This is a genomic window from Thioclava sp. F42-5, assembly GCF_002213195.1.
GTDB classification, from domain to species: Bacteria; Pseudomonadota; Alphaproteobacteria; order Rhodobacterales; family Rhodobacteraceae; genus Thioclava; species Thioclava nitratireducens.
The window spans coordinates 224,624-338,519 of sequence record NZ_NBNZ01000004.1 but is presented as its reverse complement, the minus strand read 5'-3'; the positions used below and the strand labels follow the sequence as shown (position 1 = coordinate 338,519).

The window sequence follows — 113,896 nt, the reverse complement described above, 5'->3', positions numbered from 1 at the left end:
GTGCCTGACACACCGTCGGGCCAAGGCAGCCAGGTTTGACTGCGCCCGCGCACGAAGCCCCATTGCAGCGCTCCGACGCCGGTTTCGCGAAACAGCGGGATCTGCTCGGCGATCGTGCTGTCGAGACTGCGTGCCATCCATTCAGTGCAGATCAAGGGCCGCTTCAGCGCGCTGAGCGCCGCGATCGTGGCCTCCATTCTCGCGCGCGGCACATAGGCGTGGAAGGTCACGACATCGGAGAGCGCGAGCGCGGTTCGGTCAATCTCCGTCGCGTAGGATGTGCCCTCTCCAGGCACCGACCACGCGGCCACGGTAAGCGGCTGGCTCGGGGCGCACTCCCGCGCCCAGGCGAAGCAATCACGCATCAGCGACAGGCTCGCTTGCTCAAGCCTATCTGGATAGCTCTCATAGCGACCGGAGCGAAAAATCATCCGGTTTCCCGGCTCGTTATAGAGATCCCACAAGATGACGCGGGAATCTGCGCGGAACCGCATGACGATCGCGCGCAGATAGGTTTCCAGCTCGGGCCGACGGGACGGATCCTCGACGATCGCTCTGCCGGGGCTGCCTACGGCGCGACTGTTATGGACGGCGGGCACGGGGTCGGGCTGTGGCCCGGGCGTGGCCGGCTCGCCAGAGAATTCGCAATCGTCGAACGGGCAGAGAATGACGCCAAGACCGTGCGAAGCCGCGATGGCCAGAAAGCGGTCCACCCGGTCGAGCAGCCCGGTCCCCTCGGCCTGCCAGACGACGAAGGGCAGGTTGACGCGCACGACGTTGAACCCGATCTCGCGCGCCCAGCCCAGTTCGCGTTCGATGACCTCGGGGGCGAAATCCGCGCCGCGCCAGAACTCGACGAAGTTGACCGCGACGCTCGGCAGGTAGTTGAAGCCACAAAGCCATCCGATCTCGCGGCGCCATGCCCAGGCGCGTTCAACGCTCCACCGGTCTGCCTGCTCAAGCCTGTCGTCTTTCATCATATCCTCATGGGGCTGGGAGGTCCGGAGGCGTGCCGGTCGGACGCCTCCGGGGGTGGACTGCGAACGCAGCCGGTTACTGGTCGAGGATGTCCTGCACCTCGTTCTGCGCTTCGGCGAGGGCATTCTTCGGGTCCTTTCCGGTCAGCCAGATCGATTGCAGGTTGCGGTTCAGCGCGTCCTGAATCTTGCTGTAGTCCGGCGACGCCGGCGTATCGCGCGCGATCTTCTCGGTGCCCACGTATTCGGCACGGTGCGGCAGATCGCGATAGGCCTTACTCTCGAGCACCGACTTACGCACCGCCATGTGGCCCGTGCGCGCCCAATCCGCGTCGTGATTGTAGATGAAGGCTGCGACCTTCAGCGCGGCTTTGTATTTCTCGGGGTTCCGATCCTTCAGCGTCGAGGGGATCGCCCAGGTGTGGTTGTCAGCCCAGGTGGCGGGCTGGTCGAAGAGCTGCGGGAAATCGGAGACGTAGTAGTCCTTCAGCCCGGTATCGGGGTTCTCCGCCTGCTTGGTATATTCGTTGACCACCCAAGTGCCGTTGACCAGCACCGCCGCATTGCCATTGAGGAATTCCTGCTGGCTGTCGGCATAGTTCAGCTTGGGGTTGGCATAGCCGCCATCGAAGAGCTGGGTGATCGCCTTGACCGCGTTGAGGGCCTCGGGCGTATCGATCGTCGCAGTATCGCCGTCGAAAATGTTCGAGCCCTGCTGCCAGATCAGAGACAGGACCAGCCGCACACCGATCGGGAATTGCGAGAAATCGGCGGCGAGATAGTCCTTGCCGGTCGCTTCCTTCACCTTCTTGGCTTGGGCGAGCAGTTCCTCGGGGCTGTGGGGAAGGATCGGCTTGCCGTCCTTCACGAGGCCCGCCTTCTTCATGATGTCCATGTTCACGTGCCAGAGGTTGGCGTGGAAATCCATCGGCACGGCGACGATCTTGCCGTCATATGTCACGGCCTTTTTCGCCCCCTCGGTCCAGTCGGACGTGTCGATGCCCGCGGCTTCGAGGTCCGGCCCGATATCGGCCAGAGCGCCCAGCGAGGCGAATTCGGGGATCGAGGAGCGGTGAATGACGAAGATATCGGGCGGATCGCCCGCCGCGAACATCGCCTTCACGTGGTCGTAGTAATTTCCCCAATCGGTCGGCAGAGTCTTCACCGTCACATCGGGAATTTCCTGGCTGGCCGCATTGATGATCGACTGGATGATGCAGGCTTCGCCGACGCTGGTATGCGTGTCGGTTCCCGCATCCTCGCAGGCGCCGAAGAACCGCGCGAGATTGACGGTGACGGGCTCGGCCGCAGCCGGGCTTGCCAGCCCCGCCGCAAGCGCCAGGCCCAGAGCAAGATGTTTCATGATTTCCTCCCGTTTGAATGGGGCAAGCGCGCCCCGGTTATCCCTTGCTTCCGCCTACGGTCATCGCTTGCACGACGTAGCGCTGGAAGATCAGGAAAAGGACGACGACCGGAAGCGAGGCGATCACACCCGAGGCCATCACGCGGCCCAGCCCTTCCGATTGCGCGAAGTTCGATTGCAGGCTCGCAAGGCCCAGCGTGATGGTGAACATCTCCTTGTGGCTCGCCGAAACCAGCGGCCAGAGATAGTCGTTCCACGCGTAGAGAAACGTCAGGATCGCGAGCGTCATCATCGCGGGCCGCGCGAGGGGCAGCATCACGAACCAGAAGATTTGGAACGGTCCCACCCCGTCGATGCGCGCAGCATCCTCGATATCCTTCGGCGCGGCCTTGAAGAACTGCATCATCAGAAAGACGCCGATCGGCACTGCCACCCGCGGCAGGATCAGCGCGCCATAGCTGTTGTGCCAACCGAAATTGGCAAACATCGTATAGAGCGGAATGAAGATCGCCTGTTCCGGCACCATCAGACCGAGCAGGATGAAGATGGTGATGGCCGTCTTGAACCGAAATTGGAGCCGTGCGAGCGCATAACCTGCAGTCGTCGAGACGGCGAGCACCGCGAAGGTCATGCCCCCCGCCACGACGATCGAATTGAGAAACCAACGCGGCGTATCCCCGAAGGAAAAGAGCTTCGCGTAATTGTCCCACGTGAAGGGGATCGGAATCATCCCCAGCCAGGTCGAAGCGGTGGTTCGCGCCAGAACCTCGTTCGGCTGGAACGAGAGCGATACCATCCACAGCGTCGGCACGAGCCAGATAAAGGCGGGAACGGCGAGCGCTATGCAAAGCCAGTAATAGCTACGTTTCGACGTCATTCGCTTTTCTCCCGACCGATGAGGAACTGGATCACGGCGAAGACGCTCATGATCGCGAAGAGAAAGACCGCCATGGCCGAGGCGCGCCCGATCTCGCTGTCGCGGAAAGCCGACTGGTAGATGTAGCGCACCAGCACCTGCGTGCGGTCATCCGGGCCGCCCTGCGTCATCAGGTGCGACTGCCCGAAGACCTGGAAATGCAGGATGATCTGCAAGACGACGACGAGCGTGATGGTCCGTTTGAGGTTCGGCAGGGTGATGAACCAGAACGATTTCCATCCTCGCGCATTGTCGAGGGCCGCCGCCTCGTAGATTTCGCGGTTGATGTCCTGCATCCCGGCGAGGAACAGGATCATGGCGATGCCGAGCGACCACCAGATCGTCGTGACCACGATCGCCAGCATCGCGAAATGCGGATCCGTGAGCCAGCTGACCGGAGACCCGCCGAATACCTGGATCACGTTGTCGATCAGCCCCTGCGTAGGTGAGAACATGATCTGCCAGATCAGGGTTACGACCGTCACCGAGAGAACCTGGCTCAGGAAGAACAAGGTGCGGAACACGGCCATCATCCGGGTCTCGCGATTGAGCGCTGCCGCCAGCAGAAGCGCCGCAATCGTGGTGCCGGGGGCTGCGAGCGCCACGAACAGCACCGTGTTGCCAACGGTCGGCCAGAACCTGCGATCGAACCAGCGACCGCCTTCACCGGGCGTGAAGCCGAGGAGGAGAAAGATGAGTAGCGCCGCGATCGCGATCGGGATCGCGCTGCGGCCACTCAAACGACCCGCCCGGTGAAGTCCAAACGCACCGGCCAGAACGGCAAGCGCGAGAAGCTGAATGAGGGGGTGCGAGACCGGCCCCCAGGTGATGTTTCGCCCCCAGAGCATGTGAACGTAATTGTGCAGCCCGACCCATTTCGCCGCCGCGGGGTTCATCGCCACTGCGAGGAGGTTCCAGTCATGCAGGCTGATCCAGACGCCTTTGAAGAAAGGGTAGACGAGAAAGGCGCAATAGGTGGCGAGAAATGGGGCCAGAAGCGCCCATGCCGCCTGCTGCTGCGAGAGCGTCCTTTTGCGTTTCCCGATCGTTTGCCGTGCCATGCGCCTCCTCCCAAAGCTCGCATTAGCCCTTGTGCTAATAATATTAGCAATGTCAGATAGAGACCGTCGCCTGTCAACAAATTTTCCTCGGACCCTGGATTTCCCCGATGCAAGAGCCTGAAAAGAAAAAGCAAAAAAAAGCGAAAGTGACGATGAAAGACGTGGCTCTCGCAGCCGGGGTGTCGCAATCGACGGTATCGTTCGTGCTGAACGGGCAGGAAGACATGCGGATCGGCAAGGAGACTCGGGATCGGGTTCTCAAGGCCGCCGAGACATTGGATTACCGATACCGTTCTGCCGGGCGCCCGCCGTCGCGCAGCCGCCCGACGACTTACGGCTTCATGATCGACGAAATCGCGACGAGCCCCTTCGCGTCCATCTCCATCGAGGCGTTCCAGGAGCAGGCCTGGTCCGACGGCGCGCTCGTCGAGATAGCAATGACCGGTGGCGATCCGGGCTACGAGCAGCAGGTCCTGCAGAAATGGCAACGCGATGGGATCGACGGGGTGGTCTATGCCTCGATCCTGACGCGCGAGGTGTCACCACATCTCGCGCTTCGCAAGCATCGCGCTGTGCTGCTCAATTGCCATGACAAGGAAGGCCTGTTCCGCGCGGTGGTGCCTGCGGAGCGGCGCGGCGGCCACGCCGCGACCATGGCTCTGATCGGCGAGGGCTATCGACGGATCGCTTTCATCGCGGGCGAAGCCTGGATGGAGGCGTCCGAGCAGCGTCAGGAGGGTTTCATCCGCGCGATGCGCGAAAGCGGTCTGGAGCCTGCACCCGAGTTGATCCGACAGGGGAATTTCATGCCGAGCGGCGGCTACCGCGAAACCCGCGAGTTGCTCTCCCTCGATGCGCCCCCCGAGGCGATTTTCTGCGCCAACGACCTGACCGCACTCGGGTGTTATGAAGCGCTGAAGGAACACGGCGTGCGCGTCGGAGCGGATATCGCCGTGGTCGGTTATGACGACCAGGAGATTGCGCAGCACCTCTCGCCCGCGCTCTCGACGGTGCTTCTTCCGCATGGCGAGATGGGACGATGGTGCGCCCGGCAGCTGCGGGCGAAATCGACCCTGCTTCCGCGCGTCGAGCGCATGGCCTGTCCTTTCGTTGCGCGGCAGTCGCATTTGAGAGCGCCACTCACGACCGATTAAAGCCTCGCTTCGGCTGGCATCACGCTTCCATGGAGCCTTCCCTTCGGTCTGACCCTCTCGGCCACATCCCTCCGACGGTGGAAGCTGGCATTCAAGCACCGACTTCGGGCGCCTATTGACGGAGCGATATCAAAGGTGTGTCCGGCGTCCGCCGAGCCGGTGCAGGCCGGCTTTCGACGAAGACGCCATTCATGACCTTTCAGACCAGTGGAACCGCTTTCAAGACAATGTCGTCCAGCCCCTCGCCGCCGGCGGCTGCATAGTCCCGCAACTGCACGCGCATACGCGGCTCCCAGAAGTCGGCGATGTGGGCGGCAACTTTGGCGGGGGCATCGTCGCCCGGCTGGGTCTTGAAGAAGGTGGCGATCTGGTTCGCCATGCGGATCATCTTGTCAGGCGACATTTGCAGCCTCTTCATTGATACGATTTGGATGGGAATAAAGGCCAGCCACCGGCCGCGGGTGAACGCGGCAAGTGTGATCCCAGCCCGCTCGACAGAGAGCTGGGAGCTGATTGCAACCGCGCCGTGGCCCGCCTGGATCAGCGCCACTTTGCGCGGGCGCCCGGCCCGGCGCCCCGACATGCGTCCACATACTCATTCCGCCGCGGGCAGGATGCGGCGCGAGCGTTCGGCCTGTGCCGCGTAATCCTCCTGCCAGTCGGTCGGCCCGTTCGAGGGCGAGACCTGGACTGCCGTTACCTTGTATTCCGGGCAGTTGGTGGCCCAGTCGGAATAGTCGGTGGTGATGACGTTGGCCTGCGTATCGGGGTGGTGGAAGGTGGTGTAGACAACGCCAGGGCTGACGCGATCAGTCACCTTTGCCTTCAACGTCGTCTCGCCCGACCGCGAGGCCAGCTTTACCCAGTCACCATCGTTCAGGCCACGGTTCTCGGCGTCATGCGGGTGAATCTCCAGCACGTCGCCGTCATGCCACACCACGTTGTCGGTGCGCCGGGTCTGGGCCCCCACATTGTATTGCGACAGGATGCGCCCGGTGGTCAGCAGCAGCGGGAAGCGCGGGCCGGTCTTCTCGTCTGTGGCCACGTATTCGGTGACGATGAAACGCCCCTTACCCCGCACGAAGCCGTCGACATGCATCAACGGTGTGCCCTCCGGGTGGTCTTCGTTGCAGGGCCATTGGATGGAGCCCTTTTCCTCCAGAAGGGCGTAGTCCACACCCGCAAAAGAGGGCGTCGTCGCAGCGATCTCGTCCATGATTTGGCTGGGATGGGTATAAGACCACCCTGCCCCCATGGCATTCGCCAAGAGTTGCGTGACTTCCCAGTCAGCGTAGCCATTCTTGGGTGCCATGACCCGACGCACGCGATTGATGCGGCGTTCGGCGTTGGTGAAGGTTCCGTCCTTCTCGAGGAAGGTCGATCCCGGCAGGAAGACATGGGCGTAATTCGCCGTCTCGTTCAGGAAGAGGTCATGCACGATAACGCAGTCCATAGCCGCCAGCCCGGCCGCCACATGTTTGGTGTCGGGGTCGGATTGCAGGATATCCTCGCCCTGACAATAGAGCCCCTTGAAGCTGCCCTCGACTGCCGCATCCAGCATGTTGGGGATGCGCAGGCCGGGCTCCGGGTCGATCTGAACGCCCCAGGTGGTTTCGAAAATCTCGCGCACCTCGGGCAGTTTCACGTGGCGATAGCCCGGCAGCTCATGCGGGAAGGACCCCATGTCGCACGAGCCCTGCACGTTGTTCTGCCCGCGCAGCGGATTCACGCCCACACCGGGACGGCCTATATTGCCGGTCAGCATTGCGAGGTTGGCAATCCCCATAACGGTGGTCGAGCCCTGCGAATGCTCGGTCACGCCCAGCCCGTAATAGATCGCGCCGTTGCCGCCACGGGCAAAGGTGCGGGCCGCAGCACGCAGTTCCTCGGCGGGAACGCCGGTCAGAAGCTGGGTCGCCTCGGGGCTGTGTCGGGCCTCCGAGACGAACTCGGCATAGACCTGGAATTCGTCCCAGTCACACCGTTCGCGGATGAACGCCTCGTCCATCAGGCCTTCGGTGACGATCACGTGTGCCAGGGCGGTGACGACGGCGACGTTGGTGCCCGGCGTCAGGGCCAGATGATGAGAGGCCTCGATATGCGCCGATTTCACAAGGTCGATGCGGCGTGGGTCGATCACGATTAGCTTGGCCCCGGCGCGCAGGCGCTTTTTCAGGCGGCTGGCGAAGACCGGATGGCCATCGGTCGGGTTCGCGCCGATGACGATCACCACATCGGTTTGCTCGACGCTGTCGAAATCCTGTGTGCCAGCGCTGGTGCCAAAGGTCTGGCCCAGCCCGTAGCCGGTCGGCGAATGGCAGACGCGGGCGCAGGTGTCGGTGTTGTTGTTGCCGAACACCGCGCGGGTCAGTTTCTGCACGAGGAAGGTTTCCTCGTTGGTGCAGCGGCTGGAGGTGATCACTCCGATGGACTTCTTGCCATAGGTGTCCTGCAACGCGCGCAGGCGGTTCGCGGCAAAGGTCAGCGCCTCGTCCCAGCTGACTTCGCGCCACGGCTCGTCGATGGTGTCGCGGATCATCGGGTTGAGGATGCGGTCGCGGTGGTTGGCATAGCCATAGGCAAAGCGGCCCTTGACGCAGCTGTGCCCGCGATTGGCCTTGCCGTGCTTGTAGGGGACCATCCGGACCAGATCGTCACCCTGCATTTCCGCCTTGAACGAGCAGCCCACGCCGCAATAGGCGCAGGTGGTCACGACGGACCGATCCGGCGTGCCCATCTCGATGATGGATTTTTCCTGCAAGGTCGCGGTGGGGCAGGCCTGCACGCAGGCTCCGCAGGACACGCAATCCGACGACAGGAAGTCATCGCCGGCGCCACCCGCCGACACGCGGCTGTCAAACCCGCGCCCCGCGATGGTCAGAGCAAAGGTGCCCTGCACCTCTTCGCAGGCGCGGACGCAGCGGTTGCAGACGATGCACTTGGACGGATCGTAGCTGAAATAGGGGTTGGAGTCGTCCTTGGGCAGCCATTCGGGATTGGCTTCGCCGCTGGTGTTGCGGGCGGAGAAGTGATTGGCCAAGCCGCCGTTTTCCGGCGCCTTGTAGCGCACGTCGCGCAGCCCGACAGCGCCCGCCATGTCCTGCAACTCGCAGTCGCCATTGGCCGAGCAGGTCAGGCAGTCCAGCGGATGGTCGGAGATATAAAGCTCCATCACGCCCTTGCGGATCTTGCGCACCTTGGTCGAGTTGGTGTCCACCACCATGCCCGGCGCGACCGGCGTCGTGCAGGAGGCCGGGGTGCCCCGGCGGCCTTCGATTTCCACAGCGCAAAGGCGGCAGGATCCGAACGCCTCAAGATTGTCCGAAGCACAGAGTTTGGGAATTTGGATGCCGATTTCGGCAGCGGCGCGCAGCACCGACGTGCCCTCGGGCACCGTGACCTCGAACCCGTCGATGGTCAGGGTGACCGGCTTGCCCTTCCTGGCGGGCGTGCCCATGTCGCGGTCGACTGGAATGATGAAATCCTTCATTCGGCGGCCTCCTTCAGGCGAGCGAAATCGTCGGGGAAATGGGTGACAGCGGACATGACCGGAAACGGCGTAAAGCCTCCCAGCGCGCAGAGCGAACCGTCCTTCATCGTCTCGCACAGGTCGGCCAGCAGCGGCAGCGCGTCGGCGTCGCCCTGTGCGATGCGGTCGATGGTTTCGACACCGCGCACCGCGCCGATCCGGCAGGGGGTGCATTTGCCACAGCTTTCGACGGCGCAGAACTCCATCGCGAAGCGCGCCATGCCCAGCATGTCGGTGGTGTCGTCAAAGACGGTCAGGCCCGCATGGCCGATCAACCCGCCCGCCGCGTCGAACTCCTCGTAGCCCAGCAGTGTGTCGAACTTGCTGAGCGGCATATAGGCCCCCAGCGGCCCGCCAACCTGCACCGCCTTGACCGGACGGCCCGACAGAGTGCCACCCCCGAGATCGTTGACCACCTCTCCGAGGCTGATACCGAAGGCGGTTTCGAACAGCCCGCCGCGCGCCACGTTGCCTGCGATCTGCAGCGTCACGGTCCCACGCGACCGGCCAAGGCCGAAATCGGCGTAAGCCTGCGCGCCCTTTTCGAAGATTACCGGCACCGTAGCGAGGCTGATGACGTTGTTAACCACGGTCGGGCGTCCAAGGAATCCCTCGAGCGCGGGCAGCGGCGGCTTGGCACGGACCACGCCGCGCTTACCTTCGAGCGAGTTGAGCAATGACGTTTCCTCGCCGCAGACATAGGCGCCCGCGCCTTTGCGGATTTCCATGTCGAAGGCGCGGCCAGAGCCCAGAACGTCAGGGCCCAGCAGCCCTTCGGCCCGGGCGACCTCCACCGCACGGGTCATCACGGCAATCGCGTCAGGATATTCCGAGCGCAGGTAGACGTAGCCCTTGGTGGCACCGACGCCGATCCCGGCGATGGTCATGCCCTCGATCAGGGTAAAGGGGTCGCCTTCCATCAGCATGCGGTCGGCAAAGGTCGCGCTGTCGCCTTCGTCAGCGTTGCAGACGATGTATTTCTGCGGCGCGTCAGCATCGTGCACGGTCTGCCACTTGATGCCGGTTGGGAAGCCAGCGCCACCCCTTCCGCGCAGGCCGGACGTCTTGACTTCGTCAACGATCTCCTGCCCGGTCATCGCCAGCGCGCGGCGCAGCCCGGCAAGGCCACCATGCGCCCGATAATCGGCCAGCGACAGCGGATCGATCACGCCGACACGGGCAAAGGTGAGGCGGGTCTGGCGCTTCATCCAGTCAAGGTTTTCGACCGGGCCAAGCGCCTTGGCGCTGCTACCATCCAGAATACCCGCCACATCGGACGGCTCGGCAGGACCAAAACCGTGGCGCACGCCATCCACTTCGACCTCGACCAGCGGTTCCAGCCAGATCATCCCGCGTGAGCCGGTCCGCACGATCTGTGCCTCGGGGGCCGCAGCGCGCAGGGCGGAAACCACTTCCTCGGCCCCCAGTGCCTTGGCCGCGCTGTCCATCGGAACGTAAATTTTCATGCGTCCATCTCCGCCAGAAGCTTGTCCAGTTTCGCGGCATCGACGCGCCCCACCACCCGGTCATCCACCATCGCGGCGGGCGCACAGGCACACATCCCAAGGCAATAAACCGGCTCGATCGTCACCGCGCCATTGGCGGTGGTGTCGTGCCATTCGAGCCCCAGCTTGGCCAGCAGCGCATCGGCCACCGCCGCGCCGCCAACCGACCGGCAGGCCTCGGCGCGACAGATTTTCAGAACATGACGCCCGGCGGGCTTTTCGCGGAAGTCATGGTAAAAAGTGATCACGCCATGCAATTCGGCGCGGGTGATGTTCAGGGCATCACAGATCGGCCCATGAGCCTGCGTGGGGATATACCCGAACGCCTCCTGCAAAGCATGCAGCATCGGCAGAAGCGGCCCTTCAAGGGCGCGGTGGGCGTCGACGATCCGAGCGATCTCGTCGCCGTCGATAACGGTGGCAGGCTGGGCCATGGCTGTCGTCCTCCAATTTGGCATACGTTGGCACACGGTGGGGAGCCCTGATCAATAACGGCGTTCCGTGGGGCGATAGGGATTTTGGATCAAGCGGCGGGCAGGCGCCGGGCTTCGGCTAGAAGCGCCGACAGAACGGGGGTTCGCGGGTCACGCTGCGGCAGGATCAGCGCGACCTTCTGTGGCCGCGACGCGCCTTCGAGCGGCACCAGCGCGACGTCTTTTCCGCCTGCGACGAACTCGGCCACGTCCTGGGGCAGCACGGTCATGCAGTGGCCCGACGCCACGCTCGCGACCAGCGCGATGATGGAATTCGCCTCGATACAGGTCGCCGGGGTCACGCCGCTTTCGGCAAAGAGCCGATTGATGATCCGCCGGTTCTGCATGTCAGGTGTCAGCAGTGCCAGCGTCTGCCCTTCCAGGTCGGACCAAGACATCTTGGGCTTATCCGCAAATGGAGAATTGCGGGCACAGACGACTATATAGCTTTCGTCATAGAGTTCTGCGGTATCGACCCGGCCGAGAGGCTCGTTTTCCAAGTAGGAAATCCCGGCATCGGCCTCGAAATCGTCGAGCATTTGCAGGATCTCGCGCGAGTTGCGCGACAGTATGGTGAAGCGCACGCCCGGATGACGCTTGGCGAAGGTGGTGCAAAGCCGCCCGGCCCAGGTCTGCGCGGTGGGGATCACCGCCAGCCGCACCTCGCCAGTCAAGCCGTGCCGACTGTTCCGCATCTCGTCCTGCAATTGCCGCGCATCCTCGACGATGCGCTTGGCCCAGGACAAGGCGGTCTGGCCTTCAGGTGTCAGCCCCCCAAACCGCGAGCCACGATGCACCAGCTGCACGCCCAGCTGCGCTTCCAGCTGCTTGATCCCGGCGGACAGCGTCGGTTGCGCGATATTCATCCGCTCGGCCGCACGCCCGAAATGCCCCTCTTTGGCCAGCGCGATGAACATTTCCAGCTTGTCCAGCATCGGCGGTCTTTCCTGCGGCGCTCTCGTAGAAGGCCGGGGCGCGCAACGCACGCCCCGGCCCCATTTCATCATTCACCCGGAACGGCTTGCAGTTCCGGTTCGTCGTGGTGGTGGTGTTCCTTGACGGGCTTCATCATCAGGTTGGCAAAGAACGCCACGACCAACAGCGCCGCCATGCAATACATGGTGGTGTTGTAGAGCGACGGGGTCGGGTCAATCGTGCCGGCTGGCGCGATTTCCATCAGCTTGGCGATAGTCACGGTCTTGGCCGCGGCCAGCTGATCCAATTGCGTCAACGGGGCGCCGAATTTCTCGGCAAAGGCCGCCGGATCGACCTTGGCGGCCAGATCCTGGATCGCGTTCGTCACCGACATCTGCCGCAGCGAGGTGATGGCCAGTGGCCCCAGCACGCCTGCGGTGGACCACGCCGTCAGCAGCCGCCCGTGGATGCCGCCCACATGCATGGTTCCGAACATGTCCGCGAGGTATGCCGGGATCGTCGCGAACCCGCCGCCATACATCGAGAAGATGATCATCGTCGCGGCGTAGAAGCCGATCAGGTAGACGATCGACGGGTTGGTGGCCACAGCTGTGGCGAAATAGGGGATCGACAGATACAGGATCGTGCCCAAGACGAAGAAGCACATGTATGTCGCCTTGCGCCCGATGTAGTCCGAGGTCGACGCCCAGAAGAAGCGCCCCACCATATTGAAGACCGAGATCATCAGCACATAGGTCGAGGCGAACGCTGCCGTGACCACCAAAGGCATCACCGTGCCGAAGATTTCCGACATCATGGTTTTGGCCACGCCGATCACGCCGATACCGGCGGTCACGTTGAAGCACAGCATGAGCCACATCTGCCAGAACTGCGGCGTCTTCAGTGATTGATCGATATGGACGTTGTTCTGAGACACCATGCCCGAGGCGACGGGCTTGGGCTGCCATCCGGCGGGCTTCCAGTCTTCGGCAGGCACGCGATACTGGAACGAGGCCAGGATCATGACGATGAAATAGACGATGCCCAGCGTCATGAAAGTCTGTGCCGCACCCGTATTGCCGGTGCCCACGACATAGACACCCGCCTGACCGCCGAAATCCGCTGCTTGCGCGGCACTGGCCACCACGACCTCGACCTTGCCCGCGGCGGTTTCGGCAAAGACACGACCGTTCTCGACCACGGTCGCGACAGCGTCTCGCGCGCCGAGGAAGTCGGGGGCCTTCTGGAACACGCCCAACAGCCAGCCTTGAACCGGAGCCGCGATCATCGCGCCGCCGCCGAAGCCCATGATCGCCATGCCCGTCGCCATGCCCCGCCGGTCGGGGAACCAGCGGATCAGCGTCGACACCGGCGAGACATAGCCCAGCCCCAGCCCGCAGCCGCCCAGCACGCCGTAACCCAGATAGATCAGCCAAAGCTGGTGCGCGGCGATGCCGAACGAGCCGATGATGAAACCGCCGCCCCAAAGGAACGCGGCCACCACGCCGACCATGCGCGGCCCGACGTCTTCCAGCCACTTGCCCGCGAAGGCCGCGGCGAGGCCCAGAAACACGATCGCGACCGAGAAGATCCAGACGACCGAGCTCAGCGACCAGTCTTCGGCGGCGGGCGCGACCACGCCCAACGCGCGGGTCAGAGCCGGGTTGAACACCGACCAGGCGTAGACGGAGCCGATGCACAGATGAATGGCGATGGATGCCGGCGGAACCCGCCAGCGGTTGAAACCGGGTTCGGCGACGATGTGGCTTTTGTGCAAAAAGCCCAGCGCCCCGCCAGAAGCGTTGCTCATTTAGTTTCCTCCCATGTTCTTGACAGAACGCCCCGGTCTCCTCCCCGAGCCGCTCCGGCGGCATGCAACGGCATGCGCGGACACAAGCAGGCAATTCAGTCCTTGCGTTGTCAAGAAAATTATTATTTGTTATCAGCTACTTATGAGGACACAATGTCCTGCCACGCTCTCTCGCTTTCGAATAAGTTGGACATTTTGTCCCGCCCCACGCAACGCGGGTCCGCGAAATCTGGTCATTGTGTCCGGATCAGTCGGCAACAGCGGCGGGCAGGACGATTTCAAACCGGCTGCCACCTCCGGGCATCGAGCGCACGGAAATCCGTCCGCCGGCGCGACTCACGAGTTGCTGGCTGATCGACAGGCCCAGTCCCGTGCCCTGCGCCTGCTTGGTGGTGAAGAACGGGTCGAAGATGCGCGGTAGGACCGACGGGTCGATGCCGGTGCCGGTATCCTCTACGCTCAGAATGACCTCGCCGGCCTCCTCGGCCGTGGCCACGCGAAGTGTCCCGCCGCCGGGCATGGCTTGGACTGCGTTCAGAATCAGGTTGACGATGACCTGCTGCAATTCCGTCCGCGACATATGTACTTGCGACTTGCTCTCGGTCTCAACCACACTCGTGATGCCCGCCGCCTGAATCTGGTGCCGGGTCAAGACGAGGCAATCACGGGCTACTTGCGAGAGGTCCACCAGCCTGTCTGCGCCGGAATATTCCTCGGGGCGCGCGAAATGCAGCAGCTTCGAGACGATGACACCGATGCGATAGACTTGGTCGTCGATCAGGCGGAACTCTTCTTCGGCCCGGCGGCCGTCCTCGCCAAGGTTGCTGCGCGCAAGGTCCAAATTGCCTTGGATCACCGCGACCGGATTGTTGATTTCATGCGCGACAGAAGCCGTGATCTCGCCCACGGCGGCCAGTTTCTCGGAGATGATCAGGCGTTCGGTAGTTCGCTCCAGCCGCTGGTTGGCCTCGTGCAACTCGCGGGTGCGCTCCTCCACGCGGTGCTCCAGCGTCTCACCCCATTGTCGCAGCTCGCGGTCGCGTTGTTGGAGCCGGTCTAGCAGGCTGTCGAAATGTCGTGCGACCTGTGCGATCTCGCCATCCGTTTCGACCGGAGCGTTGCGTGCCCCCAGATCGCCGCTTTCCACCCGGTCGATGGTGCGGGTCATCCCTTCGAGCGGGCGAAAGATACGCCGGGCCCATCGCAGGAAAACAGGAACCGACGCCAGTGCGATGAACAGGAACGCAAGGCTCAGCGTGATGACCGAATTGCGCTTGGCTGCGCTGAACGGCGCTTCGAGAAAGCCGACATAAAGCATCCCTACCGGTGTCCCGAAACTGTCGAGAATGGGTTCATAGGCCGAGATATACCAGTCATTGACGACAAAGGCGCGATCCAGCCAGATGTATCCTTCGCCCAGAACCCGTGCGCGGACCGCGGCAGAGACACGCGTTCCCAGCGCCCGCACATTCTCAAAGAGGCGGACATTGGTGGAAATACGCACGTCATCCAGAAACAGCGTCGCCGTGCCTTGGCTGCCCTCGGGCAGGCTTTCGGCGCGGTAGACGAGTGCGTTGATCGTGTCGATGAAACCGAGGTTTCGGTTCAGCAGGACGCCCCCCGCCAAGGCCACCCGCGTCCCGTCCGGAAGCGTCAGCGGGGCGGCTGAATGAATGACCATGCCGCGCGTCTCGACGGTGCGCTCCGTGGGCACCGCGCCGCGGGTGGGAACCAAGGGAATTTCCGCTTGCGCAGCCAGATCGGGGGATATCGCTGCCAAGGTATCTGCATCGAACACGTCGATCTTGCTTTGCCACTTCCCATCGAGCGCATCTTTTACGACGGGCCACGTCGTATCCCGCGTGATATGCAGGAAATCGAGCCCGAGCCGCGCACGCTCCTGCTCCAGGAAGGCGTCGGTCGTGCCGTTCTCGAGCGCGGTTTGCAGCGCCACAGACCGCGCGACAGCATCGATATGCTCACCAGAGGTCTCAACCAGCCGCCCGAGATATTGATCCGCGATGGTCAGGTCGCCGGTGACCTTGTTGAGCAGGATCGCGTCCACCTTGCCCGACCAGCGCCAGATGGTGCCGCCCAGCAAGACCGGCAAGAGCACAAGCATCGGCAGCAGCGCGATCACCAGCAAGCGCACGCGGACGGATCGCAAGGCTTTGGGCGCGCGCAGCATTATCTACAGGCCCCAGGCCGCGCATTTTCGGTCAATCGTCTTGCGCGAGACACCCAAGCGCCGCGCGGCCTCGGCCCTGTTACCGCCAAGCGCCTCGAGAGCGCGAAGAATTTCGCGCTTTTCCATGTCCTCCAGTGGCGCAATTTCGCCCGGCGCAATGGCGTCCCCGAGCGTTTCCAGCGGGAACCGCCCAAAGATAAGCGCGCGCTCGACAAAATTGTGCAGCTCACGAATATTTCCAGGCCAGTCGTGGCGCAGCATGGCCGACCTGACTGCGGAGGTCATCTCGACCATCGGTAGGTTGAGCGCTGCCGCGATTTCGGTCTGGAACAGCTCGGCGAGGTCCAGAACATCGGTGCCGCGATCCTTGAGAGGGGGCATGGCCACCTCGATGACGTTGATGCGAAACAGCAGGTCCTCGCGGAAATGACCCTCATGGACAGCCTTTTGCAGCGACTTGCTGGACGCGATGACAAAACGCAGGTCCAGTTGCACGTCGCGGCCGGTGCCGATGGGTCGGATCACGCCGTCTTCGAGCACGCGCAGAAGCGCCGTCTGCGCGTTTGCGCTCAACTCGCTGACATCGTCGAGGAAAACGGTCCCTCCCGAGGCCTGAGCAAGCAATCCCTCGCGTCCGGCCTGTGCGCCGTTAAAGGCTCCGGCGCCGTGACCGAACAATTCGTATTCGATCATGTCCGCGGGAATGGCGCCGCACTGGATCGCGACGAACGGGGACGCGCCGCGCCCGGACCGGCCATGCAGATGGCGCGCGGCGACTTCTTTGCCCGACCCGGACGGGCCGGTGATGAGCACCGGCGTCGACAAGGGTGCCACGCGCTCCAACAGCGCTCGGACCTCAGCAATTACAGGCGAGGCCCCGATCAGTTCCTTGCGGCGATTGCCGCTGGCGGCCGTCTCCAGTTCTCGCCGCAAAAGTGCATTTTCGCGTCTCAACTTCGCCAGTTCCAGACACTTGCGCAGAGCGTTCAGGATCTGGTTCGAGCGGAAAGGTTTGATCAGGAAGTCCGAGGCACCCGCACGCATGGCCTCGATCGCCGTCTGCAAATCGGCATAGGCCGTTATCAGGATCGTATCGGTAAAGCCGCCCTTGGAGCGCTGCGCCTGAAGCCAGTCGAGACCTTTCTGCCCCGGCATGATATTGTCGAGAACCATTATGTCATATTGGCGCACCGCGAGCATCGCTTCGGCGGCGCGGGTGTCTTCTGCGCTGTCCACATGGCGTGCGAGGGGATTCAGCGTGTTGACGAGGAAATGTCGCATCCCCGGCTCGTCATCGACGATGAGAATACGCGCCGCCCTGAGCGGATCGCTCCCGTCTTCGGGCGCTTGCAGCATGCATTCCTCCCAATTGCTGCGGCCAGAAGACTATGCAATTTCCTGCAAGTTTTCCCGCACACTATATCTCATGCGCCAAACGGTCAGAAATTCAAGGCTGGCATTCCTTTTTTCGGAAGCGCATTTATCGGCAAGATTTACCTTTCGCGGCGAATGTCGGCACACTACGGATATTTCATGACACGTATTCTCCTTCTTGCTGCGGCTTTGTCCGGCCTGCTGGCCGGACCGGCTGCGGCCGAAAAGCAAATCTACAATGTCACGCTGGGCCGCCGCCCCTTGGGCTCGCTGCAATTCGAAGGACAAGGCAGCAATGCGACGCTGCGGCTATCGCTCGACAACACGCCGTTCGGCTTGGACGACGGAACCTTCGAGGCGGTGACGCAGGCCAAAGGTAATGAGGTCGATTACCTTGGGACGAGCCGGGGCAGCGAAACACGCGATATCGCGATCGTCCGTAAAGCGGACACCGTGACGGCCGTGACGATTACCCCACACTCTGAAATGACCGAGATGACGGACGCCGGAAAAGTCCCCCCCGGTGTGATCTCCCCGACCGAATTCTTCGCAAAGCTGGCAAACGGTGAAACCTGTCCTTCGCCGATGGCCATGTATGATGGCCGACGCGTGGTTCAGATGGCCACGACGGCGAAGAAGCAAAACGATGACACGGTGATCTGCGACATGTCCTACAAAGTTGCGATGGGGCCTGGGTATGTCTTTCCGTTTTACTTCAAGTCGTTCGATGTGCAGCTTGCTTATACCGCCCGCAAGCTCGCCACATTCGCCATGAGTGCCGGTGGGTTCACGGTGCGCCTGATCCGGCAGTAGCCACAAGCCGCAGAAAGGTCAGCCCATAGAAACCTAGAAGTCTTCGGCACATGGCAGCTGCGGGCGCTATGAACGGCGGCCCAAATAATCAGATCGCTATAGCCTCGGAAATCGCGAGGTCTTCTTCGAGTTCGAAACCAGACTATCGAGTGCTGTCCATCTTCGTGCGACCGAGCAGTCGAACCGCGCGCTGATTTCATGTCTTAAGGTGGATCCGCGCAACTTTGGTCCGGCAGAAAGAATGCGTGGCGAATGAAGCAGGCGCGCAGACCTGACAATCTTGCCTTCGACGTGCCGCGCAAGGGAAGCGAACTCCTCAGAAGATTCGGTGCCCGACCCGCATGACGTGTCGGATATCTGGTAGTTTGGGGAAAGGAGCCCCGGCGGAGTCCCAGGCCAATTTCGACCGAAATGCCAGCAGACCCAACGCAAGGTAAGGCAAAAGCTTCGCTAGATATCAGGTATTTAAGTGGTGCCCGGAGGCGGATTCGAACCACCGACACGCGGATTTTCAATTAGCCTTCAAGTCCAAGCACGCTGTTACAGAAAAGCTCATCCTGCAACTTAGCTAATTGAAAAGATTGCCTTTTGCCGATGGCAGACCGTCTCAATCCGTCTCGCGGCTGAGCATTCAAACGCACTGCTCCTGCTACCCCAGTGATACCCAAGGGAGCACTATGACGCCTGTTCGCCTCTACGCAGAGCCTTGGCGAAGGAACATTGGCGCGCCAGTTGGCATTCGTCGCAACGAGGATTGCGCGCGCGACAGACCTTGGCCGCGAAATCAAGAACGGCCCAGTTAGTTTCCACCGGCGATGACCGAACCAGCCAAGCCGCGGCCGACTGCAACCACGGGTCATGCCGTATGTCCGCAAGGCGGCGTGGTCTCAGGACGCGCTCGATCACACGCGCCATGTTGACATCAACTAGTGGACGCGGCTCGCCGTGCTGGAACAGCAGTATGGCATTGCCAACGTACTGGCCCACCGCTGGCACCTTCGCCAGTTCCTTCCCGGTCCTTGGGAAAGCGCCGCCATGTTCGTCGGCATACCGGGCAAGCGCTCCGAGAGAGGCCGCCCTTCGACGCCACAAGCCGAGGGGTTGGAGGTATTGGCCAAGCTCCGTCTCGGGACACGATGCTATGGCGTGCCAGTTGGGGAATCGTTCGAAGAAGTCAGCGTAGATCGCCGATACGGTTTCGCGCCGGGTGCGTTGCAGGAGAACCTCCACGCAAACGCGCTCGTAGACACTGGCCCCGGATCGACGCCACGGGAAAGCTTCATCGTGCTCACCCCACCACGACAGCAAGGCACCTCGCAGGCGCGTCAGCTTGCGTTTCTCCGATGGCGTCAGGGTTTGGGAGCTATCGTGTTCGGGCATTGCCGCGTGTTCGTTTTTCGTTCTTTTTTCTATTGCCTGTTGCGTTAAGGCTATCTTAGTCAGGAAGCATGACAATCGGGCAGGTTTAGTCGTTCACACCGCCGCTCGAACAAGATATGCTCAACCTGAAACCACAACAACTGACCTTCTGGGACATGCTCGAAACCACCACCACACCCCATGACCTCGCAACGGATGGCACGGCCCTCACAACGGGATCGAACCGTCGCCCGATGCACATGGTGGACCTGTTCGCAGGCTGTGGAGGCCTATCGATGGGGTTCGAGAACGCGCACTTCCTTCCGGTGTTCGTGAACGAACTGAACGCGGATGCGATGGCGACATACCTGAAGAATCGGCATCACGTCCTCGGGGGAATGCACTTCTCTGCCAACGAGGATCTTCGGTGCAACGACGCGAACGAGCTACGTGGCCCACGTCTGGACCAGTTGGTTGCCGACCTCAAGAACCTGCCCGAGCTTGGCCTGTCGTACGACAAGGGCGCGTCCGAACGCGCGGGAGCCGGGTCGAACCTTGACGTGCTGGCCGGTGGTCCCCCCTGCCAGGGCTACTCGGGTATCGGCATTCGTCGCTCGTATGACGTGGACAAGGCCGACCTGCCGTCGAACCACCTGTTCGTGCGCATGGCGCATGTCATCCGGCGCCTGCGTCCCCGCATCTTCCTTTTCGAGAACGTTCAAGGGCTATTGAACGCCAAGTGGACGCGCGGCGGTACGGACAAGATATTCCCTGACGTTCTCGCGGAATTCCGCTCGATACCGGGCTACACGGTTCGGTACTCGCTCGTGAAAGCCAAGGACTACGGGGTGCCGCAGAACCGGCCCCGCGTGCTGTTGGTAGGTGTCCGGCACGACGTTCTGGAAGCGTGCGATTTCCTTGACCCGTCCGCCCATCCCGAGGACGCGGTGAAATGTGGCTTCCTGCCACGACCCACGGGGGGCTTCCCCGACCTTATCGACTTGCTCGGCGACCTTATCGACGAAAACATCCCCGGCATTCTCGCGAGCGGTGATTTCCCGAAAGGTCCATTCGTCACGAAGGCCTATCCGAGGGCACCGCAGAACGATCTACAGCGCAAACTCAGGACAGCACCCCCGTGGTTCCACTCCAAGACCGTTCCCCTAACGGAACAGGAGTACAGCAAGCACAAGCCGAACATCGTCGCGAAGTTCCAGCACATGCTGGACAACGACGGCGAAATCCCGGCGCAATTCCAGACCAAGAAATTCTCGCAGCGCGTGTTGCGTGCCCGGTGGGGTAACACCCAGCCGAACATCACGGCGACTTCGCTTGCGGATGACTACGTGCATTTCGGCCAGCCGCGCGCGTTGACGGTGCGCGAGTGGGCGCGCCTTCAAATGTTCCCGGATTGGTACCAATTTGCCGGGAAGCGCACGACCGGCGGCCTGCGTCGCGCAGGGAACCCCCTCGAAGGCATGTTCGACCGCGAGGTTCCAAAGTACACGCAGATCGGCAACGCAGTCCCTGTTGGACTTGCCGAAGCGGTTGGCAAGCATTTCCGCAGGGTTATCGAGTCCGCCACCTAGGCGCTGAAAAGCCCGAGCTTTCCGGCAATGGCGTTCTGAATACTCGCGCGCACGTTGACCTTGAAGGCATTAGAAAAGTTGCTGTCGAATATCTCGGCAAGCGACAAGGCCACACCCGACTTGGTTGCCATGCCCCAATAATTCCCACCAGTCAGGTTGGCAACGCGCTTGACTGCCATCTGCGTGCTGCTGTTGGGCATGCGCCCCTCTTTCTGTGAGGGAACCGTGACGAACGAGTAACTAAACCTTCGCAGGTGTTTCACGCTATAGCCGTTCATCCCGATATGGATATTCGTCCCCGGCCCGAAGCTTGCACGGTACACCATGTCCCAGAGCATCGGTACTTGGGCATTGTCGTTCCAATTCGTTTTGCACTGGATGATCCCGAGTTCAATATCACCGATGCGCTTTGCAACCTCCTTGTCCAATTCAGACATGAAGGACTTGCCCGGATCGGGAAAGTCAAAGTCGTCTGGATAAACGATCACGCAAACATCCGACTCGGTATTCGTCTGGTGGTTGCCGTAGCGTATCGTGGTAGCGTCCAGTAGTGTTCTTGGCACCACGGCTTGCGACTGGCGCATGGCAACCGCGTTCGTCCCAGAGAAAACAAGGTTCAGGTACCACGTTACAAGGCTTTCCCAGCCCGCTCCCCCACCCGAAAGCGAACCTTGGTCACGACCGCCAGTATTCGTGGCGAAGAACACCTCGCGCAGGTGATTGCCAAGCTCGTGAACTTTCTTCGCATCCGAGAAATTGCCGGAGAGTTTCGACAATTCGATTTCCCACACCGGCCAGCAATCCTGCCATGTCTTGATGCCCTTGATTGCATCCATGGCCAGCGCGCGATGATTCTCAGCGGTCATTGTCTGCCTCTCCGTTTCTTTTCGTGATTACACGGGGTCCAGCTTTGGGCCAAGCCGCGTGGCGACCTAAAGCCACCACGGTCCAGCGCAGGCCGATCCAAAACCCTGCAAACCCTCTAAGGTTGTCCCTGACGCGGCTCATCCGCCCAGCTTATCATAGACTTATGAAACGCAAGCTCACCACCAAATTCATCGAAGCCCAGAAGCCGAACCCGTCCAAGCGCCTCGATTTTCGGGACGAGATGATGCCGGGTCTCGTCCTGCGCATCAGCAAATCCGGCACCAAGACGTTCAGCCTGCATAAGCGCATCAACGGAAGAATGCGGCGTCTACCTATTGGCCGCTACCCAATCGTGTCGCTGGCCGAGGCGCGCGAACGGGTGCGGCAGGTTCTCTACGAAATCGAGACAGGCCGGTTCGAAGATCGCACGGGCGTCGAGGTCGAAACCCAGCCCACGCTGGGCGACGTGATCCCCGACTACATCGAGAAGCACGCCAAGGTTCACAACCGCGACTGGCAGCGCAAGGAAGCCCTGCTGGCGAAGTTCACGCCCCTGCACGGCAAACGGATCGACGAGATCAGGCGCGCCGATGTGGTGAAAGCCTGCGACCTGATCCACACATCCGCGCCGGTCAGCGCGAACCGGGCGCTGGCCCACCTCAAGCACCTGATGGGCTGGTGCGTCGAGCGCGGCATGATCGATGCCTCCCCCATCGCCGGGATGAAACCGTTGTCGAAGGAACGGTCGCGCGAGCGCGTGCTGACCGACGATGAGCTGGGCGCGCTGTGGACGGCCTGTGACGCGGAAGGCTATCCTTTCGGGGATTGCATGAAGCAGTTGATCCTGAGCGGCCAGAGACGCGCCGAGGTCGCCGAGATGCGTTGGTCGGAACTCGACCTCGAAAAACGCCTGTGGACACTGCCTTCGCAGCGCGCCAAGAACGGCAGGCAGCACACCGTGCCGATCACCGACGCGATGCTGGACGTGCTGCGCAGGGTTCCGAGGTTCCTCGGATCGGACTACGTGTTCACGACCACCGGCAAATCGCCCGTGTCGGGCTTCGGTCGCCTGAAAGACCGGCTCGACAAGGCGCTGCCCGAGGGTACGGAACCGTGGATTATTCACGACCTGCGCCGCACGATGTCCACGAACCTGGCGATGCTGGGCGTCCCCCAGCCCGTCACCGAGGCGCTGCTGAACCACAAGACGGGTGTGGTCTCGGGCGTGGCGGCTATCTACAATGTCTATTCATACGCGGACGAGAAGCGCGAGGCATTGGAACAGTGGAACCGCCATCTGGCCAAGATGACACCGGGCCTTTCGGCCCGGCCTGCCGGAAAGGTATCGGCTCAATTCTCGGCTTGAAAGACGACCCACGCTTTCCAGACTTCTGGGAGAAAGTCAGTACATCGGGCAAGGCGAAACGACGCGCATTGCAAATGTCGCCGTCCGCCTTCGCGGTTTCGCCTCTCGACGTGTCGGCAACGCAGCGCATCACTTGGCTGAAACGGAACGTGCTGCATCCCGTCGAGAGGCTGGAAAGCGCACTGGCAGACGAGAACCAGCCACACTTCGTGCATTGGGAGGATCAGCTTCGTGAACGCCCAGACGGAATTGGTCCCGTTGACTGTGTTGACCTTCTGTCAGGCTTGGCCGCGCTCAAGGCGCAAGCCGAAGACGTAATCTCGAAGCTCGAATGTGATCTTGGGATGAAGGTCCAGACCACCGACGAAATCCGTTTCACCATCGTCTACGACGCCATTTGGGACCTGCACGATTTCTTTCCCGAATTCCCGTTGTCGCGGGGCAACTGGGACCCAGAACACAAGCAAGTCGGGATTCTGCCTGACTACGTTCGGCGCGTGTTCATGGAGACCACGGGTCAGCATGAGCAGCTTGATGGCCCCATTCAACTCGCCCTCGAAGACGTGAGAAGATCCCAACGCAAATCGACCTGACGCTTTCAGGACCTTCGCTCGAAACGAGTCACATTCTGCGCCATCTTCTGTCTTGTCGGAGCGCTCCTTCGCAAACCCTAACTTGCTGAAGGAAAAGACAGATGAAGATTGCAGACGGTCGCAAGACCTTGGCCACGCGCGCTGACCTCAAGCGCCTTGGCATCAACGCGAGCAACACGACCCTGCTGCGCTGGGAGGCCCGTGGGCTTTTCCCCAGGCGGATACGTATGGCCGGGACCAGCGTTGCGTGGTTCATGTCTGAGATCGAGGACTGGCTCGCTGAGCGCGCCGCCGAACGCGCCACGTGGCACTATTCGGATGCGAGCTGAACATCATGGGTAAGAACCTCCTAGTCTGCATCACATATGAGGGATTGCAGAAACTCGGCATCCATTATGATTATGAAGACTTGGTCAAAAAGGAACAGCGTGGGCATTTCCCGAAACAAGTAATGCCACGATTATGGATCGCCGAACAAGTCTTGGAATGGCGTCAGGCAAACTTTGATCGCCTGCCCCCCGAGCTGGACTAACGCGACATAATGAGATGGGGCGTCAAGCGCCCCTGCTCCCCGAAATATCGAAGCCCGAACTGACGCGCCTTTCGCGCGACCAGTGCTGCTGCACCTACTGAAAGGATACACCATGACAGCCGAAATCGATGATTTCCTGACGCCGACTCTTTGGGAAGACGGATGGCCGGATCGCATGACAGTCAAAGATCAGGACGAGTTCCTTTTCGCGATATGGGGACCACAGGTGGGGGACGACGAGAAGAATTATGCCTCGCTGTGCTTCCGCAAAACGGGTTCAACCAGAATGGTTCAGGAGTTTGTGCAGATTGACGACGACATGTGTGTGGTCGACCTATTGCGCCACTACAGTCGGCATGAATGGGATCAATACTTCGGCCCGAACACATACACGCGGCAAGATCGGAAAATCACCAGCGTTTCCCAAGAATGCTGGTTTGGCTGGTGCGACGTGGACAAGGCCGACCCGTTCGCCTTCAGGCCGAAGCCGTCAGTTGTCTGGGAAACGTCACCGGGTCGAACCCAGGCGCTGTGGTTTTGGGACAGGCCGCACACGCCCAAGCTGGCGGCAGCCTATTCGAAGGCCCTGACCTATCGTCATGGCGGCGACAAGGGCGGCAGCGCGCCCAACAAACTGCTTCGGTTGCCGGGATCAATCAACCACAAGCCGGGTTACGACAAGCCGTTCATTCCCCTGTTGAAGTTCGACTCAAGCCCGATCAAGGCACGCCCCAAGCTGCTGACGGGTCAACATGGCGTCGGCGCGGCTGCACCCGAGGCACTGGACATGAACCCCCATGCGCATGACCGACTCGCCGTCCTGAGGAAATACCGAGCCAAGCTGGACACCTCGACGCGCCACCTGATCCGGCACAACCGCGTGAAGGCACCGGATCGTTCCAGCAGGATCTTCGCGATGGTCGCTGGCCTGCACGAAGCCGAGGCGTCGCTGGACGAAATCGCCAGCGTGATCTGGTCCAGCCCGTACTTTCGCGACAAATACGGCGACGACCTCAACGCGCTGGAAACCGAGGTATCGCGCATCATCGCGCGAGTGGGGGTGACGCGATGACCTCCAAGAAGAAGGAATTGTTCGTCGATCTGAACACCATCGACCAGAAGGAGGTCGAATGGCTCTGGGAGCCGTTCATCCCGTTCAGCATGATAACGATCATGGAGGGCGACCCCGGCGTGGGCAAATCGTTCCTCGCCATGCAACTTGCCGCGCAGATCAGCATCGGTGGGGAACTCCCCGAGGGTCAGAAGCTGGACCGTGGCCGGGTGCTATACCTCAGCACCGAGGATGACGCAGCCTATACGATCAGGCCGCGCATCGATGCGATGGGAGGCGATCCCTCGCGCATCCGGGTGCAGGGCGATTTCCTGTCCCTCGACGAGAAGGGGCTAAACGCCCTCATGCGCGAGGTGAGGCGCAAGCCACCGGACCTGCTTATCCTCGACCCCTTGTTCGCCTACGTGCCGAGTGGGCAGGACATGTATAAGCCCAACGTGATCCGGCAGCTTCTGTCCTTCCTAAAGGACATTGCCGAAACCGGCGAGACAGCCGTTCTGATCATCAGGCACCTGACCAAGGCCAAGCATGACAAGGCCATCTATCGGGGTGGTGGGTCGATGGACGTGATCGGCGCGGCGCGGTCGGCGTTTTTGGTGTGCGAGCATCCGAACGACAGTTCGGCCAAGCTGGTGGTGCACATCAAGCACAACATCGCGAAGCGTGGTCAGACCCAGAGCTACGAAATTTACGCCGATGACGGGGGCATGGCGACGTTGAACTGGCTGGGGCCATCGGACATCACCATCGATGACCTGATTTCGTCCGAGGGTGGCAAGCCCCAGATGTCCGCACTCGACGAGGCGATCCAGTTCCTGCGCGTGTTCCTCAAGAACGGGCCAGAGGCAACGACCAAGGTCGAAAAGGAGGCAGCCGCGCGCGACATTTCCGAGAAGACGCTGGAACGCGCCCGGCGATCCTTGGGCGTGGTGTCGAAGAAGAAGGGAAAAAACTGGGTGCTGTCGCTGCCAGACGAGGAGTGACCACAGGTAGGATATGAAGTGCGCCAAGAACGCCAACAGCGCCATCGTGTTTGTTGGCGCACTTCGAACCCTCAACATCGCCACGAACATGCATGACGGCCTTGGCGTTCTTGACGGTCTTGAAATCGGCTGGGGGCCGAAAACCTCGGCAGTATGCATGACCCTTTGTCCGCCCACGGGGCGCGCGCCGATAAAAAAACACCTCCCCCCATCCCCCTGTGGTCGCCCTTTGACAGCGCCGCGTGGAACGCCTCGGACCGACCCGTTGACTATCTATCAGTCTGTCGGGCGTGAGCCGGAGCCAATTTGCCGAGTCTTTTCATCCAGTCCGCATTCGCACTGGGTTTCGACACCGCGCGCCGGGTTCCACTCGGGTGGCAAACTGCTTGGGCGGAGGTGCTGGCGGTCATCCCTGCACCCAGCCTTTACGATGGTAGTGGCGCAGCACGATGGCGCGGTTGAACAAGGGGAAACCGATCCACAGGCCGTTGGCCGTGATCAGCGACAAGATCGCCCAAAGAAACATCCCCTTGAACAGGTAGTAGAACGGGCCGAACAGCAGGCACCACAACGGATGCCCGTTGCCCAAGATGGTTTTCGTCTGGCCGTTGAAGGCCCATGTCGCGCGTATCGTCATAGCCGATTTCCTCGCTGGCTGGTTTCGATGCCAGCGCAATAAGATCGGGGGCTATCGTCCGTCAGGGTAATTCCCGTTCCGTCGAGGGAGACCACAGGGGTAGCCATACCGATGCACCCATGTCCGTGTAGATGCCGGGATGATCGCCGTGAGCGCAGCGCACAGCGCGCCAGCGGTGATTGCGACGGGATCACCATGCCCGAGGCACGCTCCGGCGCTGCTGGCTCAATACAACGCCGCCGCGCGCGCGTTTCGCTCTCGATGCTCGGGGTTAGTTGCAGATCACCGTGCAATCATTCAAAGACAAACTGTAGATGCTGCCTCCATGTCCACGACGACCTCATGCCAAAGACCAGGCGGCGGAGGCAACTGTGAATTAAATACCCATAGTGCCAGCGTAGATTGCCAGCTAATTTCAATCTGGATGCTTAGATCGCATTGATCTTTCAGAACGAAGCAGAACGGCAAACATGCAGAAATCGGTGAAACTAGCACTCAATAAATTCCCAGCAGTACCGCCATCTCTTGAGGACCCTGCAAAGCCCGGCAGCGCGGTGCCTGAAATAATGGTGGATCTAGCAGACCTCTACCATCACTACTATCTGCAGAGCTTCGATATTGCACCACCCGATCCTGACCCAGCGCATTTCGAGCATGTACGGCTATTGGAGCCCACTACGCCGTTTCGCTTTCAACACAATGGTCTCGGCGCAAACAGGACAAAAAAGCAGAACAACTCCAACGAACTGGGTGAAGCTTTCTGCCGCTGGTTTCTCGATAGGCATCTGGACATCAGTCATGTGGCCCGCATCGAAGATGTTCGAGATCATTGCGCGTTGACCGTGGCACACGGTGTTTCAGTTGAAAAGGATACGACCGAGGATGGGGACGCGCCCGACTATTTCTGTGTTGGTTCATCTGGCGAGGTATCTCTAGCAGAGGCAAAGGGCACTATCACCTCTGTGGGTTTCAATACTGTGCAATTCGCAAAATGGCGAAAACAATTTGATCGCGTTCGCGTACTTGACCCATCAGGCGCCCCCATGAGCGTAAAAGGGTATATTGTTGCCATGCGATGGGCGGTTCACACCCACAGTGACAAGATATTTACTAAACTATCAGCCGAGGACCCTCAGACACCGGGTGAACGCCAATTCTTTGACGAAAGTGGCGCTTTTTCTACCGCTGTTCGATCATTGCACTATGCGCCTAGTCTTGCAAAGCTGCGTCAACCGGTGCTTTCAGCGGCTCTCCGAACGGGCACTCTGGTGAGTGGTGAACTTGGTTTCTCAATCACCATTTGGGAGTGCTTGCTACCAACAATGAAAGGGCTTCGCTTCGTTGGTGGCTATTTCCCCTCGGATCACAGCGGAATTCTGCCTTTTGATTTCGAGAACGGTAAGGTCATTATGCAGCCAAAGCATCCCTTCCGGCTTGATCAGGCTTCTGGGACTTTTTTGGCATAGAAGAGAAAGTTTTCCGACGCCTAGTCGATACGTCAAGACAAGGGCCGGAGGTTCTTAGGGAGTTCAGCCGACCAGAGCGAATGACCACAGGATATAGCGGTGTCAGTTACCTACCGGACGGTCACATTCTCGGGCAGATCGAGTTGTTTAGTCCCGTCGCAACTGACGTTGTTTAAGAGGACCTTGTCCCCCCGGAACAAAATACTGAGCTGCAGTTTAGCTACGGCATAGTAGGGTAAAAATTGTCCCTGACTCGCCAGCGGCCTTCGTCTTATCGATCTTCATCAGCAAACTAGGAGATCAACATGACAGATATCGTGACGCTCAAGGCCATCTGCGACGAACTCAAGCTCGACCCACGCGAGGCCCGTGAACGCCTGCGCGCTGCCGCCAGCGATGCCAAGGCAAACCCCGAACTGGGGAAAGCGAGGAAACCGCGCACCCCGTGGCAATGGGTGAAGGGTTCCGCAGCTGAGAAGGAAGCGCGGCGCGCTTTGCAGCCGAAGAAGCCTGCGTAGGGCGACCCAACCTGTCAGCGAGCATAGACAGGGGCGCGATCTGCGCCCCTTTTCTTGGTCAACACTGGCCTTCAACCCACGCAGCAATTATCGTTTCAAGAGCAGTGGCGTAACCGGGCACGGCCCGCCAAAGAGGGTTGCCGATTGGGAAAATCAATACATGGTCGATAGTGCGGAAAATAAATATGAAGAACATCTCGAAACGGTAAAAATCGGACTATTGTCTCTCAAAGCAGCTGGGGCGGATGGATTTGAAGGGCTGCTTCGACTTGTATTGACCAATTTGACAGGCATTCCGTTTCGCCTTGCGGCAAGTGGCTTGCAGGGAGGAATGGATGGCGACGCCGCAATGCCGAGCGATCCCGTTTGCTTTGAGGCCAAGCGCTACTCAGGTGATATTCACCGAAATGAAGTAATAACCAAAATCGCGGACTTGTCCCGGAAGACCAGTGCCGCTGATCGCTTGTGGATTCTCGGCGCAACGACGGAGATTAGTACGCAGCTCGCAAGTGCTATTGAGGATGATGGCGACAAGCAAGCCATCTCCACGCTTGTTCTGGATTGGACTGCCGCCCCGCTGCCGCTTCTAGCCATTGCTGTGGTTGCCGCAGATAGTGCGGCCATCGATTTCATTGTCGATAATTACCATGAGAAAACCGAGCAGAAAAAACTAAGTAAAGAGGACCTAAATGCTGCGTTCTCTTCCATTTCGAGGCATCCGGAGTTCAAAAGTCTTCTCCAGCGTCTCAAATCAAATCTCAATGTCTCGAAGCTCTCGTTCAAGCGCGCAGTCGATCAGAATGCCGCATGGCGAGAACAAACCTTTGGCTCGACACGTCACGCTAGGGAGCGGCTCGGACAAGGGCTTGCCGTCCAGCAGGACAAAAACTTCCCGCCAATGCGCACTGAGCTACGCAAAGACATCACGGATGCACTGGCCACAGGCAAAGAAGTAATCCTATTGGGGGATGAGGGGCACGGGAAATCATGGCTTGCCGCACAGTTGTGTTCCGACGAAACAGGCTTGGCGCTTTTCATCGGTGCGGAGCAGCTTGACGGTGTGTCTGTCCACGACCTTGATGATTTCTTGGTCGATCTACTGATCAAACAAACTGACGAAGTCGCGGATGATGCGCTCAGGCTTAGATGGAGGCACCGGCTTAAAGCATGGAGAGCGTCGCCGTCAGTAGCTTCGTTGCTGATCGTCATCGATGGCTTGAACCAGCGGCGAAGCTTTCGTTGGGACAAACTGCTTAATGGCATCCAATCCCGATTGGCGGAAATTGGAGGCAAGATGGTCGTGACCGTCAGACCGCACTTCTGGGGGAAGGCAATCGCCCACGGATTGACATTCAAGCCGAAGACTATCGAGATTCCTGAATGGTCGCCCCCGGAACGCGATAAGCTTTTGACGCACTATGGGATCGCCCTCGACTGGCTTGACGAACAAACCCTGAAAACACTCAAGAACCCGAGGTTACTGGCGGTCGCGGTCGCCACCTTGCTGCACCGAGATGCCATCGCATGGAAAGGGTTGACCACAGATAGGCTGTTGATGGAACACCTGCGTGCATCACAGCGTGACAACTACGAAGATGAGACCTTTGCGCAACTAACAGGCCGCTTAAGTGACCACGCAACAAAGGTTCTTGAACGGGTGCAAGCGTCGTCAAACGAACCGCCTCAAAATTTTCAGGCGGACTCAGCAGCTGTGATCGAAACCCGGTTTTATCGGCCGCTTGCGGGGCCCGGCGACCTTTATGAACTTCGGGATGAGGGGTTGACCCTTGCGCTGGGTTTCACGCTCATCGACCAGTTGTGGCAAGCTCACCGGGCCAGCCATGATTTGGCCGACCGGATAACTCAGCTTATTGAACCGATCAATGCGATGGACCGAACGGTTGACGTCCTCTTTGCGTCTTTACTGATATGCGCTTTGGACGATATCCGTTTCGATCCCGCGGTTTTTTCGGTTCTACTGGATGCTTTCGCAAACCTCCAGAACGTGAACGATCAACGCTTCGAAGAATTTGTCGAGATTGTCAAAAATCAACCGGATGCGTTATTCGATACCCTCAAGCTGCTGTGTCTCGAAAGTGGTCGGCGGATAAATCACGACTGGCTTGTTCACGCTGCATTCCTGGTCGCTTCGACCGAAGAGGGCTGGCGTGCTGCAGAAGCCGCAATCCATAACTGGCTTCGCTGCTACAACAAAGACCCCATTGAGCAAGCAAAGCGATATCACAAGCAGGGTGATGCAGACTACGCAGAACGAGTTGAGAAAAAGAAGGCAGAGATCGATGGAGAATTGGAAAACCTCTCCGCGTTCGAAGAGCGTCTTTTGGATCAGATGACGGAAGTATCGAGTGAGCCTGACGACTTGATTTCGTTGGCTCTGCGGCTACTGGCAGGTCATTCCCTTGTTCCATTCGCAGACAGCTTTGTGGCGATGGGCATGGCGTTCGCACTGGATCGAAAAATCTATAAAGCACGAAAAGAGTTTCCGCAGCTTACCACGTTCAATCGGATCGATCGCGCCGCGACAAGAGACGCCTTTCGCAACGCGATTGAACCACTGCGCGCAGAAAAAACTTCGAAAGGTGGACAATGGACGGTGGTTCGGATGCTCCATGCCAGCGGTGACGAGAGAGACGCTCAGGAAGCTTCTGTAATAGCCGAAGAATTGCGAAAAGGCTGGCATCACTTTGAGCCGCCATCACCAACCGAATGGCGCCAAGTCAAAGTGGCAAATCCCGAAGCTATGCGACCATCAGACATGGATCAAGGCTTGCAGCATTTCGTTGCGCTCGACGTTAACAAGATGCGGCAGACTATGGGGGTCAGCGGCGAAGATCACAGTTTCGGAGACTTTCTTCCTGTTGCCGCTCGGTTTGAACCCGAAGCCGCTGTTGAGAAAACTCGAAGCATACTGACAGGCCTGCTCACAAGAACTGGCCTTCCTTTGCGACAGGTGATTTTGAACTCCGAGGATCACCTCCCCTTGGTCGATGCTGACTTGGCCGCACGCTTGATCAAGCGGATGGAAGAGACTGATGCGTTCGAGACATTGCCGGAACAAGATCAATCGATCTGCCGCATGTTCGCCTTCTACTACGCTGCCGGACAGATTTCGGCAGGCGAACAGCTCAGGTGCATGACAGGGAAAGCGCTCGGGCCAGACTACCTTCTTTCGGTCATCCCAAGCCTAAAACCTCAGACATCAGAAGAGATAGTAACCGCAATTCGGGACGCTCTTCAAAGAGGCGACGAAGATGCGGCCTATGGTGCCCTTGCGGCGGCGCTTTACGGTCAAACACCGATTACCGGCGAACTCGAAGAACAAATCTTGGCCTGTTGTCATGGGACGTCTTCAAAGCTGCGCGCTGTTGCCTACGAATTGGCGACTTACAGTGATCTGGACAGTGTTCGGCAAGCGCACATGCGCAGCAACTGGAACGCGGCCGCAGTGGATGAAAAGACCTATGAGGGCTGGTTCGGTTCAATGTTGTTGGTTGAGGCATGCGCACACGACGAGATGCCTGTCGATGACCTCCTGAAGCGTATTAGCTCGAAGACTTGGTTTGCGGCGAGTGAAAGGCTTGGACAAGCGTTTACAGAGCCATTGGTGGAATGTTTTGTTCTGCGGCTTCGCAGTGGGCTCGCGGCTACGCGCGAAATTCAGCCGCCCCCGGCAGATTTTAAGCTTTCTAAATCTGAACCGGCTCCGTTCCCCTTTCTGTCTATCGAAGAAACGGACCGAGACGGCGAACGCTTTCCCAAGCAACGGAGCCTCAAAGAGGTTCTGGGAAGCGACGATGACTTCGATGAGAAGCAAAACAGACTCAACGCTGTGGCCAAGGCGTTTTTCGAGGAACTCAAGGAGTCAGATGCAAAACTGTTGGTTCAAAACACCAGCATCGAAGAGCTTAGCAGTCTTGTCAGTGAAGTTCCGGCATTGCTGGGCGAACTTGTCGAGATTTTGGATCAAGCGGACGGTGCTCAGTTTGTTTGGCTAAAAAACTTGGCTTTTGCGGTGGCAAACTTGATTTCAGGCGAGTCTCCAGAACGCGCTGTCGCTCTGCTGACGCGGGCTTCGTCGTCACAGGGTTTCGTAATGCTGGCCTTGGGCGATGACCTGACGCTTGAGCACCAAGCGATTTGGGGGGCCGAGGCGTCGGACCCGATGAAATCAATTTGGCGCCAAAGGCTGTTGGGTTCAGAAAATGACGCGGAACTCGCTCGCGAAGTCCTTGCAGCCGAACGCTTCGGTGCTGCCGACTTTATCAAATCGATGGTCCTAGATCTGGCGGCAAGTGAAGATAGCTTAGATCAAGCATACGCAATTTCGATTGCGGGCTACTCAATGCGATCTGCTGAGTTCGCTGACATCTTGGGTAAGCACATCGATCACAGAGGCGTATCAGGGCAAGCCGCCAAGCACGCGTTTTCGGAACACGAGGGTGCCATATGGGCGCGGCATTGGGTTGAAAGCATGTGGAACGCCCCGACGCCAGAGGAGTTCTGGCGATGCTTGATAATTGCAAAGACTTCTATGGATGCGCGTGTGAGTCCCGAAGCACCAACAACCAGTCTCTGGGGACTTTACGCCCCAGTGTTTCGAAGAGCGCGAAAGTCGGCAATCAAGGACCGTAACAAGGATCGAGAAAAGAGGCTTGTCGGACAGGAAGCTCCTGAGCCGGTTTTCGTCGCCACGGCACAGTAGGGGCATAATTGCTCCAACGCCTCAAAACGGTCCTATCGAGGTAGTTCACACGTTTCACTGGCGTGCGGGCTACCAGCCAGTAAAATGCTACCCAAATGATACCCACAGCAAAACGCGCTTCTACTATGGCTAGGCAGATGAGGATTAACGTCTTGCTTTTATTGGGTTTTAATGGTGCCCGGGGGCGGAATCGAACCACCGACACGAGGATTTTCAATCAACAAGTCGACCTTGAATTTGACCTTTCACCCATTGGCGGCATGAAAAATTTTCCATTTATAAACATGCACATGATGCGATTACAGCTGTTGCAGGCGACTGCAGGTCATGTCAAGAAGACGCATGGAATGGCGGCCAAGATGTAGCCCCCATGTAGCCCAGTAGATGATCGAGATGAGTGCAAAGAAGGTCGCGCTGACGGACGTCGCGCTCAGGAAGATGAAGGCGACCGGGAAGCGGTATGAAGTCACGGACATCAGCGCCACTGGCCTACGGGCACGGGTGGCGTCGACGGGAGAGATTACATTCATCCTCAAGGCCCGTGATGCAGCGAGCAAGTTGAGGACCGTAACGCTCGGGCAGTTTCCGCAGATGACGCTAAAGGAAGCACGAGAAGCAGCGACACGAGCGCGACTAGATCTAAAGTCGGGCAAGGACATCAATGCCGAAAAGCGAGCTCGCCGCGTCGCGAACGATTTCGTGGACAACGTTCCCACCTTGCGAGAGCTGCTGCTGGAATATGAGGCTCGATTTGCGCCTTCCAAGAAAACTTGGCAACCACGTGGCCCAAGATCATCCACAAGTGGAGCCCGCAAAGTCATCGAGCGCGTTTATGAAGCTCAACTCTCACGTTCAGTCACTGAGATCGCCGAGGAAGACTTCGCCCGATCCGCACTGACCTACAAGCGCGTGACCCCCATCGAAGGAGGCAAGAAGACCGCGAATGGTCAGGCGTCCAGAGCACGGGCTTATCTCTCGCCCGTGCTGGACTGGGCTGCAGGGCGCAAGAGCTTCGGCAAAATCGGCGCATCTCGCTCGCCACGGCTCGCTGTCGTAAGCCTCGAAAATACGCACGATCCTGCGGCTGATGACACGACGATCACGGGCAAGCGCACTCGCGTTCTCACCCAGGACGAGCTTGGTCGAGTGCTGCCGCTTCTGACTTTTCCGGCACCGAAGCTTGGAAAGTTGCGACTGGACGCAAGTAGAGACCACCGCCCGATCGCCATGCGCTTTATCCTGCTTACTGCCGCGCGTGTCTCAGAGGTTAGCGACATGAGATGGGCACACCTAGACCGCAAGAACAGTGTCTGGCACAAGCCATCTGTCAAGTCGACGCGTGGGGGCCCTAGGAGCCAGGATCTCCCCCTCTCCGATGCAGCCATGACCCTACTGCGATCATTACCGGGATGGGACAGCGCCAAGGACAGTGACTTGGTGTTCCCAAATGGAACAGGACGAGGCAAGCTCGACAACTGGGATCGCTTCCAAAAGGCACTCGACGAGACATCGAAGACGACTGGCTGGACCCGTCACGACCTTCGCAGAACCGCGTCCACGCTCATGCACTCCCTCAAAGTGCCCGCCTCAACCATCGCGCAGATCCTCGCTCACAGCGACCCGTTGAAGCACGACGGGGTCGGTGGCGCAGCCTCGCATTACCTTCAACTCACGAAGGTGCTCAACAACACCCGCGATCCGCAAGAGGAGGCATTAGCAACTCTCGCGACCGCCTTGGAAACGGTGGAGATGGGCGCAACTGCATAAACCTTATGCTTCGCACGAAGCCATGAGGAATAGGCGAACTGACCTGCCACTGAACTTTCATCCAGCCGCGACCGGAGCCCGGTTGGTGTTTACGCCGATCGGCGCAGGTTGAGCAATCGCGCGACGCGCGGAGCTATCATCTCGCGCAGCGGGGCGGGCGATTGCGGAGGTCAGGGCCCGCGCGTAGTCAGCCGGTGTCTGGTAGTCCAAGGCCGAGAGCGGGCGTTCGGTATTGTAGTCGGCAGCCCAGGCGGCGATCACGATCCGCGCGTGGGCCAGGTTTCGGAACATGGTCTCGTTGAGCAGCTCGTCCCGCATCCGCCCGTTGAAGCTCTCCACGAAGCCGTTCTGCATCGGCTTGCCCGGGGCGATGTAGTGCCACTCGATTCGGTGGGCGGTAGCGAAGGTTAAGATTGCGTTACTGGTCAGTTCGGTGCCGTTGTCAGAGACGATCAAGTGACGCGCGGCGGTCTGAGTAGTAACAACATTCTCGATCTCCGATGAGGCACGGGCGTCCTGAAGGGCAAGAGTATCGATCATCACCCATCCCGCGCCTGCCGTTGCGCCCGCTTGAAGAAGTGACGTGTCGCCTGCTCACGCGCGTCCTTGTCGGTCATGACGATGTTTCGCATCTCGTTATCCTGCTGGAACATCTTCACCATCTGCTGGAAGAACGCTTGAGAAAACGCGTTGTAGACCACGTCGGCCGGATTGTTGCGCATCATCTCGGTCATGTCCTCGTCCATGACGTCGCGAGTCACGCGTTCGAACCGTAGGAAGTCTTCGCGCGAGAACTTCGTCCCGTGTCGATCGTTGAACGCGTCGATGATCTCCGAGAGAGAACGCTCCTCTTCTTCCGTGTATGGATTGGCACCGAACTCGGAGATCGGCTGCAAGGTCGTGGTATCGCCCGCAGTCAGGGACCCACTCCCCTCCTCACCCTTCTGAAGCTTGAAGGCCGCCAGGTCGAGCATGTCGTCCGATACTGTGAGATCGGCCGGCACGTCGCGCGACGGAAGCAACCATGAGAGCCAGGAGCTGTAGGCGTAGAGCTTTTCAAGCCACGCGTCGTTCAGGCGCACGACCTGAGCGACGAAGGCGTAAAAGCGCTGGAAGCTCTTCAGGAGCTGCCGGAACTCCTCTTTCTGCGCCTCATCTTCGTCGAGCAGGAAGCGTTCGACAGTGAGCCGCACGGTCCCTTCTAGAACCAAACGATCCTGTTCGGTCAGGTTGCCCTTGAAGAACTGAGCGGCAAAGCGCTCGACCTCGTCCTTGTTGATATAGGTCGAATTCGAGATCCGCTGTTCGAGATCGTAGACCTGATTGAGATCCGTTCGTTCTTCGAGGGCCGTCGCCTCGAAGAAGGGAGCGAAGGCTTCCTTGATGTCCTCCATAGTATTTTGGAAATCGAGCACGAAGGTGCGGTCCTTGCCGGGATAGGTCCGGTTCAAACGCGCGAGGGTCTGCACCGCCTGAAGTCCCGCCAACTTTTTGTCGACATACATCGCGACCAGTTTCGGCTGGTCGAAGCCAGTCTGATATTTCTCGGCGACCACGAGGACCTGATAGGCATCCGTGTCGAACTTCTTCGGCAACTCGGTTTCGGCGAAGCCGTTCGCAGTCGCTTCGGTCCACTCATTCCCATCGACCGTCAGATCGCCGGAGAACGCGACGAGCGCCTTGAGATCGGAATAGCCCTTGCTTGCGATATATTCGTTCAGACGCTGCCAATAGCGCAGCGCGTGCTCGCGGCTCTGCGTGACGATCATCGCCTTCGCCTTGCCCTCAAGCTCCCGCGCGACATGGCGACGGAAATGCTCGACGATGACCTCGACCTTCTGGTCAATCGCGGTCGGGTGTAACGAGGCATAGCGGGCGACGCGCGCTTGCGCCTTGCGGCCCTTGAAAGCCGGGTCATCCTCGATCGTCTTCTCGAGTTGATAGTAGGCCTTGTAGGTCATGTAGTTCTGGAGCACGTCCAGAATGAACCCCTCCTCGATTGCCTGCCGCATCGAGTAGAGATGGAAGGGGTGCGGTTTGCCGTCAGATCCGATGCGCCCGAAGCGCTCCAGCGTGACGTTGCGCGGGGTCGCGGTGAAGGCAAGGAACGAAATGTTCTTCTGCGGGCCGCGCGCTTTCTGGAATGCCAGAACGAGGTCCTCAATATCCTCGGGGCTGGTGTCATCGCGGGTCAGCGCATCGGTCATCGCCTGAGCCGCTTTCCCGGATTGCGAGGAATGCGCCTCATCGATGATCACCGCGAAGTTCTTTCCGGCCTGTCCTGATATCGTCGCCAGATGCTCAGTGCCGAACTTCTGGATGGTCGTGATGATGATCCGCGCGCCCTTGATGATCGCGTCTTTCAGATCACGGGACCGCGAACCCACCTATGGTGTTCTGAAGCTGCCGGTCCAGCACCAGGCGATCCGTCACGATGATCGCTGTGTCGAAGAGAGGCTGTTCGTTCACGTCATGCAGATTGATGATCTGATGCGCCGTCCAGGCGATTGTGTTCGACTTTCCGGACCCCGCACTGTGCTGGATCAGGTAGTTCTGCCCTGCGCCTTGGGCCTTTGCGTCTGCAAGCACCTTGCGCACCGCATCGAGCTGCTGGAACCGCGGGAAGATCAGCACCTCTTTGCCCTCGCCACGCTCGAGATGGATGAAACGCCCGATCAGATCGAGAAGCACCTCACGCGAGAAGACGGCCTTTCCCTCGGGCAGATCCTTGTAGAGGTAGGCGACGCGGTTCTCACCCGGCACGTCGGGGTTACCGGCACCGCCATTGCGCCCGCGGTTGAAGGGCAGGAACCGCGTCTTGCCGTTCATCAGCCGTGTGGTCATCGACACATTGTCCTGATCCACCGCGAAATGAACGATGGCACCGCGCTTGAAGGTCAGTAGCGGTTCGCCCGCGGGGGAACGATCCTTGCGGTATTGCTTCTCGGCATGTTTGACGTTCTGGCCGGTCAGCAGGTTCTTCACCTCAAGCGTCGTGACCGGAATGCCATTAACGAAGGTCACCAGATCAAGGGCGTTCTTGTTCTTCGCCGAATAGGTCACCTGGCGCATCACCGAGAGGATATTCGCCTCGTAGAGCCGCGTCAGATCCGGGTTCAGGTTCGAGGCGGGTTTGAAGAAGCACAGCGCGAAGCGGATGTTCGGCACCAGCTTGATGCCCTCGCGCAGCACAACGTGGGTCGGGTGCTCCTTCAGAGCCTTGTCGAGACGCTTGAGAACCTCCGCCTCGGCCTGCGCGCTGTAGTGATTTTCCAGCACCTCCCAGGCCTCAGGCTGCGTCGTCTTTAGGAAGCGAAACAGCAACTCGGTGTCGAGGGCATGAGCGACGTCGTAATGGGACGCGGAGTTTCGTTCGACATACCCCTGTTCGGAGGTCAGGCAGGAGACGATATGCGCCTCGAAGACCTTCTCTTGGTGGATGTCGGCAGTGGTGTGGGTGTTGGTCACAACTCGTCCCCACTACTGCCAAAGCCCGGCTGGAAGAGGCGCTTATAGAGGTTCTCGGCATAAGTGTCGGTCATTCCAGCGACATAGTCACAAACCCGACGCTCATCCGTGGCGTCCGGGACACCGTCATCCCAAGATCCTTGGGGAATAAGGTCTTTTGGTGCGGACAGCAACGTCTCGAACAACGTCTCGACGATCATTTGACCTCGACGTTCTAGCTGCTGGACTTTTGCTTTTCGTATGATCAATTGGTAGGCGAGACCCTTGAGCCTCTTGAGAAGTTCACCGTGAGCCGAGGGCAAATCGACGTTGAACCTTAATAGAGGATGCTCGAACCCGCCCTTCACCGTCACTTCGACACTAGTGATGAACAAGTTTACCAGGTTCGAGATCATTTGCTTTCGAGTGAAGCTGTCACCTAAGAGTCCAGAGCAGATGAAATCACTGTTGAACGTGATATCCTTATGTTGGATGCACCCTCCTACTTCGTCGAATACACGGCTGATTTCGGCACGAACTTCCTCTTTGGAAGCCAGGCCCCGGGCTACTATGTCTTCGATATCGTGAATCCCGTAAGCGATATCGTCGGCGAGTTCGAGAATGCTACAATCGAGGCTATGATGCTTGGGCTTACCATGTTCGGGCTGTTGAAAGACCGCTCTGTCGCTTTCACCGAAACCGCGTAATGCCCACTCGACGAAAGGCTTCTCCTCTGTGTGATAGCACTTAGGAGGTTTCGACGCGTATTGAGCTACATCGAACGCATCCATCGCACACGGATATTTGAGCACACTTAAGAGAAGTCGACGCGTTGGATATATCCCCTTGCCTCGTGCCTTGTATTTTTCGAGACGCGTAAGAATTCGAAGAGTTTGCCCATTCCCTTCGAACCCTCCGTGCTCTCGCATAGCGCGATGCAAAGCCTGTTCGCCCTTGTGACCGAAAGGTGGGTGACCAAGATCATGAGCCAAGCACGCTGCTTCAATCAAATCTCGGTTTGGCAACCAATCCTGCACACCAAGCGGCAGAAGTGCCTGCTTCCCTTGTAGGACTTCTAGAATTCCATATCCGATTTGCGCAACTTCGATTGAGTGGGTCAGTCGTGTTCGATGAAAGTCCCCCTCGCCAACACCCATGACTTGCGTCTTGCCTTGAAGCCTCCTGAACGCCGCTGAGTGCATGATCCGCGCTCGATCCCTTTGATAGGGAGATCGAATGTCGCCCGGACGTCGATCCTGGTTCTCGTGAAGACGCTCTTCAAAAAAGGAATGATCTGCAATCAATTCTACTCTCCCAACGTTGGACTATGATAGTCGCATCAACTTCAGTTATTCGCTGAAGTCTCTTCAAACTCCCTCGCCCTGGGGTTGCACGTGTTCGTGGAGGTCGCCGGCCTCGTCGGTCATGCGCCCATCTCCTCTTGGATGGCATCGAGCTGGCGGTCGAGGATGCCGGATTTGGCGTAGGTCGTCACGTCGATCTGACCCGTGACAGCGGCGGTGATCAGGGCGGAGCGGTATTCTTTGAGGCGGTTGATGGACTGAAGCGTCGTATCTTTGATCTTCATGTTCCGGTCTCTATAGGCACGCATCTGGTTAACCAGAGTTGCCTCTTGGTCGCGAGGAGGAATAGGGATTGTGAACTCCCGTGCGTGTTCGAGATTGAACTGTTTTTGTGCTGCACCATATTGGACAATCTCGACCTGATAGCGAACAAAGCGACTGTTGAATGCGTATGCCAACCAGTCGCCGGAACACACTTTGACGGTCACACACATCACTGATGCACAGTTCGCTTCAGGAACGTTATCTGGGATCACCGCAGCAACGCCAGGTGCACCGACTCGAACTACTACCACGTCACTCGGTCGGAGACGCGACGCCTTGAGACGGCGCGAACTGTCAGCAGACATCCTGCGGCAGTTCGCTGTGTCAATGTAGTAGTCCCGGATATTTCCGCCGTAGATGAAAGGTATATCGCCATCGTCGTCTATGTATTCTGAGGGGTTTACGACCACGCCCACTTTCAAACGAGAGGACAGATTCTTGAGTTTCACCAACCTCCAGCCGTCTTCTCTGATCGCTTGATCGCGTGAGGGTTGGAAAGCGAATCCGTTGGTGACCATGCTTTCAATAAACGCCGCTTCTTTCTCCCCCAGCAACGCCACCAACCTCTGCTTTTTCTCGATCAGCAGGTCTATTCTTGCGGTCTCACGGTCCAGAAAGTCGGCGATCTGGCGTTGGGTCGCGAGGTCGGGGTTGGGAATGCGGGTTTCAGCAAGTGGACCAAGGTTCAGTGCGCGAAAGGTTGCACCGCCGATCCCTGCTTCCCACTGCGAATAGCAATGATAACTGCGTAGGCACCAGAACGCGAAACGGGCGTGCAGGGTTGGTCCGGGTGCAACACGTGCTGTCCCCTGCGTCAGGTTCGCGCCGTCGAGGTCGGAGGGAACCTCCATGACCTTTCCGAAGGAGGGACCTATAGAGATTATGAGATCGCCGCTTCTTACCGCACTTCTGCGATACTGCAGCGCGATTTCCGGACTAGTGTGCTTGATTGATCCGAAGTCCTTCACACCAGATTCATCCGTCATGTCAGCAGGTCGAATGTAGGGAACCCCGCCGTCGAACTCGGGTCCCGCTTGCACGATCCCGTATGTGATCGGTCTCGCCGGATCGACCAAGCGTTTGAGTTTGTCGAATCTCACTCAACCACCTCCTGCAGTAGACCTGCGATCTCTGCTTCCAGCGCCTTCAACTCGGCGTCGATCTCCTCAAGCGGGCGGGGCGGGACATATTTGTAGAAGTAGCGGTTGAAGTTGATCTCATATCCGACGCGCCCGACGCCGCCATCCTGGGCGTCGGTGTAGGTCTCATCCACCCAGGCATCGGAGACGAAGGGCAGAACCTCGCGCTGCACATACGCGCGCCAGTCCTCGTTCAGCGGCACCAGCTCGTGATCGCGCAGATCGGTGTCGGGTTCGGGATTGCCGTTTTTGTCGGTGCAGACCTCGGCATCTTCGTCGCGTTCGGACAGCGCAGACAGAACCGCCTTCTTCACCGGCGCCCCCAGCTTCACGCCAGCGGCCCGCAGAGCGTCGCTGAGCGCCTTCTCGAACTTATCGCGAGCGTCCCAGCGCTCACCGCTCGGAAGCCCCTCCAAGGCCTCTAGAACGCGCTCCTGTTCATCCTCGTCCAGCTTGGCGAAGGGCTTGGCCTCGCGCAGCGCCACCAGCCCCTCGGGTGTGACCGAGAAGGCGAGCTTGAGCGGCCGTTCGACCCGGATCTCGCGATAGCCGAAATCGGTATTGTCGAAGATCTTCGACACGTCAGCCCAGTCCGAATTGCCGTTGAGCATGTCGTGGTAGATCCGAGCGATCTCTTCGGTGGCTTCCTGTGGGATCTCGCGCCGCTTCGAGCCGAGCGACTTGCGCATCGATTTCCAGAACCGCTCGCCACTGGCGTCGATTAGCTGCACCTTGCCGCGCCGGTCCTTGTGCTTGCGGTTGGTGAGTAGCCAGACATAGGTCTGGATCCCGGTGTTGTAGAAGAGGTCGGTCGGCAGCGCGATGATCGCCTCGACCCAGTCGTTTTCCAGCATCCATCGCCGGATCTCGCTCTCGCCTGAGCCAGCCCCGCCGGTGAAAAGGGGCGAGCCGTTCATGACGATGCCGATACGCGAGCCTTGCTCATCGTTGCGCATCTTGGAAATCATGTGCTGCAGGAACAGGAGCTGCCCGTCCGAGATCCGGGGCAGGCCTGCACCGAAGCGGCCCTCCATGCCGAGATCGGCGGCCTCCTCCTTGATCGGGTCGGCGTATTTCTTCCAGTCGACCCCATAGGGCGGATTGGAGAGCATGTAGTGGAAGCGTTTGCCCTGGTGAGCATCCTGAGTCAGCGTGTTTCCGAAGGCGATGTTCTCGGGATTGTGCCCGGTTACCAGCATGTCGGATTTGCAGATCGCGAAGGATTCCGGGTTCAGCTCCTGACCGAAGAGCTCGACCCGGATGCGATCGTTGAGATCCTTCATCTCCATCTCAGCGATCGAGAGCATCCCGCCGGTTCCTGCCGCTGGATCATAGACCTGCCGGATGACGCCGCTTCCGGTCAGCGCTTCCTTGTCGTTGACCAGGAGAAGCGAAACGATGAGGCGGATCACCTCGCGTGGGGTGTAGTGTTCACCGGCGGTTTCGTTCGAGATCTCCGAGAAGCGGCGGATCAGGTCTTCGAAGAGATAGCCCATCTCGATGTTCGAGATTGCGTCCGGATGCAGATCGATCTGGGTGAAGCGGTCGAAGACCTGGTAGAGCAGCCCCGCATCATTGAGGCGCTTGAGCTGATCGGTGAACAGGAACTTGTCGAGGAAGATATCCCGGACATTGCCCGAAAAGTTGGTGATGTAGTCGATCAGGTTTCGGTGGATGTCTCTCGCATCCTGCCCCTTGAGCGAGGCGAAGGTGAAACGGGACATGTTGTAGAGCCGGATGTTCTGGCCGACGATACCGGAGAGGAGCGTGTCGCGTGCGTCATCGTCCATGTCCGCGGGCAGGCTCTCGGCCATGGCGAGCACATCAGGCTTGCTCGCCTCTAGAATGCAGTCCAGTCGGCGCAGGACCACGAATGGCAGGACGACCTTGCCATATTCGGACTGCTTGAAGTCGCCGCGAAGAAGTTCTGCAATTGACCAGACGAAACTGCTTAAGCTCTTGATGTCGTTGTTGCTCATGGATCCCTCGAAATTCGCGGACAGGATGTAACGAGGCCCTACGCGGTGCAACTGGTATTCTGACGAACAATCGAGGACCTAATGCTTGGCACTCACATCAGTGGCCGGAAGCCTTTCTGAGCCCCGCTGGTGGGCAGCCGGTCTGCGAATGGCCGATCGAGCATGCGGATCCCATGCGACGATCGCACCTTCACTGCGTATGGCACAGTAAAGGCACCGAGGACCCCATGACCTTCCCCACAACCGCTCAGCTTCCTTTCTTCAAGACGCAAGCACTACCACTGGAATTGCCCCATCGCCTTGAGCGCCTCGAAAACAAGCAACGGCGTCTTGCGGGTAGGTTCTCCCTGGTTCCGGTGATCGATCTCAACTCCTATCGCTTTCACGCGGTCTACGACTGGATCTCCTTCAAAATGCACCTCGGACGGCCAACGCAAGTGCAACATGTTCAGAGAGAGCTACGGAAGTTCCTGGACCGAGACAGCCATATTCACGCTGAAGACATGACAGCGGGCAGCGTGTTCACGACCTGCACCATCAAGATCCAAGAACCTGCGAATCTGACCGCGATCCATACAATCCACCGGGCACTCGCCGCCGCCTTCGGGGAGGCCCTCAGGTCGCGCGTGACGGGCCTTGAGGTCAGCCTTGATGTCTATCCCAGGGAGCCGAGCGATAACGCCCGTAGCGCCCTCCTGGGCGCGCTGCAGCGCACCATCTGGACCGACCGCGACGTTTGGGCGAAGGCGGACAGTCGACCTCGTTCGACACACGGCCGGGGTGCGCAAGCAACAAGAAAGCTCTCTCCCTCACCGGAGCTGGACGACTTCAATCGCAGCAGGCTCGCGGCGGAAAATCATGAGCACCCTGCGATCGACGGCACAATGTATCTCGGAGCGAAAAGCGACGCGGTCATGATCCGCTTGATGGACAAGGTCATCGACACGCAGCGCCCGGACGGCACATATCTCGACTTGCCAGAAAACAAGAAGCGGGTGCGGGTTGAAACAACAATCACCGGCACTGAACTTGAACGGTTAGGTGTCAGTGACATTCCATCGTTGCAGAACCTGCGACCTGAAGACCTTCAAAGGCACTACTTCCGCTTCATGCTGCCGACGTTCGCACACTGCTCACCTCCGACAACCAGGACCGCAATGCTCGGCCTCGTGAAGGACACCGCCAGGGCGAACACTTACCTCAGGTCCGGTGTGACCGGTCTGGCTTCAATGGAAGCCGGGAAGAAGAAGGCCACCGCGAAGGCAGCGCGCGGCATGACGAGAGTTCTGAGGACTAGAGGAACCGGAAGAGCGAGGAAGCGGGGAAACCACAGGCTGAGGCCGCCGCTCGTCGCTTGGGCTGAAATGAACCGGAACGCGCATGTCGCGCTGGTCAATCTCGGAAAGCGTGAGAAGACGGCGCGCGCGCGGATGAGGAGGCAAGAGTAGCGATCGAGAGGGACATGCATGACGGAAGAACAGCAAGGCATACACAAGGGATAAGCACTTACTTACAGTTAAAAGGCGCCCCCGGTGAGCAGCGGACGCCACGACAGCAAGAAAAGGCTCGAGAGCCGGATGTGGTCGTCCTCTGATGCGGCACATTTGTGCAAATATCCTGCGCGATCCGAGGCTTCGAGCAGCGGCCAATCAGGACAAGCCAACCACCTAACGAAGACCATCAGATGAGCGGCACTGATCGATCGAGCAGTCGGTCAGCGACTTACTTGGTGGTCACTCGGAACCACTGCGGTCACGGACATCTACGCGAGAAAGACGGGCCAACTCGTTTCGCAGCTCCTCGTTCTCCCGCATCAGCTCGGCTTTCGTCGGCGTCAAAAGCCAACTAACGAACCCATTTGCATTCGCGCGCTCATCTCCGTGACGACGATCAAACTGCCATGAGATGAACTTCGCTTCGAGCACCAAGAACAGGCAGAAACCGAGTGCGAGAACCGGTGGAACATACTGGTAGAGATCCCACGACATGCCATTCCACTCCTCAAGTAGCTCACTGCTCACATTCAGTTCAGCACGCGTGACACGATCTGACAAGCGCCACGTCGACGGCTGTCTACACCACTCTCGACGCGCTCCGCCGCCAGCTGGATAGCTGCTTAGCTGGATAGCCGGTGAGCTACTCAACCTCGGACAGCGCAAGGCGGAGGCTCGGAAGCTTCCAAGGCCAGCCAAGCACAGCTAAGTGCGCCAAAGAAGCTCCGGGTTTTTGATCGGAGAGGTCGCTCAGGGCCCGCAGAGTTTCCGTGTGCATTTCATGCGGTCATCGTTTAAGGACCGGTCCGACCGGCTTGCGCGATAAGCCATCTCCGTCTTCCAGCTTGCGCCACATCGCGACCACTTCCAGGTCGCTCACACCGCCCGATCGCGGATCAACTGGCTCGCTCGCGAAGCAGTTATTCCAGGCCCCATCCCGGCGTCGGATCAGCTCTCGAACAGCGAGTCTGGATCGAAATCCATGCGTCCTCAATCGAACGTCCGCACATCGTTTTCGATCGCCGTCGCGCCTATTTCGTTTCTTCAGAGCTGCGACTGCCTGCGAAAATCGATTTTCGAACTCGAAAACGTAAACTTCGCGTTAACTCTGACGAAGATAAGCCAAGTATTATTGGGAGAACTCGACCTTCAAGGGTTTACGTTCAGTCCAGGCAGGGGCGCTTGCGAGGCTGAGAACGTAAAGTGAAATGGGCCTTGGCTTTACGTTCTGATGCCCAAACTCAACATTTCTTGCGCCAAACTTTACGTTTGCTTTCCGACTAAGACAGTCAGGTTAAGTGCCGACCGCGAGGTTCGCCGACATGATCTTTCAAGACACGGGCTTCGTCGCGGTTGCGAAGCAGCAGAGCGCCGCTTGGATTGCAGTGGGACCGTTAGCGCGGGAGCGGAAGCGGAAAGAGCGGCTCTGATCAGATGCAGTATGCTTCTGTGTCCGCAGTAAACTTTCCCGGTTGCACATTGAGCAGAAAATTTGCGCCCGTCGCCTCAGCGCTTGCACCCGACGCTTGATTGATAGAAAGCCCTCGGCACACATTAAGGTAGATAGTTTCAAGCATCAGGGGAGGCCAACGTGGTGAAGATGCGCTCGATCTGGATTGCTGCCTCTGTCTGCTTGGTCGCCACACCGATGCTTGGTTTGATCTTTGAGCACTACGGAACCTTCGTGGGCCGCGTGACATCCACCGCGATGATCGTGATTGGGGTGGTGATGCTGATCAAGCACCGTTCATAAGAAGGAAGTTTGGGTCGGTCCGGAGCTGACATCGTTGACCTTGATGACGCTGCGAGACTTCACAACCCAGGTTTCTCCGGCACGCACTTCATGCAGTTCGACTTCGGCATCAAGGACCAGACCTTCGCGCAGCGGGATCTCTCGCTGCCCCGACAGCGTCTGCGACAGAAACTCATCGTCGAGCACCTTCGCTCCGAACTCGAAGCCATTCGCGGCGAAGCGCCAAGCACGGTTATCTGCCGTCAGCCGAGGCTGGATCAGCAAAAGGTCCATGCGCTCGACCCGTTTGCGCTCTTCCGGTTCGATGTCCTCAGGCACTCCGCGGGCGCGCAGTGCGAATTGCTCGCGCGGGATGATGAAGTCAGGCGGTGCATCGTGATCGCCGCCTAGACCTACGCCTACGATCGTTTTGTCCTTTTGCAGTGAGGAGTAGAATTGCTGCACGTGCTTCGAGGCATCCCCGTTCCTCGCGACCCCGGTCAAGATCGCTCGGCAGTCCTCTCGGACTTCCGAAATCTCTTCGTCCGTTGCACGACCATGCAGCATTTCGACTACTTTGGCATCAATCGCATTGAGGAACTTGTCTAGATAGTGTGACCCGATTTGTGCAGGCAGCCAGCCGATGATCCCGGTCAGGATACAACCCACAGCCACTCCGCGACGATGAGCTTTCTTGTCCTCGTCAGAGCCTTCATTGCCGGAGATAAGCTTTATCAGGCTATTCAGGCGTAGACTGCTCTCCTTGCCATTCTGCACGACGACTTGGAAATGTGCCCCCGGATCGGCAAATGCGACCACGTCTTTCATCGCATTGATGAGATGGATGGACGCTTCGGAGACTACTTCGAGGTCTGCAAACTCTCCCTGTTCGAGATCGAGATAAATACTGAGAGGAAATTCTTGCTTTGAAGTCACCGTAAACACCTGAATTGACCGACGCTCGCACTTTGGGAGCGAGGGGAATTCAGGTCAAGTAAGGACGGGCGACGGGTCGGGCTAGGGCTAGGGTTGAGCCCTCACATGTAATGCCCCTCTGGACCGCTGCCCGGCCAGTCGTAGCTTCATCACCACACGACGCTTAGTTCGCACATGTGCCAAATCCATGCTATCTGATTGCCTTATCGGAGACGAGTGTCCGCTCTGGTTGCGCTGGCTTGGTTCGCTTCGCTAGACATGAGAAACTACTTGAACCATTTCCGACCTCGTGGTCGGAAGCGCCGAACAATACGCTTTCGTCGACCTACGGGTTAAACCTGCGTCGCCGACCCGGAGGGTTCGTGCGCCCCTACATCGCGACCACCGGCTGCATCCCCATCACTTCAGAACGCTTTTCCTAGGACTTCGCATCCCACGCGCTGCAGCAACTCCCCACCCGCTCATCTGACGCGCGGTCGATATGGTCTTGGTATCGACCACGAGACGAGCACATCAGATGACACACCCATATGAAGACAGCGACGCAGCCAAATTCCTGCGCGACCGCATCCAGGCGCTTTCGCACCGCAAGACACAGGCTGAGATCGCAGCCGAGGCGGGCTTCACGAACCCGAACATGATCACGATCCTGAAGTCCGGCCGCAGCAAAATCCCGCTGGACAGACTCCCCTCGCTCGCTCAAGCATTGGAATGCGACCCTGCCTTTCTGATGCGCCTTGCGCTGGTGCAGGCAGTTGGGAAGACAGCAGCGCTCGCGATAGGCGACATCTTCGGCATCGCAGTGACAGAAAACGAAAAAAGCTGGCTCGAAGAACTTCGGGATGCTTCTGGTCACACTGATCCGCGGCTGACTGCGAGATCACGGGTTACCCTCAGAGGGATATTTGGGAAATGACTGAAGGCATATTCATGGTGCCCACCGCACCCGCTGGCAACTGGACTGATCTTAGCGAGAACGAGAAGGTCTGGATCGAGTTTATCAGGGTTATTAGCGGTGGCACCGATCCGAAGCTGACATCGACCCGTCTCCAGGCGCTTAAAGATCTCATCGATGCGGGATGAACCGCCCATCAGAATGCGCCCCGTTCCTAGGAAGCGGGGCGCCCCTCCAGACATCACGTCCGATGGAGCAAGCTACATTTCGAGATGCGTCGCAAAGCACGCTTGCAGGGCAGCTTCGTGTTCAAGCACATCCGAAGAACGCCACCGAGTGCAGCCAGGGCCAACTTTGACGGCCTTCGGAAAGCTGCCGTTGCGCTTCCAGCGCCAGATCGTGTCGGTGGAAACGTTGAAGTGCTTGGCGACCTGCTCGACGGTCAGATAGGCGGGCATGGGTGTATGATTCTGCATCATTCGCGGTCCTATAGGCGAGTTAGGGCATATAGGCTCCATACCGCTGACACGATCAGACGTCGCATGGCATTTTGACTTCGAGCGAAGATTCTGTCGACCGAACGAGCAGAGCAGCACGTTCGTTTTGTAGCCCAGGTGTAGCCCAGCGAAGAAAATCGACGGAGCTGAGCGAAGCCGTTCGCCCTTATCGATCAATAATTACTGGGGTTTTAAGTGGTGCCCGGAGGCGGATTCGAACCACCGACACGCGGATTTTCAATCCGCTGCTCTACCAACTGAGCTATCCGGGCACTTCGACCTTTCGGTCTTGGTGGAGCGGTTACTAGACGAGGGCGCGGGGGGTGTCCAGAGGGATTTCGCAGAAAATTCCGCGATCTTGCGAAAGGTTTTCAGTGCGGCTTGCCGGGGGGCAAATCATCGCCTGCGAGGCCGGTCGGCGCGCGCTCTTCTTCCTCGGCGATATCGCCGGGAATGACGTAGGAGCCGTTCAGCCAGCGCGCCAGATCGACGTCGGCACAGCGCTTGGAACAGAAGGGGCGGTATTTCGGGTCGGCCTCCTTGCCGCAGATCGGGCAGCTCATATCGCCTCCGTCGTCTGGCCCCGCAAGAGACGTGCGAGCGGCACGCGGTCGCGCTTGCGTTGCATCTCGAAATTGCCCAGCGGCGTCCAGCCTGCGAGCGAGGTCTCTGGCTCGCCTTTTACGGCGCGGCGCAGCTGCTGCTCCAGCGCCTGACGGTCGCGCTTGGGCATCGGGGCAAAGTCGATCACGACCTGCCCCCCAAGGCCACGCAGGCGCAGCTGACGCGGCAACTCTCGGGCCGCGGCGATATTCGCCTTCAGCGCCGCGGCGGGCGTCGTGTCGTTGCCGGTATTGACGTCGACCGAGATCAAGGCACGGGTCGGCTCGATCATCAGATGCGCCCCGCCCGGAAGGTCGACCCGCGGGTGTAGAAGCGCTTCGATCGCGTCGGTGACGCAGTGATCGTCGAACCCGCCTTCGATCACCTCGTCGGGCACCGGTTCGGCCCAGTCGCGCCAGGCTTCTTCATGCGGATCGGGAGCGTCGACGAGCAGCTCCGGCCCGCCTTCAGTATCGTTAGTCACGGCCTCGGCCAGCTCGCGCATCGCGGCGACATCTTCTGCCACCTCATCGAGCGCCACATGGGCCGCGGCAGAGCGCAGGATCACGCCCATATCCGAGCCTTCCATCACCGCCTCGGCTGCTGCCTGCAGATCGGCGCGCAGATTCTCTTCATGGATCCGCCGGGAGACGTTGATTCCGGGCGCGCCGGGGGTGACGATGCCGTAGCGCGACTTGAACAGCACCCGCAGCGTCACAGGCAGCGCCTTGCCGGGCTCGGTGCCGCCGGAGACCATGCAGATCACGGTTTGGCCGGGGGCGAGCCCCTTCACCTCTTTCAGAAAGCCGCGCGCGCCTTCGGGCAGATCGACGAAGACGCCGCCCTGCCCTTTCATCTGGCGACCGATCGTGCCGCGCAGAATCGCGCCGGGGGCAAAGCTGATCTCGTCGGAAGTGTCGATGATCAGGTCTTCGAGTTGCCCGTCGACCATCAGCGCCGCCGCTTCGCGACCGGCGATTTCGTCCAGCAGAACCAAACGCCCCTGCATTACACTTCCCCTCGAATGCCCGCGCTTGCGAGCAGCGTTGCGGTTTCTGCGAGCGGCAGCCCGACGACAGCGGTGAACGAGCCCTGGATCCACGGCACGAACGCGCCGCCGCGCCCCTGGATGGCGTAGCCACCCGCCTTGCCGTGCCATTCGCCCGAGGCGAGATAGCCGTTCACGTCCTCGTCGCTAAGCGGTTTGAACTTCACCACCGTATCGACGAGCCGCTCGCGCAGGCCCTGCGCCGTGCGGATCGCCACGGCGGTAAACACATGGTGCCGACGCCCGGAGAGCAGCCAGAGGAACTCCGCCGCCTCCTTCTCGTCTTCGGGTTTGCCCAAGATGCGGCGCCCGCAGGTCACCGTTGTATCGGCGCTCAACAGCACCTCGTCGTCGGCCACATCAAGCGCCATCGCTTTCTCGCGGGCCATGCGAGCGACATAGTCGCGCGCGGCCTCGCCTTTGAACGGCGTTTCGTCGATATCGGCGGGGCGCACGTCAAAAGGCTCCAGCCCGAGCTGGGCCAGAAGCTCTCGCCGCCGCGGGCTCGCCGAGCCGAGGATCAGCTTCACTTGAAGCGGTAGTTGATACGACCCTTCGTGAGGTCGTAGGTGTTCATTTCCACCTGAACCTTGTCGCCTGCCAGAACGCGGATGCGGTTCTTACGCATCTTGCCTGCCATATGCGCGATGATCTCATGGCCGTTTTCCAGCTCGACCCGAAACGTCGCGTTAGGCAGGAGTTCCTTCACGACACCGGGAAATTCGAGCATTTCTTCCTTGGCCATGGTCACTCCGTAAATGGTTACCCGCGCCATCTGCGGGCGAGCGTTTAAATGCGCCCGTAAGCCGCGAAATTCAAGGGGAATGTCAAGGCTGGGCGGGGTTTTCCGAGGCGATCCGGATTATTTGGGCCGCATCAGACTGCTCGGACCAATGTTTGTAGGGCAAAACAGCTCCTGCAGTCCGGCTTTGCGCGACGCGATCCAAGTCCACCGTCGCGAAGGTCCAGCCGGGTGAGTCGGGGGCCCCTTCGGCCACGACCCCGCTTTCGGGCCAGAGCCCATCGGGCGGCGCGAAGATCGCAGCCGTGCCCCGGTTCTCGTCCACCGCCGGGCACCAAAGCGCATCGCCCACGGTCGGCGCCTGAACGGTCACGCATTGGTTTTCCAGCGCCCGCGCCATCGCACCTATCCGCACCCGGTTGTAGCCCGCGAGCGTGTCGGTGCAGGAGGGCACGAGGATGATCTCTGCCCCCGCCTCGGCCAGCGCGCGCGCCAGCAGGGGGAACTCGCTGTCGTAGCAGATGGTGACCCCGATCTTGCCGAGCGCGGTGTCGAAAAGCGCCAGCCCCTCGCCCGCATCGACATGCCAGATCTCGCGCTCGAACCGCGTCATGATCGCCTTGTCCTGATGCCCGATCAGCCCGCCGGGACCGAACAGGCTCGCCCGGTTCACGCGCTTAGGCCCTTCGATGACGGGGCCGGAGGGGGCGAGGATATGCACGCCATGTTTTGCCGCGAGATTTGCGAACAGCGTCTCCATATCCGCGCGTAATCCGGCGACATGCGCCAGCGCGGCTTCCAGGTCAGCCGCAACCTCTGCACCGCCGAGGCTGGCCAACTCCATCGCGCCGTATTCGGGAAAAACCAGAAGCAGCGCGCCCTGCCCCGCGGCCTCGGTCACCCAAGTCGTAACCTTCGCCGCGTAGCCCGCCCAATCGTCGAACCAGTCGAGCGGATAGGCCGCCGCGGCTATCGTCACATCGCGGCTCACAGCGGGCGTCCCCAGAATTGCAGTGCCTTCTCGGTCTGCTGATCCTCACCTAGATCGGTCCATTTGAACCGCGCGATTACGCCGGCCATCGGCGCATAGCCCCGCTTGCGCCAGAACCCGTCGAGCGGGCGGTAATCGGCGGGCTTCAAGGGATGATCGTCGGGCCGGATCACCGAGCAGAAGACCGAATGACCGCGCCCCAGCTCGCGCGCATGGGCCTCGCGGTGATCGAAGAAGGCGTGACCGAGCCCCTGACCGCGATATTCCGGCAGCAACACGGATTCAGCGCAGTAGAACACGTCTTCCAGCTTCAACCCGGTGCCCGCGAAAGGCGCCGCGAAATCACCGGCGTGATCTTCCAGCGGCGTGCCCGTGGCCGCTCCAACCAATGTCGTCCCGTCGAACGCGCCGACGACCACCGCCGCATCGCTCTCGCGGTAGCTCTGGATATAACGCCGCTCATACTCCAGCGAGCCGTCATAGATGTAGGGCCAGTCCCGGAAGACCGCGATCCGCAGCCGCGCCACGTCGTCAAGCGCCGCATCCAGCGCCTCTCCGGTCAACCGCCGCACCTCCATCACGAGACCTGCGCGATCCAGTCGGCGAGGTTGTAATAGGTGACCACGCGCGTGATCTTGCCCTCGTCGAGCGTGAAGAACGCCCCCGCCGGCAGGACATAGCTTTGCCCATGCGCCTCGGGCAGCCCGTCATCGGTCTCCAGATAGGCGCCGTTCACGATGAACTCTGCCGCACCGCGGGTACCGGCATCGTTCGCCATGATCACCATGTCGGTCAGTTGCTCGCGATAGCAGCGGCTCATATGCGCGTTGAATTCGCGGAACGCCTCGATCCCGTGGCGGATTTTCCCCTCGTTCACATGATGCGCAAAGGGCTCGCCCAGCAGCCGCTCCATCGCCTTGGTATCGCCTTCGTTGAAGGCATCGTAGTAACGCGTGATCGTGTCGAGAGCGCGGGCGCGAGGCATGGTCTTACTCCTGAGGGGGGCCGAAACGGTCGATGAGATGACGACGGATCTGGTCGCGGGTGTCGCGATAGGCAGCGAGTTTGGCCTCGCGCGTCTCGCCAATCCCGGTCGGGTCGAGAATCGGCCAATATTCCACGTCGAGATGGAAAAACCGCGTCAGTTCCAACGCCTGACGCTGCGAGGCGGGCGAAAGTGCGATCACCAGATCGAAGGCCGACAGATCGTCGCCCCATTCCTGCAACTCGGTGAAAGAGCGCGCGCGGTGTCGCTCCAGATTGACGCCGATCTCCGCCATCACCGCGATGGTGAACCCGTCGATCTCCAGATCGGCCTTCACGCCCACTGACTGCACGTAACATTCGGTGCCGTAAAATTTCTTCATCATCCCCTCGGCCATCGGGGAGCGCGTGGAGTTATGATCGCACGCAAAAAGAACGGAGTTGGGGATCTCGCCCATTCCGATTACCTCGGGGCGAGAACGGCAACGAGGGTAAAGAGGCGCCGCGCCGTGTCGATGTCGATCTCGGCCTTGCCTTCGAGGCGTTCTTGCAGGATGCGCGCGCCTTCGTTGTGTATGCCGCGCCGCGCCATGTCGATCGCTTCGATCTGGCTGGGCGGCAGTTTCTTGACCGCCTCGAAATAGCTCTCGCAGATCTGGAAATAGTCCTTCACCGCCTGCCGGAACGGGCCGAAGGACAGATGGAACTCCGCCACTTTCGCGCCGCTCTCGGTTTCGGTGTCGAAGACCAGCCGCCGGTCGCGCACTGCCAGCGTCAACGTGAACGGCCCTTCCGGCGCGGGTTGGCCGTCACGACCCGGGATGTCGAAGCTGTTATCCTCGAGCAGGTCGTAGATCGCGACCTTGCGCTCCTGCTCGATCTCGGGCGAGGGCGCGGGAAGGCCGCTCGTGTCCAGCTGGATATGCGAAATCCGGGCCATCACCCCTCCCCTTCGTCATTGAGCGCATCGAGCCGCGCACGCACCGACAGCCCATGCGCCTCGAGGCTTTCCGATTTCGCCAGAATCTCCGCCGAAGGGCCGATCGCCTTCAGCGCGCCGGGCGTCATCTTCGCCATGGTCGTGCGCTTGATGAAATCCATCACCGAGAGGCCTGAGGAAAACCGCGCCGAGCGCGCCGTGGGCAGAACGTGGTTCGGCCCGCCAATATAGTCGCCGATCGCTTCGGGTGTGTAGGCACCAAGGAAAATGGCGCCCGCGTGTGTGATCGCTTCCGCCAGCCAATCGGGATCGGCGACGCAAAGTTCCAGATGCTCGGGGGCCACCCGGTTCGACAGCTCGGCTGCCTCCATCAGATCCCGCGCGACGATCACCGCCCCGAAATCGCGCCAGCTGGCGCCCGCGATGGCGCGGCGCTCCAGCGTCTCGAGCCGTTTTTCGACCGCCGCCACAACCGCCTTGCCGAAGGCCTCGTCGGTGGTGATCAGGATCGCCTGCGCGCTCTCGTCATGCTCGGCCTGGCTCATCAGGTCGAGCGCGATCCAGTCCGGATCGCCCGTGCCGTCTGCGATCACGAGGATTTCGGACGGCCCCGCGATCATGTCGATGCCCACGCGCCCGAACACGCGCCGCTTGGCCGCCGCCACGAAAGCGTTGCCCGGCCCGGTGATCTTGTCGACCGCCGTGACCGTTTCGGTCCCGTAGGCCAGCGCTGCAATCGCCTGCGCGCCGCCCATCCGGTAAACCGTATCGACTCCCGCGAGTTGCGCCGCCAGCAGCACCAACGGGTTCACCGCCCCGCCCGGCGTCGGGCAGGCGACCACAAGCCGCTCTACGCCCGCGACCTTCGCCGGGATTGCGTTCATCAGCACCGAAGAGGGATAGCTCGCCAATCCGCCGGGTACATAGAGCCCCGCCGCCGAAACCGGTCCCCAGCGCCAGCCAAGCTCCGCCCCGCTCGCATCGATCCAGCGCGCGTCATGCGGCATCTGACGCTCGTGATAGGCGCGGATGCGCTCGGCCGCCAGTTCCAGCGCCGCGCGCTCCTCGGCAGGCACTTTCGCGACCTCGGCCTCGATTTCGTCGGGAGAGAAAGCCAGCGTCTCGGGCGCCAGCTCCAGCCGGTCGAATTTCGCGGTCAGCTCGATCAGCGCCGCATCGCCCCGCTTGCGGATATCTGCGATGATCTCGGCCACGACAGCATCCACATCGGGACTGTCCTCGCGCTTCATCCCCAGAAGTTCGACAAACCGGGCTTCAAACCCATCTTCGCGCGTGTCCAGAAAATGCGGCATCGACAGTCTCCTTTTCCGCTTTTCGGATTAGAGACTCCCGCCCTGCCCCGCAAGCACGACGCTGCCCGCAAAGGCAATTCCAATTCGACTTGGCGAAAATATCTCCGCCGGAGGCAACCCCGGCGGCAAAACTCGGCTCACTCGGGATGATGCGGCACCTTGCCGGAGGGTGCGCGATAAGGCCGCTCCACATCACGCAGATCGACATCGAGACATTCGACATCCGCCGCCAGCGCACCATCGCCCGCCAGCGTCAGGGTCACACGCCCCGCCCCGTCTTCCGCCTCCTCGAAGGTGACGTCGAGGATCGAGAGCACCACGTCGCGATCCGACCGATCGATGCCCATGCTCGCGACATGGGTGACGTCCGAGATCACCAGCAGAGAGCGCACGCGCTCGTAGGGCCGCTTCTCGGCCTCGGCCTGCGCCTTGTCTTCCCAGCGGAAGCGATTGATCAGCAGCGCGAGACGACGGGATTTCGCCTCCCACGCGATCTCGGTGATCGGCAGCACGGCGTCCTGCACCAGCGCCGCAATCACGGGCAGGTCGTCCTTGGTCTCGGCGCGCAGCGCGATCGCGCCTTCGCCACCCTCTTCGAATTTCGCGTCACGGGTCATTGGGTCACCTCTGCATTCGATATGGGGGAGATGGCGGGGATTGCCAGCCGATCAATTCGCTTTCACGCGCTCGATATGGGCGCCGACGCCCGCCAGCTTCTCCTCGACGCGCTCATAGCCGCGATCGAGGTGATAGACACGACTGACGACGGTCTCGCCCTCGGCGGCCAGCCCCGCGAGGATCAGCGACACGGAGGCCCGCAGATCGGTCGCCATCACCGGCGCGCCCTTGAGCTTGTCGACGCCATGGACCGTCGCATGGCCGCCATGGACCTCTATATTCGCGCCCATCCGCATAAGCTCGGGCGCGTGCATGAAGCGATTCTCGAAAATCTTCTCTTCCAGAACGCTGGTGCCCTCGGCGGTGCAAAGAAGCGCCATCATCTGCGCCTGAAGATCCGTCGGGAAGCCGGGGAAAGGCTCGGTCGTCACGTCGACGGCAAGAATGCGGCCGTTCTTGCGCGCGACCTTGAGGCCGGTATGGGTCTGCTCGACCGAGATACCCGCCGCATCGAGCTTCTCGCAGAAGCTCTCCAGCAGATCGATTCGCCCCCCCAGACATTCCACCTCGCCGCCGCAGATCGCGGGCGCGAGCATGTAGGTGCCCAGTTCGATCCGGTCGGCGACCACCGGGTGCGTGGCGCCGTGCAGCCGATCCACGCCCTCGATCACGATCTCCGAGGTACCGTCACCCTCGATCTGCGCCCCCATTGCCCGCAGGCATTTCGCGAGATCGACGATCTCCGGCTCGCGCGCGGCGTTCTTCAGCACCGATGTGCCCTTGGCGAGCGAGGCCGCCATCAGGAAGTTCTCGGTGGCGCCGACCGAGGCGAAGCGCATCTCATGTGTCGCGCCTTTCAGTCCACCCTTCGCTTCGGCATGCAGATAGCCGTCCTTCAGCTCGATCTCCGCGCCGAGCGCCGCGAGCGCATCGACATGGATATCCATCGGACGCGCGCCAATCGCGCAACCGCCGGGCAGCGAGACGACCGCATGGCCCAGACGTGCCAGCAGCGGCCCCAGCACCAAATTCGACGCGCGCATCTTGCGCACGATTTCATAATCCGCGACCGGGTTGATCTCGCCATGGCACGAGGTTGCGAGCACCTTTCCCTCCTGCAGCGCGGTCACTTCCGCGCCGAGAGAGGCCAGCAATTCGGTCATCGTGCGGATGTCCGACAGGCGCGGCGCATTGGTCAGGGTCAGCGGCTCATCGCTCAGAAGCGTGGCCGGCATCAGCGCGAGACAGGCGTTCTTCGCCCCCGCGATCGGGATTTGGCCGGAAAGAGGCCCGTTGCCGCGTACGACGATGCTGTCCATTTCAACTGCCCTCGGATTCGTTGTTATTCGGCGGCTTGGATTCGGATTTGCGCGCGCGCGCCTGCGCCTTGCGACGCTGCAGATTCGCCCGGAGCGCCTGCGCCCGACGCTCTTCGCGGCTCAACCCCGCCTCGCGGGACGTGCCCGATCCGTCTTTCTTACCGCCTGTCATGGCGCCCCGTTTAACCCGCCTGCGAAATCCTGTCGAGAGAGAGCAAGATTTGCCCTTGCACCCCCGCGCGATTGCGTCTAAATCCCCGCCACGGTCAAAGCGACGGACCGAAACCGGCGCTGCTGTAGCTCAGCGGTAGAGCACTCCCTTGGTAAGGGAGAGGTCGAGAGTTCAAGTCTCTCCAGCAGCACCACTTTCTTTCCTTTGAAATCAAAAGCTTAATAAAAACAGGGCTCTGGCGAGCTGTCGTTGTGCTAATGATGTGCTAAGCTTTGCGTTAGCACAAACTAACACAAGAGGTTGGCGGCATGCCCCTCCCCACCGTCTCAGGCGCGCAAATTCGCGGCTCCACGTATCACCTAAATCTTCCGATCCCGAAAGTGATTCAGTCGCTTTACCCCGAGCACAAGAGCGGCGTCATGCGTGGCTCGCTACGCACTGCCGACCCAAAAGAGGCCAAGAGCCGGGTGGGCGAACAACGAGCAATCTTCGACCGCCAAGCAAAGGAAGCCCAGCGCCTCGCAGATCGAGAGCGCATCTTGGGGACACTTGGCCAAGAAGACCGCGACTTGCTCGCAGAAATTGGCGGCCCCGAGCGCCTGCTTGATACGATCCGGGAGCTTCGCAAAGAAGCCGCTCTTGCCCTCGCGGGGATGGGGAGCGGCGCGGCGTTGGCGACTGAGACAGAGAGCCTGCCACCTCACGCCCTCCGCACACTCGCTCAGCGAGAAGAACAGGAAGGGCAAGCAGCCCTCCGCACCCTGACCGCCGAGACGCGCCGATTGAAGGGCGTCAGCCGCCAGCTTGGCAAAGAGCCTCCCGCAGCCCCGAGCGGTCTGGACGAGGGGACCGTGGGCATCCGCGAGCTGGCCGAGAAGTTCACAGACGCAAACAGCTACACCATTCAGAACAAGGAGTCGGTGCTGCATACCGTGCGCCGCTGGATCGAGCTGCACGGCGATATCCCCGTTGAAAAATGGACGCGAGCACACCTCGACAAGTTCGACGAGGTCTTGACCAAGTTCCCGGCCTCGACAGCCGCGAGCCTTCGCAGCTTGCCCCTCTTAAAGATCATCTCGAAGGGGCAACGGGAGAACTTGCCGACGATCAGCAAGAAAACCCGCGCACGATATAGCGACCACATGAAGAGTCTGAGCAAGTATGCCCTCAATCAAGCCGGGTTGATCAGCGCCGACCCCTTCGCGGGATACAAACCGCGCGGCGAGAAGGTGAAATTCTCGGCAGGCTCGGTGAAGGAGACGATCCCATTCACCCCGGCTCAGGTCGGGAAGATATTGGACCACGTCGAGAAAACGGACGGCGAAGTCATAGACCGATGGCTTCCGCTTCTCGCCGCCTATACCGGTGCGCGCCGCGAAGAACTGGGACAGCTACTCGTCACGAACGTGCGTCTCTCTGGAAACGTGCATGTCATCGAGATTTCCGACGACGACCCGCAACAGAAAGTGAAAAATAAGCACTCTGTGCGCGTCGTGCCGCTCCCCAGCCCGGTGATTGCGGCGGGCTTCCTAGATTATGTCGAACGGCGCAAAGCTTCCGGGGGGCACTTTCTCTTTCTCGAAGATCAGCAGGACAAGCGGCGGCGCGTCACACGGGGCGAGGTTACGCCGGATCGGCGCGGGCGCTTCACCGAACGATACGGCGAGCGTTTCCGGCGCAAGGTCCGTGTCCCCTGCGAGCTTACAGAGCCGGGCATGAAATTCCATAGCCTGCGGCATAGCTGGACCGACGCCGCGCGGCGCGCAGGGATCGACAAGGAAATTCGACGCCTGATCGCAGGGCGGCTAGACGGGGAAGATTTCGTGGAAGCGGGATATGGTGGCGACGATCTACTTGGCGAGAAGCTGGCGGCGCTCGAAAAGGTCGCGAGCTTCGTGAGAGACTGAACACCACCGACCACCACCACCCGACACGAAAACCCGCGCTGATCATCGGCGCGGGTTTTTCTTTGCCGACGAATTGGGACGCCGAGCATCTCGTACGGCGCATCGGGTGCTTAGAAATGGTGCTTGCGCCCCGCGTCAGCGGAGACGGCGATGACCATAGCTCGCGAAAGCTACCCCGCCCAACTTATCTCTAAGACTACTCTGCACACGGCCAGCCGAATCACACCCGAGCTGTGACCCGTTTTTGCCAAGGTATTGATTTTGAGTCGTTTTTATGGCATAAGTTAGACATTCCCAAGGAAACTCTCTCGCCTATCAGGGTTATAAAAAATCAATGTCAACAGGAAAATACCGTGCTTAGCGCAAGAATTTCAGACTACTGCGCCGGAACAGGCCTCCACCCTGATACGGCGGGAAAGCACCTCTCGGGGCTACCCTTTACCGGCACTCGGGCACGACGCTACGCGCTGCCGTTCGCCCTCTCTCGGCTCGGCGCGAAATACCGTTTCGCAGCCGCGACACTCATCGAGAGAGCCGAGGACGACGGCAACCAGTTCATCGCGACGCTTCCGGAGATGCCGCTCATCGAAGAAACGGTGGCATGGCTGGAGCGCGATCCAGCCATGAAAAATCGGCTAAGCGCCGCTAGACGTTGCTTCTTTTCGTCCTTGAGCCGAAGCTCGCGGGGAGTCGTGAACTATTATAGTGACGTACCTCGGCTTTGGAACCTAATCCCTGTGGCCAGCTCGGTTTTGCCTTATGTGCTGACCGGCCAGCAGAACACACTTCCAGATGACTGGGACGACTTCAGCCGCTGCCTGGCACTTCTTCACAGCACGTCACCGCGCCCAGAAGACGTGGACCTTGTCGCGTAATGATTTCGGCGCTCCTCCGTCTAGCGCTAAGCCACAGCGGCGCATGCCGTCGCCTCGCTAGCGCAAATGATCTCGAGCAAACCATCCTCTCAGAAAGCGCGCTCATCTCTGCTCTTCGAGCCGCCCGCCTAACTCGCAGCGAGATCACTCGAATGGTCGAGCCTCTCGCGCACCTCCCACCACCCACCAGCGCTGAAATCGCAAATGCCGTCGAGACGGTCTGCCTCCGCGCCAAGTTTGGATGACCAATGACTGAAACTTTCGACAGTATCCTCAAAGCCGACCATCTCGCACAGGCGCGGTTTGACGCCGCTAGCGCGAAGCTGATTGCTGATGCCGCTCAGATCGGCATCGCGCTGACGCTCGACGACTGCAAACAGGTTCCAAGCGTGCGTCTTGCTTGCCTAACTGACATGGGCTTGACCGACGCCGCACTGGAGGAGGCGAAACGGCTGCCGCAGATCGCGGCAGCGGCTCAGAAAGCCGAGTTCGCCCGACAGCTCAGCGAACGCAACAGCGCCGCACATGCCGAAATCGCCCAACTTAACCCCAGCCAGCGATTGAAACTCGGCAGAGAGATCGAACGTAGCCGCCCGCAAGAAGAGAAATCCCCCCTGCCCTCTGAAGAAGCGCATGCAGCGATGCTCGCCCTCCAAAGCCTGCCGCCGAGCGCCCGGCTCAGCTACGCACGGAAGGTGGGCCTTGCATGATCGACGTCGAACAGATTGCTCGGAAAATTGCTCGTGACGGTCGCCCAATCAGCGCCTTCTTCAGCGCGATCCGTGGCGATGGCTCGCGCGTGTATCTGGCCGATGGGTCCACCGTCGACGGCTACCGTTACTTGCTGATCGAGCGGCGTTTGCGAGAGCTTGGCGGACGTGTCGAGATTCTCGACGCTGAGGCACGACGCCGAAACACTGTTCGAGCGCGCGCACTAAGAAACTGACCATAGGCCGCCCGCATTCGTGCTTGCCTGCGCGCGGCCCCCACCCGGCGTCTTGCCATTGCGTCGGGCTCGCGGCGGGGCGTTACTCCAGACACCCCGCCGCCTCTTCTTCACCATCAAAATGAAAGAAATAACCACTAATGTGCAACTGCAGCCAATTGGGTATTGAAACGCTTCTCGTCGAAGAGGTCGCCGCCATATTGTCGGATTACTGCGACGAAGAAGAAACTGCCTACAGCATCGAGTTCCTCGACCTTCGCGTGTGTTTACCAGACAGCATCGCTGATCGCGTGACGCACCGTGCACTGCGCGCCTGCGACTTCGCGCCCGACACCGAGCGCGATGGTGAGGTTTGGCACAAGCCGCCCGTCGGGAAATGGCGTCACCAGCATGATGTCGACCTAACGCACCAAGATTATGATCATCTGATCACGATAGCATCGAAGAACATCTGGGGTTACGCGTGAGCTTCTTTTCTCAGCCCGTTCCGCCGCTCGTCATTGCGCGCTCCGACTCCGACGCAGCGAAGCGCCGCCGCGACGCCGCTGCGCGAAACCGCAAGGCGATGGCCGCGCGAGCCAAATGGACCTGCGAGCAAATCGAAGAAGAAGAGCAGCGCCTCGCTGAAGAGATCGCCGCGCGTGTAGAGGCGGGAAAAATCACACGCTATGCGCCCGCTGACGAGAGCCGACGAATGAACTGACCGGATGTGCCATTTTGCGTGACACTTTACGCGCGAAAATTCTCAGTCTGGACACAACATATAGATACTCACCCTCCACCAAATCACTTCTAGGCCCAACTCCCCCTAGAAGCGCGAGCCCAAGCGAGAATCAACATATTCCCTTAAAATGTTAGTGTATGTGACATTCCTCTGGGAAATCTCACATCCTGAAAATAATTGACTAGCGCGATCTACCTTAAATCAACATGTTGTGCCTCAGACACCAGATCAAGGAGCACAAACATGACCAAACCGATATCCGCCACCGCCATCGCTGCGATCCTCCTCGGCGCTCAGCTCAAAGAGGAGATTGAGCGTGGACTCGACACGCCCGAGAAGCGCGAGCGTTGCCGACGCATCGCGAATGCGCTTGCTGCCTTGCAGGAATGAAGCACCGCACTTGGCCCGCGTAAGCGGGTCGCCCCCCCCACAAGCACGAAATCCCAGAGGGAAAATGGCAAAAACAACCGATTTTGAAGATAGAATAGAGGATGACGGCAGCCCACTGCCGTCACTCGGAAAGCTACGCATGACACCCGGAGCAAAGAAGCTGCGCGAGCGGCTCTCCGGAAGCGAACTGAAAGCGATCCGCGAGGCTAAGGAACTCAACGCCGAGGCGATCTTGGATCGCCTGAACCGGCGCGACCGAGAAGGTCGGCTGCGAGTCCCCGCGCCGGACGATTGCAAACTGGTTATGATCTTCGCTCACTTGCGCGTAGCGGGAGCCTCTAAGATCGAGACAGGGCGCGTCCGAGACGCGTTGCGGAAAAATTGGCCACAACTTTCCTCCGCAGACGTGAAGGCCGCTCAAAACCTTGCTGAGGCGGAAATCTCGGCAGCGCGCAAGGCTGAAGCGCGCAAGGGCGAGGTAACGAACGTCATCGATCAAAACGGCTTCGATGCTCTTTGTCGCTATGGGCTTGAGCAGCTCCAGCGGGAAAACAGCAAGCTCGGGCACGATCCGGCGCTTTATCAACATGGCTCCGAGCTGGTCCGCGTTCCGGTTGCTCCGAGTGGCGAAGCTCGTATCGAGATGCTGAATCAGAAGAGCTTCAATCACGTACTCAACACACAGGCCCCCTATCGCCGCATGCAGGGCGATGATGGGCATATCAGCGCTAGCGCGCCTCGTGATGTGGCGGAGCACCTCTTTTCCAATCCAGCCCTGCCCGTCCCAGCCTTGGAGAAGATCGTCACCGTTCCGACATTCTCTGCGAACGGCGAGTTGAAACAGTCTGCTGGCTTCGACAAGGTCTCAGGCCTTCTTTATCTCCCCTCGCAAGGTCTGGATATTCCCGCGATCCCACGCGGAGACCTCACAAAGGAGGCGCAGAAAGCCGCAGCCTTTTTGGTGGACCTTTTCGCAGATTTTCCATTTGACGGGCTGACGCGCGAAGAAATCACGGCGCAGCGGCCCGCCTCGCTCGTGAACTACCTAGCGCTGCTTCTTACCCCGTTTGTGGCCCCGATCTTTGATGATGTGGTTCCGGCGCACTTGCTGACCAAGCCCGCTCCCGGCACCGGCGCATCCCTCCTCGCTGAGGCCTGCATGATCATCGCCGATGGGCGCGCCGAGCTTCGCCCACCCCTTTCTCGCAACGAAGAGGAGCGCCGCAAGGCGCTTTTCTCCGCACTCCAGACTCAGAAAAACTTCCTCGTTTACGACAACGTGGCGGGTGAGATGGACTCCGCGACCTTCGCCAGCTTCCTGACCTCGCGAGAATGGACAGATCGCGTTCTGGGACGCTCAGGCGAACGCACCGTGCGAAACGCCTCGGCAACCGTGCTCACGGGCATCAACCCCGGCTTCTCACCGGAATTGCAGCGGCGCCTTAGCCTGATCAAGCTTGACGCCAAGATGCCAAACCCCGGTGAGCGCGTGGGGTTCAAGATCAAAGGCGACTTCAAGAGCCACATCCGCGCACATCGTGGCGAAATCATCGCCGCGTGCCTGACGCTTGTTCAGCACTGGATCAACGAAGGCATGCCTGCAGCATCGGGCAAGGCTCTCGCGTCCTTCGAGCGATGGCATGTGACCCTCGGCGGCATCCTTGAAGCAGCAGGCTTCAAGATGTTTCAGGCTAATCGCAAGGACCTCGACGCCGTTACCTATGTCGAAGACGATCCGATGCAGGTTCTTATAGAAGCATGGTACTCGCGTGCTCGCGACCGCTTGGACGCGATGGGGATGGACGCAGACTCCGGCGAGCTGCGCGATCTAGCCAAACTGGAAGAGATCGCTCTTCCGGTGAAGCTCTCGCGCACCGGCGAGGACTTTGATTTCGAGCCGCGCGCCTTCGGGAAGTATCTGTCTTCGATGAAAGAGCGCACGTTCGCGGTGGACGGAGCTAATATCTCGCTGGTGCAGGGCGCCCGCAGCAATGGCCGTACGCCATGGCGGCTCGTGAAGCGCAAGAGCACCACCGCACCGGCAAGCTCACCGTCTCATGACATCATTCCGAAAGCGGATAAAGGTCAGGCTCCACTTACCCCTAATGGGTGCAATTCGAACGACGATCCAAAAGTGGTTCGCATGCGACAGCGCAGACGTGCGCGCGGGCAGAGCTCAAGCCTCGCACGAATGGCGGAGCAAACATCGGATGCGGTGAACCCCTTTGCGAAGTCTCGGTGATGAACCCGACCCTCTGAAGTAACGAAGGCCCCCGTCAGGGGGCTTTCTCACCCAACACTAAATGCACTGAATGAACGGTCTTGCACTGCGAAATGCACTGCCGAATTTCCTTTATTTTATTGGCCGTGATGGGACTTCAGTGCGTGTCGAGCGTTTGTTAAGGGAGATTGCTCATGAGCTGATTTTACTTTTCTCTAAGCCCGCTTTGTCCAAAGGTCAGAAGATTAAGCCTTGGTGGCACCTTGCGTCACGAGCTTGGGCATGAAGCATCATCCTCCATCTCTCGCGGCGCGGATCAAAAAATGCCCTACATGCACTGCATCCCGCATTTACTTTCATCACCAATGGCTTAGCCTAGTGCGTCTTCCATGTTCAAATGCACCGGCATGCACTTAAATGCTCTAAACGGTCCAAGAAAATGTGTTGACCCGCTATGGCGCTTGAAGAGGCACTATGTTGCGTGCGCCTTATGCAGCGGTTACGCTGCCTTGTGCTTTTCTCGACTTAGGGTGCGAAAATGGCTGATAGCAACAAAAACGGCGGCGGTCGCCCCTCCAATAGCAATTCCGGCAGCCGCTCCAGCGAGGGCGGGAGTGGCGGCGGCAAGCCCGCTTGGACTGGCAGCGGTGTAAGCAAAGGCGCCACCACCGCCAACACAAACCGCAGTGGGGGCTCCTCGAAGAAGTGAGACTTCGCCGAGTCGCAGCCAACGCGATTTTATGTTGTTTTGAGTCTCGTTGTGACCAGCAGCCCGCAGCGTTTCCGCGGTCTGGTCATCAAGATACTCGCACCATGTTTCATTAGTCTTGAGATAATAACCGACGTCTGAGAACTCGTTGCTCGTCGGCTTCAAAATTCCACTCTCGACCCTTCGCGAACCTAAAACGTAAGATAAGAGGAACGTCGCGATAAAAAGGATCGTCGCAAGTGCGTAGCCTGAGACCAACAGCGGCAGCTCAAGCTGCGCGCCGCTCTTATAAAGATACCCAGCAAGTGTGATGAAAGTAGGCAAGCTGAGTGTCAGCCAATACTTCGCCTTTGCATCGATTTCTCTAAAGCTAGCTTCGTGAAACTCTATCAGCCTTTGAAACTCCGTTTTGATTTCGGCGAGACGTTCGCGCGTGACTTCGTTTGACATACTCCCTCCAATCACCTCCATCCTCCCCGCGACCTTGTTGCTAGACGCTACACGACAGCCTAATTCGCCGCTCGCACCGTAAACATCTCCAGATGCATCTGCCACCTTCGGTAACGCTGAAGCGCCTAGTGGACATCAAAGTGGGACGTCTCTCCACTGGCGCACAACTTTCGGCGGGCCGGGCCGTCGCACTACGAGCCGCCCCACATCGCCCGGATGCGGAGCGCGTAGATCGACCCTCAGGTAATCAGTTTTCCCGCACTGCCGACACGCCCCCGCCCATGATCGCGCCGGGCGTTTCGGTGGAGCACCCACCTCGACGAGATCGGAGGCGAGGTAGTGAACCGTGCGGCGGCACAGATTGCAGCGCACCACTACGAGCATCCCCGCCCGCGCGGCCTCTCCTAGGGAGAAAGGGCGCTTCGCTGGGTGTGGGTGTGCAGGCGGATGCATAGAAGGCATAGCGCCTAGGTAACACCGAGAACACAACAAGAACAACCGAGCAATCCCCGCCATCCGAGCGTGCTGCCAAAATAGGTCTGGCCCGCTAACGCGGGCCAGCGAAGATCAGCTTCGGAGAAGCAAGCTAATGCTTCTTTCCGTGGGCCGATCATCCAAACTGGGAAGCTTGTAGCTTGTCTTGACCTCATGGGAGACCACAACGAGCTCATACCCATATTTGCGGCGATGAAGGGCGACGTTAGAAGCCACGCCGAGCCGCCAAACTAGGTCCGAAAAAGAGGCGATGTTCTCCTTGGTGAAGAACCGCGAACACAAGTCGAGAAATTCGACGCCGTCACGCAAGCGAGAGAGCCCCGAGGTTCTGACCTCACCAATTCGCTTCAACGCGAGCATGCTTAGGTTTTCCGGCGCCCGAGCGCCAACAAGCTTCGAGAGGCAATCTCGTGCGCCTTGAAGCGCCTCCTTCTCGCTTTGCCTTAAGAGAGCTCCAGCGTGCCGCGCTCTAACGAGAGTGACTTCCTCGTCGACCGGAACCCTCCTCACGACACCGCCGACTTCACGCTCGACGAAACGTCGGCGCATCTCGCGAAGCTCCAAGTGCCCGCCACTTGTCACTTCCGGCACTCTGCTCGCCCGCCCTACAAGTTCAGCGAGGCTGCTGACGACCTCTCGCATAGCCCTCTCGTTGGCTATCCAATTGTCAGTGATGCTCTCGAGGGCTTGCGGCACACCGCGCATGGCGCGTGCGATGACACTTGCCGTTGCTCTGCGATCCTCTTCTTCTTTTAGTTTCTTCTCGAAATCTCGAGCGACCTCAGGCCCGAAATAGAATTTCGCACAGTCTCGCCCACACAAGGCAATCCGTCCATCCTTCATCTGGACAGTAAACCCGCGCCGGTGGTCCGTGTGCTTGTTACAGAACGCACACGGCACGTCATGGTCGGCATGATACCTGTTGATGTAGCGCGACGGAATCTCGCCCTCTGGTATTGCCTCGGTTAACCCCGCCTGAAGCTCAGGTCGTGCAGGAGTGAATTCTTCGGAAGTAAGGTCTTCGAACTTTGCCATGTCATTGGTCCTTTCCCTCCCCGCTCTTGTTTACAGTGACACCCCGGTCGCACGTTGTTCGCGCTATGTTTTAACTTCGTTCTCACACAGAATTATCTGACCTAACGTAATCCGTCAACACCATCGGCACTTCATCATGTGCCACTAGCCAGCCAATACACAATATACCCGCCTCAGCCGCCGTCGAGCCCTGCGAATGCAACCTCACGAAATGTTACACTAGATCACCTTTCGTGATCATTTCGCCGAAACAACCCACCCCCACGCCATGGAGCCGACCCGAAAACGGCACGGTATCGGCACAACCTATTGAAAAGACTCGCGAATCATGCATCGGAAACCGTATAAATATCACAATGAACGTTGACGATTTTGAAAGCCCCCGACATGACCAGAAAATATGTGATATACCGCCGCGTCTCGACCGCCTCGCAGGGCGAAAGTGGTCTCGGGCTGGAAGCTCAAGACCGTGATATCGCCCTGTTCCTAGACAACTATAGCGACACCCCTTTTGAGGTGCTGGGGACTTTCACAGACTTGCTGAGCGGCAAGAACGATGCCCGCCCCGAGCTGCAAAAAGCGATCACACTGGCCCGCTCAGAGGGTGCGGAATTGCTGGTGGCAAAGCTGGATCGACTATCCCGGAAGGTCAGCTTCATCGCGGCTCTGATGGACGATAAAGCCTTAAAAATAAGGGTCGCAAGCATGCCTCACGCGGATAATTTCCAGCTTCATATCTATGCAGCCTTGGCAGAACAGGAACGCGACTTCATCAGCAAAAGAACGAGGGCCGCGCTGCAAGAAGCCAAGGCCAGAGGCGTCAAACTGGGAGGTCTTCGCGATACCACGATGAAGCGCAATGAGGCTGCCCGACAGGCGGCTGACGCCGCCGCCCAGCGTGTCGCCCAGATCATCCTCCCGATGCGCGACTCCGGCTCGACATTGGCGCAGATCGCAGACGCCTTGAACGCTGCCAAGATCACCACGCCGAGAGGCAGGAGCTGGGCACCGATGACCGTTTCGAACGCTCTTAAGCGGCTTACTGCCTGACCGCCCGACAGGCCCGCTCAGCGCGTCGAGACTGGCTGAATCGTCATAACATAAGCTCGCTGGCTCTTGGGCTCCGTGAAGGCCCGCGTCAGCGGGCCTGAACAAGCCTCCGCAGCCTCGCCTAAAATCGCATAATATCCTTTATTTTTTATACTTTATGAGGCTCCACTGGGGATATACCCCACCCCCCATTTTGCCCCACAGGTGCTGCACAAATTTGTTAATGCAACTTGCCCCCTCAGGATTCAGCAACAAACGCCCCATACGCCCTGATTCAGCAACACCGAAAGGCTTTCGATCGGGGAAGCGACCTCGCCCGCGAGGCTTCGTCCGGCATCGCGTTGATTGACGGGCGGCGACCGATCTTCGTCCCGACGAGTGTGGGTGAGTGTCAAAACAATCCAAACGGCATGCTCAAGAATCTGGTACTTTGATACCATACTTCTGCACACGAAGCCGGTTGAGCGCACTTTCTTGGCCAATTTTTTCCAAAGCCGATACCACCTTTTCGGCAATGCTCTTCGCTCTATCGCTCGGGTTTGAGATGGACGGAAAATAGGTTAGCGCACGAGTAACGTCGCGAAAGTCTTCCCCCTTTACCGCTTTCAACAATTTGTAGAAATCCTCAGCGCTGTGCTTGTCAATGAAGTCAAGGGCAGCATCGTTCCAGCCTGTGTCACGAACGGTGGCCACCACCGCCTCATGAAGGGTTCTTTCATCGACGAATTCTGCTGCCTTAGCAGCAAAGGCATCGGCAACGTCTGGATCCTCGACATTAAGACGTCTTGAGGACGAGGCGCCCACCCAAAACTCTTTGTCGTCCTTTCGATCGTCAATGTAATCTTTAATGAGTTCGGCAAGTCCTTCGTGATAGCCCAACTGCTTAAGCGTCACGATTGAAGCCGAAAGATTAGAAGGACTGACGGCAGCAGCATTGTCCTTGATCGATTGCTTTAGCGCAGCAGCGAACGTGTCCGCATTATCATCAAAAGAGTCGTGATAGATGTCCCATGCAGCAGTAAACTCAGCCTCCTTATCTAGACGATCAATGTTCTCTGACAGTCGATCGGCCTCGCGCCGTAGCGCTACTGCGTCGTAGATGCCGCTGCGCATATTCTCGAGGATGAGATAATCAAAGCGATCTGCTGTAAAAAACCCATATCGCCTAAGAAGCTCTCTAGCACGATCGTCCTCTGGAGTCCTCTCTTTGCTACTTCCGAGCAGACCAGCATATGGGCGATCTTGCAAAACAGTTTCGATAGGCGGCGCCTCAGCAGGCTGGTAAAGAGTGAACCCGAAAAGGCAAGCACTGTGTATCGCCTGCGTAACGATACGCTCATCGTAGCCAGACAGAATCTCCTCCAACCTTCCGCATATTCTGAGAAGTTTGAAGATCGTCCGGATGTTGGTGATTTCCAACACTTTGACATTTTCAGCTACAAGCCGCGCCAATAATGTCGAGCGATCTGGGATAGCTATGTCAACAGCCTCGCTGGCCGAGGGGGCGAATGTCAAATGGATGTCGATAACTTTTTCCAGTTGGATACCAAAGGCCTCCGCATCCTGAGCCTTCAACGCTTCATCGTTTAGCAACAGGACAACCTTGCATCGCTTCTTCTCCTTCAAGAAAGAGATCAGCCCTAGAACGTCCTTAAGCTCAAGGCGGTCGCTCATACGTTCGAGATCATCAAAACAAACAATCTGATCACGAACGTCGAGGAAGCCCGCCTTTTCAGCCAAACCGCTGTAGTCTGAAATAATAGGCATGCCACCAATAACACTAGCACCTGCCCGCCACTTTGAAGCCAGATGAGTCAATCGATCTGAGACACTGCTGACAGTAGCTTCTAACGGCTTGACAGAGTCGAAGGATGCGGCCTCTACAGTGTTCTCGAATAGAGACCGCCTTACATCACTCAGTCTCTCTAAACCAAACAGTGAGACATAGGCGTACCGGGCAGGTTTTACTTTTTTGTTGTTGAATGCTTCGACGAGCAGGGTGTCCCAAGTGTGCGTCTTACCCACACCCCACCTACCGCGCAAACAAAGAGAGTAGTTATCGTCTGCCTTAAGAAACCTACGAATTTCATTTCGAACTTGTTCTGTACTCATGCTTTATTCTCTTAATTACCTCAACATTAAAGGTTGTAGAGCATGTTGATGTTTCTAGCGAGCGTCTTGGACCAGATGGATCGTGCGCTCGAACATGTCAAAAAGGATAGCGTACATGACGCCCGCATTGGGCTAATGCTAACTGACAACGCGATCGAACTTGCGATGCATGAGCTTGCAAAGACGAAGGATGCTGAACTGAAGTTGTGGAGGCACCGAAGCGACGAATATCAACACAAGAGCGAACTGGCAGAGGCCTTGGGTCGTGTGTTCGATGCCAAAGTTAAGTTCGCCAAGATCGAAGGCCTTGTGAATGGCGAGCAAGCGAGAACTATCACGCTCCTCCACGATTTTCGAAATGAGTTGTACCACATAGGGCTACAGCATGAAGCGATCTTGCCAGCTCTCTCAAGATTCTACTTCTCAGTTGCCTGCGATATACTCAGCGCTTATCCTATAAGGGGCTTTAGTTATCACTCCAAGATCGAGCTACCAGTCCGATCAAAGAAGTATTTCACCAACAAAGGAAAATACTCACCCGCAGAGATAGGTGATTTCGCAAGAGCTTTCCGAACGATGTCAGCCGCGTGTGGCCATCAGAAAAGAAGCACGATCCGTACTCTAGCCGACCACATGGAAGCCACTATAGAGGACAGCGATAATTGCCTCGATATCGTGGCTCAAGGAGTCTACGAGGGCCAACAGCAGACACGAGATCAGGCAACAGTAGAATGCCAAACGTGGCCACTCTCGTTCTCAGAAGAAGCTTACAAGTATGCGCGGGACAATGGTTTCGTTGGCGAAACAAGGCCGGAACTGCTCGAGTGGCTAGCTAAAAACTACCCTCTTCGCTTCAAAATGGATCCAGTACCTAGTTGGAAGAAGCAGGTCACACGCTTACGCTCAAAGGGGAACCCTCATACAGCGTTAGAATACTACGTTGCTTTCATGGAACACACCACACAGATTAGGGAGGCATTCAGCGGTTCCGCTGCAGCGGCTGAGCAAGAGATTGATCGGCTTATTGAAGAGTATCGTAACGAGAGAAACTAAGATTCGTGAACGTTGCTAGTTCGCGGGACGGTGAGCGGCTTCTTGTGGAAATCGGCAGCGGCAATAGTCCAGCGGGCGGCACCAAACAAAAAATCAGCGGCACGCGCGCGTCCGTAGGCACGATGCCCTGCTAGACTTCGAAATGGAAGCGCAGTCGGCGGCATTTCGACGAGGGAGAGCGCATTCGCACCAATGGAAGCGCGCCAAGCTCGTCACGAAAAGAGCAAAGCGCGTAACAGGCTTCCAACCTCCAGTTCACGCCTCCCCTCCTCCAATAGACCGCAGACCGGTTTTGCAATAATGTAGCCGCCGGACCACTGAGTTGCCGCTATTCTATAGGTCTCACATGCTCTCGACACTTCATACGTTCTACAAGCATTACCCCTCGACACTGCTGCAACTGAAGAACATCAGTCGCTCATCGCTTCCCGCCGATCTTCTGAAAACGCTGGACTTCCATGGGCAAAGACAGAGTGAAATTCTAGACGTTGCTCAGTTTTACATGCTCGACAAGGCAGCACAGGCGCTGCTGTATGATCTCTCCGCGAAGATGAAGAAAGACGGGCTGGAAGACATGTTCAGCCACGTTCAACTCCCGTTCCCTGCTATGCTACTGACCGTCCCCCCCGTTTCGAATGGCATGCGACCGTTTGCATTGATTACTCAAGACGAAGGCGTTTTGTACACACAAGTATTCCTCGAAGGAAACGGCGGCTTTATTCCCAACATGCTGATCTTCAAGTCAGAGGGCGCAGCGGTAGACACTCTGATGGCGCCTACTTTTCATCTCGCGAAGGCAGCAGGCGACGATATCGACAACGAGGTTTTGCTAGAGCAGGAGCGTCCAATCTGCATGAGCTTCCTCAGTATGGCCGTCGGTATGTCACTTTTGTTCCAGCACAAAGCGATGCTGGAAACGGAGGAAGTGCCTTTATATTCGCGAGCCGAACGCCGCCGTGCCCAGAAAGAGGGGAGCCCACTACCAGACAAACGCGTGGTAAAAGTTACCCTCGGAGAGCTAGGGAAGCGACAAATGCAAGCCATGCAAGACGATCACGAAAGCATCTCCCCCGAAAAAAGAGCGCGTAGGGCACATTGGGTACAGGGCCACTTCATGCGAAACCGAGCGGGCGGCCTCAGTTGGCGAAACCCCCACATCCGGGGCGCTGGTCCCACCATCGAACAGGAGCGGCACGTGTCAGCAATTAACAGCAAGTTTGATTGAGCTGCCCAGTAGCTCGAATCATGCCCCGTTCTCATGCGCTAACATTTGTGCTAATCGTGCCGATATGCCCATTTAGCACATTCAAATAAAATTACATTAGAAACAAAAGCTTATGTAGGACCCCAAGCCCCTCCCAGACAATTCAAGTCTCTCCAGCAGCACCACTTCCCCTTCGAAAATCGAATTCCGTTAGCGTTCCGAGCGCTGCACCAAGATCCTGACCCACATTAGGGCGAGGGTTTTCGAGAGGGTCCTCTTGTCTTCCGCCACCTGATCGAAGGCGCCGCGTCTCAGCGCCCGCCGGTATGTCACATCACATTTTCACGCACGTTCGCCTCACGCAAAGGGGAACGGGCGCGACTTCAATATCGGGGTCGAGCACGTATCTTTACTACAGGCCACGGGTCACTTGAGCGACCGTCAGATCGAATTCACCGGGCCGGAAACGAAAGGTACGTCAGGAGGTCCAAAATGACGCGTTGGAAGTTACCAAATGCTCTTTCAGCCAGTATTCTCGCGGTGCTGCTAAGTTCGACCGCGGCATCGGCAGGTTTTTTCTCGAGCTTCTCGCAGCCTCAGGCGCTGCCTGACGGAGCGCAGTATCAGGATGGCACATGGACTGGTTCGCCCGTCCGTCAATACTATGGCTATGTGCAGGCCCAAGCCCATGTGAAAAACGGAAAAATTTCCTCCATCGACATCCTGAGGGCACCGACGGATCGCAGGACCAGCCGATATATCAACAGCAAGGCCCTGCCGATGCTCGAACGCGAGATCGTCATGGCGCAGAATACCAACGTCTCCTACATCTCCGGCGCTACGCTCACGAGCCAGGCTTTTCTGAACTCGGTCCATGATGCGCTGCGGAAATCCCTGAAATAGCCCGGCCATGACAGTCGAGACGCGGCTCATCATGGGAATGCCGATCACGCTCGACATCCCGAATTCAGGGCACACAGGCATTCACGAGCGCGTGTTCGATTTCTTCACCGACGTCGATATACGCTTCAGTCCGTTCCGGCCGGACAGCGAAGTGTCGCGCTTCAATGCGGGCGAGGTCGGGGAGTCCGCACTCAGTTCCCAAATGCGCGACGTGCTGGAAATCGCGCATCGCATGCGAGAGTTCACGGACGGGTATTTCGACATAAGGCGCAACGACGGGACGATTGATCCCTCGGGTGTCGTGAAGGGATGGGCGATCCTCCGCGCGGCCCAATTGATCGAGCGAGAGGGGTTCGCGGATTTCTGCATCGACGCCGGTGGCGATATACAAGTCGGCGGACGCGATGCGTCGCGACAGGAATGGTCGATCGGTATCCGCAATCCTTTCGCGCCGCAGGAGATCGTCAAAGCCGTCAAGCCGAGGGGACAAGGCGTTGCGACCTCGGGAAACTACATCCGTGGCGATCACATCTATGACCCGCATGATCGCGCCCGCCGCATCGAAGGCCCCGTCAGCATTACCGTAATCGGGAGTGACGTCCTCGTCGCGGACCTGCATGCCACGGCGGCCTTCGCGATGGGTGACGCGGGCATTTACTACATCGAAGACCTCGAGGGCGTCGAAGCCTACCAGATCCACCGCGATGGCACGGCCGTGCAAACGACCGGTTTCAAGGAGTTTGTCTTCTCATGATGAGGCTGATCAGACGTGCGTTGAATGGCGTCACCATGTATCGGTTGATGGTCTATTATCTCGGGCTCCTGTTCGTCGGCGGACTTGCCGCGGGGATGACTGGAGCGACATTCCTCGACCCTGCCGGTCTGCTTTTGTCGCTCGTGCTTGCGGTCGCGAGCGCATGGGTCACGAACCGGCTTTTCAGCATTGTGCTCAAGCTGCCGACGAATTCGGAATCCGTGCATATTACGGCCCTGATCCTCGCGCTCATCATGCCGCCAGCGGATATTGCCGACCCGACGACGCTCGCCGCGATCGTGCTCGCGTCGGTCGCAGCCATCGCCTCGAAATTCATCCTGACGATCGGGCACAAACACATCTTCAACCCGGTGGCGCTCGGTGCCGTCGTCGCGGGGATCGGGCTCAACACCCCGGCCTTGTGGTGGGTCGGCGGCACGCCGCAACTGTTGCCTCTGGTGATCCTCGGCGGGCTGCTCGTCGGCTACAAGATAGAGCGTCTCGGCATGATCGCGGTCTACATCCTGTCGAACCTCGCGGCGGTCATCGCGACGACGCCCCCGGGCATGATGGGCATGGCGCTGCAACAAACGCTCCTCTACTCGCCGCTGTTCTTCGCCGGCTTCGCGATGCTCACCGAGCCCCTGACAGCCGCCCATGGCCGTTGGTCGCGGCATGTCTATGCAGCCATCGTCGGTGTGTTGTCCTGCTCGAACATCCATATCGGGACGCTATATTTCTCTCCTGAAATGGCCTTCCTCGTGGCCAATATCTACGCCTGGGCCGCGAGTCCGAAGGGACGCTTCAAGATGAAGCTGATCGGTGTCGAGGAGATCGCAGCGAACTGCTACGAGTTCGTTTTTCAGTCGGACCGCGCCCTGCAATTCCGCGCGGGACAGTATCTCGACTGGACGCTGGGACTGCCGAAATCCGACACGCGCGGCAATCGCAGAACCTTCACCATCGCTTCAGCCCCCGGGGCGACTTCGGTGCGGGTCGGCGTCAAGTTCACCCCCGACGGCAGCGAGTTCAAGCGTGGGCTCCTGGAGATGCAGGAAGGCGACCCGATCTATGGCTCCCAGATCGCCGGCACCTTCGTCCTGCCCCGACAACGTGAGAAGAAGCTCCTCTTCATCGCGGGAGGGATCGGAATCACCCCGTTCCGGAGCATGATCGCCGATCTCCTCGAACGCGGCGAGAAACGCGATATCGTGCTGGTCTACGCGAACAGGTCGGCTGACGAGGTCGCATATCGAGAGCTGCTGACGCGCGCGCGAAGCGAACTCGGAATGAAAGTTGTCTACGCGGTTTCCGGGGCCCCCGGCGACGCCTCGACCCTCCCCGGCACAGTGGTCGAGGGCCGAATGGACGAGACGAAACTACGCGAATGCGTTCCCGATCTGCACGAACGGCGTGTCTACGTGTCCGGAGCGAGCGCGATGGTCGCCGGCTTCCGAAAGACACTTCGAAATTGCGGCGTCCGTCGCAGGCGGATTCACACGGATGCCTTTTCCGGGCTTTGATCTCCGCGGAGTCGTCCGCGTGCGAAATCTCTCCATTACCTGTGGTTTTGCGCCCGACTGCGAAACCGTCGTTTCGCTGAGCAAACGCCACGGTTGCGCTGTTCGCCGGGCCAAATTTCAGGCCCCGCCTAATCTGTCGGGATTTTCTCAGGTTTTACCGGGATAACGACGCCTTTCCGTTCGAGCCGCAGGGTTAACGAACCGTTACCGCGAGTGTCTCGGAAACCACACCTCGCCTTCCACCGAGAGAGGCTTGAGCGAGAGCCGTACACTCGACCGCTCAAGCAACCTTGGCATGATCGGGCGCAACCTGTGGTTTACTTCAGATTGCCGAAATCCGCCAGAATCCTGCACCTGACCTGTGCGAGCCAAGGTCTGGCTCGTTTTGGGAAAATAGGGAAATTAATGTCTTATAAACTTTCGATCACCGCGACCGCCGTCTGTTTCGCACTTGCAGGCTGCATGGGCAGTGGCGATGGCAGCAATTCCTTCAGCGCAGCTGAGGTGTCGCAGAACCAAGCCACTTACGACAGCCTCGCGACCCGCGTCGCCGACGGCGACCTCTTGGTCGCTCAAGATCCGACCGGTACCGCAAACCTTACGGGCCAGCTGAAACTTGACCCGGCCAAAACATCTGACAACCCGGCCGCGGGCCGCTTGGCGATGGACGTTGACTTCGACAACAGGAAAGTCACTGGCAAAGTGACCGAATTCGCCGCCTACACGCCGGACTTAAGCGAAAAGGTCATGGACCTGAAGGGCTCGCTTACCGTTGACGGGACGATTGATAGCTCGAGCGCAATCGCGGCAAATGTCACCGGAACCGTGAGCGACGATGAAGGCAGCGTAACTGCAAATCTTCAAATGGCGGGCTCTGTTTATGACGATAACGGGAAGTATGTCGCGTTGGGCGATGTAACTGGCACCGAAGTTACCCCCAATGGCTCCGAACAAGTTACCGGCACGTTCCACGCAGAGCAGCAGTAAACTTCGGACACAAGCGCTGGGGGCCCAATGGCCTCCAGTGTTTCGATTTTCCAACGATGGGTTTTTCATGAGCTTTTCTAAAAAGCTGCTGACTGCGACGGCGGCTTTTCTTTGCGCCACCCCTCTGTCAGCCGCGCCTCGAGATCACAGTCTCGCGGATTGGACGCGGATCGGCGCTCGTCTCAGCGCCGAAGGCGACACGCTCACCGCGATCACCATTCTCGGGACGATCGCAGCGAAGGCTCCGAAATACTTGCCCGCACAAAGCGCGCTCGAGCGAAGCCTCGACCAGATCGGCTCCCCGAAACGCGCGGATCGGGTACTTCGATATGTTGCGGATCGCGCGCCGGATCGCGAGATGGCTTTCAACGCGGCCTTGCGACAACTCGATCAATCGCACCCTTGGCGGATCTCGGGGCAGATCTCGCTTCTGCCGACAAGCAATCTCGGTCATGTCTCCTCGCAGAAGGTTTTCGTAACCAAAGCGGGGCGATTCCAGATCACGGATGGCGGCCGGGAAACGTCGGGGTTGGGGCTCGGCGCCAGCGCGAGCGTCGACTATTACATCCACCCTGCGCTCGATTGGCGGTTGCGCCTGCGCGGCGCGGTGTCGGGAAACTGGTACTCGCCCAAGGAACTGCGCTTCGTGAAACCGAGCTTTTCGGTGCGCTACGAGCGTCTCATCGCAGGAGCCCCTTGGGGCGCGACAATCGAGGCTGGGCACAGCTTCTATGCCGCTACACATGGTCAAACGCGATCCGATGCGACCGATACGAGTCTCAACCTCGACCGCCATTGGCGGCTCGCACATGACGCCAACCTCACGGTCATCGGCTCCGTCACTCAAAGCCGCTTCGAGGCAAAACGCTATCTCAACGGGCCACGCTACGCACTCAGCCTTGGCTACGACAGAGCCATTTCACGCCGCTCCCGCCTCGAGCTCGCACTGCGGCTCGAGCGCACAGATTTGCGTAGCGATTATCAAAGCTACACCCGCGCAGCTCTCACCGTAGGAGCGAGCCGCCGCATCACGAGAACGCTTAGCGCGAAACTCTCCGCGACAGCCGGGCTGCGCGACTTCGACGGGGACTTTCCGTTGTTCGGAAAGCCACGCGTGGATCGCGACATTTCCCTCACCGCCTCAGTCGGGCTGGAAAGCTTCAAAGTGATGGGCACGACACCTCAACTGAGCTGCACCGCGCGGCGCAACCGGTCGAACGTGTCGCTTTACAGCTATCTTTCGCTCGATTGCGGCGTACATTTCGTCACCCAGTTCTGAGGGCGTCTTCTTCGCAAAGCCCCAGTTCCACCACCCGCGCGACAACTGCATTGGTCGTACGAAGGCCGAATTTCTCGCGCAGATTCCGGAGATGCATGTCGACCGTCGAAACCGAAACGCCCAATGCGAAAGCCACCTGTTCCCGGCGTTCGCCACGCACGGCGCGGACAAGGATCTGACGCTCGCGGCGGGTGATATTCGGAATGTTTTCTTCCGCTGCGAACTCCTCCGTATTCAGAAAAAGGATACAGCGTGCGCGTCCGGGCGCGAGCGGGAGGAGATTTATTTGCCTCAGGTTCGGCAGGCGCTTGACGCGAGGCCGGAGCACGGTGGCTTGCGCCGCCCAACGGGCGGTGGCCGAGAGGACCGGCGCGCGCAAGAGGCGTCCGCCCGGGACCATCGACAGGCTCAGAGGTTCGCGCGCGGTGATGCCGAGGTCTCGTTTGAGGAAGGTTTGCATCGGCGCATTCGGCCCGGCGACTATCCCGGATGAAAAAATATCGCAGGCGGCCTCCAGCGCAGCGCACTGGCTAGCCCCTGCGCCGTTTTGAAACGGATAGGTCATGAAATCTCTGAATGAATACAATCATCTATATATGAATCATTCGTATCCGATTTCTGACGCCGTTCACAATACGATTCACGACAACTCACGAAAAAAACGGCGCGGTCGAGGCCGACCAGTCGCTACTCGGAACTCCGGTCAGTCGCAGGGGGCGATGTGGATCGGGGCCTCGCGATCGGCACCTATGGTTTCGCATTTCTTCGAGCAGAGCGTCCAGCCCGAGATCGTGGCGCCGGAAGCCGCGAGGGTCAGCGTGGGCACATCCGGACCATCGGTCGTCCAAACCCACCAGCCATCCTCGAAATGACCGCCCGGGCCGGGCTCCATCCCAGCACCCGAGCCTTTCACCGCCGCGCCGACGAGGCGCAGCGTGTCATGGTCGGTCACCTGCCAATGTTCGCGCCAGCCCTCATGCTCGACCGAATGCATCCATTGGAGCGAGAACTGACCATCGCTCGCCAGCGCCACCATCGCGGCGCCGACCATCAGGCATGAGGCGCTCATGCCATCGCCCGCTTGCGGCCCAGCCAGAGCGCCGCGCCGAACGCGGCGACGAGCGCGAAGCCGATCTCGTCGGTCAGTGGCAATGCCGCGATCAGGGTGAAGCCCGCGACCATGGCCAGCACGCGCTCCCAGATCGCCAGCGGGCGGCCCAGCCAGCCGATCACCGCAACACCCCAGAGCGACAGCGCCAGCAGCGCCTTGATCACGATGTAGGCGACCGCTGGCCAATAGCCGATCGCGGCGGCGAGTGGCCCACCATCCTGCAGCATCAGCGCGGGCGTGTAGACCGCCATGAAGGGCACGACGAAACCTGCGGCGGCGACCTTGATCGCTTCGAAGCTGATCTTCAGACCGCTCTCCTTCGCAATGGGGGCCGCCGCGAAACAGGCGAGCGCCACGGGGGGCGTCAGGTCCGCGAGAATCCCGAAATAGAAGACGAACATGTGGCTGACGATCAGCGGCACGCCGAGGTCCAGAAGCGCCGGGCCCGCGATCGAGGAGGTGATGATGTAATTCGGGATCGTGGGAATCCCCATCCCCAGCACGATGCAGGTGATCATGGTCAGGATCAGCGACAGGAACAGGCTCGATTTGCCGACGCCGACGATGAACTGCCCGAAGGTGGTCGCGGCCCCCGTCAGGGTCATGACGCCGATGATCACGCCGACGAGCGCGCAGGCAATGCCGACGGGAAGCGCGGTCCGCGCGCCATCAGCGAGGCTGTCGCGACAGAGCGCCAAGGTTTCGCGCCCGCCCTTCGAGAAGACGTTGATCGCGATCAGCACCGCGATGGCCAGCAGCACCGCCCAGATGCCGAATTCGAAGAAAGCCGCCGCGACCAGCGCCAGCACGACCCAGAAGATCACACGCAGCACCTGATTGGGCAGGCCGAGCGCGACCGAACCTCCGAGAATCAGGAGGCCCGTGAGCGACAGGCCCACGGTACCCGCGAAAAGCGGCGTGTAGCCGGTGAACAGCAGGTAGACGAGCACGGCCAGAGGCAGCAGCAGATACCACCCCTCTTTCAGCGCCTTGCGCGGGCTCGGCAGTTCGGATTTCGCAAGGCCCCGCAGATCGCGCTTTCCGGCCTCCAGATGGACCATCCAGAACGCCCCCGCGAAATAGAGGATCGCCGGGATCAGCGCGGCCTTGACGACCTCGACGTAATCGACGCCCAGCGTCTCTGCCATGATGAAGGCCACAGCGCCCATCACCGGCGGCATGATCTGCCCGCCCATCGAAGACGTGGCCTCGACGCCGCCCGCGAAGGCGGAGCGGTAGCCGAAGCTCTTCATCAGGGGGATCGTGAACTGCCCGGTGGTCACGACATTGGCGACGCCCGAGCCCGAGATCGTGCCCATCAGCCCCGAAGACAGGACCGAGACCTTCGCGGCCCCGCCCATCCTGTGCCCGACCATACCGAGCGAGACATCGGTGAACAGCTTGATCATCCCGGCTTTCTCGAGGAAGGCGCCGAAGAGGATGAACAGGAAGATATAAGTTGCCGACACATAGGTCGGGATGCCGTAGATGCCTTCGGTGCCGAAACTCATCTGTTCGATCACCTGCTCGAAGGCGTAGCCGCGATGGTTCAACGGTGACGGCAGGTGTTGGCCGAACATGGCATAGAGGAAGAACGTGCCCGCGATGATCGGCAGCGCCGGACCCATCAGCATCCAGGCGGCGACGAAGACGGTGATCAGAAGCACGCAGCCGACCACGAGGTCGAGCGTGTTCGGATCACCCGCGCGCAGCAGAAGCGGCGTGTATTCGATCCATTGATAGGCGGCGACAGCGACTCCGGCTGCGGCCAGGATATAGGCGATGGAGCGTCCGACCGGACCGAAGCCTCGGGCGATGGCAAGCAGCGGAAAGCCGAGCGCGAGCAGGAAGCCCACATGGACGGCCCGCGCAATCTGGCTCGAGGGGTTGATGACATGGGCGGCGAAGGCGATCTGCCAGACCGAGAAAGCGACCGCGAGCCAGAACAGCGCCCGCCCCTCGCGCGATTGCGGAAAGCCGCCAGCCAGCGGATCGTGCACCGCCGCGTCGACCGCTGCTTCTTCTTTGTTGTCCATGCCTGTCTCCTCCCCCGGTTTGGGCGCTTTGGCCCGAACGATCAGGGGCGACCCGAAAAGCGCGCCGCCCCTCACCTGAGCTCTAGCGGCTTATTTCAGCACGCCCTGCTCCTTGTAGTATTTCTCCGCACCCGGATGCAGCGGGATCGGAAGGCCCTGCACCGCCGCCTCGAGCGAGATGCCGTTCGCGGCCGAATGCGCGGCCTTGAGCGTGTCGAGATGTTCGAAGAGTTGCTTCGTCATCTGGTAGGCCTCTTCATCCGAAACACCTTCGCGGGTGACGAGGATGTTGGTGATCGCCACCGTCGGCACATCCGCGTCCTGCCCCGGATAGGTACCTGCCGGGATCACGCCTGCCTTGTAGGGCGCGCCGAGCTTTTCTGCGATGTCGGCGGGGATCTCGACGAAGGTCACGTCCTGCGTGGTCGACAGATCCTTCAGCGCCGCGTTGCCCAGACCCGAGGACTGGAAGGTCGCGTCGAGCTGGCGGTTCTTCATCAGTTCGACCGATTCCGAGAACGGAAGGTATTCGACCTTGCCCAGATCATCATAGCTCATGCCCGCCGCGTCGAAGATCTTGCGCGCATTCAGCTCGGTGCCCGATTTCGCCGCGCCGACCGAAAGGCTCTTGCCCTTGAGATCGGTGATGGTGGTCGCGCCGGCATCCTTGAGTGCGGCGAGCTGGATGTAGTTCGGGTAGATCGCAGCGATCGCGCGCAGCTTGCCGAGCTTGGCCTTGAAGCCCGCATCCGCATTGCCTTCCCAGGCATCCTTCACCGAGTCGCCCAGTGCGAAGGCCAGCTCCCCCCGGCCCTGTTGCAGCAGGTTCAGGTTCTCGACCGACGCCTTGGTCGATTGCACCTGAACGCGCACGTCCTTCATGTTCTCGCCATAGACTTCTGAAAGAGCCACACCGAGCGGATAATAAACGCCCGAGGTGCCCCCGGTCAGGATGTTGATGAAGCTTTCGGCCTTGGCCACGGGTGCGCTCAAAGCAATCGCCCCGGCGACGAGCGCGCCGAGCTTGATGTGTTGGAACATCGTAATCCTCCCATATGTCATTGCCCGCAGTGAAAAGCGGGACCGGCCCCAAAGTGACGGGTTTTGCGCGGGGATCAATTCAATTCACGTCGATGAAACCAGAAAGCGGAAAATTCTCCGCTTGACGTGAACGACGGCGCGCTCGATCGCAATTAGGGTTCCCGAGCGGAAGTTTCGAATTTCGCTATGCGCTTGACGCTACGAGCCCTATCTGCTGGGAAACAGTTGATTTTCTTCTTCAAAGCCCCTATGCGCTCTTTGCCTCCCTTCCGATACTCCCCCGCCCGCTGGCCCGCAGCATTGCGTTGGGCCGTGCTGCTTGCGAGCTCCGCAGTTTTGGCCTTCGCGCTGAGCCTTGCGCATCTCTCGGCTGCGTTTCTGCTGGGTCCGATGGCGGCCGCGATCACGCTCGCCGCGAGCGGCGGGGCCGTGCGTTTGCCGCCTCTGGGCTTCGTTGCCGCGCAAGGTGTCGTGGGGGTGATGATCGCCTCGAAGCTTCCCGCCTCGATCCTGCCCGAGATCGCCCGCGACTGGCCGATCTTCCTTGCCGGGACACTCTCGACCGTGCTGGGGGCGAGCGCGCTCGGCTGGGTGATGGCGCGTGCGGGCGGGTTACCGGGGACGACGGCGATATGGGGTTCCTCGCCCGGTGCCGCGACAGCGATGACGCTGATGTCGGACGATTACGGCGCCGATATGCGCCTTGTCGCCGTCATGCAATATACCCGTGTCGCCTGCTGCGCGATCGCCGCAACTGCCGTCGTGCAGCTCTTCGGCGTGGCACAGGGCGGCGAGGTTGGCACGGCAATGGCTCAGGAGGGTCCGACCGACTTCCTCGGCGCGGCGGAGTCGCTTGCGCTCGGGATCGGGGCGGGCTTTCTGGGGGTGCGGCTACGCATTCCGGGCGGCGGGCTGCTGCTGCCGATGGCCTTCGGCTTGATCGCCGGCGCCACGGGCCTGCTGGAGATCACCCTGCCCCAGACCGTGCTCGCGATCAGCTACGCGGTCGTCGGCTGGGGCATCGGAATGCGCTTTACCCGTGCCGTGCTGGGCCACGCCGCACGGCTTCTGCCGCGCATCCTCGGCTCGATCATCGCGCTGATCGCGCTCTGCGCCGCTTTTGCCATGGGGCTGGTCTATTTCGCCGGGATAGAGCCGGTGACCGCCTATCTCGCCACCAGCCCCGGCGGCGCGGATTCGGTGGCGATCATCGCGGCGGGCACGCAGGTTGATGTGCCCTTCGTGATGGCGATGCAGATCGCCCGATTCCTGCTGGTGCTGGTCGCGGGCCCCGCGCTCGCCCGCGCATTGTCACGCAGGCGAGGTGATGTGTAACCCGTTCACTCGTTGAACTGGGTGTCACCGTGATTGTAGGGCTGCTGCTGGATCATCAACACGCCCGAATTGTCATCGGGATCGTCGTCGTAATGATCCTTCTCGGTGACGCCCGGCAGTTCTCCGAACGCCCGCGACAGCTTCAGCGGCGAGAAGGTGAAGGGAATCTGATCGTGCAGCCACGGCATATCGCGCAGCGCGCTCGACACCGAATCCGCACACATCATCTTGTTGACCGAGCCGTTGCGCTCCACCCGCGCCATCAACTGATCGGCCTGCGCCATCGTCAGTGGCATTTTCTGCGCGCGCACGTACCAGCTCTTGCGGGCATGATAGTCGATGTAGAATTTCCGCATCTTCTCGGTGATGCCGAAATGCACGTCGTTGCGCTCGGGTGCCCAGGGATGGTTCCAGGTGCCCGCCGGATCGAAGATGATCCGCTCGCGCCCGTTGATCAGCAATGCCGAATGCCCGCCCGACCCGGTATTGGTCGAGATCACGGTATAAAGCGTGACCGAAGGCGGCTCGTCGGAAACATAGCGATATTTGGCGACCTCGGCATCCGAGGCGTAAATGTGGTCTGCACCGCAGCCGGCCAGGAGAAGCGGCAGCATCAGGCAGACAAGAAGCAGGCGCATCATCTACCTGATCTCCCGTTCTGAGTGTCTCTCAGCTGCGCCGGTCGCGTCAGCCATTCACCAATGCGAGAAACACCAGAAAACAGATGATCACAATCACCGAAACCGTGACGAAGCGAACAAATCCGTTGAATGTTCTCTCTTGGTCACGAATGTCCATGTTGCCCGGTTTGTACTCGGCCATTGCGCGTTCTCCCTATTGCGCTGATCTCCCAGAGGGAAAACTAGCCGAGCTGCGACAGGCTGTCACGTCTCGTCTTGCGGGTTCTTGGTCTCCGGCGCAATTTCTTCCTCCAGCGCACGGGCGAGCCGGAAGCCGATCCGCCGCGGCGCCTCGTCCTCGGCGGGTTTCGGTTGCGCGATCAGCATCACGTTGAGCTGGTTCACATGCTGGATGAGCTGCGTGCGCGCGCCGTATTCGTCGGTGCCGTAGAAAGTGAGGATGTCGGGATCGAAAAAACCGATCCCCTCGATCTGCAGGACGCCCGCCTCGCCGCCGGTGAGGCCAAGCACGACTTCTTCGTCTTCCTGCAGCTGCTCTTCGAAGTTCTGGATATAGAGCAACACTCGCTCATAGGCCCATTGCGCCGGGCTCTTGTCCTCGGGCCGCGCCCGAGCCAGTTCGGGCGGAAGCGGTTTGACCTCGGCGGTCTTCGGCGCGTTCTCCGAGGTATGCACCACCTTCGCATTCGGAAGGGCAGCTTCCTCATGGGCTTCGGCGGTGGTGCGTATTTCGGTCATTTCAGGCTCCAAAGCCAGGCGCCGTCCTCTCGCAAGGTGCGGCTCACTTCCCCTTTGTGCCAAAGATGGTTGAGATGCGCCATCGCCTCGACCATCGCGAGCCCGTGGGTACTCTCGTCGATCTGGCGCTTGAACAGCGGCGGGAAGCAATCGCAAGCGGTGCGCGGGGTGTCGAGATGCTTGCGCAGACGTTTCAGCGCGCCCTCGTGGTTCTCGATCATCTGACGCAGCCGCAGCGGCAGCCCGGTGAAAGGCAGCTTGTGGCCGGGCAGCACGAGATGGCGATCCTCCGCGATCTCGGCAAACCGCGCGCAGGAGGTAAGCCAGTCCGCCAGCGGATCGGCCTCGGGTTCGGTCGCGTAAACACCGAGATTGGCCGAGATCGAGGGGAGCAGCTGATCGCCGCCCAGGACCAGATCGTCGTCCAAACTCCACAGCGTCGCGTGTTCGGGCGCGTGACCGTCGCCCATCTTCACCGACCAACGCCGCGCGCCGAGGGTAATCTCGTCGCCCTCCACGATCCGGGTGAAACCGAGCGGCATCGCATGAACGCAATCGGCGAAGTTGAAGGGGCGTTCATTGGCGCGTTTGTCCAGAAGCGCCGCGTCCATCCCGGCGCGGCGGTAATAGGTCAGGGTCTCGGCCACGGGCCGATCCTGCGGATCGAGTTGCAGCATCCGCGCAAACAGCCACGAGGTCCGCGTGGTTATCAGCTCCGCGCCCTGCTCCTGCAGCCAGCCTGCCAGCCCGATATGATCGGGGTGGTAATGGGTCACCAGAACCTTCGTGACCGGCTTGCCACCCAGCGGTCCGTCCATAGCCGCCTGCAGCGCCGCGCGACATTTGCGCGTGTCGATGCCCGGATCGACCAGCGCCCAGCTATCGCCCTCGTCCAACGCAAAGCAATTGACGTGATCGAGCGCCATGGGCAGCGGCAGCCGGATCCAAATCACGCCGGGTGCGACCTCGATCTCGCCGCCCGGATCTGGCGGCTCCGCCCAAGGATAGCGGATGCCGCTCGCCGACGCGGGGGTGTCCTCGCCCCTCATGCCTCGAGATCTTCGACGCTGAGCGCGTAGAGCCCCTCGGCCCCCTCCTTCGCCTCGGCCAGCGAGGCCGCATAGGCCGGCATCAGGCGGCGGATATAGACGGCGGCCAGATGCCCGCGCGCGGAATCGCGGCCCTCGGCCATGGCGGCGCGCAGGTGGTAATAGCCCCCCAGCACCCGCGCGAAGGCGTCGAGATAGGGCACGGCACCCGCGAAACGATCCTGCATGCCTTGGCGCACCATCCATTCCGTGTGCTCGCGCAATTCCTCGGCGGCCTGCCAGACGTCTTCGGCCAGCACCGGGAAATCGCCACGTGCGCCCTGCGCCTCGTCCTCGATCTCCTGCAGCAGACGGAAGGCGGCCTTGCCCTCGTCCATCATTTTGCGGCCCACGAGGTCCATCGCCTGAATGCCGTTGGTGCCTTCGTAAATCGTGGTGATCCGCACGTCGCGCAGATATTGGGCAGCGCCCGTCTCCTCGATGAAGCCCATGCCGCCATGGATCTGGATCCCGGTCGAGGCAACGCGGATGCCCATATCGGTGCCATAGGCCTTCGCGATCGGCGTCAGCAGCGCCGCGCGGGCCTGCCAGTTCGCATCGCCGGTCGCACGCCCCATGTCGATCGCCACCGCACAGGCCAGCGCAATCGACCGCGCCGCGAAGATCTCGGCCTTCATGCCCGAGAGCATCCGGCGCACATCGGCATGCTCCACGATCGGCGCGAATTGCACCCGGTCCTTCGCATAGGCCAGCGCCTGCTGATAGGCCGCTTCGGCCACGCCGATGCCCTGCGCGCCGACGTTCAGACGCGCGTTGTTCATCATCGTGAACATCGCGGCCATGCCCTTGTTCTCTTCGCCGACGAGCCAGCCGGTCGCGCCCTCGTAGCTCATCACGCAGGTCGGCGAGCCATGGATACCCAGCTTGTGCTCCAGCGAAACCACTTTCAGCGAGTTCGCCACGCCCGGCTTGCCATCGGCATCCGGGATCAGCTTCGGCACCATGAACAGGCTGATGCCCTTCGTGCCGGGCGCCGCATCGGGCAGGCGCGCCAGCACGAGGTGGCAGGTATTCTCGACGCAATCATTGTCGCCCCAGGTGATGTAGATCTTCTGGCCCGAGATCGCATAGGTGCCGTCGTCATTCGGCACCGCCTTGGTCTTGAGCGCCCCCACGTCGGAGCCTGCCCCCGGCTCGGTCAGGTTCATCGTGCCCGACCATTCGCCCGAGATCAGCTTGGGCAGATACAGCGCCTTGATCTCGTCGGAGGCGTGATGCTCCAGCGCTTCGATCTGGCCCTGCGTCAGCAGCGGGCTGAGCTGCAGCGCGAGGTTCGCGCCCGACAGCATGTCGTTGAAGCCGACGTTGAGCGCCTGCGGCAGGCCCATCCCGCCATGTTCCGGGGTCGCCGCGATGCCAATCCAGCCGCCTTCTGCAAGCGCTGCGAAGGCCTCCTTGAAACCGGGCGACGAGCGCACGACGCCGTTCTCCAGTTTCGCGGGCGTCAGGTCGCCGTCGCGATTGGTCGGCGCGATCACCTCGTCGCAGAGCTTGCCGCCTTCGGTGAGGATCGCCTCGACCATATCGGGGGTCGCTTCGGCGAACATCTCGGTGGCGGCGACGGGCGCAAGCGGCACGACGTGATCGAGGATGAAACGAATGTCGGTGACGGGGGAACGGTAAGTCATGGGTCTCCTCCGGGCAGCTTGGCAATTGCCGCGCGCGCGTCTATGTCCTGTCGGGTTGCCATCACCCTACCGCAAGGGCAGCCCCCTTCAACTCCAACGCTGCGTCACGACTGCATGAGCCAAGACACGAAACTCCTTTCCGCTGATGCCGAGGGCTACGCACAGGCAGCCGCCCTGCTGCGCGCGGGCGAACTGGTCGCAATGCCGACCGAGACGGTCTACGGGCTTGCAGGCGATGCGCGCAACGACCGCGCGGTGGCGGCCATCTTCGCGGCGAAGGGGCGTCCGAAGTTCAATCCGCTGATCGTGCATCTGCCTTCGATCGAAGCGGCCGAAGAGATCGCCGTGGTCTCTGACGATGCACGCCAGATCGCCGCACGCTACTGGCCGGGGCCGCTGACGCTGGTGCTGCCGCTGCGCCCCGATGCCGGGCTTTCCGATCTGGTGACCGCCGGGCATGACACGGTCGCGATCCGCCTGCCCGCGCATCCGGTCGCCCGCGCGCTGCTGACGGAATTCGGCGGGCCGCTCGCCGCGCCCTCTGCGAACCCCTCCGGCAAGATCAGCCCGACCACAGCGCAGCATGTGATTGACGGGCTGGACGGCAAGATCGCGGCGGTGATCGATGGCGGCCCCTGCGTGGTCGGGGTGGAATCGACCATCCTCGCACTCGATCCGCCCGCGCTGCTTCGCCCCGGCGGGGTCGCTGCGGAAGAGATCGAGGCACTGATCGGTCAGCCGCTGCCCACCGGCGGTGACGCATCCAAACCAAATGCACCGGGGCAGCTCAAATCGCATTACGCGCCGGGCGCGGCCGTGCTGCTGGACGTGACCGCCCCGCGCCCCGACGCGGTCTGGATCGGCTTCGGCGGCGATTGCCCGACCGCCGATCTGAACCTATCGCCTTCAGGCGATCTGACCGAAGCCGCCGCAAATCTTTTCGCTATGCTGCGCAAAGGCGATGCGCTGGCGAAGACGCGCGGCCTCGACACGCTCGCCTTCGCCCCGGTCCCGGAAACCGGCCTCGGTCGCGCGATCAACGACCGCCTGCGCCGCGCGGCGGCGCCGCGCGACTGATTGCGTCTTCGTTTTGGCTTAAATATCACGGGGGTGAGGCGCGGACGCGCCGAGAGGGCGGAGCCCCGTTCAGCCCTCAAGCATGACCAGCAGCAGCCGAGAGCGTCCGCGGGTCGATCCCCATGCCTTCCAGCGCGCGCACCCATTTCGTCTCGTGATCGCTATCGAGCGCGAGATCGGCATCGCTGTCGGCGGTGAGCCAGCCATTGTCTAGGATTTCCTCTTCAAGCTGCCCCGGCCCCCAGCCCGCATACCCCAGCGCCATCAGCGCCTGGTTCGGGCCGCGCCCCCGCGCGATGTCTTCGAGAATGTCGCGCGTGCCGGTCATGCGCAGGCGATCGGTGACCTCCATCTGGCCCTCGCCGGTCGTCCAGTCGGGCGAATGCAGCACGAAGCCGCGCCCGGTCTCGACCGGGCCACCGAACAGGATCGGCTGATCGAGGCGGATATCCGCGCCGGGCCGGTCGATATCGAGGCTTTCGAGAAGGTCCGAGAAGGCCGGCGAAGGCAAGGGCTTGTTGATGATCAAGCCCATCGCACCCTCATCGGAATGGGCGCATACGGCGATCACCGAATGCTCGAATCGCGGATCGCCCATGCCGGGCATCGCGATCAGAAACTTGCCTGTCAGGTCCATCTCGATCCCCTCCGCAAAATGCATCCAGTCTCTATTTAAGGTGGCGCGGGGAAGACGTCGATTCAAGCCGGACGCAGGAATTGTTTGGTATTGTGACGCGCCTGGACAAAATGTTGCACGCTTCTGTCGCGTTTGTGACTTCTGAACGTGCAGGGAAGCGACTAGGTAAAAGATATGACACGTTTGTTACCAGTGATGGGAATTCTGCTCGGTTGTTGCCCGCTTGGCGTGGCGGCGCAGGAAGCTGTTGCGCAGATCGCAGCGCAGGAGCAGGTCGCGCCGCAGGAGGCATCAATGCCCGCACTGCCGACGCCCCCGGGGCTGGAACAGGCGCAGCTGCGCGCAGGCGGAAAAGGCGCGAATGGCGCCCGTATGGCGGCGCTGGAGATCGCGCTCGCTCCCGGTTGGAAGACCTATTGGCGCTCGCCGGGCGATGCAGGCATCCCGCCGCATATTCAGTTCACCGGGTCGAGCAATCTCGCCTCCGCCGTAGTCCACTGGCCCGCACCGGAAGTGTTCCTGTCCTCCGGGATGCGCACCGTCGGCTATCACGACGGCGTCGTGCTGCCGATCTCGGTGACGCCGAAAGACCCGGACAAGCCGGTGCAGTTGAAAGCCGACGTGATGATCGGGATCTGCGAGAATATCTGCGTGCCGGTCAGCCTGCAGCTGGAAACGGAGGTCACCGCCGACGGCACCACCGATCCGAAGATTCAGGCGGCGCTTGCACGCGAACCACGCCAGATCGACCCGCCGACGCGCTGCGAGACGGAGCCGAAGAAGGACGGGGTGCGACTCACGGCGCGGATCGACCTGCCGCCCGCTATCGGCAAGGAAAATACCCTTCTGGAACTGGCCTCGCGCCCGGTCTGGGTGTCCGAGGCCGACAGCCACCGCGAGGGCGACACCCTCGTGACGAGCGCCGACTTCGTGCCGCCCGACGCGAAACCCTTCGACCTCGATCCGAGCGATCTACGCATCACCGTGCTCTCCGATCGCGGCGCGGTCGAGATCATGGGCTGCACCGAGTAATCACCCCGTCAGGCGTCGGACTTCTCAGACTTCGGGCGGTGGCCTGTGGCGGATATGGCCGCGCAAAAGCCGCGGCGCGATCAGCCCCGCCCCCATCGCCACCATCGCCGCGATCAGCGCGAAGCCTCCGAAGGCGGGCATCAGCGCCTCCCCCTCCCACATCGCGCGGCCCAGCGTGAGCGCGAAGCCCACCGCCATCAGCGCCGCAACCCCGGCCAGAATGCCGCGCAGCCGTACGACCCGCACGCCGTGACGCACCGCCTGCACCTGCCGCCCGAAATCGAGCTGCACCGCCAGCACCGCGGGCACGACCAGCAACACGATCACCATCCCGAAGCCCAGACCGTAGACCAACGTGATGACAGTGGATTTCAGGAACAGCGCCGAGCTCGACTGTTCGTAGAGTAGCGGCGCGAGGCCCAGAACCGTCGTCAGCGTCGTCAGCAGCACCGGGCGCAGACGATCCGAGACCGCGTCGACGATCGCGGGCACCATGCCGCGTCGTTCGGCATATTCGTCCACCGTTGAGATCAACACGATCGCGTCGTTGATGATAATCCCCACCATGCCGATTCCGCCTACAACGGCGAACATCGACATCGGCAGGTTCCAGATGTAGTGACCCCAGATCGCGCCGACCGCGCCGAAGGGGATCACCGACATAACCACGATCGGCCGGGTCCAGCTCGCGAAGATCCACGCCAGCACGATGTAGATGCCGATCAGGCACATGATCAGGCCCATCATGGCGTCGCTCAGGAAGTCGCGCTCCTGCTCGGCCTGCCCGGTGAGCGTATAGGCCACGCCGCGCTCCTCGGCGATGCGGGGCAGGATGTCGTCGCTGATCCGCGCCATGATCTCGTTGGCCCGCGCCGGGTCGTCCTCGGAGACATCGCCGGTGACAGAGACCTGCCGCACGCCATCCTCGCGCCGGATCGTCGAGAAGCCCGTCTGGCTGCGCACCGAGACGATATCGGCCAGCGGCACCCATTCGCCGCCCGGTGCGCGCAACTGCATCCGGTCGATGAAATCGGCGGCCAGTTCCTGCTCGGGAAGCTCCACCCGGATCGTGGCCGAGCGCACCCCGTCGGGGAAGCTCGCAGCCTCGGTGCCGTTCAGGCGCGCGCGCAATTCTCGGCTCAGCGTCGCGATATCGAAGCCCAGCGCCTCGCCCTGCGGGGTGAGATCAAGGATCAACTCCTGCTTGTCATAGGCGAGGTTGTCCTCCACCGCCGAGACTTCGGGGAATTGCGCAAGCTGCGTCTTCAGGTCTTCGGCGGCCTCCTTCAGGATGCGCGTCTCGCTACCCGAGAACTGGACCGCGATACCGTCCCCTGCCCCGCCGGAGCGGAAACGGCGGAAGCTGATCTCCTCGACCAGCGGCATGCGCGGCGTTTCGGCCTGCAGTCGCGAGACGAAGTCGAAGCTGGAATAGGGCCGGTAATCGGGGTCGATCACCTCGATGGAGATCGAGCCGAGAAGATCGGCATCCTTGGTATCGGCAGAGGCCAACCCGCGCCCCGACGCGCCACCGATCTGTCCCAGCGCGTATTCGACCGGGTTCACCCCGTACTCATCCTCGAACTCCTTCGCGACCTTGGTGACGGTCGCCTGCATCGCGCGCATCATCTCTTCGGTGTCGGCCCGCGTCGCGCCCTCGACCATCGAGAAGGCGCCGTTCACCGTCGATTGTTCCGGCGGGTTGAAGAAGCGCCACTGTACCTTGCCCGACATCACGAAGCTGACCTGCCACAGCAGAAGCGCAATCGCCGCCGCGATCACCGGGTAGCGCCCGATGACGATGAGGCGGGTCAACGGCTTCATCACCACGCGGCGGAACCAGTCGAGGCCGCGGTTCGCCTGCCGCGAAGGCCAGTCGTACCATTTGCCTTCGGACGTATGCCTCAGCGCGTGGCTCATATGGTTGGGCAGGATCACGAAGCACTCGATCAACGAGGCAGCAAGCACCGCGATCACCGTGTAGGGAATATCGACGATCATATTACCCATGCGCCCGCCGATCACGGTCAGCCCGGCGAAGGCGATCACCGTGGTCAAGGTCGAGGCGAAGACCGGGGCGGCCATGCGCCGCGCGCCATTCTCGGCGGCGAGCGTGGGATGCTCTCCCAGATGGCGGGCGCGGAAATCGGCATGCTCACCCACCACGATCGCATCGTCGACGACAATCCCCAGCGTCAGGATAAGCGCGAAGATCGAGATCATGTTCAGCGTCATTCCGGTGAAATACATCACCGCCAGAGCCGCAGCCATCGAGGTCGGGATCCCCATCGCCACCCAGAAGGCCGTGCGCGCATTGAGGAACAGGAACAGCAGCACCAGCACGAGGCCCAGCCCCAGTACCCCGTTGCCCACCAGCAGATCGAGGCGCTGCGTGATCGCGTCGGAGCGCGTGCGCACCAGATCCATCGAGGTGCCCGCCGGCAGCGTCGGCTGCATCTGGTCGATCACGCCTTCGACCTTGCGCTGAATCGCGATCGCATCGCCAGCCGCAGAGCGCGCGACATTGATCACCACCGCCGGATTGTCGCCGACGAAATAGGCCTGATTGCGGTCCCCGCCCTCGACCCGGATATTTGCGACGTCGCCCACGGTCAGCTGCGAACCGTCCGGTTCGGTGCGGATCACGAGGTTCTCGATTTCGGGGGCGGAGCGGCGCTCTTCGCCCGTGCGTACCCGCGTGGCACCGCCCGCCACTTCGCCCGCCGGATCGGTATTCGCCTCGGCGGAGATCACATCGATGATCTGCGTCAGCGTCACGTCATGGGCCATCATCGAGACGGTCGGCACTTCGACCACCGTCTCGGGCGCGGCGATCCCGGCGAGCGAGGTGCGCGTGACGCCTTGCTGGTAGAGCCGCACGACCGCCTCGTCGCCCAGTCGGCCCAACTGCTCGGGGGAGAGCGGTCCGGTGATCACCATGTCGGTCACCGTCTCGCGCCAGACGCCGCGTGCGACTTCCGGGTCTTCGGCCCCCTCGGGCAGATCGCCTGCCGAGGCCAAAGCGTTCTCGACATCGTTCACCGCGCGGGACATGTCCCAGCCGGGTTCGAAATCGAGACTGATCCGCGCCGAGCCTTCCGAGGCTCGGCTGTCCGAGGCTTCCACCCCCTCGACCGAGATCAGTGACGGCTCCAGCACCTGAACGATCGCCCGGTCGACCTCCTCCGCGCCAGCGCCGTCCCATTTCACCGAGACGGTGATCGATTCCTCGACCGAGTCCGGGAAGAACTGCGCGCGCATCCGCGGCAGGGCAACGAGCCCCGCGCAGATCATCACGACCAGCACGATATTCGCCAGCGTCGCGTGGCGGGTAAAGAGGCCGATCAGCCCGCGGGCGGGCGGCAATTCGCGTGGATCGAGGTCGGAGCGCATCTCAGCCTCCGATCCGGGATTCGAGCTTCTCGACGGTGGCGACGGGCACCTCGTCCTGCTTCAGCTCGGCAAGGAACCGCTGCTTGGCAGTATCAGGCATAACTTTGTTGGTTTCGACGAAGCTTACCAGCTTGGCGCGGCGCTCGGGATCGAGATTGATCGTCTCCGGTCCGGCGGCCGCCTGCGACTGACTGGGGCGCATCGGACGCAGCTTGATTCCACGGCCCAGAAGCGGCGTGCGCTCGGCGACGATCTCGGTGCCGGGCGCGAAATCAGCGCGGATGATGACGGCGTCGCCCTGACGGCGCAGCACGGAGACATCGGCGGTTTCCAGACGGTCTTCCGGGCCGAGCACGAGAACCGTGCCATCCGCATCGACCGCCGCGGCGGGAATCTCGGCGACATTCTCGAGCGCGGGCTCCTCTAGCCGGACGGTCACGAAATCGCCCGGACGCAGATTGCCCAGACCGTCGGTGACACGCGCGAACAGCAGGCGCCCCGTCACCCCGTCATCGACCGCCGCCGACACGCGCGAAAGCTCTGCCTTGGCGGTCAGCGTCTCCTCGCCCGCGACCAGCTCCACCCCCACGGGAAGATCGCGCAGCGCGCCCCGCGCGTCGATCAGGCGCGCAAACTGCGCGGTGGAGACGCGGAAGGCGATTTCCAGCGCGTTGGGGTCGATCAGCTTGCCCAGCATCTCGTTATTGGACACCAGCCCACCCGCGACCGCGTTCACCTCGGCCAGTCGCCCGGAAAATTCGGCGCGAATCTCGGTATCGGCCAGTTTCCGGTCGGCTTCGGTCAGGCCGATCTTGGCGCGGGTCAGCGAGGTGCGCGCGGTATCGAGCTGCGCCTGCGCAGTCGACAATGCCGAGCGGCGGTTCAACACCGCCTGATCGGCCGCCGAGGCCGCCAGTTCCGAAGTCTCCAGATTGGCAGCAGAGCCGACGCCCCGCTCCGAGAGCGAGCGCTGCCGGTCGAGCGCCTTGAGCCGCAGATCGGCTTGCCGCTGCGCCGCCGTCACGTCGTCCCTCGCGATGGTCAAAGCGCGCTCGGCCTGCGCAAGCGCGGCTTCGGCCTCGGCCACGGTCGCAGCCGCGCTGTCGCGTGCCGCCTGCGCCTCCGCCGGGTCCAGCTTGACCAGAAGCTCGCCCTTCTCAACCTCCGCACCATCCTCGAAATCGGGGGCAAGCTCGACGATCGTGCCTGCCGCCGAGGCGCGCAGTTCCAGCTCGCGGGTCGAGCGCACCTCGCCATAGGCGGTCAGCACGGGCGACATCGTCTTGAAGGTGACCGGGATCACATTGGCAGCAAAAATCCTTTCGCGCGCAGTGGGCGCACGCCCGCTCTCGGCATTGCGGGCCTGCATCGCCTGAAAGATCGAGAAGCCGCCCATCGCCAGCAGGCCGACGGTCAGCGCCAAAAGAAACAGCCCCATCAGGGAGCGGGTGAGAAAGCGCATGGCATCTCCGATCAGTCATCAGTGGCGCGGGCGCTCGCGATTGCCCACGGTCGCGCGATTTCCATGTTACCTTGCCGAAATAGGCGCAGGGAATGGTTATCTCTACGCGTCACGGGGCCGCGTCCGTCACTTTTTCACGAAAACGCGACCGTTTGGCGCGGTTTACGCCTGATCGAGACGGGCGCGGATTTGCAGCAGATCCGCCCATGCCTCGCGCTTCGCCGCCGGATTGCGCAGCAGGTAGGCCGGGTGGGTCATCGGCAGCGCAGGCCGCCCGAAGGCCTCGGCCCATGTGCCCCGCAGCCGCAGAATGCCGCGTTTGCCCAGCGCCGCCGCACAGGACGCATTGCCCATCAGAACGATCAGGTCAGGATCGGCCAGATCGACATGGCGGGCGAGGAATGGCAGCATCTGCGCGATCTCGGCAGGCGCGGGGTCGCGATTGCCCGGCGGACGCCAAGGCAGGACATTGGTGATGTAGAGCGCCGCCTCGGCATCGGGCGATTGCCGCGAGAGACCGATCGCGCCGAACATCTTGTCGAGCAGTTGACCGGCGCGGCCTACGAAGGGCAGGCCCTTCTGGTCCTCTTCGCGCCCCGGCGCCTCGCCGATGATCATCACCCGCGCGGCAGGCTTGCCATCGGCAAAGACCGTATTGCGCGCGCCGAGCTTCAGATCACACATCTCATAGGCGTCGATTGCGGCCCGCAGAGCTTCGAGCGTCTCGGCCTTGCCCGCTGCATCACGCGCGACCACGACCGGATCGGGGCCCTCGATCTTTGCCATCTGCGCCACCGGCGGCAAATCCCGGTCCGCCACGGGCGCAGCCTCGGGCGCCTTCGCCTTGGCCTGCGCGGATTTATCGGGCAGCGCATAGCAGTCGACCGGCGTGTCACCGATGACGGTGTCGACGCCCATTTCCAGCTGCCATTCGAGGGCGGCCAGAGCTGCGTGATAGTCGATTTCCAGGGTCGGCTGAGTCTCCATTGCGCGACCCTACCCCATGGGCGCTGCGACGGTAAAGCGGCTGGACGCCCGCCCCCCCGTTTGCCATAAGCGTCGCAGTCTAACCGGAGCATCGCGCAATGGCTTTTCGCCCAAGGCACCTGCTGGGGATCGAACATCTGAGCCCCGAGGATATCCTCACCGTTCTCGACCTCGCCGAACAATATGTGGATCTGAACCGTCGCACGGTGAAAAAGACCGACGCGTTGGCCGGGATGACCGCGATCAACATGTTCTTCGAGAATTCGACGCGGACCCAATCGAGTTTCGAGCTTGCGGGCAAGCGGCTCGGAGCGGACGTGATGAACATGTCGATGCAGACCTCTTCGGTGAAGAAGGGCGAGACCCTGATCGACACCGCACTGACGCTGAACGCGATGCATCCCGATCTGCTGGTGGTGCGGCACGGCTCGTCCGGCGCGGTCGATCTGTTGGCGCAGAAGGTCGAATGCGCGGTGATCAATGCGGGCGACGGCAAGCATGAACACCCCACGCAGGCACTTCTGGATGCGCTGACGATCCGGCGCGAGAAGGGCCGGATCAAGCGCCTCACGGTCGCGATCTGCGGCGATGTCGCTCATAGCCGGGTGGCGCGCTCCAACCTGATCCTGCTGGGCAAGATGGAGAACCGCGTACGCCTCGTGGCGCCGCCGACGCTGATGCCCTCGGGCGTGGGCGAATTCGGCTGCGAAGTCTATCACGACATGCGCGAAGGCCTGCGCGACGCCGATGTGGTGATGATGCTGCGGCTTCAGAAAGAGCGGATGGATGGCGGCTTCATCCCGTCGGAGCGCGAATATTTCCACCGCTACGGGCTGGATGCCGAGAAGCTCGCCTATGCCAAGGAAGACGCGATCGTCATGCATCCGGGCCCGATGAACCGCGGCGTGGAGATCGACGGCACCATCGCCGACGACATCAACCGCTCGGTCATTCAGGAACAGGTCGAGATGGGCGTGGCGGTGCGCATGGCGGTGATGGACCTCTTGGCGCGCAACCTGCGGGCAGAGCGCGGGCGCGCTTTGACGGAGGGTACCTATGTCTGAGATCAAGCGCGACGAGGTTCTCAACTACCGCCCCGGCCCCGAAAGCGAATTGCCGCTGGAAGAGGGCGAGAAAGTTCTGGCCGTCTTCACGGCGGACAAGAAACGCTACTGGACCGACCATGCGGTTCTGGCGGTGATCGGTGCGGTGCTGGTCTCGGCGGTGCTGTTCTGGCTCGGCAAACCCGATCAGGTGGTGATCGCGAGCTTCGCCATCGTGGTCGGCATGGCTGCCCGCGGGCTCTATTTCCGCTCGGAGGCCTTCGCGCGGCGCTGGCAATTGACCGACCGCCGCCTGATCGGACCACAGGGCAAACAGGTGATGCTGCTGCAGATTGACGCGGTGCGCTCGCTGATGGGCGACGTGCAGGTCGTGACGAAAAGCGGCGACAAGCATCTGATCCGCCACCTCGCCGATGCAGGCCCGGTGGTGCGCGAAATCGAGAGCGCGCGGGCCGCGCGCAAACTGGTGGCGAAGTGAGGCACGAAGCATGACCCTTTTCCTCGAAAACGCCCGCCTGATCGACCCCGAGGCACTGACCGAAACTACCGGAAACGTGGTGATCGACGGCGACCGGATCGCGGCGATCGGCGACATGTCCGCGCCCGCCGATGCCGAGGTGATCGATTGCCGCGGCAAATGCCTCGCGCCGGGGATCGTCGATCTGGGTGTGAAGATCGGTGAGCCGGGCGAGCGCCACATGGAAAGCTTCCGCACGGCGGCGCTGGCCGCCGCAGCCGGGGGCGTGACCACCATCATCGCCCGTCCCGACACGCAGCCCGCCATCGACAATCCCGAGACGCTGGAATTCGTCACCCGCCGTGCAGCGGATGCGCCGGTGCGTATCCTCCATATGGCGGCGCTGACCAAGGGCCGCGACGGGCAGGAAATGACCGAGATCGGCTTTCTGAAAGATGCCGGCGCGGTGGCTTTCACCGATGTCACGCGCGTCTCGGATCAGACCAAGGTGCTGCAACGCGCCTTCACCTATGCGGCCCACCTGGGGGCTCTGGTGATCGGCCATCCGCAGGAACCGGTCCTGTCGAAAGGAGCGGCTGTCACCTCGGGCAAATTCGCCTCACTGCGCGGTCTTCCCGGCGTGTCCCCGATGGCCGAGCGGATGGGGCTCGACCGCGATCTGGCGCTGGTGGAGATGACGGGCCTCGCCTATCACGCCGACCAGATCACCACCGCGAAGGCCCTGCCCGCGCTGAGCCGTGCGAAGGCGGCGGGGCTTGATGTCACCGCCGGGGTCTCGATCCACCACCTGACGCTGAACGCGCTCGACGTGGGCGATTACCGAACCTTTTTCAAACTGACGCCGCCGCTGCGCGACGAGGAAGACCGGCTCGCGGTGATCGAGGCGGTGGCGGACGGAACGATCGACGTGATCTGCTCGCTCCACACGCCCGCCGACGAGGAATCCAAGCGCCTGCCCTTCGAGGAAGCGGCCTCTGGCGCGGTCGGGCTAGAGACGATCCTGCCTGCTGCGATGCGCCTGTATCATGCCGGTCAGCTGACCCTGCCGCAGCTCTTCCGGGCGATGTCGCTGAACCCGGCGAAGCGGCTCGGACTGCCGCAGGGGCGGCTTTCCGAGGGAGCTCCGGCAGACCTCGTGCTCTTCGATCCGGACGCGCCGTTCGTGCTCGACAGGTTTAAATTGCGCTCAAAATCGAAGAATACCCCCTTCGATACTGCTCGAATGGAAGGCAAAACGCTTGCCACATTCGTCGCAGGGGTGCAGGTTTATAACAACAATAACGACTCATAAATGAGGCGAGGGCAGGCACATGCCGGGAATTGAGAACGGGTCCGCATGGCTCGGGCTGGTGGCTGCACTGGGCTACCTGCTCGGATCCGTGCCCTTTGGGCTCGTTATCACCAAGCTTTTCAAACTGGGCGACCTGCGCAAGATCGGCTCCGGGAATATCGGCGCGACGAACGTCCTGCGCACCGGAAGCAAGAGCGCGGCGCTCGCGACCCTGCTCCTCGACAGCGGCAAAGGCGCGATCGCGGTTCTCATCGCGCGCTATGTGCTGGGAGAAACCGCCGCACAGGTGGCGGGCGCTGCGGCCTTCATCGGTCATATCTACCCGGTCTGGTTGCGCTTTCAGGGCGGCAAAGGGGTCGCGACCTTCCTCGGCACGATGATCGCGCTGGCCTGGCCTGTGGGTCTCGCGACCTGCGCCGTCTGGCTGGTGACCGCGGTGGTAACGCGGATTTCTTCGCTCGCCGCACTTGTTTCGGCGGCGGCGACGGTACCGTTGGCCTATTTCCTCGGCTATCGCGAATTGATGATGCTGGCGGCGGGCCTGTCGGTGCTGATCTTCTGGCGCCACCGCACCAATATCGCACGCCTTGCAATGGGCACGGAGCCGAAGATCGGCAAGAAGACCTGAGCCACCTCAGACGTGCTGGCCCGCGTTCACCTCGATCTCGGTGCCGGTGACGTAGCTCGACGCGTCCGAGCACAGGAACCAGATCACATCCGCCACTTCCGACGGTTGGCCGAGCCTGCGCAACGGCAGGTTCTCGACGATCTTCTCGGTGCCGGGGCTGAGGATCGAGGTTTCGATCTCGCCCGGCGCGATCGCGTTCACGCGCACGCCGAGCGGCCCGAAATCATGCGCCATTTCGCGCGTCAGCGCCTTCAGTGCCGCCTTCGACGTGGAATAGGCCGCCCCCGCGAAAGGATGCACCCGCAGCCCGGCGATGGAGGTCACGTTGACCACAGCCCCCTGCGCCGCCGACAGTTCCTCGACCAACCCGCGCGCAAGCACGATGGAGGCAAAGAAATTGACGTGGAACACCTGCCCCCAGGTACGCAGATCGGTGTCGAGCGTATTGAGCCGCTCGCCCTCGGGCCCTTTGGGCGAAATCCCGGCATTGTTCACCAACGCATGCAGCCGCCCGTCGATCCGGCTGCGAATATCTGCGATCGCGTCGATCACCTCGTCGGGCTTCGAGAGATCGACCTGAATGTGGTCTTCGCGGCCGCCGCCCCACGGGCATTGCTCGGGAAACGGTTGGCGCGAACAGGTAATCACGCGCCACCCCTCGGCTGCGAAACGTTTCACCGTGGCGTGGCCGATCCCGCGGCTCGCCCCTGTCAGCAGCATTACTTTGCGATCGTCCATCACTCGAACTCCCCGTCAGCGCGTTCCCGACCCTAGTCGGTTTTGGTCCGAGCGCAACGGCCCCGATTGCACCCTTCCAAACCCGGCGCGAACGGTCTAGCAAGATGAGATCACCCTGCCCGAGGACCAGCCAGATGAGAAAGCAGACCATGGATCGTGACTGGATTGCCACCGCCCGCACCCTCTCCGAAGCCCTGCCCTACCTGCAACGCTATTCCGGCGCCGTGGTCGTGGTGAAATTCGGCGGAAACGCGATGGGCGACGAAGAGGCGATGGCCGATTTCGCCCGCGATATCGTGCTGATGCGCCAGGTCGGCATCTTCCCGGTCGTGGTGCATGGCGGCGGGCCGATGATCAACGAGATGCTGGGCAAGCTCGGCATCGAGAGCCAGTGGGTCCGCGGCAAGCGCGTCACCGACAAGGCGACCGTCGAGGTGGTCGAGATGATCCTCTCGGGCCTCGTCAACAAGCGCATCGTGCAGGCGATCAACGATCAGGGCGGTCGTGCGGTCGGTATCTCGGGCAAGGACGACGACCTGATGGTCTGCGAGGCGGACGACCCGGAACTCGGTTTCGTCGGTCGTCCAGTCGAGATGAACGTGCAGGTGATCCGCGACCTCTACAACGCGGGCATGATCCCGGTGATCGCCCCGGTCGCGACCGGCATGGCCGATAACGAGACATTCAATGTCAATGGCGACACTGCGGCTGGCGCCATCGCGGGCGCGCTGCGCGCCGATCGCCTGCTCCTGCTGACCGACGTAGCGGGCGTCAAGAACAAGGCCGGCGAAGTGGTGACGCAGCTGACGCCGGAAGACGTCACAGCGATGATCGCCGATGGCACCATCGCGGGCGGCATGATCCCCAAGGTCGAGACCGCGCTGAAAGCGGTCGAAGAGGGCGTGCGCGCGGTTGTCATCGTCGACGGGCGCGTTGCCAATGCCTGCCTGCTGGAACTCTTCACCGAACATGGGGCGGGCTCGATGATCCGCTCGACCGAGCCGCGCGTGAAACCGCGCGGTGAGTGAGACGCCGCCGGTGACTTTTCCGGCGATCGAGCCGCTCGCGGAGGCGCTCGCCCCGCATCGGCTGTTCGTATCGGGGCTGCTGCATGAGGGCAGCGAGACGATCGCGCTGATCTCCCCCGACGAGCCGGGGTTTTGGGCGCATGTCACCGCTCAGCCGGAATTCGCCGAGGACGTTCTCGATCCTCTGGATCGCTGGTCGGCACGGGTGATCGGCGCCATCGCACGGCAATTTGAAGCCCGCGCGCTTTTCCCCTTCACCGGTCCGCCCTGGCAGCCATTCGTAAGCTGGGCCTTGAAAAGCGGACAGAGCTTCGCCTCGCCGGTCCACCTGATGTGCCATATGCATATGGGCCTCTGGGCCTCGGTACGGGGCGCGCTGGCCCTGCCCGGCTTGCTTCCGCTGCCCGCAGCCGCAGCCAATCCCTGCCTCGGTTGCCCCGCGCCCTGCGCTACCGCCTGCCCGGTCGACGCGCTCACGGCGGACGGTTACGACACGGCAAGCTGTCACGCGCATCTCGACCGCCCCGAGGGTGCGACCTGTCGCGATCTCGGCTGCCTTGCAAGACGCGCTTGCCCGGCAGGTGAAAGCTATGGCAGGCTGCCCCAGCAATCCGCATGGCATATGAGGCAGTTTCACCCATGACCCCGCTCGGCTATCGCCGCCTGATCCTGACCCGTCATGCGAAATCCAGCTGGGATGACCCGGCGATGGAGGATCGTGACCGCCCGCTGAATGGGCGTGGCCGAGCCGCCGCGCTGGAACTCGGCGATTTCCTCGCCTCGCGCGGGTTGGAGCCGGAAGAGGTGCTCTGCTCCTCGGCCACCCGCACCCGCGAGACGTGGGACCGGGTCGAACGCGCGGTGATCGAGACGCGGCCGCAGGTGAGCTATGTCGAAGACCTCTACCACGCCGCCCCCGAGATGATGCTGCAGGTCCTGCGCACCGCCTCCGCGCCGACGGTGATGATGCTGGGCCACAACCCCGGCATCGCGGAATTCGCCCATCGCCTGCCCGCGCGCGCCCTGCACGACCCCGATTTCCGCCGTTTCCCCACCTGTGCCACGCTGATCGTCGATTTCCAGATCGACAGCTGGGACGAGGTGCAGCCGGGACAGGGATCGGTGCTCGATTTCTTCACGCCGACCCGGCGCGGCTGATCGCGGCATTTCTCTCCCATGATCGTGACGTCGGGACACGGTTTTCTGTGGCCAGTCGCGCGCCGGTGCCCTATCTCTCGGGCGTAATCATCACAGGAGGGTTTCCATGTCCGCTCAAACGCCGAAACGCATCGCCGTCACCGGGGCTGCCGGTCAGATCTGCTACGCGCTGCTGTTTCGCATCGCCAAGGGGGATGTCTACGGTCCCGATCAACCGGTGATCTTGCAGCTTCTCGACCTGCCGCAGGCGCTCGACGCGGTGCGCGGCGTCGTGATGGAACTGGAAGACTGCGCTTTCCCGCTGCTCGCAGGGACAGTCGTGACCGATGACCCGGTGACCGCCTTCACCGATATCGATGCGGCGTTCTTCGTGGGCTCGCGCCCCCGCACCAAAGGCATGGAGCGCCGCGACCTGCTGTCGGCCAATGCCGAGATCTTCCGCGTGCAGGGTGAAGCGCTCGACAAGGCTGCCAAGCGCGACGCGAAATGCGTGGTCGTCGGCAATCCGGCCAACACCAACGCGATGATCCTCGCGGCCAACGCGCCGAACTTCCCCACCGAGAACATCACGGCGATGATCCGGCTCGACCATAACCGCGCGCTGACCCAGTTCGCGTCGAAAGCCGATCTGCATGTCGACGACATCGAGCGCTTCGTGGTCTGGGGCAACCACTCGCCCACCATGTTCGCCGATTGGACCGAAGCCGAAGCGAAGGGCCGCAAGCTCTCCGAGATTATCGGCGACGAGACCTGGTATCGCGAAACGCTGATCCCGCAGGTCGCCACCCGTGGCGCGGCGATCATTGAAGCGCGCGGCGCCTCCTCGGCCGCCTCCGCCGCGAATGCCGCGATCGATCACATGCATGACTGGATCCACGGCACCGATGGCAAATGGGTGTCGATGGCCGTGCCGTCGACCGGCCTCTACGGCATCCCCGAGGGGCTGATGGTCGGTCTGCCGGTGATCTGCAAGGATGGCCATTACGAGCGCGTCGAAGGGCTCGAGTTCAACGACTTCCAGAAAGAGATGATGGCACGCACCGTCGGCGAACTGGAAGAAGAGCGCGAAGCGGTTTCCGACCTGCTTTAAATCAGACCCGAATATAGAACAGGGGCGGCACGATTATTCGCGCCGCCCCTCTTTTAATTCTTCGCCTTGGCGGAAATATCCCATGGGGGTCTGGGGGTATGAAACCCCCAGCCTCTGCCCGCAGCCTTGGCTCAGTGCCCGAGGATCTGGCTCAGGAACTGCTGGGTCCGCTCGGATTTCGGGTTGTTGAAGAAGTCATGCGGGTTGTTCTGCTCGACGATCTGACCGTCGGCCATGAAGATCACCCGGTTCGCCACCGCCTGCGCGAAGCCCATCTCGTGGGTCACGCAGAGCATGGTCATCCCCTCTTCGGCCAGCTCGATCATCGTATCGAGCACTTCCTTGATCATCTCCGGATCGAGTGCCGAGGTCGGTTCGTCGAAGAGCATGATGCGCGGCTTCATGCACAGCGAACGCGCGATCGCCACACGCTGCTGCTGGCCGCCCGAGAGCTGGCCAGGATACTTGTCGGCCTGCTCGGGGATTTTCACCTTCTCGAGGTAATGCATCGCCGTCGCTTCGGCTTCCTTCTTGGGCGTCTTGCGCACCCAGATCGGGGCCAGCGTCAGGTTCTCGAGGATCGTGAGATGCGGGAACAGGTTGAAGTGCTGGAACACCATGCCGACTTCCCGGCGGATCTTGTCGATGTTCTTCAGGTCGTTGGTCAACTCGATTCCGTCGACGATGATCTTGCCCTGCTGGTGTTCCTCGAGCCGGTTGATGCAGCGGATCAGCGTCGATTTCCCCGAGCCGGAGGGCCCGGCGATGACGATGCGCTCGCCGCGCTGCACGGTCAGATCGATGTCGCGCAGGACGTGAAACTGGCCATACCACTTGTTCATGTTCTCGATCTGGATCGCAACCTCGTCGGAGACCTGCATGTGGCTGCGGTCGACCTGACGTTCGAAATGCGGTTCGGTCATTGTGTCTAGTCCCCGATTAATGGTTATCACGCTGCAGTCGACGCTCGAGAGACATCGAGTAGCGCGACATTGCGAAGTTCAGGATAAAGAAGATGGCGCCGACGAAGATGAAGGGCTCCCAGTAGATGCCTTTCCAGTTGAAGTCGGCGCGGATGAAGTCCGGGATGCCCTTGAGCGGGTCGAAGAGACCCACGAACACGACCAGCGTCGTATCCTTGAACATGCCGATGAAGGTCGAGACGATGCCCGGGATCGAGATCTTCAGCGCCTGCGGCAGGATGATCAGCCGCTGCGCCTTCCAGTAGTCGAGCCCCAGCGCATCCGCCGCTTCGTACTGGCCCCGCGGAAGCGCCGCGAGACCGCCGCGGATCACCTCGGCGATATAGGCCGCGGCGAAGAAGGTCACGAGGATCATCACCCGCAGGATGATGTCGAAATTCGTGCCCGGCGGCAGGAAGTAGTTCAGCAGCAGCGAGGCTACGAACAGCAGCGTGATCAGCGGCACGCCGCGGATGAACTCGATGAAGATCACCGAGAAGGCCTTGACCAGCGGCATGTCCGACTGACGCCCGAGTGCAAGGATGATCCCCAGCGGCAGCGACATCATGATGCCGCCCACGCCCAGCGTGATCGCCAGCAGGAAGCCCCCGAACTTGGCGGATTCCACCGGCTCGATTCCCCAGGGGAGGATCGCCTGCAGACCGCCGATCAGCGGGCCAACCACGAAGAGGAAATAGAGGATCGTCACGAAAGCACCGACCGAGAAGGCCGCGATGGAGCCGATGCGCGATGCGAGCAGCATCAAGATCGCCCCGCCCAGCAAGAAACCCGCGAACACCATGACCGGGGCCCAGCCGGTGCCGCCCCAGAGCAGCCAGACGGCGAGGAACGGGTAGACCGGCGTGAACCACGCCAGCGCACGCGGCACCCAAGTGAAGAGAAGCGGGCCGACCGCCACGAAGAGCAGCAGGAAGGCGAGAATCGGACGCCAGTAGAGCTCCGGCGGGTAGAAGCCGAAGATGAACTGGTGCCACCGCTCGCGGATCACCGCCCAGCAGGCGCCGGTCGCGCCTTCGCCGTAACGGTCGGTGATGATCGTGCGGCACTCCTTGATCGAGTTGGCGTCCCAGACGCCATGCAGGAACCACGGCAGGAAATGCATCACCAGCGTGTAGATCACCGCCACGCCCACAAGGGTCAGCAGCGTATTCAGCCAGCCCGAGAACAGGTTCTCGCGCAGCCATTGGACCGCGCCGGACTGCCCCGCGGGGGCTGGCTGCTGCGGCAGCATCGAGTCGCGGACATAGGCGACGGAATGGGCTTCGGTATCGCTCATCTCACCGCTCCTTCAGCTTCACGCGATTGTTGTAGACGTTCATCACGCCCGAGATCGTCAGCGAGATCGCGAGGTAGATCAGCATCATCAGCGTGATCGCCTCGAGTTCGCGCCCGGTCTGGTTCAGGGTGATGCCGCCCAACGTGCCGCGCAGTTCCAGGTAGCCCACGGCGATCGCGAGCGAGGAGTTCTTCGTCAGGTTCAGATATTGCGAGATCAGCGGCGGGATGATGACCCGCAGCGCCTGCGGCAGGATCACGAGGCTCATCGTGCGATTGGCCCGCAGACCCAGCGCAAAGGCGGCCTCGGTCTGGCCTTTCGAGATGGCGAGAATACCGGCGCGAACGATCTCGGCGATGAAGGCCGCCGTATAGAGCGACAGGCCCAGCCAGAGCGCCACGAAGGAGTTCGACACGTTCGTGCCGCCGGTAAAGTTGAAGCCTTTGATCTGCGGCTCTTCGGGATTGATGCCGAGCGCGATTGCGAGGATCAGCACCGGCCCGAGAATGATGAGGATGCTCTTCCACCACGTGGTCGGCCTCTTCCCGGTCGCCTCCTGTACTTTGGCGGCATGGGTCATAAGCCGCTTGTTCACCCAGATCGAGGCGATCAGCACGATCACGAGCGCGAGGAAGTCGAGCGAGATCGGCGCGAGCGCCGTGTCGAGCGATCCAAGCGAGCGGTCGAAATGCACCGCGGGGATCGCGGTATAGCGGTTGGTGAAGGCGACGGAGTCGAGGATCATCGACGCCTGCGCCTCGCCGGTCTGCTGGTTCACCTTGTAGGCGTTGGGCGACGGGGCCACATCGGTGAGCAGCGCGATCGCCACGAGGATCCAGAGCAGCACCGGAATGTTGCGGAAGACCTCGACATAGACAGTCATCAGCCGCGCCACGAGCCAGTTCTTCGACAGGCGCAGCACGCCCACGAAGATCCCGATGATCGTCGCGGCGACGCAGCCCAGGAAGGACACCCAGAGCGTGTTGATCAGACCGACCAGCAGCGCGCGGCCGTGGCTCATGTCGTTGTTATACGGAATAGTCGCGTTGCCGATATCGTAACCGGCCCTCTGCCCGAGGAAGGAGAAATTGAAATCCTTCCCGAGGTCGTTGAGGTTCTGGATCACATTGTCCACCAGCCATGCCGCGCCGCCCATCACGAGGATGAAGACGACCACCTGGATCGTCAGGGAGCGATAACGCGTGTCATAGATAAGCTGGCTGAGCCGGAAGCCCTGCTCCGGCGCGTCGGGCGCGCTTGTCATTCTTATTTCCCCTGTTGCCGCGTCGCTGTTTTTGTCAGGCCATTCTTACGGGCCCTTGCGGGGATGTCTCCCCTACGCACGGTCTCTTGAAAACGGATCAGGGGCGCGGATTGAACCGCGCCCCTGCCGGGCCCTCCTTAGCGGAAAGGAGGAGCGTACATCAGACCGCCCTGGGTCCATTGTGCGTTCAGGCCACGGGCCAGACCGATCGGGGTCTGCTCGCCGATGGTCGCTGCGAAGATCTCGCCGTAGTTGCCGTTGGCCTTGATGGCGTTGACGGCCCAGGTCTTGTCGAGGCCGATCATCGCGCCGAGGTCACCCTCGGTGCCGAGCAGGCGGTTGACTTCCGGGTTGTCGGTGCCCTTGGCCAGCTCGTCGATATTGGCCGAGGTCACGCCGTATTCTTCGGCCGCGATCAGCGCGAAGACGGTCCAGCGGACGATGTCGGTCCACTGATCGTCGCCCTGACGGACGGCGGGAGCCAGCGGCTCTTTCGAGATGATTTCCGGCAGGATCACGTAATCCGACGGGTTCGCGAAAGCGGCGCGGGTGGCAGCGAGGCCGGACGCGTCGGTGGTGTAGGCGTCACAAGCGCCAGCGAGGAACTGTTGTTCGCCTTCGGCATTCGAATCAACCGTGATCGGCTGATAGGACATGTTGTTGGCCTTGAAGTAGTCGGCAAGGTTCAGCTCGGTCGTGGTGCCGGTCTGGATACAGATCGACGCGCCGTCGAGTTCCTTGGCCGAGGTCACGCCCGAGTCCTTGCGCACCATGAAGCCCTGACCGTCGTAGTAGTTGGTCGCGGTGAACTGGAGCTTGAGATCGGTGTCGCGCGAGAAGGTCCAGGTGGTGTTACGTGCCAGCAGGTCCACTTCGCCCGAACCGAGCGCGGTGAAGCGCGTCTGGCCCGAGGTGGGAACATACTTAACCTTCGAGGGGTCGCCCAGCACGGCGGCGGCGACGGCCTGGCAGACCGCGACGTCGAAGCCGGACCAGTTACCGTTGGCATCCGGCGCGGCGAAGCCGACGAGACCGGTGTTCACGCCGCAGATCAGCTCTCCGCGCGATTTCACGTCATCGAGCGTGGCCGCGCCAGCCAGACCGGCAGTCAGCGTCGCAGCCGTCAGCGCGCCGAAAAAGACGGATTTCTTCATTTTTACCTCTTCCTGTTGTCGCCGCTCTGACAGAGCGGTTCTTGGTCCCTCACGGACCTGGTCGATCGTGTCCCATGACACGGAGTAACGAAAGTTTGGTCCATCCGATCAAAGAAGGTCAAGGCTAGTTTCCGGATTTCGTGAGGGTAGCTGCGCAAATCATCGGCAAGTGATGATGCTTTTGGCAGGTCCGTAAGCGGCGTAAGAATCCCGGGCGGTCACCTTTCGGCGAGCGACCAGATTCGAGCCGCGTCACACAGCGCCTCGCGCTTGTGTGCGGCGATCTCGGCCGCCTCTTCGTCCTCCCCCCATTGCGCGATCTGCCAATCCTCGTCGAGCCGCGAGAGCGCCCACGCCTCTTCCGCCGAGAGCCGACCGCGGGCTACCGCCAGCCCCAGAACGAGCGAGCCGGTGATGCCCACGAGATCGTGGAGCGCCGCGAGCGCGAACGGATCGAGGGCTGCGACTTCCGCTTCCAGCCGTGCCAGATGGTCCGCAGGCTGATCGACCGGCAGGATACCCGTCGTGACCTTGAGCGCTGCGCCATAGGTCTGCGCGGCCCACTCCAACAACGGATCCCATTTCTCTGCCTGAAGATCGACCAGCTCCGCCGGCGCCTCGGCGCGGTAGCACAGAAGATCGGTGCCGCCGAATTCGCAGACATGGGCGACCACCTCGGAATGCTGGCGCGCGACCTTGTCGATCGCGGCGTTGGCCGAACGGGTGACCGGCATCTTGTGGGGCTGGATCGCGCCCTCTTGCGCGTCCCATTCGGCGGCGATCGCCTCGGCATAGGCACGGGTCGGCACGGTCAGCGCGGCTTTCGCCGGCGTCTTCACCGCACGCCCGTCAAGCGCCACGCCGAACCCTTCCGGACGCTCGGTGACGGTGGTTTCTTTCCAGAACCGTTTCGCCGCCCATTCGCTCATGCGCTCATCTCCCACAGGTCCAGAAGTGTCGTTTCCAGCGAGTCGAAATCATCGACCATCTGATGCGCGCCCGCCGCTTCGAGCAGGTGCGGCGCGTGGTAGCCCCAGCGCACGCCGATCGTCGCGACGCCCGCGCTGCGGCCCATCGCCATGTCGAAGCTAGTATCGCCGATCATCACCGCGTCACGTGCGTCCACGCCGGTCTCGCTCAGCGCCGCGCCGATCATCGACGGGTGCGGCTTGGAGGGGTGATCGTCCGCCGTCTGCAGGCTGACGAACAGCCCTTCCAGCCCGTGATGCTCGATCAGCGCGCGCAACCCGCGGCGGGATTTCCCGGTGGCGACCGCCAGCAGCATGTCATCGCGCGCGGCGAGCTTGCGCAGGAGCGCCTCCGCCCCGGGATAGAGCGGTGCGGGAGAGGCGGCGCGCGTGGTCATGTAACTTTGCTTGTAGCCCTCGACGATGCGCGCCTGCGTCTCGGCATCGTGCTCGGGCGCGAGCCGTGCCACCGCGAGCGGCAGCGACAGGCCCACGATCTGGAGCACTTCGGACGCGGCCGGCGCGGGAAGGCCCGCCGCCTCGAACCCGAGCGTCATCGCGTGGGTGATATGATTCTGGCTGTCCGAGATCGTGCCGTCGACGTCGAAGATCGCAAGTTTCATGCTAGATCCTCGAACGGGTCGGCGGGCACGTCTTTCTCGTGCCAGTCCAGCAGGTCCCATGTCCGTTTCATATGTTCGGGCAGCGGCGCGGTCAGGGTGATCCGCTTGCCGCTGATCGGATGATCGAAGCTGATCTGGCGCGCATGCAAATGCAGCTTGCGGGAGATTTCTCCTCCCAGCTGCGCGCCCCAGCCATCGCCGAGATTCTCCTGACCCGAGCCGCCGTATTTGCCGTCACCGATGATCGGGTTGCCGATCTCGGCCATATGTGCGCGCAGCTGGTGGGTGCGCCCGGTGATCGGCACCAGCGCGACCCAGCTGACCCGCTGCCCGAGGATGTGCAGCGTGAAATAATCGGTAGTCGCGCGCTTGGCGCCCTCGGTCTTGTCGACCTTCGCGGGATGCACGCAGATCATCTTCTCGCCCTCGCCACCTCGGCCATGACCCGGCGCCTTCACGAGGCCGAAGCGGATCGTTCCGGTCTTCGGTTCGGGTGCGCCTGCGACGGCCGCCCAATAGATCTTGCGGGTGGTCTTACCGCGGAACGCCTCTGACAGGCGGCGCGCGACGCGGTCGGTGCGCGCGAGCAGCAGAACGCCGGAGGTGTCCTTGTCCAAGCGATGCACCAGCTTCGGCTTGTCCTTGTAGCCGAATTTCAGCGCCTCGCTCAGCCCGTCGACATGACGGTTGCCCTGCCCCGAGCCGCCCTGCGAGGGCAGCCCCGGCGGTTTGTTGAGCGCGATGATGTGTTCATCCTTCCACAGCACGCAGCTCTGGATGAATTTCGCATCCGCCTCCGAGATGCCCTCGGTCTTCGGCGCGGGCGCGGAATGGGGGATCGGCGGCACGCGGATTTCCTGCCCCGGCGCGACGCGCGAATTGGCCTTTACCCGGCCCTTGTCCACGCGCAGGTCGCCCTTGCGGCAAAACTTCTCGATCATGCCTTGGGACAGATGCGGAAACCGCTTTTTCAGGAACCGGTCGAGGCGCTGTTCGCCCTCTTCCTCGGTGACGGTGATATGCTGGACGCCGCTCATAGCATGGCCCTCATAAGTAGAATGCCCGCGACGAGGCCTAGAAGCCCCGCGCCGACCGACAGTCCGATATAGCTGACTGCCAATGTGACGTCGCCCTTCTCGATCAAGCGATAGGCTTCGAGCGAGAAGGAGGAGAAGGTCGTAAAGCCCCCGAGGAAGCCGGTCGCTAGGAAGGCGTTCCAATGGGTCAGCTGCTTGTCACCAAGGAATACCACGAGCGCGCCCATCAGGAACGAGCCGAGGATGTTCACCGTGATCACGCCCAGCGGGAAGGGCTGCGGGCCGAAGCTGCGCATCATCCCGACGCCCACGAGGTACCGCCCAGATGCGCCCATCGCGCCGCCAAGCGCGACCTGCAAGATCGTAGAAAGCATCGCTGTCTCCTTTGGCGCCGTAAGAGCGGTCACGGGCCTGAATGTCAAGATTTGCGCTGTTCGCGCAGCTTGGCAAACCAGTCGACCCGCTTTTTCAACTCGCGCTCGAAGCCACGCTCGACCGGCTGGTAGAGGACCGGGCGCTTCATCGTGTCGGGGAAGTAGTTCTGCCCCGAGAAGCCATCCTCGGCGTCGTGGTCATAGGCGTAGCCCGCACCGTAGCCCTGTTCCGACATCAGCTTGGTCGGGGCGTTCAGAATATGCTTCGGCGGCGGCTCCGAGCCGGTCTTCTGCGCCTGCGCCCGCGCGCCCTTGTAGGCGACGTAGCCCGCGTTGGATTTTGGCGCGAGTGCGAGATAGATCACCGTCTGCGCCAGCGCCAGCTCCCCCTCGGGCGAGCCGATGCGCTCGTAGATTTCCCACGCGTGCAGCGCATGCGTCTGGGCCTGCGGATCGGCGAGCCCGATATCCTCCACCGCCATGCGCACGAAGCGCCGCGCGAGGTAGCGCGGATCCTCGCCGCCCTCCAGCATCCGCGCGAACCAATAGAGCGCGGCATCCGGGTCCGATCCGCGCACGGATTTATGGAGCGCCGAGATCAGGTTGTAATGCTCGTCGCCCGATTTGTCGTATTTCGCCGCGCGGCGCATCAGTCGGGTCGAGAGCGCGTCCGTGTCGAGATTGCCGGTCACTCTCCACGCCGCGACCTGCTCGATCAGGTTCAGAAGCGCGCGCCCGTCGCCATCTGCCATCTCCAGCAGCGCTTCGCGCGCCTTGCCGGTCAGCGGCAGGGGACGGCCGAGCGCCTTCTCGGCGCGCTGCGCTAGGCGTTCCAGATCGGCGAGGTCGAGCCGCTCGAGCACCATGACCTGCGCCCGGCTCAGCACAGCGGCGTTCAGCTCGAAGCTCGGATTCTCGGTGGTGGCCCCCACCAGCATGATCGTGCCGTCTTCCATATGCGGCAGGAAGCTGTCCTGCTGCGCCTTGTTGAAACGGTGAATCTCGTCGACGAAGAGGAGCGTGCCCCTGCCCTGCCCGCGCCGAAGCTTGGCAGCTTCGAAGACTTTGCGCAGTTCCGGCACGCCGGTGAAGATCGCGGAAATCTGTACGAAGGCGCGGTCGGAGGCATCGGCCAGCAGTCGCGCGATGGTCGTCTTGCCGACGCCGGGCGGCCCCCAAAGGATCAGCGAGCCAAGCGAGCCCGCGGCCAGCATCGCACCCAGCGGCCCATCGGGGCCAAGCACCTGCTCCTGACCGATCACCTCACCCAGCGTTTTGGGGCGGATGCGATCGGCGAGCGGGCGCGGCGCTTCGGGCGCAGGCGCGGAGGGATCGGGGGGCGTGTCGAATAGGTCGGCCATGATGGCGTGAACCTAGTGATTAGCTCGGCTCACGAAAAGCCCCCGTGCGTGTGGGGTCGCACGGGAGCTCTGATCTCCCCCACGCTTTCAATGAAGGTTCTGTGAAAAGTCCATCGACACGACCTGGTTCTTGATCCCGTCGATCTCCATGACCGGACCCATCGCCGTCATGTCCACTCCAACCCGACCCGCCCAACGCGGCCAATTCGCGTTCAGAAGGGTAAGGGCGGAGCTTGCGCCGAGTTGCCGGGCGGAATTGCCAATTTCCTGCACGAGACGCGCATGGACCTTGCGGCGCAGCGCCATCGGAACGTCATGCGACACGAAGAGACGCGAGCTTTCCCACACGGTCTCGCTGACCGGAGCTTCGTCATAGAGAAGATCGGACGGGATCGTCGCGAGTAGCCCACGCTGCGCGTCGCGGATCATGTAGCTGTAGATCCCGCAGGTTGCCGTCGTGGGCGTGAGACGGTTGCCTGCCAGCACCTTGCCCAGTTCGTCATGGACCACC

Annotated in this window: 105 protein-coding genes, 2 tRNA genes and 1 pseudogene (2 of these 108 cut by a window edge); 44 read left to right on the top strand and 64 right to left on the bottom strand. The window is 61.0% G+C overall.

Annotated features, from left to right (window positions below):
• From B6V74_RS13205 to B6V74_RS13190, 4 genes are all read right to left on the bottom strand, one after another.
• Positions 1-977, bottom strand: partial view of a cellulase family glycosylhydrolase gene (locus B6V74_RS13205; protein WP_088723023.1) — the 5' portion only. 112 nt of this gene lie to the left of the window's left edge; the window shows 977 of its 1,089 coding nt (coding positions 1-977); the start codon lies at positions 975-977; the stop codon falls past the left edge of the window.
• Positions 978-1,053: 76 nt separating this feature from the next.
• The gene (locus tag B6V74_RS13200) at positions 1,054-2,340 is read right to left on the bottom strand and encodes an extracellular solute-binding protein (RefSeq protein ID WP_088723022.1); all 1,287 of its coding nucleotides are present in this window, start codon (positions 2,338-2,340) and stop codon (positions 1,054-1,056) included.
• Positions 2,341-2,377: 37 nt separating this feature from the next.
• Positions 2,378-3,217, bottom strand: a complete 840-nt coding sequence (locus tag B6V74_RS13195; protein WP_088720603.1) for a carbohydrate ABC transporter permease — start codon at positions 3,215-3,217, stop codon at positions 2,378-2,380.
• On the bottom strand, positions 3,214-4,317 hold the full coding sequence (locus tag B6V74_RS13190; protein ID WP_088720604.1) for a sugar ABC transporter permease: 1,104 nt from the start codon (positions 4,315-4,317) through the stop codon (positions 3,214-3,216). The genes B6V74_RS13195 and B6V74_RS13190 overlap by 4 nt, the downstream gene beginning before the upstream one ends.
• Positions 4,318-4,469: 152 nt before the next feature.
• Here B6V74_RS13190 and B6V74_RS13185 point away from each other — a divergent pair, with 152 nt between their 5' ends.
• A complete protein-coding gene (locus B6V74_RS13185) occupies positions 4,470-5,471 on the top strand; it encodes a LacI family DNA-binding transcriptional regulator (protein ID WP_168184227.1) in 1,002 nt (333 codons plus the stop codon).
• A 199-nt stretch (positions 5,472-5,670) separates the two neighbouring features.
• Here the strand turns inward: B6V74_RS13185 and B6V74_RS13180 are convergent, their stop codons facing one another.
• From B6V74_RS13180 to B6V74_RS13145, 8 genes are all read right to left on the bottom strand, one after another.
• Positions 5,671-5,874, bottom strand: coding sequence for a formate dehydrogenase subunit delta (locus B6V74_RS13180; RefSeq protein WP_088723074.1), 204 nt, complete (start codon positions 5,872-5,874; stop codon positions 5,671-5,673).
• Positions 5,875-6,066: 192 nt separating this feature from the next.
• Complete coding sequence (gene fdhF, locus B6V74_RS13175) at positions 6,067-8,961, bottom strand: formate dehydrogenase subunit alpha (protein ID WP_088723020.1); 2,895 nt, start codon at positions 8,959-8,961, stop codon at positions 6,067-6,069.
• Entirely contained in the window at positions 8,958-10,466 is a 1,509-nt protein-coding gene (locus B6V74_RS13170; RefSeq protein WP_088723019.1) for a formate dehydrogenase beta subunit, read from the bottom strand. Before B6V74_RS13170 ends, fdhF begins: the two co-directional genes overlap by 4 nt.
• Entirely contained in the window at positions 10,463-10,939 is a 477-nt protein-coding gene (locus tag B6V74_RS13165; RefSeq protein WP_088723018.1) for a formate dehydrogenase subunit gamma, read from the bottom strand. Before B6V74_RS13165 ends, B6V74_RS13170 begins: the two co-directional genes overlap by 4 nt.
• Positions 10,940-11,028: 89 nt before the next feature.
• Positions 11,029-11,913, bottom strand: coding sequence for a LysR family transcriptional regulator (locus tag B6V74_RS13160; RefSeq protein WP_075777248.1), 885 nt, complete (start codon positions 11,911-11,913; stop codon positions 11,029-11,031).
• 68 nt (positions 11,914-11,981) lie between these two features.
• Positions 11,982-13,703 (bottom strand): OFA family MFS transporter, encoded by a 1,722-nt coding sequence (locus B6V74_RS13155; RefSeq protein WP_075777247.1) that lies wholly within the window; start codon positions 13,701-13,703, stop codon positions 11,982-11,984.
• 247 nt (positions 13,704-13,950) lie between these two features.
• Positions 13,951-15,891, bottom strand: a complete 1,941-nt coding sequence (locus B6V74_RS13150) for an ATP-binding protein (RefSeq protein ID WP_075777246.1) — start codon at positions 15,889-15,891, stop codon at positions 13,951-13,953.
• Positions 15,892-15,894: 3 nt separating this feature from the next.
• On the bottom strand, positions 15,895-17,247 hold the full coding sequence (locus B6V74_RS13145; RefSeq protein ID WP_088723017.1) for a sigma-54 dependent transcriptional regulator: 1,353 nt from the start codon (positions 17,245-17,247) through the stop codon (positions 15,895-15,897).
• A 177-nt stretch (positions 17,248-17,424) separates the two neighbouring features.
• Between B6V74_RS13145 and B6V74_RS13140 the strand changes: the two genes are divergently transcribed.
• Positions 17,425-18,078 carry a hypothetical protein gene (locus tag B6V74_RS13140; protein WP_146694556.1) on the top strand — a complete coding sequence of 218 codons (654 nt, stop codon included), beginning with the start codon at positions 17,425-17,427 and terminating at the stop codon, positions 18,076-18,078.
• A 675-nt stretch (positions 18,079-18,753) separates the two neighbouring features.
• Here B6V74_RS13140 and B6V74_RS13135 read toward each other — a convergent pair.
• Positions 18,754-19,458 (bottom strand): hypothetical protein, encoded by a 705-nt coding sequence (locus B6V74_RS13135; protein ID WP_088723015.1) that lies wholly within the window; start codon positions 19,456-19,458, stop codon positions 18,754-18,756.
• A 116-nt stretch (positions 19,459-19,574) separates the two neighbouring features.
• On the opposite strand from B6V74_RS13135, the gene B6V74_RS13130 reads away from it, so the two are divergent.
• Positions 19,575-21,026, top strand: a complete 1,452-nt coding sequence (locus tag B6V74_RS13130; RefSeq protein WP_206185205.1) for a DNA cytosine methyltransferase — start codon at positions 19,575-19,577, stop codon at positions 21,024-21,026.
• Here B6V74_RS13130 and B6V74_RS13125 read toward each other — a convergent pair.
• The gene (locus B6V74_RS13125) at positions 21,023-21,892 is read right to left on the bottom strand and encodes a hypothetical protein (RefSeq protein WP_088723014.1); all 870 of its coding nucleotides are present in this window, start codon (positions 21,890-21,892) and stop codon (positions 21,023-21,025) included. The two genes, B6V74_RS13130 and B6V74_RS13125, sit on opposite strands and share 4 nt — an antisense overlap.
• 164 nt (positions 21,893-22,056) lie before the next feature.
• Between B6V74_RS13125 and B6V74_RS13120 the strand changes: the two genes are divergently transcribed.
• The 6 genes from B6V74_RS13120 (at position 22,057) to B6V74_RS13095 (ending at position 26,439) form a co-directional block, all read left to right on the top strand.
• Positions 22,057-23,259 (top strand): site-specific integrase, encoded by a 1,203-nt coding sequence (locus B6V74_RS13120; protein ID WP_088723013.1) that lies wholly within the window; start codon positions 22,057-22,059, stop codon positions 23,257-23,259.
• Positions 23,256-23,852 (top strand): hypothetical protein, encoded by a 597-nt coding sequence (locus B6V74_RS13115; RefSeq protein WP_168184226.1) that lies wholly within the window; start codon positions 23,256-23,258, stop codon positions 23,850-23,852. The genes B6V74_RS13120 and B6V74_RS13115 overlap by 4 nt, the downstream gene beginning before the upstream one ends.
• 101 nt (positions 23,853-23,953) lie before the next feature.
• Positions 23,954-24,181 carry an AlpA family phage regulatory protein gene (locus B6V74_RS13110; RefSeq protein WP_088723011.1) on the top strand — a complete coding sequence of 76 codons (228 nt, stop codon included), beginning with the start codon at positions 23,954-23,956 and terminating at the stop codon, positions 24,179-24,181.
• Positions 24,182-24,186: 5 nt separating this feature from the next.
• Positions 24,187-24,384, top strand: coding sequence for a hypothetical protein (locus tag B6V74_RS13105; RefSeq protein ID WP_088723010.1), 198 nt, complete (start codon positions 24,187-24,189; stop codon positions 24,382-24,384).
• 112 nt (positions 24,385-24,496) lie between these two features.
• The gene (locus B6V74_RS13100; protein WP_088723009.1) at positions 24,497-25,456 is read left to right on the top strand and encodes a DNA-primase RepB domain-containing protein; all 960 of its coding nucleotides are present in this window, start codon (positions 24,497-24,499) and stop codon (positions 25,454-25,456) included.
• Positions 25,453-26,439 (top strand): AAA family ATPase, encoded by a 987-nt coding sequence (locus B6V74_RS13095; RefSeq protein ID WP_088723008.1) that lies wholly within the window; start codon positions 25,453-25,455, stop codon positions 26,437-26,439. Before B6V74_RS13100 ends, B6V74_RS13095 begins: the two co-directional genes overlap by 4 nt.
• Before the next feature lie 406 nt (positions 26,440-26,845).
• Here the strand turns inward: B6V74_RS13095 and B6V74_RS13090 are convergent, their stop codons facing one another.
• A complete protein-coding gene (locus B6V74_RS13090; protein WP_088723007.1) occupies positions 26,846-27,076 on the bottom strand; it encodes a hypothetical protein in 231 nt (76 codons plus the stop codon).
• Positions 27,077-27,546: 470 nt separating this feature from the next.
• On the opposite strand from B6V74_RS13090, the gene B6V74_RS18790 reads away from it, so the two are divergent.
• The 4 genes from B6V74_RS18790 to B6V74_RS13070 all read left to right on the top strand — a co-directional run bounded on the left by B6V74_RS18790 (position 27,547) and on the right by B6V74_RS13070 (position 35,550).
• Entirely contained in the window at positions 27,547-28,542 is a 996-nt protein-coding gene (locus B6V74_RS18790; protein ID WP_146694554.1) for a hypothetical protein, read from the top strand.
• Between the two features lie 305 nt (positions 28,543-28,847).
• Positions 28,848-29,060, top strand: coding sequence for a hypothetical protein (locus B6V74_RS13085; RefSeq protein WP_088723006.1), 213 nt, complete (start codon positions 28,848-28,850; stop codon positions 29,058-29,060).
• A 160-nt stretch (positions 29,061-29,220) separates the two neighbouring features.
• Positions 29,221-33,783, top strand: coding sequence for a hypothetical protein (locus B6V74_RS13080; RefSeq protein WP_146694553.1), 4,563 nt, complete (start codon positions 29,221-29,223; stop codon positions 33,781-33,783).
• 384 nt (positions 33,784-34,167) lie between these two features.
• A complete protein-coding gene (locus B6V74_RS13070) occupies positions 34,168-35,550 on the top strand; it encodes an integrase family protein (protein WP_088723003.1) in 1,383 nt (460 codons plus the stop codon).
• A 57-nt stretch (positions 35,551-35,607) separates the two neighbouring features.
• Here the strand turns inward: B6V74_RS13070 and B6V74_RS13065 are convergent.
• The 6 genes and pseudogenes from B6V74_RS13065 to B6V74_RS13045 form a co-directional block, all read right to left on the bottom strand.
• A pseudogene (locus B6V74_RS13065) lies at positions 35,608-36,006 on the bottom strand (integrase core domain-containing protein); the annotation flags it as partial.
• A gap of 83 nt (positions 36,007-36,089) precedes the next feature.
• Positions 36,090-37,937 (bottom strand): type I restriction endonuclease subunit R, encoded by a 1,848-nt coding sequence (locus B6V74_RS19085; RefSeq protein WP_206185204.1) that lies wholly within the window; start codon positions 37,935-37,937, stop codon positions 36,090-36,092.
• Entirely contained in the window at positions 37,918-39,018 is a 1,101-nt protein-coding gene (locus B6V74_RS19225; protein ID WP_206185203.1) for a type I restriction endonuclease, read from the bottom strand. The genes B6V74_RS19085 and B6V74_RS19225 overlap by 20 nt, the downstream gene beginning before the upstream one ends.
• Positions 39,015-40,301, bottom strand: a complete 1,287-nt coding sequence (locus B6V74_RS13055; RefSeq protein ID WP_088723002.1) for an anti-phage deoxyguanosine triphosphatase — start codon at positions 40,299-40,301, stop codon at positions 39,015-39,017. The genes B6V74_RS19225 and B6V74_RS13055 overlap by 4 nt, the downstream gene beginning before the upstream one ends.
• Before the next feature lie 119 nt (positions 40,302-40,420).
• Positions 40,421-41,725 carry a restriction endonuclease subunit S gene (locus B6V74_RS13050; RefSeq protein ID WP_088723001.1) on the bottom strand — a complete coding sequence of 435 codons (1,305 nt, stop codon included), beginning with the start codon at positions 41,723-41,725 and terminating at the stop codon, positions 40,421-40,423.
• The gene (locus B6V74_RS13045; RefSeq protein WP_088723000.1) at positions 41,722-43,743 is read right to left on the bottom strand and encodes a class I SAM-dependent DNA methyltransferase; all 2,022 of its coding nucleotides are present in this window, start codon (positions 43,741-43,743) and stop codon (positions 41,722-41,724) included. The genes B6V74_RS13050 and B6V74_RS13045 overlap by 4 nt, the downstream gene beginning before the upstream one ends.
• A 227-nt stretch (positions 43,744-43,970) precedes the next feature.
• Here B6V74_RS13045 and B6V74_RS13040 point away from each other — a divergent pair, with 227 nt between their 5' ends.
• On the top strand, positions 43,971-45,191 hold the full coding sequence (locus tag B6V74_RS13040) for a hypothetical protein (protein WP_088722999.1): 1,221 nt from the start codon (positions 43,971-43,973) through the stop codon (positions 45,189-45,191).
• 285 nt (positions 45,192-45,476) lie between these two features.
• On the opposite strand, the gene B6V74_RS13035 is transcribed toward B6V74_RS13040, so the two are convergent.
• Positions 45,477-45,731: a hypothetical protein gene (locus B6V74_RS13035; protein ID WP_088722998.1), complete on the bottom strand. Its 255-nt coding sequence runs from the start codon at positions 45,729-45,731 to the stop codon at positions 45,477-45,479.
• A gap of 1,096 nt (positions 45,732-46,827) precedes the next feature.
• Here B6V74_RS13035 and B6V74_RS19010 point away from each other — a divergent pair.
• On the top strand, positions 46,828-46,989 hold the full coding sequence (locus B6V74_RS19010; protein ID WP_168184225.1) for a hypothetical protein: 162 nt from the start codon (positions 46,828-46,830) through the stop codon (positions 46,987-46,989).
• Here the strand turns inward: B6V74_RS19010 and B6V74_RS13030 are convergent.
• Positions 46,984-47,904: a hypothetical protein gene (locus B6V74_RS13030; protein ID WP_146694552.1), complete on the bottom strand. Its 921-nt coding sequence runs from the start codon at positions 47,902-47,904 to the stop codon at positions 46,984-46,986. The two genes, B6V74_RS19010 and B6V74_RS13030, sit on opposite strands and share 6 nt — an antisense overlap.
• A 517-nt stretch (positions 47,905-48,421) precedes the next feature.
• On the opposite strand from B6V74_RS13030, the gene B6V74_RS13025 reads away from it, so the two are divergent.
• Positions 48,422-48,820, top strand: a complete 399-nt coding sequence (locus B6V74_RS13025; protein ID WP_088722996.1) for a helix-turn-helix transcriptional regulator — start codon at positions 48,422-48,424, stop codon at positions 48,818-48,820.
• On the top strand, positions 48,817-48,987 hold the full coding sequence (locus tag B6V74_RS19005) for a hypothetical protein (protein ID WP_168184219.1): 171 nt from the start codon (positions 48,817-48,819) through the stop codon (positions 48,985-48,987). The genes B6V74_RS13025 and B6V74_RS19005 overlap by 4 nt, the downstream gene beginning before the upstream one ends.
• Positions 48,988-49,059: 72 nt before the next feature.
• On the opposite strand, the gene B6V74_RS13020 is transcribed toward B6V74_RS19005, so the two are convergent.
• From B6V74_RS13020 to murA, 14 genes are all read right to left on the bottom strand, one after another.
• Positions 49,060-49,257, bottom strand: a complete 198-nt coding sequence (locus B6V74_RS13020) for a helix-turn-helix domain-containing protein (protein ID WP_240497103.1) — start codon at positions 49,255-49,257, stop codon at positions 49,060-49,062.
• A 235-nt stretch (positions 49,258-49,492) separates the two neighbouring features.
• Positions 49,493-49,568 (bottom strand) — tRNA-Phe (locus tag B6V74_RS13015).
• Between the two features lie 99 nt (positions 49,569-49,667).
• The gene (yacG, locus tag B6V74_RS13010) at positions 49,668-49,859 is read right to left on the bottom strand and encodes a DNA gyrase inhibitor YacG (RefSeq protein WP_088720315.1); all 192 of its coding nucleotides are present in this window, start codon (positions 49,857-49,859) and stop codon (positions 49,668-49,670) included.
• Positions 49,856-50,908 (bottom strand): ribonuclease E/G, encoded by a 1,053-nt coding sequence (locus B6V74_RS13005; RefSeq protein ID WP_088722995.1) that lies wholly within the window; start codon positions 50,906-50,908, stop codon positions 49,856-49,858. Before B6V74_RS13005 ends, yacG begins: the two co-directional genes overlap by 4 nt.
• Positions 50,908-51,477 (bottom strand): Maf family protein, encoded by a 570-nt coding sequence (locus B6V74_RS13000; protein ID WP_075775994.1) that lies wholly within the window; start codon positions 51,475-51,477, stop codon positions 50,908-50,910. The genes B6V74_RS13005 and B6V74_RS13000 overlap by 1 nt, the downstream gene beginning before the upstream one ends.
• On the bottom strand, positions 51,474-51,692 hold the full coding sequence (gene infA / locus B6V74_RS12995; protein WP_010397442.1) for a translation initiation factor IF-1: 219 nt from the start codon (positions 51,690-51,692) through the stop codon (positions 51,474-51,476). The genes B6V74_RS13000 and infA overlap by 4 nt, the downstream gene beginning before the upstream one ends.
• An 82-nt stretch (positions 51,693-51,774) precedes the next feature.
• Positions 51,775-52,668, bottom strand: coding sequence for a carbon-nitrogen hydrolase family protein (locus B6V74_RS12990; RefSeq protein ID WP_088723071.1), 894 nt, complete (start codon positions 52,666-52,668; stop codon positions 51,775-51,777).
• Positions 52,669-52,676: 8 nt separating this feature from the next.
• Positions 52,677-53,258 carry a GNAT family N-acetyltransferase gene (locus B6V74_RS12985; RefSeq protein ID WP_088722994.1) on the bottom strand — a complete coding sequence of 194 codons (582 nt, stop codon included), beginning with the start codon at positions 53,256-53,258 and terminating at the stop codon, positions 52,677-52,679.
• Complete coding sequence (locus tag B6V74_RS12980) at positions 53,258-53,665, bottom strand: ketosteroid isomerase-related protein (protein ID WP_088722993.1); 408 nt, start codon at positions 53,663-53,665, stop codon at positions 53,258-53,260. The genes B6V74_RS12985 and B6V74_RS12980 overlap by 1 nt, the downstream gene beginning before the upstream one ends.
• Positions 53,666-53,669: 4 nt before the next feature.
• Positions 53,670-54,122: a low molecular weight phosphatase family protein gene (locus tag B6V74_RS12975; RefSeq protein WP_075775991.1), complete on the bottom strand. Its 453-nt coding sequence runs from the start codon at positions 54,120-54,122 to the stop codon at positions 53,670-53,672.
• Between the two features lie 5 nt (positions 54,123-54,127).
• A complete protein-coding gene (locus B6V74_RS12970; RefSeq protein ID WP_075775990.1) occupies positions 54,128-54,604 on the bottom strand; it encodes a UPF0262 family protein in 477 nt (158 codons plus the stop codon).
• Positions 54,604-55,917 carry a histidinol dehydrogenase gene (gene hisD / locus B6V74_RS12965; protein WP_088722992.1) on the bottom strand — a complete coding sequence of 438 codons (1,314 nt, stop codon included), beginning with the start codon at positions 55,915-55,917 and terminating at the stop codon, positions 54,604-54,606. Before hisD ends, B6V74_RS12970 begins: the two co-directional genes overlap by 1 nt.
• A gap of 137 nt (positions 55,918-56,054) precedes the next feature.
• A complete protein-coding gene (locus tag B6V74_RS12960) occupies positions 56,055-56,534 on the bottom strand; it encodes a DUF2948 family protein (RefSeq protein WP_088720320.1) in 480 nt (159 codons plus the stop codon).
• Between the two features lie 51 nt (positions 56,535-56,585).
• Positions 56,586-57,854, bottom strand: coding sequence for a UDP-N-acetylglucosamine 1-carboxyvinyltransferase (murA, locus tag B6V74_RS12955; protein ID WP_088722991.1), 1,269 nt, complete (start codon positions 57,852-57,854; stop codon positions 56,586-56,588).
• A gap of 290 nt (positions 57,855-58,144) precedes the next feature.
• Here murA and B6V74_RS12950 point away from each other — a divergent pair.
• The 8 genes from B6V74_RS12950 (at position 58,145) to B6V74_RS12915 (ending at position 65,110) form a co-directional block, all read left to right on the top strand.
• Positions 58,145-58,219 (top strand) — tRNA-Thr (locus tag B6V74_RS12950).
• A gap of 115 nt (positions 58,220-58,334) precedes the next feature.
• Entirely contained in the window at positions 58,335-59,933 is a 1,599-nt protein-coding gene (locus B6V74_RS12945) for a site-specific integrase (RefSeq protein WP_088722990.1), read from the top strand.
• 233 nt (positions 59,934-60,166) lie between these two features.
• The gene (locus B6V74_RS12940; RefSeq protein ID WP_146694551.1) at positions 60,167-60,808 is read left to right on the top strand and encodes a hypothetical protein; all 642 of its coding nucleotides are present in this window, start codon (positions 60,167-60,169) and stop codon (positions 60,806-60,808) included.
• Positions 60,809-61,056: 248 nt separating this feature from the next.
• Entirely contained in the window at positions 61,057-61,518 is a 462-nt protein-coding gene (locus B6V74_RS12935) for a hypothetical protein (protein WP_088722988.1), read from the top strand.
• The gene (locus B6V74_RS12930) at positions 61,515-61,754 is read left to right on the top strand and encodes a hypothetical protein (RefSeq protein WP_088722987.1); all 240 of its coding nucleotides are present in this window, start codon (positions 61,515-61,517) and stop codon (positions 61,752-61,754) included. Before B6V74_RS12935 ends, B6V74_RS12930 begins: the two co-directional genes overlap by 4 nt.
• A 140-nt stretch (positions 61,755-61,894) precedes the next feature.
• Entirely contained in the window at positions 61,895-62,221 is a 327-nt protein-coding gene (locus B6V74_RS12925; RefSeq protein WP_088722986.1) for a hypothetical protein, read from the top strand.
• Positions 62,222-62,721: 500 nt separating this feature from the next.
• Positions 62,722-62,868 (top strand): hypothetical protein, encoded by a 147-nt coding sequence (locus B6V74_RS19000; RefSeq protein ID WP_168174926.1) that lies wholly within the window; start codon positions 62,722-62,724, stop codon positions 62,866-62,868.
• Between the two features lie 64 nt (positions 62,869-62,932).
• Positions 62,933-65,110 carry a hypothetical protein gene (locus B6V74_RS12915; RefSeq protein ID WP_146694550.1) on the top strand — a complete coding sequence of 726 codons (2,178 nt, stop codon included), beginning with the start codon at positions 62,933-62,935 and terminating at the stop codon, positions 65,108-65,110.
• A 478-nt stretch (positions 65,111-65,588) separates the two neighbouring features.
• Here the strand turns inward: B6V74_RS12915 and B6V74_RS12910 are convergent, their stop codons facing one another.
• Both B6V74_RS12910 and B6V74_RS12905 read right to left on the bottom strand, forming a co-directional pair.
• Complete coding sequence (locus B6V74_RS12910; RefSeq protein ID WP_088722983.1) at positions 65,589-66,248, bottom strand: hypothetical protein; 660 nt, start codon at positions 66,246-66,248, stop codon at positions 65,589-65,591.
• Between the two features lie 567 nt (positions 66,249-66,815).
• On the bottom strand, positions 66,816-67,778 hold the full coding sequence (locus B6V74_RS12905; protein WP_088722982.1) for a hypothetical protein: 963 nt from the start codon (positions 67,776-67,778) through the stop codon (positions 66,816-66,818).
• A gap of 387 nt (positions 67,779-68,165) precedes the next feature.
• Between B6V74_RS12905 and B6V74_RS12900 the strand changes: the two genes are divergently transcribed.
• On the top strand, positions 68,166-68,828 hold the full coding sequence (locus tag B6V74_RS12900; protein ID WP_088722981.1) for a recombinase family protein: 663 nt from the start codon (positions 68,166-68,168) through the stop codon (positions 68,826-68,828).
• A gap of 414 nt (positions 68,829-69,242) precedes the next feature.
• Here B6V74_RS12900 and B6V74_RS19075 read toward each other — a convergent pair whose 3' ends face one another.
• A complete protein-coding gene (locus B6V74_RS19075) occupies positions 69,243-70,940 on the bottom strand; it encodes a hypothetical protein (protein WP_206185202.1) in 1,698 nt (565 codons plus the stop codon).
• Between the two features lie 42 nt (positions 70,941-70,982).
• Between B6V74_RS19075 and B6V74_RS12890 the strand changes: the two genes are divergently transcribed.
• The 7 genes from B6V74_RS12890 to B6V74_RS12860 all read left to right on the top strand — a co-directional run bounded on the left by B6V74_RS12890 (position 70,983) and on the right by B6V74_RS12860 (position 78,643).
• Complete coding sequence (locus B6V74_RS12890) at positions 70,983-71,993, top strand: hypothetical protein (protein WP_088722980.1); 1,011 nt, start codon at positions 70,983-70,985, stop codon at positions 71,991-71,993.
• Between the two features lie 346 nt (positions 71,994-72,339).
• Positions 72,340-73,218, top strand: coding sequence for a hypothetical protein (locus B6V74_RS12885; RefSeq protein ID WP_088722979.1), 879 nt, complete (start codon positions 72,340-72,342; stop codon positions 73,216-73,218).
• Positions 73,219-73,689: 471 nt separating this feature from the next.
• The gene (locus B6V74_RS12880; RefSeq protein WP_075775981.1) at positions 73,690-74,100 is read left to right on the top strand and encodes an FMN-binding protein; all 411 of its coding nucleotides are present in this window, start codon (positions 73,690-73,692) and stop codon (positions 74,098-74,100) included.
• Between the two features lie 7 nt (positions 74,101-74,107).
• Complete coding sequence (locus B6V74_RS12875; RefSeq protein ID WP_088720322.1) at positions 74,108-74,854, top strand: FAD:protein FMN transferase; 747 nt, start codon at positions 74,108-74,110, stop codon at positions 74,852-74,854.
• Complete coding sequence (locus B6V74_RS12870) at positions 74,851-76,377, top strand: hypothetical protein (RefSeq protein ID WP_088722978.1); 1,527 nt, start codon at positions 74,851-74,853, stop codon at positions 76,375-76,377. The genes B6V74_RS12875 and B6V74_RS12870 overlap by 4 nt, the downstream gene beginning before the upstream one ends.
• 405 nt (positions 76,378-76,782) lie before the next feature.
• Positions 76,783-77,364, top strand: coding sequence for a hypothetical protein (locus tag B6V74_RS12865; protein WP_088722977.1), 582 nt, complete (start codon positions 76,783-76,785; stop codon positions 77,362-77,364).
• Positions 77,318-78,643, top strand: a complete 1,326-nt coding sequence (locus B6V74_RS12860) for a surface lipoprotein assembly modifier (RefSeq protein ID WP_088722976.1) — start codon at positions 77,318-77,320, stop codon at positions 78,641-78,643. Before B6V74_RS12865 ends, B6V74_RS12860 begins: the two co-directional genes overlap by 47 nt.
• Here B6V74_RS12860 and B6V74_RS12855 read toward each other — a convergent pair.
• The 4 genes from B6V74_RS12855 to B6V74_RS12840 all read right to left on the bottom strand — a co-directional run bounded on the left by B6V74_RS12855 (position 78,630) and on the right by B6V74_RS12840 (position 82,831).
• Positions 78,630-79,208: a LuxR C-terminal-related transcriptional regulator gene (locus B6V74_RS12855; RefSeq protein ID WP_088722975.1), complete on the bottom strand. Its 579-nt coding sequence runs from the start codon at positions 79,206-79,208 to the stop codon at positions 78,630-78,632. The two genes, B6V74_RS12860 and B6V74_RS12855, sit on opposite strands and share 14 nt — an antisense overlap.
• Before the next feature lie 138 nt (positions 79,209-79,346).
• Entirely contained in the window at positions 79,347-79,712 is a 366-nt protein-coding gene (locus tag B6V74_RS12850) for a DUF1850 domain-containing protein (protein WP_075775978.1), read from the bottom strand.
• Positions 79,709-81,790: a TRAP transporter permease gene (locus B6V74_RS12845; protein ID WP_088722974.1), complete on the bottom strand. Its 2,082-nt coding sequence runs from the start codon at positions 81,788-81,790 to the stop codon at positions 79,709-79,711. Before B6V74_RS12845 ends, B6V74_RS12850 begins: the two co-directional genes overlap by 4 nt.
• Positions 81,791-81,880: 90 nt before the next feature.
• On the bottom strand, positions 81,881-82,831 hold the full coding sequence (locus tag B6V74_RS12840) for a TAXI family TRAP transporter solute-binding subunit (protein WP_075775976.1): 951 nt from the start codon (positions 82,829-82,831) through the stop codon (positions 81,881-81,883).
• A 312-nt stretch (positions 82,832-83,143) separates the two neighbouring features.
• Between B6V74_RS12840 and B6V74_RS12835 the strand changes: the two genes are divergently transcribed.
• Positions 83,144-84,166, top strand: coding sequence for an AbrB family transcriptional regulator (locus B6V74_RS12835; protein WP_240497102.1), 1,023 nt, complete (start codon positions 83,144-83,146; stop codon positions 84,164-84,166).
• Between the two features lie 5 nt (positions 84,167-84,171).
• Here B6V74_RS12835 and B6V74_RS12830 read toward each other — a convergent pair whose 3' ends face one another.
• The 5 genes from B6V74_RS12830 to B6V74_RS12810 all read right to left on the bottom strand — a co-directional run bounded on the left by B6V74_RS12830 (position 84,172) and on the right by B6V74_RS12810 (position 88,282).
• Positions 84,172-84,807 (bottom strand): hypothetical protein, encoded by a 636-nt coding sequence (locus B6V74_RS12830; protein WP_240497101.1) that lies wholly within the window; start codon positions 84,805-84,807, stop codon positions 84,172-84,174.
• 46 nt (positions 84,808-84,853) lie between these two features.
• Entirely contained in the window at positions 84,854-84,988 is a 135-nt protein-coding gene (locus B6V74_RS12825) for an aa3-type cytochrome c oxidase subunit IV (RefSeq protein ID WP_075775975.1), read from the bottom strand.
• A gap of 62 nt (positions 84,989-85,050) precedes the next feature.
• Entirely contained in the window at positions 85,051-85,545 is a 495-nt protein-coding gene (locus B6V74_RS12820; RefSeq protein ID WP_075775974.1) for a DUF6173 family protein, read from the bottom strand.
• A complete protein-coding gene (locus tag B6V74_RS12815; protein ID WP_088722972.1) occupies positions 85,542-86,594 on the bottom strand; it encodes an MBL fold metallo-hydrolase in 1,053 nt (350 codons plus the stop codon). The genes B6V74_RS12820 and B6V74_RS12815 overlap by 4 nt, the downstream gene beginning before the upstream one ends.
• On the bottom strand, positions 86,591-88,282 hold the full coding sequence (locus tag B6V74_RS12810; RefSeq protein WP_088720329.1) for an acyl-CoA dehydrogenase: 1,692 nt from the start codon (positions 88,280-88,282) through the stop codon (positions 86,591-86,593). The genes B6V74_RS12815 and B6V74_RS12810 overlap by 4 nt, the downstream gene beginning before the upstream one ends.
• A gap of 114 nt (positions 88,283-88,396) precedes the next feature.
• On the opposite strand from B6V74_RS12810, the gene B6V74_RS12805 reads away from it, so the two are divergent.
• Complete coding sequence (locus tag B6V74_RS12805; protein WP_088722971.1) at positions 88,397-89,359, top strand: L-threonylcarbamoyladenylate synthase; 963 nt, start codon at positions 88,397-88,399, stop codon at positions 89,357-89,359.
• Positions 89,360-89,435: 76 nt separating this feature from the next.
• Here the strand turns inward: B6V74_RS12805 and B6V74_RS12800 are convergent, their stop codons facing one another.
• Entirely contained in the window at positions 89,436-89,996 is a 561-nt protein-coding gene (locus B6V74_RS12800) for a YqgE/AlgH family protein (protein WP_075776024.1), read from the bottom strand.
• Positions 89,997-90,170: 174 nt separating this feature from the next.
• On the opposite strand from B6V74_RS12800, the gene B6V74_RS12795 reads away from it, so the two are divergent.
• The gene (locus tag B6V74_RS12795) at positions 90,171-91,028 is read left to right on the top strand and encodes a protein-disulfide reductase DsbD domain-containing protein (RefSeq protein ID WP_088722970.1); all 858 of its coding nucleotides are present in this window, start codon (positions 90,171-90,173) and stop codon (positions 91,026-91,028) included.
• 24 nt (positions 91,029-91,052) lie between these two features.
• Here the strand turns inward: B6V74_RS12795 and B6V74_RS12790 are convergent, their stop codons facing one another.
• The 3 genes from B6V74_RS12790 to B6V74_RS12780 all read right to left on the bottom strand — a co-directional run bounded on the left by B6V74_RS12790 (position 91,053) and on the right by B6V74_RS12780 (position 96,870).
• Positions 91,053-94,421: an efflux RND transporter permease subunit gene (locus B6V74_RS12790; protein WP_088722969.1), complete on the bottom strand. Its 3,369-nt coding sequence runs from the start codon at positions 94,419-94,421 to the stop codon at positions 91,053-91,055.
• Position 94,422: 1 nt separating this feature from the next.
• On the bottom strand, positions 94,423-95,883 hold the full coding sequence (locus tag B6V74_RS12785) for an efflux RND transporter periplasmic adaptor subunit (protein ID WP_088722968.1): 1,461 nt from the start codon (positions 95,881-95,883) through the stop codon (positions 94,423-94,425).
• A 162-nt stretch (positions 95,884-96,045) separates the two neighbouring features.
• On the bottom strand, positions 96,046-96,870 hold the full coding sequence (locus B6V74_RS12780) for a uracil-DNA glycosylase (protein WP_088722967.1): 825 nt from the start codon (positions 96,868-96,870) through the stop codon (positions 96,046-96,048).
• Between the two features lie 98 nt (positions 96,871-96,968).
• On the opposite strand from B6V74_RS12780, the gene B6V74_RS12775 reads away from it, so the two are divergent.
• From B6V74_RS12775 to plsY, 4 genes are read left to right on the top strand one after another with little or no spacing between them, the layout of a single operon-like run.
• Complete coding sequence (locus tag B6V74_RS12775; RefSeq protein WP_075775967.1) at positions 96,969-97,934, top strand: aspartate carbamoyltransferase catalytic subunit; 966 nt, start codon at positions 96,969-96,971, stop codon at positions 97,932-97,934.
• Positions 97,927-98,412, top strand: coding sequence for a hypothetical protein (locus B6V74_RS12770; protein ID WP_077701094.1), 486 nt, complete (start codon positions 97,927-97,929; stop codon positions 98,410-98,412). Before B6V74_RS12775 ends, B6V74_RS12770 begins: the two co-directional genes overlap by 8 nt.
• 10 nt (positions 98,413-98,422) lie before the next feature.
• The gene (gene pyrC, locus B6V74_RS12765; RefSeq protein ID WP_075775966.1) at positions 98,423-99,703 is read left to right on the top strand and encodes a dihydroorotase; all 1,281 of its coding nucleotides are present in this window, start codon (positions 98,423-98,425) and stop codon (positions 99,701-99,703) included.
• 19 nt (positions 99,704-99,722) lie between these two features.
• Complete coding sequence (gene plsY, locus B6V74_RS12760) at positions 99,723-100,331, top strand: glycerol-3-phosphate 1-O-acyltransferase PlsY (protein WP_075775965.1); 609 nt, start codon at positions 99,723-99,725, stop codon at positions 100,329-100,331.
• A 6-nt stretch (positions 100,332-100,337) separates the two neighbouring features.
• Here the strand turns inward: plsY and B6V74_RS12755 are convergent, their stop codons facing one another.
• Positions 100,338-101,069, bottom strand: coding sequence for an SDR family oxidoreductase (locus tag B6V74_RS12755; RefSeq protein ID WP_075775964.1), 732 nt, complete (start codon positions 101,067-101,069; stop codon positions 100,338-100,340).
• 149 nt (positions 101,070-101,218) lie between these two features.
• Here B6V74_RS12755 and argB point away from each other — a divergent pair, with 149 nt between their 5' ends.
• The 4 genes from argB (at position 101,219) to B6V74_RS12735 (ending at position 104,345) form a co-directional block, all read left to right on the top strand.
• Complete coding sequence (argB, locus tag B6V74_RS12750) at positions 101,219-102,097, top strand: acetylglutamate kinase (protein WP_075775963.1); 879 nt, start codon at positions 101,219-101,221, stop codon at positions 102,095-102,097.
• Positions 102,090-102,740 (top strand): ferredoxin, encoded by a 651-nt coding sequence (locus tag B6V74_RS12745; protein ID WP_233243099.1) that lies wholly within the window; start codon positions 102,090-102,092, stop codon positions 102,738-102,740. Before argB ends, B6V74_RS12745 begins: the two co-directional genes overlap by 8 nt.
• Positions 102,737-103,255, top strand: a complete 519-nt coding sequence (locus B6V74_RS12740) for a histidine phosphatase family protein (RefSeq protein WP_075775961.1) — start codon at positions 102,737-102,739, stop codon at positions 103,253-103,255. The genes B6V74_RS12745 and B6V74_RS12740 overlap by 4 nt, the downstream gene beginning before the upstream one ends.
• 106 nt (positions 103,256-103,361) lie before the next feature.
• Positions 103,362-104,345 carry a malate dehydrogenase gene (locus tag B6V74_RS12735; RefSeq protein WP_075775960.1) on the top strand — a complete coding sequence of 328 codons (984 nt, stop codon included), beginning with the start codon at positions 103,362-103,364 and terminating at the stop codon, positions 104,343-104,345.
• A gap of 131 nt (positions 104,346-104,476) precedes the next feature.
• Here B6V74_RS12735 and B6V74_RS12730 read toward each other — a convergent pair whose 3' ends face one another.
• From B6V74_RS12730 to B6V74_RS12685, 10 genes are all read right to left on the bottom strand, one after another.
• The gene (locus B6V74_RS12730; RefSeq protein ID WP_075775959.1) at positions 104,477-105,268 is read right to left on the bottom strand and encodes an amino acid ABC transporter ATP-binding protein; all 792 of its coding nucleotides are present in this window, start codon (positions 105,266-105,268) and stop codon (positions 104,477-104,479) included.
• 16 nt (positions 105,269-105,284) lie between these two features.
• Positions 105,285-106,604 carry an amino acid ABC transporter permease gene (locus B6V74_RS12725; RefSeq protein WP_075775958.1) on the bottom strand — a complete coding sequence of 440 codons (1,320 nt, stop codon included), beginning with the start codon at positions 106,602-106,604 and terminating at the stop codon, positions 105,285-105,287.
• Between the two features lies 1 nt (position 106,605).
• Positions 106,606-107,868 carry an ABC transporter permease subunit gene (locus tag B6V74_RS12720; RefSeq protein ID WP_088722966.1) on the bottom strand — a complete coding sequence of 421 codons (1,263 nt, stop codon included), beginning with the start codon at positions 107,866-107,868 and terminating at the stop codon, positions 106,606-106,608.
• A 137-nt stretch (positions 107,869-108,005) separates the two neighbouring features.
• A complete protein-coding gene (locus B6V74_RS12715) occupies positions 108,006-109,022 on the bottom strand; it encodes an amino acid ABC transporter substrate-binding protein (protein ID WP_075775956.1) in 1,017 nt (338 codons plus the stop codon).
• A 218-nt stretch (positions 109,023-109,240) separates the two neighbouring features.
• Entirely contained in the window at positions 109,241-109,951 is a 711-nt protein-coding gene (locus B6V74_RS12710) for an ATP12 family protein (RefSeq protein WP_088722965.1), read from the bottom strand.
• Complete coding sequence (locus B6V74_RS12705) at positions 109,948-110,613, bottom strand: HAD-IA family hydrolase (protein ID WP_088722964.1); 666 nt, start codon at positions 110,611-110,613, stop codon at positions 109,948-109,950. The genes B6V74_RS12710 and B6V74_RS12705 overlap by 4 nt, the downstream gene beginning before the upstream one ends.
• Positions 110,610-111,650, bottom strand: a complete 1,041-nt coding sequence (locus B6V74_RS12700; RefSeq protein ID WP_088722963.1) for an RluA family pseudouridine synthase — start codon at positions 111,648-111,650, stop codon at positions 110,610-110,612. Before B6V74_RS12700 ends, B6V74_RS12705 begins: the two co-directional genes overlap by 4 nt.
• Positions 111,647-112,024, bottom strand: a complete 378-nt coding sequence (crcB, locus tag B6V74_RS12695) for a fluoride efflux transporter CrcB (RefSeq protein ID WP_075775952.1) — start codon at positions 112,022-112,024, stop codon at positions 111,647-111,649. The genes B6V74_RS12700 and crcB overlap by 4 nt, the downstream gene beginning before the upstream one ends.
• 44 nt (positions 112,025-112,068) lie before the next feature.
• A complete protein-coding gene (locus B6V74_RS12690) occupies positions 112,069-113,385 on the bottom strand; it encodes a replication-associated recombination protein A (protein ID WP_075775951.1) in 1,317 nt (438 codons plus the stop codon).
• Positions 113,386-113,472: 87 nt separating this feature from the next.
• Positions 113,473-113,896, bottom strand: partial view of an acyl-homoserine-lactone synthase gene (locus tag B6V74_RS12685; protein ID WP_075775950.1) — the 3' portion only. It continues 167 nt past the right edge of the window; only the last 424 of its 591 coding nucleotides appear in the window; the start codon falls outside the window, past its right edge; its stop codon occupies positions 113,473-113,475.

What these genes read in the sequence shown, in the direction of transcription:
- B6V74_RS12845 (WP_088722974.1), bottom strand. Translation starts at nt 81,790, where the DNA reads ATGGACAACAAAGAAGAAGCAGCGGTCGACGCGGCGGTGCACGATCCG.
- hisD (WP_088722992.1), bottom strand. Translation starts at nt 55,917, where the DNA reads ATGCCGCATTTTCTGGACACGCGCGAAGATGGGTTTGAAGCCCGGTTT.
- B6V74_RS13125 (WP_088723014.1), bottom strand. Translation starts at nt 21,892, where the DNA reads ATGACCGCTGAGAATCATCGCGCGCTGGCCATGGATGCAATCAAGGGC.
- B6V74_RS12960 (WP_088720320.1), bottom strand. Translation starts at nt 56,534, where the DNA reads ATGACCCGTGACGCGAAATTCGAAGAGGGTGGCGAAGGCGCGATCGCG.
- B6V74_RS13035 (WP_088722998.1), bottom strand. Translation starts at nt 45,731, where the DNA reads ATGTCGTGGGATCTCTACCAGTATGTTCCACCGGTTCTCGCACTCGGT.
- B6V74_RS13145 (WP_088723017.1), bottom strand. Translation starts at nt 17,247, where the DNA reads ATGCTGCAAGCGCCCGAAGACGGGAGCGATCCGCTCAGGGCGGCGCGT.
- B6V74_RS13105 (WP_088723010.1), top strand. Translation starts at nt 24,187, where the DNA reads ATGGGTAAGAACCTCCTAGTCTGCATCACATATGAGGGATTGCAGAAA.
- B6V74_RS12770 (WP_077701094.1), top strand. Translation starts at nt 97,927, where the DNA reads ATGTCTGAGATCAAGCGCGACGAGGTTCTCAACTACCGCCCCGGCCCC.
- B6V74_RS12690 (WP_075775951.1), bottom strand. Translation starts at nt 113,385, where the DNA reads ATGGCCGACCTATTCGACACGCCCCCCGATCCCTCCGCGCCTGCGCCC.
- B6V74_RS12730 (WP_075775959.1), bottom strand. Translation starts at nt 105,268, where the DNA reads ATGACCGAACCGCATTTCGAACGTCAGGTCGACCGCAGCCACATGCAG.
- B6V74_RS13130 (WP_206185205.1), top strand. Translation starts at nt 19,575, where the DNA reads ATGCTCAACCTGAAACCACAACAACTGACCTTCTGGGACATGCTCGAA.
- B6V74_RS12830 (WP_240497101.1), bottom strand. Translation starts at nt 84,807, where the DNA reads ATGATGCGCCTGCTTCTTGTCTGCCTGATGCTGCCGCTTCTCCTGGCC.
- B6V74_RS12790 (WP_088722969.1), bottom strand. Translation starts at nt 94,421, where the DNA reads ATGCGCTCCGACCTCGATCCACGCGAATTGCCGCCCGCCCGCGGGCTG.
- B6V74_RS12860 (WP_088722976.1), top strand. Translation starts at nt 77,318, where the DNA reads ATGGCTCCGAACAAGTTACCGGCACGTTCCACGCAGAGCAGCAGTAAA.
- B6V74_RS12840 (WP_075775976.1), bottom strand. Translation starts at nt 82,831, where the DNA reads ATGTTCCAACACATCAAGCTCGGCGCGCTCGTCGCCGGGGCGATTGCT.
- B6V74_RS12825 (WP_075775975.1), bottom strand. Translation starts at nt 84,988, where the DNA reads ATGGCCGAGTACAAACCGGGCAACATGGACATTCGTGACCAAGAGAGA.
- B6V74_RS13110 (WP_088723011.1), top strand. Translation starts at nt 23,954, where the DNA reads ATGAAGATTGCAGACGGTCGCAAGACCTTGGCCACGCGCGCTGACCTC.
- B6V74_RS12710 (WP_088722965.1), bottom strand. Translation starts at nt 109,951, where the DNA reads ATGAGCGAATGGGCGGCGAAACGGTTCTGGAAAGAAACCACCGTCACC.
- B6V74_RS12975 (WP_075775991.1), bottom strand. Translation starts at nt 54,122, where the DNA reads ATGGGCGAGATCCCCAACTCCGTTCTTTTTGCGTGCGATCATAACTCC.
- fdhF (WP_088723020.1), bottom strand. Translation starts at nt 8,961, where the DNA reads ATGAAGGATTTCATCATTCCAGTCGACCGCGACATGGGCACGCCCGCC.
- B6V74_RS12875 (WP_088720322.1), top strand. Translation starts at nt 74,108, where the DNA reads ATGACAGTCGAGACGCGGCTCATCATGGGAATGCCGATCACGCTCGAC.
- B6V74_RS13080 (WP_146694553.1), top strand. Translation starts at nt 29,221, where the DNA reads ATGGTCGATAGTGCGGAAAATAAATATGAAGAACATCTCGAAACGGTA.
- B6V74_RS12970 (WP_075775990.1), bottom strand. Translation starts at nt 54,604, where the DNA reads ATGGCCCGGATTTCGCATATCCAGCTGGACACGAGCGGCCTTCCCGCG.
- B6V74_RS12800 (WP_075776024.1), bottom strand. Translation starts at nt 89,996, where the DNA reads ATGGACCTGACAGGCAAGTTTCTGATCGCGATGCCCGGCATGGGCGAT.
- B6V74_RS13135 (WP_088723015.1), bottom strand. Translation starts at nt 19,458, where the DNA reads ATGCCCGAACACGATAGCTCCCAAACCCTGACGCCATCGGAGAAACGC.
- B6V74_RS13025 (WP_088722996.1), top strand. Translation starts at nt 48,422, where the DNA reads ATGACACACCCATATGAAGACAGCGACGCAGCCAAATTCCTGCGCGAC.
- B6V74_RS13120 (WP_088723013.1), top strand. Translation starts at nt 22,057, where the DNA reads ATGAAACGCAAGCTCACCACCAAATTCATCGAAGCCCAGAAGCCGAAC.
- B6V74_RS12850 (WP_075775978.1), bottom strand. Translation starts at nt 79,712, where the DNA reads ATGAGCGCCTCATGCCTGATGGTCGGCGCCGCGATGGTGGCGCTGGCG.
- B6V74_RS13200 (WP_088723022.1), bottom strand. Translation starts at nt 2,340, where the DNA reads ATGAAACATCTTGCTCTGGGCCTGGCGCTTGCGGCGGGGCTGGCAAGC.
- B6V74_RS12700 (WP_088722963.1), bottom strand. Translation starts at nt 111,650, where the DNA reads ATGAGCGGCGTCCAGCATATCACCGTCACCGAGGAAGAGGGCGAACAG.
- infA (WP_010397442.1), bottom strand. Translation starts at nt 51,692, where the DNA reads ATGGCCAAGGAAGAAATGCTCGAATTTCCCGGTGTCGTGAAGGAACTC.
- B6V74_RS13180 (WP_088723074.1), bottom strand. Translation starts at nt 5,874, where the DNA reads ATGTCGCCTGACAAGATGATCCGCATGGCGAACCAGATCGCCACCTTC.
- B6V74_RS13195 (WP_088720603.1), bottom strand. Translation starts at nt 3,217, where the DNA reads ATGACGTCGAAACGTAGCTATTACTGGCTTTGCATAGCGCTCGCCGTT.
- B6V74_RS12945 (WP_088722990.1), top strand. Translation starts at nt 58,335, where the DNA reads ATGCCCCTCCCCACCGTCTCAGGCGCGCAAATTCGCGGCTCCACGTAT.
- B6V74_RS13045 (WP_088723000.1), bottom strand. Translation starts at nt 43,743, where the DNA reads ATGAGCAACAACGACATCAAGAGCTTAAGCAGTTTCGTCTGGTCAATT.
- B6V74_RS12720 (WP_088722966.1), bottom strand. Translation starts at nt 107,868, where the DNA reads ATGACAAGCGCGCCCGACGCGCCGGAGCAGGGCTTCCGGCTCAGCCAG.
- B6V74_RS13165 (WP_088723018.1), bottom strand. Translation starts at nt 10,939, where the DNA reads ATGGCCCAGCCTGCCACCGTTATCGACGGCGACGAGATCGCTCGGATC.
- B6V74_RS12985 (WP_088722994.1), bottom strand. Translation starts at nt 53,258, where the DNA reads ATGGAGGTGCGGCGGTTGACCGGAGAGGCGCTGGATGCGGCGCTTGAC.
- B6V74_RS12980 (WP_088722993.1), bottom strand. Translation starts at nt 53,665, where the DNA reads ATGCCTCGCGCCCGCGCTCTCGACACGATCACGCGTTACTACGATGCC.
- B6V74_RS12880 (WP_075775981.1), top strand. Translation starts at nt 73,690, where the DNA reads ATGACGCGTTGGAAGTTACCAAATGCTCTTTCAGCCAGTATTCTCGCG.
- B6V74_RS12785 (WP_088722968.1), bottom strand. Translation starts at nt 95,883, where the DNA reads ATGCGCTTTCTCACCCGCTCCCTGATGGGGCTGTTTCTTTTGGCGCTG.
- plsY (WP_075775965.1), top strand. Translation starts at nt 99,723, where the DNA reads ATGCCGGGAATTGAGAACGGGTCCGCATGGCTCGGGCTGGTGGCTGCA.
- yacG (WP_088720315.1), bottom strand. Translation starts at nt 49,859, where the DNA reads ATGAGCTGCCCGATCTGCGGCAAGGAGGCCGACCCGAAATACCGCCCC.
- B6V74_RS12935 (WP_088722988.1), top strand. Translation starts at nt 61,057, where the DNA reads ATGACTGAAACTTTCGACAGTATCCTCAAAGCCGACCATCTCGCACAG.
- B6V74_RS12715 (WP_075775956.1), bottom strand. Translation starts at nt 109,022, where the DNA reads ATGAAGAAATCCGTCTTTTTCGGCGCGCTGACGGCTGCGACGCTGACT.
- B6V74_RS12795 (WP_088722970.1), top strand. Translation starts at nt 90,171, where the DNA reads ATGACACGTTTGTTACCAGTGATGGGAATTCTGCTCGGTTGTTGCCCG.
- B6V74_RS12740 (WP_075775961.1), top strand. Translation starts at nt 102,737, where the DNA reads ATGACCCCGCTCGGCTATCGCCGCCTGATCCTGACCCGTCATGCGAAA.
- B6V74_RS12905 (WP_088722982.1), bottom strand. Translation starts at nt 67,778, where the DNA reads ATGGCAAAGTTCGAAGACCTTACTTCCGAAGAATTCACTCCTGCACGA.
- B6V74_RS13160 (WP_075777248.1), bottom strand. Translation starts at nt 11,913, where the DNA reads ATGCTGGACAAGCTGGAAATGTTCATCGCGCTGGCCAAAGAGGGGCAT.
- B6V74_RS12780 (WP_088722967.1), bottom strand. Translation starts at nt 96,870, where the DNA reads ATGGAGACTCAGCCGACCCTGGAAATCGACTATCACGCAGCTCTGGCC.
- B6V74_RS12915 (WP_146694550.1), top strand. Translation starts at nt 62,933, where the DNA reads ATGGCAAAAACAACCGATTTTGAAGATAGAATAGAGGATGACGGCAGC.
- B6V74_RS12870 (WP_088722978.1), top strand. Translation starts at nt 74,851, where the DNA reads ATGATGAGGCTGATCAGACGTGCGTTGAATGGCGTCACCATGTATCGG.
- B6V74_RS12855 (WP_088722975.1), bottom strand. Translation starts at nt 79,208, where the DNA reads ATGACCTATCCGTTTCAAAACGGCGCAGGGGCTAGCCAGTGCGCTGCG.
- B6V74_RS12805 (WP_088722971.1), top strand. Translation starts at nt 88,397, where the DNA reads ATGAGCCAAGACACGAAACTCCTTTCCGCTGATGCCGAGGGCTACGCA.
- B6V74_RS13185 (WP_168184227.1), top strand. Translation starts at nt 4,470, where the DNA reads ATGAAAGACGTGGCTCTCGCAGCCGGGGTGTCGCAATCGACGGTATCG.
- murA (WP_088722991.1), bottom strand. Translation starts at nt 57,854, where the DNA reads ATGGACAGCATCGTCGTACGCGGCAACGGGCCTCTTTCCGGCCAAATC.
- B6V74_RS13040 (WP_088722999.1), top strand. Translation starts at nt 43,971, where the DNA reads ATGACCTTCCCCACAACCGCTCAGCTTCCTTTCTTCAAGACGCAAGCA.
- B6V74_RS12910 (WP_088722983.1), bottom strand. Translation starts at nt 66,248, where the DNA reads ATGTCAAACGAAGTCACGCGCGAACGTCTCGCCGAAATCAAAACGGAG.
- B6V74_RS13155 (WP_075777247.1), bottom strand. Translation starts at nt 13,703, where the DNA reads ATGAGCAACGCTTCTGGCGGGGCGCTGGGCTTTTTGCACAAAAGCCAC.
- B6V74_RS13070 (WP_088723003.1), top strand. Translation starts at nt 34,168, where the DNA reads ATGATCGAGATGAGTGCAAAGAAGGTCGCGCTGACGGACGTCGCGCTC.
- B6V74_RS13140 (WP_146694556.1), top strand. Translation starts at nt 17,425, where the DNA reads ATGACACGTATTCTCCTTCTTGCTGCGGCTTTGTCCGGCCTGCTGGCC.
- B6V74_RS12820 (WP_075775974.1), bottom strand. Translation starts at nt 85,545, where the DNA reads ATGACCGAAATACGCACCACCGCCGAAGCCCATGAGGAAGCTGCCCTT.
- B6V74_RS12815 (WP_088722972.1), bottom strand. Translation starts at nt 86,594, where the DNA reads ATGAGGGGCGAGGACACCCCCGCGTCGGCGAGCGGCATCCGCTATCCT.
- B6V74_RS19000 (WP_168174926.1), top strand. Translation starts at nt 62,722, where the DNA reads ATGACCAAACCGATATCCGCCACCGCCATCGCTGCGATCCTCCTCGGC.
- B6V74_RS12735 (WP_075775960.1), top strand. Translation starts at nt 103,362, where the DNA reads ATGTCCGCTCAAACGCCGAAACGCATCGCCGTCACCGGGGCTGCCGGT.
- B6V74_RS12810 (WP_088720329.1), bottom strand. Translation starts at nt 88,282, where the DNA reads ATGACTTACCGTTCCCCCGTCACCGACATTCGTTTCATCCTCGATCAC.
- B6V74_RS19075 (WP_206185202.1), bottom strand. Translation starts at nt 70,940, where the DNA reads ATGAGTACAGAACAAGTTCGAAATGAAATTCGTAGGTTTCTTAAGGCA.
- B6V74_RS12705 (WP_088722964.1), bottom strand. Translation starts at nt 110,613, where the DNA reads ATGAAACTTGCGATCTTCGACGTCGACGGCACGATCTCGGACAGCCAG.
- crcB (WP_075775952.1), bottom strand. Translation starts at nt 112,024, where the DNA reads ATGCTTTCTACGATCTTGCAGGTCGCGCTTGGCGGCGCGATGGGCGCA.
- B6V74_RS13150 (WP_075777246.1), bottom strand. Translation starts at nt 15,891, where the DNA reads ATGCTGCGCGCGCCCAAAGCCTTGCGATCCGTCCGCGTGCGCTTGCTG.
- B6V74_RS13085 (WP_088723006.1), top strand. Translation starts at nt 28,848, where the DNA reads ATGACAGATATCGTGACGCTCAAGGCCATCTGCGACGAACTCAAGCTC.
- argB (WP_075775963.1), top strand. Translation starts at nt 101,219, where the DNA reads ATGGATCGTGACTGGATTGCCACCGCCCGCACCCTCTCCGAAGCCCTG.
- B6V74_RS12755 (WP_075775964.1), bottom strand. Translation starts at nt 101,069, where the DNA reads ATGGACGATCGCAAAGTAATGCTGCTGACAGGGGCGAGCCGCGGGATC.
- B6V74_RS12930 (WP_088722987.1), top strand. Translation starts at nt 61,515, where the DNA reads ATGATCGACGTCGAACAGATTGCTCGGAAAATTGCTCGTGACGGTCGC.
- B6V74_RS12890 (WP_088722980.1), top strand. Translation starts at nt 70,983, where the DNA reads ATGTTGATGTTTCTAGCGAGCGTCTTGGACCAGATGGATCGTGCGCTC.
- B6V74_RS12725 (WP_075775958.1), bottom strand. Translation starts at nt 106,604, where the DNA reads ATGAGCGATACCGAAGCCCATTCCGTCGCCTATGTCCGCGACTCGATG.
- B6V74_RS13170 (WP_088723019.1), bottom strand. Translation starts at nt 10,466, where the DNA reads ATGAAAATTTACGTTCCGATGGACAGCGCGGCCAAGGCACTGGGGGCC.
- B6V74_RS13190 (WP_088720604.1), bottom strand. Translation starts at nt 4,317, where the DNA reads ATGGCACGGCAAACGATCGGGAAACGCAAAAGGACGCTCTCGCAGCAG.
- B6V74_RS12865 (WP_088722977.1), top strand. Translation starts at nt 76,783, where the DNA reads ATGTCTTATAAACTTTCGATCACCGCGACCGCCGTCTGTTTCGCACTT.
- B6V74_RS13095 (WP_088723008.1), top strand. Translation starts at nt 25,453, where the DNA reads ATGACCTCCAAGAAGAAGGAATTGTTCGTCGATCTGAACACCATCGAC.
- B6V74_RS12775 (WP_075775967.1), top strand. Translation starts at nt 96,969, where the DNA reads ATGGCTTTTCGCCCAAGGCACCTGCTGGGGATCGAACATCTGAGCCCC.
- B6V74_RS12925 (WP_088722986.1), top strand. Translation starts at nt 61,895, where the DNA reads ATGTGCAACTGCAGCCAATTGGGTATTGAAACGCTTCTCGTCGAAGAG.
- B6V74_RS18790 (WP_146694554.1), top strand. Translation starts at nt 27,547, where the DNA reads ATGCAGAAATCGGTGAAACTAGCACTCAATAAATTCCCAGCAGTACCG.
- pyrC (WP_075775966.1), top strand. Translation starts at nt 98,423, where the DNA reads ATGACCCTTTTCCTCGAAAACGCCCGCCTGATCGACCCCGAGGCACTG.
- B6V74_RS19005 (WP_168184219.1), top strand. Translation starts at nt 48,817, where the DNA reads ATGACTGAAGGCATATTCATGGTGCCCACCGCACCCGCTGGCAACTGG.
- B6V74_RS13090 (WP_088723007.1), bottom strand. Translation starts at nt 27,076, where the DNA reads ATGACGATACGCGCGACATGGGCCTTCAACGGCCAGACGAAAACCATC.
- B6V74_RS12900 (WP_088722981.1), top strand. Translation starts at nt 68,166, where the DNA reads ATGACCAGAAAATATGTGATATACCGCCGCGTCTCGACCGCCTCGCAG.
- B6V74_RS13005 (WP_088722995.1), bottom strand. Translation starts at nt 50,908, where the DNA reads ATGCAGGGGCGTTTGGTTCTGCTGGACGAAATCGCCGGTCGCGAAGCG.
- B6V74_RS13100 (WP_088723009.1), top strand. Translation starts at nt 24,497, where the DNA reads ATGACAGCCGAAATCGATGATTTCCTGACGCCGACTCTTTGGGAAGAC.
- B6V74_RS12885 (WP_088722979.1), top strand. Translation starts at nt 72,340, where the DNA reads ATGCTCTCGACACTTCATACGTTCTACAAGCATTACCCCTCGACACTG.
- B6V74_RS13020 (WP_240497103.1), bottom strand. Translation starts at nt 49,257, where the DNA reads ATGCCCGCCTATCTGACCGTCGAGCAGGTCGCCAAGCACTTCAACGTT.